Source organism: Bradyrhizobium sp. Bra78, assembly GCF_024519855.1.
GTDB classification, from domain to species: Bacteria; Pseudomonadota; Alphaproteobacteria; order Rhizobiales; family Xanthobacteraceae; genus Bradyrhizobium; species Bradyrhizobium japonicum_G.
In genome coordinates this window covers 336,263-447,636 of record NZ_JALJRE010000004.1, presented here as the reverse complement: position 1 = coordinate 447,636, position 111,374 = coordinate 336,263, and the positions used below count along the sequence as shown (strand labels likewise).

General features: G+C 65.5%; 107 protein-coding genes, 1 tRNA gene and 1 pseudogene (2 of these 109 running past the window's edge). 54 read left to right on the top strand and 55 right to left on the bottom strand.

Features of this window, described 5'->3' with window-relative positions:
• Positions 1-260, top strand: the end of a protein-coding gene (locus tag OC450_RS12820) for a cytochrome P450 (RefSeq protein WP_211381697.1). The gene continues 1,015 nt to the left of window position 1, outside the view; the window shows 260 of its 1,275 coding nt (coding positions 1,016-1,275); its start codon lies beyond the left edge, outside the window; it ends in the stop codon at positions 258-260.
• Positions 261-487: 227 nt separating this feature from the next.
• Here OC450_RS12820 and OC450_RS12815 read toward each other — a convergent pair whose 3' ends face one another.
• Positions 488-1,408, bottom strand: coding sequence for a LysR substrate-binding domain-containing protein (locus OC450_RS12815; RefSeq protein WP_211381696.1), 921 nt, complete (start codon positions 1,406-1,408; stop codon positions 488-490).
• A 125-nt stretch (positions 1,409-1,533) separates the two neighbouring features.
• Between OC450_RS12815 and OC450_RS12810 the strand changes: the two genes are divergently transcribed.
• The 4 genes from OC450_RS12810 to mdlC all read left to right on the top strand — a co-directional run bounded on the left by OC450_RS12810 (position 1,534) and on the right by mdlC (position 6,452).
• Positions 1,534-2,703 (top strand): acyl-CoA dehydrogenase family protein, encoded by a 1,170-nt coding sequence (locus OC450_RS12810; protein WP_211381695.1) that lies wholly within the window; start codon positions 1,534-1,536, stop codon positions 2,701-2,703.
• 10 nt (positions 2,704-2,713) lie between these two features.
• Complete coding sequence (locus tag OC450_RS12805; protein WP_262047996.1) at positions 2,714-3,817, top strand: CaiB/BaiF CoA transferase family protein; 1,104 nt, start codon at positions 2,714-2,716, stop codon at positions 3,815-3,817.
• A gap of 14 nt (positions 3,818-3,831) precedes the next feature.
• Complete coding sequence (locus tag OC450_RS12800; protein WP_256806949.1) at positions 3,832-4,683, top strand: MaoC family dehydratase N-terminal domain-containing protein; 852 nt, start codon at positions 3,832-3,834, stop codon at positions 4,681-4,683.
• 146 nt (positions 4,684-4,829) lie between these two features.
• On the top strand, positions 4,830-6,452 hold the full coding sequence (mdlC, locus tag OC450_RS12795; RefSeq protein ID WP_262047995.1) for a benzoylformate decarboxylase: 1,623 nt from the start codon (positions 4,830-4,832) through the stop codon (positions 6,450-6,452).
• Positions 6,453-6,456: 4 nt separating this feature from the next.
• Here mdlC and OC450_RS12790 read toward each other — a convergent pair whose 3' ends face one another.
• Positions 6,457-7,233 (bottom strand): SDR family NAD(P)-dependent oxidoreductase, encoded by a 777-nt coding sequence (locus tag OC450_RS12790; RefSeq protein ID WP_211381691.1) that lies wholly within the window; start codon positions 7,231-7,233, stop codon positions 6,457-6,459.
• A 76-nt stretch (positions 7,234-7,309) separates the two neighbouring features.
• On the opposite strand from OC450_RS12790, the gene OC450_RS12785 reads away from it, so the two are divergent.
• A complete protein-coding gene (locus OC450_RS12785) occupies positions 7,310-7,771 on the top strand; it encodes a MarR family winged helix-turn-helix transcriptional regulator (RefSeq protein ID WP_256806952.1) in 462 nt (153 codons plus the stop codon).
• Positions 7,772-7,841: 70 nt separating this feature from the next.
• Here OC450_RS12785 and OC450_RS12780 read toward each other — a convergent pair whose 3' ends face one another.
• Both OC450_RS12780 and trhA read right to left on the bottom strand, forming a co-directional pair.
• Complete coding sequence (locus OC450_RS12780) at positions 7,842-8,636, bottom strand: SDR family oxidoreductase (protein WP_211381689.1); 795 nt, start codon at positions 8,634-8,636, stop codon at positions 7,842-7,844.
• A gap of 63 nt (positions 8,637-8,699) precedes the next feature.
• Positions 8,700-9,395: a PAQR family membrane homeostasis protein TrhA gene (trhA, locus tag OC450_RS12775; protein ID WP_211381688.1), complete on the bottom strand. Its 696-nt coding sequence runs from the start codon at positions 9,393-9,395 to the stop codon at positions 8,700-8,702.
• A gap of 179 nt (positions 9,396-9,574) precedes the next feature.
• Between trhA and OC450_RS12770 the strand changes: the two genes are divergently transcribed.
• Positions 9,575-11,044, top strand: coding sequence for a YcjX family protein (locus tag OC450_RS12770; protein WP_262047994.1), 1,470 nt, complete (start codon positions 9,575-9,577; stop codon positions 11,042-11,044).
• Positions 11,041-12,069 (top strand): YcjF family protein, encoded by a 1,029-nt coding sequence (locus tag OC450_RS12765; protein ID WP_211381686.1) that lies wholly within the window; start codon positions 11,041-11,043, stop codon positions 12,067-12,069. The genes OC450_RS12770 and OC450_RS12765 overlap by 4 nt, the downstream gene beginning before the upstream one ends.
• 46 nt (positions 12,070-12,115) lie before the next feature.
• Here the strand turns inward: OC450_RS12765 and OC450_RS12760 are convergent, their stop codons facing one another.
• Positions 12,116-13,645, bottom strand: a complete 1,530-nt coding sequence (locus OC450_RS12760) for a glycosyltransferase family 39 protein (RefSeq protein WP_262048010.1) — start codon at positions 13,643-13,645, stop codon at positions 12,116-12,118.
• Between the two features lie 269 nt (positions 13,646-13,914).
• Here OC450_RS12760 and OC450_RS12755 point away from each other — a divergent pair, with 269 nt between their 5' ends.
• The 4 genes from OC450_RS12755 to OC450_RS12740 all read left to right on the top strand — a co-directional run bounded on the left by OC450_RS12755 (position 13,915) and on the right by OC450_RS12740 (position 17,909).
• A complete protein-coding gene (locus OC450_RS12755) occupies positions 13,915-15,645 on the top strand; it encodes an adenylate/guanylate cyclase domain-containing protein (protein WP_262047993.1) in 1,731 nt (576 codons plus the stop codon).
• A gap of 332 nt (positions 15,646-15,977) precedes the next feature.
• The gene (locus OC450_RS12750) at positions 15,978-17,177 is read left to right on the top strand and encodes a molybdopterin-dependent oxidoreductase (RefSeq protein WP_262047992.1); all 1,200 of its coding nucleotides are present in this window, start codon (positions 15,978-15,980) and stop codon (positions 17,175-17,177) included.
• Between the two features lie 13 nt (positions 17,178-17,190).
• Positions 17,191-17,499: a cytochrome c gene (locus tag OC450_RS12745; protein WP_262047991.1), complete on the top strand. Its 309-nt coding sequence runs from the start codon at positions 17,191-17,193 to the stop codon at positions 17,497-17,499.
• Between the two features lie 209 nt (positions 17,500-17,708).
• Positions 17,709-17,909 carry a cold-shock protein gene (locus OC450_RS12740; protein ID WP_008134691.1) on the top strand — a complete coding sequence of 67 codons (201 nt, stop codon included), beginning with the start codon at positions 17,709-17,711 and terminating at the stop codon, positions 17,907-17,909.
• Between the two features lie 169 nt (positions 17,910-18,078).
• Here OC450_RS12740 and OC450_RS12735 read toward each other — a convergent pair whose 3' ends face one another.
• Positions 18,079-18,540 (bottom strand): Lrp/AsnC ligand binding domain-containing protein, encoded by a 462-nt coding sequence (locus OC450_RS12735; RefSeq protein WP_211381682.1) that lies wholly within the window; start codon positions 18,538-18,540, stop codon positions 18,079-18,081.
• Between the two features lie 114 nt (positions 18,541-18,654).
• Between OC450_RS12735 and putA the strand changes: the two genes are divergently transcribed.
• The 3 genes from putA to OC450_RS12720 all read left to right on the top strand — a co-directional run bounded on the left by putA (position 18,655) and on the right by OC450_RS12720 (position 23,772).
• On the top strand, positions 18,655-21,654 hold the full coding sequence (putA, locus tag OC450_RS12730) for a bifunctional proline dehydrogenase/L-glutamate gamma-semialdehyde dehydrogenase PutA (RefSeq protein ID WP_262047990.1): 3,000 nt from the start codon (positions 18,655-18,657) through the stop codon (positions 21,652-21,654).
• A gap of 112 nt (positions 21,655-21,766) precedes the next feature.
• A complete protein-coding gene (locus OC450_RS12725) occupies positions 21,767-22,972 on the top strand; it encodes a CaiB/BaiF CoA transferase family protein (protein ID WP_211381680.1) in 1,206 nt (401 codons plus the stop codon).
• A 152-nt stretch (positions 22,973-23,124) separates the two neighbouring features.
• On the top strand, positions 23,125-23,772 hold the full coding sequence (locus OC450_RS12720; protein ID WP_262047989.1) for a glutathione S-transferase family protein: 648 nt from the start codon (positions 23,125-23,127) through the stop codon (positions 23,770-23,772).
• A gap of 9 nt (positions 23,773-23,781) precedes the next feature.
• On the opposite strand, the gene OC450_RS12715 is transcribed toward OC450_RS12720, so the two are convergent.
• From OC450_RS12715 to OC450_RS12705, 3 genes are all read right to left on the bottom strand, one after another.
• Positions 23,782-23,946 carry a hypothetical protein gene (locus tag OC450_RS12715; RefSeq protein ID WP_211381678.1) on the bottom strand — a complete coding sequence of 55 codons (165 nt, stop codon included), beginning with the start codon at positions 23,944-23,946 and terminating at the stop codon, positions 23,782-23,784.
• An 80-nt stretch (positions 23,947-24,026) separates the two neighbouring features.
• A complete protein-coding gene (locus tag OC450_RS12710) occupies positions 24,027-25,577 on the bottom strand; it encodes a hypothetical protein (protein WP_262047988.1) in 1,551 nt (516 codons plus the stop codon).
• 93 nt (positions 25,578-25,670) lie between these two features.
• Positions 25,671-26,639 (bottom strand): hypothetical protein, encoded by a 969-nt coding sequence (locus OC450_RS12705; RefSeq protein WP_262048009.1) that lies wholly within the window; start codon positions 26,637-26,639, stop codon positions 25,671-25,673.
• A gap of 291 nt (positions 26,640-26,930) precedes the next feature.
• Between OC450_RS12705 and OC450_RS12700 the strand changes: the two genes are divergently transcribed.
• Together OC450_RS12700 and OC450_RS12695 are read left to right on the top strand one after the other, a co-directional pair.
• Positions 26,931-27,302: a Crp/Fnr family transcriptional regulator gene (locus OC450_RS12700; RefSeq protein ID WP_211381676.1), complete on the top strand. Its 372-nt coding sequence runs from the start codon at positions 26,931-26,933 to the stop codon at positions 27,300-27,302.
• Positions 27,299-28,111, top strand: coding sequence for an MBL fold metallo-hydrolase (locus OC450_RS12695; RefSeq protein WP_211381675.1), 813 nt, complete (start codon positions 27,299-27,301; stop codon positions 28,109-28,111). Before OC450_RS12700 ends, OC450_RS12695 begins: the two co-directional genes overlap by 4 nt.
• Before the next feature lie 16 nt (positions 28,112-28,127).
• On the opposite strand, the gene OC450_RS12690 is transcribed toward OC450_RS12695, so the two are convergent.
• The 3 genes from OC450_RS12690 to OC450_RS12680 are packed head-to-tail and all read right to left on the bottom strand — an operon-like array spanning position 28,128 to position 30,134.
• Positions 28,128-28,625, bottom strand: coding sequence for a TPM domain-containing protein (locus tag OC450_RS12690; RefSeq protein WP_211381674.1), 498 nt, complete (start codon positions 28,623-28,625; stop codon positions 28,128-28,130).
• 3 nt (positions 28,626-28,628) lie between these two features.
• Positions 28,629-29,510 (bottom strand): TPM domain-containing protein, encoded by an 882-nt coding sequence (locus tag OC450_RS12685; protein WP_262047987.1) that lies wholly within the window; start codon positions 29,508-29,510, stop codon positions 28,629-28,631.
• Between the two features lie 15 nt (positions 29,511-29,525).
• Positions 29,526-30,134: a LemA family protein gene (locus OC450_RS12680; RefSeq protein ID WP_211381672.1), complete on the bottom strand. Its 609-nt coding sequence runs from the start codon at positions 30,132-30,134 to the stop codon at positions 29,526-29,528.
• Between the two features lie 178 nt (positions 30,135-30,312).
• Here OC450_RS12680 and OC450_RS12675 point away from each other — a divergent pair, with 178 nt between their 5' ends.
• From OC450_RS12675 to OC450_RS12665, 3 genes are read left to right on the top strand one after another with little or no spacing between them, the layout of a single operon-like run.
• Entirely contained in the window at positions 30,313-31,167 is an 855-nt protein-coding gene (locus OC450_RS12675; RefSeq protein ID WP_262047986.1) for an enoyl-CoA hydratase, read from the top strand.
• Between the two features lie 4 nt (positions 31,168-31,171).
• Positions 31,172-32,320, top strand: coding sequence for an acyl-CoA dehydrogenase family protein (locus OC450_RS12670; protein ID WP_262047985.1), 1,149 nt, complete (start codon positions 31,172-31,174; stop codon positions 32,318-32,320).
• A gap of 15 nt (positions 32,321-32,335) precedes the next feature.
• A complete protein-coding gene (locus OC450_RS12665; protein ID WP_262047984.1) occupies positions 32,336-33,532 on the top strand; it encodes an acyl-CoA dehydrogenase family protein in 1,197 nt (398 codons plus the stop codon).
• 167 nt (positions 33,533-33,699) lie between these two features.
• Here OC450_RS12665 and OC450_RS12660 read toward each other — a convergent pair whose 3' ends face one another.
• The 3 genes from OC450_RS12660 to OC450_RS12650 all read right to left on the bottom strand — a co-directional run bounded on the left by OC450_RS12660 (position 33,700) and on the right by OC450_RS12650 (position 38,044).
• A complete protein-coding gene (locus OC450_RS12660) occupies positions 33,700-36,024 on the bottom strand; it encodes a xanthine dehydrogenase family protein molybdopterin-binding subunit (RefSeq protein ID WP_262047983.1) in 2,325 nt (774 codons plus the stop codon).
• A gap of 113 nt (positions 36,025-36,137) precedes the next feature.
• A complete protein-coding gene (locus tag OC450_RS12655) occupies positions 36,138-37,013 on the bottom strand; it encodes a dihydrodipicolinate synthase family protein (protein ID WP_262047982.1) in 876 nt (291 codons plus the stop codon).
• Between the two features lie 65 nt (positions 37,014-37,078).
• Complete coding sequence (locus OC450_RS12650) at positions 37,079-38,044, bottom strand: VOC family protein (RefSeq protein WP_262047981.1); 966 nt, start codon at positions 38,042-38,044, stop codon at positions 37,079-37,081.
• A 216-nt stretch (positions 38,045-38,260) separates the two neighbouring features.
• On the opposite strand from OC450_RS12650, the gene OC450_RS12645 reads away from it, so the two are divergent.
• Complete coding sequence (locus OC450_RS12645; protein WP_211381665.1) at positions 38,261-39,127, top strand: S1C family serine protease; 867 nt, start codon at positions 38,261-38,263, stop codon at positions 39,125-39,127.
• Positions 39,124-39,501 carry a response regulator transcription factor gene (locus OC450_RS12640; protein WP_211381664.1) on the top strand — a complete coding sequence of 126 codons (378 nt, stop codon included), beginning with the start codon at positions 39,124-39,126 and terminating at the stop codon, positions 39,499-39,501. The genes OC450_RS12645 and OC450_RS12640 overlap by 4 nt, the downstream gene beginning before the upstream one ends.
• On the opposite strand, the gene OC450_RS12635 is transcribed toward OC450_RS12640, so the two are convergent.
• From OC450_RS12635 to OC450_RS12620, 4 genes are all read right to left on the bottom strand, one after another.
• Complete coding sequence (locus tag OC450_RS12635) at positions 39,496-40,572, bottom strand: sensor histidine kinase (protein ID WP_262047980.1); 1,077 nt, start codon at positions 40,570-40,572, stop codon at positions 39,496-39,498. The genes OC450_RS12640 and OC450_RS12635 overlap by 6 nt on opposite strands.
• A complete protein-coding gene (locus OC450_RS12630) occupies positions 40,559-41,251 on the bottom strand; it encodes a response regulator transcription factor (protein WP_211381662.1) in 693 nt (230 codons plus the stop codon). The genes OC450_RS12635 and OC450_RS12630 overlap by 14 nt, the downstream gene beginning before the upstream one ends.
• A 100-nt stretch (positions 41,252-41,351) precedes the next feature.
• Positions 41,352-41,813, bottom strand: coding sequence for a hypothetical protein (locus OC450_RS12625; RefSeq protein ID WP_262047979.1), 462 nt, complete (start codon positions 41,811-41,813; stop codon positions 41,352-41,354).
• 256 nt (positions 41,814-42,069) lie between these two features.
• Positions 42,070-44,406 (bottom strand): Tex family protein, encoded by a 2,337-nt coding sequence (locus OC450_RS12620; protein ID WP_262047978.1) that lies wholly within the window; start codon positions 44,404-44,406, stop codon positions 42,070-42,072.
• 456 nt (positions 44,407-44,862) lie between these two features.
• On the opposite strand from OC450_RS12620, the gene OC450_RS12615 reads away from it, so the two are divergent.
• Both OC450_RS12615 and OC450_RS12610 read left to right on the top strand, forming a co-directional pair.
• Positions 44,863-45,987 carry a ring-opening amidohydrolase gene (locus OC450_RS12615; RefSeq protein WP_262047977.1) on the top strand — a complete coding sequence of 375 codons (1,125 nt, stop codon included), beginning with the start codon at positions 44,863-44,865 and terminating at the stop codon, positions 45,985-45,987.
• Between the two features lie 106 nt (positions 45,988-46,093).
• Complete coding sequence (locus tag OC450_RS12610; RefSeq protein WP_211381658.1) at positions 46,094-47,563, top strand: amidase; 1,470 nt, start codon at positions 46,094-46,096, stop codon at positions 47,561-47,563.
• A 39-nt stretch (positions 47,564-47,602) separates the two neighbouring features.
• On the opposite strand, the gene OC450_RS12605 is transcribed toward OC450_RS12610, so the two are convergent.
• On the bottom strand, positions 47,603-47,923 hold the full coding sequence (locus tag OC450_RS12605; RefSeq protein ID WP_211381657.1) for a hypothetical protein: 321 nt from the start codon (positions 47,921-47,923) through the stop codon (positions 47,603-47,605).
• Between the two features lie 148 nt (positions 47,924-48,071).
• Here OC450_RS12605 and OC450_RS12600 point away from each other — a divergent pair, with 148 nt between their 5' ends.
• Positions 48,072-48,995 (top strand): PaaI family thioesterase, encoded by a 924-nt coding sequence (locus OC450_RS12600; protein WP_211381656.1) that lies wholly within the window; start codon positions 48,072-48,074, stop codon positions 48,993-48,995.
• A 67-nt stretch (positions 48,996-49,062) separates the two neighbouring features.
• Positions 49,063-49,428 carry a hypothetical protein gene (locus tag OC450_RS12595; protein WP_262047976.1) on the top strand — a complete coding sequence of 122 codons (366 nt, stop codon included), beginning with the start codon at positions 49,063-49,065 and terminating at the stop codon, positions 49,426-49,428.
• 85 nt (positions 49,429-49,513) lie between these two features.
• Here the strand turns inward: OC450_RS12595 and poxB are convergent, their stop codons facing one another.
• The 3 genes from poxB to OC450_RS12580 all read right to left on the bottom strand — a co-directional run bounded on the left by poxB (position 49,514) and on the right by OC450_RS12580 (position 52,891).
• The gene (gene poxB / locus OC450_RS12590) at positions 49,514-51,250 is read right to left on the bottom strand and encodes a ubiquinone-dependent pyruvate dehydrogenase (RefSeq protein WP_262047975.1); all 1,737 of its coding nucleotides are present in this window, start codon (positions 51,248-51,250) and stop codon (positions 49,514-49,516) included.
• Between the two features lie 80 nt (positions 51,251-51,330).
• The gene (locus OC450_RS12585; RefSeq protein ID WP_256806971.1) at positions 51,331-51,963 is read right to left on the bottom strand and encodes a 2-dehydro-3-deoxy-6-phosphogalactonate aldolase; all 633 of its coding nucleotides are present in this window, start codon (positions 51,961-51,963) and stop codon (positions 51,331-51,333) included.
• Positions 51,964-51,976: 13 nt separating this feature from the next.
• The gene (locus tag OC450_RS12580; protein WP_256806973.1) at positions 51,977-52,891 is read right to left on the bottom strand and encodes a 2-dehydro-3-deoxygalactonokinase; all 915 of its coding nucleotides are present in this window, start codon (positions 52,889-52,891) and stop codon (positions 51,977-51,979) included.
• A gap of 216 nt (positions 52,892-53,107) precedes the next feature.
• On the opposite strand from OC450_RS12580, the gene OC450_RS12575 reads away from it, so the two are divergent.
• Positions 53,108-54,205 carry an LLM class flavin-dependent oxidoreductase gene (locus OC450_RS12575; RefSeq protein WP_211381651.1) on the top strand — a complete coding sequence of 366 codons (1,098 nt, stop codon included), beginning with the start codon at positions 53,108-53,110 and terminating at the stop codon, positions 54,203-54,205.
• Between the two features lie 56 nt (positions 54,206-54,261).
• On the top strand, positions 54,262-54,816 hold the full coding sequence (locus tag OC450_RS12570) for a flavin reductase family protein (RefSeq protein ID WP_211381650.1): 555 nt from the start codon (positions 54,262-54,264) through the stop codon (positions 54,814-54,816).
• A 10-nt stretch (positions 54,817-54,826) separates the two neighbouring features.
• Here the strand turns inward: OC450_RS12570 and OC450_RS12565 are convergent, their stop codons facing one another.
• From OC450_RS12565 to OC450_RS12550, 4 genes are all read right to left on the bottom strand, one after another.
• Positions 54,827-56,680, bottom strand: a complete 1,854-nt coding sequence (locus OC450_RS12565; protein WP_211381649.1) for a sigma-54-dependent Fis family transcriptional regulator — start codon at positions 56,678-56,680, stop codon at positions 54,827-54,829.
• 96 nt (positions 56,681-56,776) lie between these two features.
• On the bottom strand, positions 56,777-60,082 hold the full coding sequence (locus OC450_RS12560) for an acetyl-CoA carboxylase family protein (RefSeq protein WP_256806974.1): 3,306 nt from the start codon (positions 60,080-60,082) through the stop codon (positions 56,777-56,779).
• 127 nt (positions 60,083-60,209) lie between these two features.
• On the bottom strand, positions 60,210-60,893 hold the full coding sequence (locus tag OC450_RS12555; protein WP_211381647.1) for an aspartate/glutamate racemase family protein: 684 nt from the start codon (positions 60,891-60,893) through the stop codon (positions 60,210-60,212).
• Between the two features lie 12 nt (positions 60,894-60,905).
• Complete coding sequence (locus OC450_RS12550; protein WP_262047974.1) at positions 60,906-62,588, bottom strand: methyl-accepting chemotaxis protein; 1,683 nt, start codon at positions 62,586-62,588, stop codon at positions 60,906-60,908.
• A 293-nt stretch (positions 62,589-62,881) separates the two neighbouring features.
• Between OC450_RS12550 and OC450_RS12545 the strand changes: the two genes are divergently transcribed.
• Together OC450_RS12545 and OC450_RS12540 are read left to right on the top strand one after the other, a co-directional pair.
• Positions 62,882-63,382 carry a hypothetical protein gene (locus tag OC450_RS12545; RefSeq protein WP_211381645.1) on the top strand — a complete coding sequence of 167 codons (501 nt, stop codon included), beginning with the start codon at positions 62,882-62,884 and terminating at the stop codon, positions 63,380-63,382.
• A gap of 14 nt (positions 63,383-63,396) precedes the next feature.
• Positions 63,397-63,870, top strand: a complete 474-nt coding sequence (locus OC450_RS12540) for a hypothetical protein (protein WP_211381644.1) — start codon at positions 63,397-63,399, stop codon at positions 63,868-63,870.
• A gap of 42 nt (positions 63,871-63,912) precedes the next feature.
• On the opposite strand, the gene OC450_RS12535 is transcribed toward OC450_RS12540, so the two are convergent.
• Positions 63,913-64,512, bottom strand: coding sequence for a TetR/AcrR family transcriptional regulator (locus tag OC450_RS12535; RefSeq protein WP_211381643.1), 600 nt, complete (start codon positions 64,510-64,512; stop codon positions 63,913-63,915).
• Between the two features lie 182 nt (positions 64,513-64,694).
• Here OC450_RS12535 and OC450_RS12530 point away from each other — a divergent pair, with 182 nt between their 5' ends.
• The 3 genes and pseudogenes from OC450_RS12530 (at position 64,695) to OC450_RS12520 (ending at position 65,931) form a co-directional block, all read left to right on the top strand.
• Entirely contained in the window at positions 64,695-65,072 is a 378-nt protein-coding gene (locus OC450_RS12530) for a tautomerase family protein (RefSeq protein WP_262047973.1), read from the top strand.
• A 102-nt stretch (positions 65,073-65,174) separates the two neighbouring features.
• Positions 65,175-65,534 carry a hypothetical protein gene (locus tag OC450_RS12525; RefSeq protein ID WP_262047972.1) on the top strand — a complete coding sequence of 120 codons (360 nt, stop codon included), beginning with the start codon at positions 65,175-65,177 and terminating at the stop codon, positions 65,532-65,534.
• Positions 65,482-65,931: pseudogene (locus OC450_RS12520) on the top strand (GFA family protein). Before OC450_RS12525 ends, OC450_RS12520 begins: the two are co-directional and overlap by 53 nt.
• 51 nt (positions 65,932-65,982) lie before the next feature.
• Here OC450_RS12520 and OC450_RS12515 read toward each other — a convergent pair.
• The 5 genes from OC450_RS12515 to OC450_RS12495 all read right to left on the bottom strand — a co-directional run bounded on the left by OC450_RS12515 (position 65,983) and on the right by OC450_RS12495 (position 70,361).
• Entirely contained in the window at positions 65,983-66,909 is a 927-nt protein-coding gene (locus tag OC450_RS12515) for a CobW family GTP-binding protein (RefSeq protein ID WP_262047971.1), read from the bottom strand.
• 3 nt (positions 66,910-66,912) lie between these two features.
• Positions 66,913-68,403 carry an amidohydrolase family protein gene (locus OC450_RS12510; protein WP_262047970.1) on the bottom strand — a complete coding sequence of 497 codons (1,491 nt, stop codon included), beginning with the start codon at positions 68,401-68,403 and terminating at the stop codon, positions 66,913-66,915.
• Positions 68,404-69,387: 984 nt separating this feature from the next.
• Entirely contained in the window at positions 69,388-69,600 is a 213-nt protein-coding gene (locus OC450_RS12505; RefSeq protein ID WP_211381638.1) for a hypothetical protein, read from the bottom strand.
• Positions 69,601-69,884: 284 nt separating this feature from the next.
• A tRNA-Glu gene (locus OC450_RS12500) sits at positions 69,885-69,959 on the bottom strand.
• 57 nt (positions 69,960-70,016) lie between these two features.
• Entirely contained in the window at positions 70,017-70,361 is a 345-nt protein-coding gene (locus tag OC450_RS12495) for a hypothetical protein (RefSeq protein ID WP_211381613.1), read from the bottom strand.
• Between OC450_RS12495 and OC450_RS12490 the strand changes: the two genes are divergently transcribed.
• The 3 genes from OC450_RS12490 to OC450_RS12480 all read left to right on the top strand — a co-directional run bounded on the left by OC450_RS12490 (position 70,360) and on the right by OC450_RS12480 (position 73,016).
• Entirely contained in the window at positions 70,360-71,367 is a 1,008-nt protein-coding gene (locus OC450_RS12490) for an RluA family pseudouridine synthase (RefSeq protein ID WP_256806980.1), read from the top strand. The genes OC450_RS12495 and OC450_RS12490 overlap by 2 nt on opposite strands.
• 219 nt (positions 71,368-71,586) lie before the next feature.
• A complete protein-coding gene (gene rpoH / locus OC450_RS12485) occupies positions 71,587-72,486 on the top strand; it encodes an RNA polymerase sigma factor RpoH (RefSeq protein ID WP_211381611.1) in 900 nt (299 codons plus the stop codon).
• 188 nt (positions 72,487-72,674) lie between these two features.
• The gene (locus OC450_RS12480; protein ID WP_211381610.1) at positions 72,675-73,016 is read left to right on the top strand and encodes a hypothetical protein; all 342 of its coding nucleotides are present in this window, start codon (positions 72,675-72,677) and stop codon (positions 73,014-73,016) included.
• Positions 73,017-73,070: 54 nt separating this feature from the next.
• Here the strand turns inward: OC450_RS12480 and OC450_RS12475 are convergent, their stop codons facing one another.
• The 4 genes from OC450_RS12475 to OC450_RS12460 all read right to left on the bottom strand — a co-directional run bounded on the left by OC450_RS12475 (position 73,071) and on the right by OC450_RS12460 (position 76,582).
• The gene (locus OC450_RS12475; protein WP_262047969.1) at positions 73,071-73,694 is read right to left on the bottom strand and encodes an N-acetylmuramoyl-L-alanine amidase; all 624 of its coding nucleotides are present in this window, start codon (positions 73,692-73,694) and stop codon (positions 73,071-73,073) included.
• 34 nt (positions 73,695-73,728) lie between these two features.
• Positions 73,729-74,940 (bottom strand): GGDEF domain-containing protein, encoded by a 1,212-nt coding sequence (locus OC450_RS12470; RefSeq protein ID WP_211381608.1) that lies wholly within the window; start codon positions 74,938-74,940, stop codon positions 73,729-73,731.
• A 576-nt stretch (positions 74,941-75,516) separates the two neighbouring features.
• Positions 75,517-76,128: a LysE family translocator gene (locus tag OC450_RS12465; RefSeq protein WP_211381607.1), complete on the bottom strand. Its 612-nt coding sequence runs from the start codon at positions 76,126-76,128 to the stop codon at positions 75,517-75,519.
• Positions 76,129-76,207: 79 nt separating this feature from the next.
• Entirely contained in the window at positions 76,208-76,582 is a 375-nt protein-coding gene (locus tag OC450_RS12460; protein WP_211381606.1) for a response regulator, read from the bottom strand.
• A gap of 118 nt (positions 76,583-76,700) precedes the next feature.
• Here OC450_RS12460 and OC450_RS12455 point away from each other — a divergent pair, with 118 nt between their 5' ends.
• The gene (locus OC450_RS12455; RefSeq protein WP_262047968.1) at positions 76,701-77,549 is read left to right on the top strand and encodes an SDR family NAD(P)-dependent oxidoreductase; all 849 of its coding nucleotides are present in this window, start codon (positions 76,701-76,703) and stop codon (positions 77,547-77,549) included.
• A gap of 63 nt (positions 77,550-77,612) precedes the next feature.
• Here OC450_RS12455 and OC450_RS12450 read toward each other — a convergent pair whose 3' ends face one another.
• The gene (locus OC450_RS12450) at positions 77,613-78,419 is read right to left on the bottom strand and encodes a lytic murein transglycosylase (RefSeq protein ID WP_211381604.1); all 807 of its coding nucleotides are present in this window, start codon (positions 78,417-78,419) and stop codon (positions 77,613-77,615) included.
• A 157-nt stretch (positions 78,420-78,576) separates the two neighbouring features.
• Between OC450_RS12450 and OC450_RS12445 the strand changes: the two genes are divergently transcribed.
• The 3 genes from OC450_RS12445 to OC450_RS12435 all read left to right on the top strand — a co-directional run bounded on the left by OC450_RS12445 (position 78,577) and on the right by OC450_RS12435 (position 80,980).
• Positions 78,577-79,104, top strand: coding sequence for a hypothetical protein (locus OC450_RS12445; RefSeq protein WP_262047967.1), 528 nt, complete (start codon positions 78,577-78,579; stop codon positions 79,102-79,104).
• Between the two features lie 116 nt (positions 79,105-79,220).
• On the top strand, positions 79,221-80,165 hold the full coding sequence (locus OC450_RS12440) for an OmpA family protein (RefSeq protein ID WP_262047966.1): 945 nt from the start codon (positions 79,221-79,223) through the stop codon (positions 80,163-80,165).
• A 578-nt stretch (positions 80,166-80,743) separates the two neighbouring features.
• Positions 80,744-80,980: a hypothetical protein gene (locus tag OC450_RS12435; protein WP_211381601.1), complete on the top strand. Its 237-nt coding sequence runs from the start codon at positions 80,744-80,746 to the stop codon at positions 80,978-80,980.
• A 115-nt stretch (positions 80,981-81,095) separates the two neighbouring features.
• On the opposite strand, the gene rpoD is transcribed toward OC450_RS12435, so the two are convergent.
• Positions 81,096-83,252 carry an RNA polymerase sigma factor RpoD gene (gene rpoD, locus OC450_RS12430; RefSeq protein WP_211381600.1) on the bottom strand — a complete coding sequence of 719 codons (2,157 nt, stop codon included), beginning with the start codon at positions 83,250-83,252 and terminating at the stop codon, positions 81,096-81,098.
• A gap of 373 nt (positions 83,253-83,625) precedes the next feature.
• The gene (gene dnaG / locus OC450_RS12425) at positions 83,626-85,617 is read right to left on the bottom strand and encodes a DNA primase (RefSeq protein ID WP_262047965.1); all 1,992 of its coding nucleotides are present in this window, start codon (positions 85,615-85,617) and stop codon (positions 83,626-83,628) included.
• A 161-nt stretch (positions 85,618-85,778) separates the two neighbouring features.
• Here dnaG and OC450_RS12420 point away from each other — a divergent pair, with 161 nt between their 5' ends.
• Entirely contained in the window at positions 85,779-86,342 is a 564-nt protein-coding gene (locus OC450_RS12420) for a chlorite dismutase family protein (RefSeq protein ID WP_262047964.1), read from the top strand.
• On the opposite strand, the gene OC450_RS12415 is transcribed toward OC450_RS12420, so the two are convergent.
• Positions 86,339-86,737, bottom strand: a complete 399-nt coding sequence (locus tag OC450_RS12415) for a gamma-glutamylcyclotransferase (protein ID WP_211381597.1) — start codon at positions 86,735-86,737, stop codon at positions 86,339-86,341. The genes OC450_RS12420 and OC450_RS12415 overlap by 4 nt on opposite strands.
• A gap of 113 nt (positions 86,738-86,850) precedes the next feature.
• Between OC450_RS12415 and OC450_RS12410 the strand changes: the two genes are divergently transcribed.
• Positions 86,851-87,657 (top strand): N-formylglutamate amidohydrolase, encoded by an 807-nt coding sequence (locus tag OC450_RS12410; RefSeq protein WP_262047963.1) that lies wholly within the window; start codon positions 86,851-86,853, stop codon positions 87,655-87,657.
• Here OC450_RS12410 and OC450_RS12405 read toward each other — a convergent pair.
• Positions 87,654-88,637 (bottom strand): DUF3592 domain-containing protein, encoded by a 984-nt coding sequence (locus tag OC450_RS12405; RefSeq protein WP_262047962.1) that lies wholly within the window; start codon positions 88,635-88,637, stop codon positions 87,654-87,656. The two genes, OC450_RS12410 and OC450_RS12405, sit on opposite strands and share 4 nt — an antisense overlap.
• A gap of 82 nt (positions 88,638-88,719) precedes the next feature.
• Complete coding sequence (locus OC450_RS12400) at positions 88,720-89,340, bottom strand: LysE family translocator (protein WP_262047961.1); 621 nt, start codon at positions 89,338-89,340, stop codon at positions 88,720-88,722.
• A 171-nt stretch (positions 89,341-89,511) separates the two neighbouring features.
• Between OC450_RS12400 and OC450_RS12395 the strand changes: the two genes are divergently transcribed.
• The 3 genes from OC450_RS12395 to OC450_RS12385 are packed head-to-tail and all read left to right on the top strand — an operon-like array spanning position 89,512 to position 90,798.
• Entirely contained in the window at positions 89,512-89,826 is a 315-nt protein-coding gene (locus OC450_RS12395) for an ArsR/SmtB family transcription factor (protein WP_084809905.1), read from the top strand.
• A complete protein-coding gene (locus OC450_RS12390) occupies positions 89,819-90,289 on the top strand; it encodes an SRPBCC family protein (protein ID WP_262047960.1) in 471 nt (156 codons plus the stop codon). The genes OC450_RS12395 and OC450_RS12390 overlap by 8 nt, the downstream gene beginning before the upstream one ends.
• Complete coding sequence (locus OC450_RS12385; RefSeq protein WP_211381591.1) at positions 90,286-90,798, top strand: SRPBCC family protein; 513 nt, start codon at positions 90,286-90,288, stop codon at positions 90,796-90,798. Before OC450_RS12390 ends, OC450_RS12385 begins: the two co-directional genes overlap by 4 nt.
• Before the next feature lie 18 nt (positions 90,799-90,816).
• On the opposite strand, the gene OC450_RS12380 is transcribed toward OC450_RS12385, so the two are convergent.
• Positions 90,817-91,008: a hypothetical protein gene (locus OC450_RS12380; protein ID WP_249128809.1), complete on the bottom strand. Its 192-nt coding sequence runs from the start codon at positions 91,006-91,008 to the stop codon at positions 90,817-90,819.
• Positions 91,009-91,374: 366 nt separating this feature from the next.
• Between OC450_RS12380 and OC450_RS12375 the strand changes: the two genes are divergently transcribed.
• Positions 91,375-92,181 carry a transglutaminase-like domain-containing protein gene (locus tag OC450_RS12375; protein ID WP_211381589.1) on the top strand — a complete coding sequence of 269 codons (807 nt, stop codon included), beginning with the start codon at positions 91,375-91,377 and terminating at the stop codon, positions 92,179-92,181.
• Positions 92,181-92,372: a hypothetical protein gene (locus OC450_RS12370; protein ID WP_211381588.1), complete on the top strand. Its 192-nt coding sequence runs from the start codon at positions 92,181-92,183 to the stop codon at positions 92,370-92,372. Before OC450_RS12375 ends, OC450_RS12370 begins: the two co-directional genes overlap by 1 nt.
• A 28-nt stretch (positions 92,373-92,400) precedes the next feature.
• Here OC450_RS12370 and OC450_RS12365 read toward each other — a convergent pair whose 3' ends face one another.
• A complete protein-coding gene (locus OC450_RS12365) occupies positions 92,401-93,174 on the bottom strand; it encodes a DUF2189 domain-containing protein (RefSeq protein ID WP_211381587.1) in 774 nt (257 codons plus the stop codon).
• A 316-nt stretch (positions 93,175-93,490) separates the two neighbouring features.
• Here OC450_RS12365 and OC450_RS12360 point away from each other — a divergent pair, with 316 nt between their 5' ends.
• On the top strand, positions 93,491-95,719 hold the full coding sequence (locus tag OC450_RS12360) for an ATP-binding protein (protein WP_262047959.1): 2,229 nt from the start codon (positions 93,491-93,493) through the stop codon (positions 95,717-95,719).
• Positions 95,720-95,741: 22 nt separating this feature from the next.
• Here OC450_RS12360 and OC450_RS12355 read toward each other — a convergent pair whose 3' ends face one another.
• The 7 genes from OC450_RS12355 to OC450_RS12325 form a co-directional block, all read right to left on the bottom strand.
• A complete protein-coding gene (locus OC450_RS12355; protein WP_256806986.1) occupies positions 95,742-96,185 on the bottom strand; it encodes a hypothetical protein in 444 nt (147 codons plus the stop codon).
• Between the two features lie 2 nt (positions 96,186-96,187).
• Positions 96,188-96,571, bottom strand: coding sequence for a nuclear transport factor 2 family protein (locus OC450_RS12350; protein ID WP_211382402.1), 384 nt, complete (start codon positions 96,569-96,571; stop codon positions 96,188-96,190).
• Positions 96,572-96,649: 78 nt separating this feature from the next.
• Complete coding sequence (locus OC450_RS12345) at positions 96,650-97,117, bottom strand: MarR family winged helix-turn-helix transcriptional regulator (protein WP_211381584.1); 468 nt, start codon at positions 97,115-97,117, stop codon at positions 96,650-96,652.
• Positions 97,118-97,122: 5 nt separating this feature from the next.
• The gene (locus tag OC450_RS12340) at positions 97,123-98,733 is read right to left on the bottom strand and encodes an acyl-CoA synthetase (RefSeq protein ID WP_262047958.1); all 1,611 of its coding nucleotides are present in this window, start codon (positions 98,731-98,733) and stop codon (positions 97,123-97,125) included.
• 10 nt (positions 98,734-98,743) lie between these two features.
• Complete coding sequence (locus tag OC450_RS12335) at positions 98,744-99,880, bottom strand: epoxide hydrolase family protein (RefSeq protein ID WP_262047957.1); 1,137 nt, start codon at positions 99,878-99,880, stop codon at positions 98,744-98,746.
• A gap of 95 nt (positions 99,881-99,975) precedes the next feature.
• Positions 99,976-100,431 (bottom strand): GatB/YqeY domain-containing protein, encoded by a 456-nt coding sequence (locus OC450_RS12330; protein WP_211381581.1) that lies wholly within the window; start codon positions 100,429-100,431, stop codon positions 99,976-99,978.
• A gap of 33 nt (positions 100,432-100,464) precedes the next feature.
• Positions 100,465-101,193 carry an alpha/beta fold hydrolase gene (locus OC450_RS12325; protein WP_211381580.1) on the bottom strand — a complete coding sequence of 243 codons (729 nt, stop codon included), beginning with the start codon at positions 101,191-101,193 and terminating at the stop codon, positions 100,465-100,467.
• A 147-nt stretch (positions 101,194-101,340) separates the two neighbouring features.
• On the opposite strand from OC450_RS12325, the gene carA reads away from it, so the two are divergent.
• Both carA and OC450_RS12315 read left to right on the top strand, forming a co-directional pair.
• Positions 101,341-102,531 carry a glutamine-hydrolyzing carbamoyl-phosphate synthase small subunit gene (carA, locus tag OC450_RS12320; RefSeq protein ID WP_211381579.1) on the top strand — a complete coding sequence of 397 codons (1,191 nt, stop codon included), beginning with the start codon at positions 101,341-101,343 and terminating at the stop codon, positions 102,529-102,531.
• A gap of 151 nt (positions 102,532-102,682) precedes the next feature.
• Positions 102,683-103,204 (top strand): hypothetical protein, encoded by a 522-nt coding sequence (locus tag OC450_RS12315; RefSeq protein ID WP_211381578.1) that lies wholly within the window; start codon positions 102,683-102,685, stop codon positions 103,202-103,204.
• 75 nt (positions 103,205-103,279) lie between these two features.
• On the opposite strand, the gene OC450_RS12310 is transcribed toward OC450_RS12315, so the two are convergent.
• On the bottom strand, positions 103,280-103,804 hold the full coding sequence (locus OC450_RS12310) for a Dps family protein (RefSeq protein ID WP_211381577.1): 525 nt from the start codon (positions 103,802-103,804) through the stop codon (positions 103,280-103,282).
• Positions 103,805-103,919: 115 nt separating this feature from the next.
• Between OC450_RS12310 and OC450_RS12305 the strand changes: the two genes are divergently transcribed.
• Positions 103,920-104,621 (top strand): class I SAM-dependent methyltransferase, encoded by a 702-nt coding sequence (locus OC450_RS12305; protein ID WP_262047956.1) that lies wholly within the window; start codon positions 103,920-103,922, stop codon positions 104,619-104,621.
• Positions 104,622-104,861: 240 nt separating this feature from the next.
• Here OC450_RS12305 and OC450_RS12300 read toward each other — a convergent pair whose 3' ends face one another.
• A complete protein-coding gene (locus tag OC450_RS12300; protein WP_211381575.1) occupies positions 104,862-105,233 on the bottom strand; it encodes an ArsR/SmtB family transcription factor in 372 nt (123 codons plus the stop codon).
• Between the two features lie 112 nt (positions 105,234-105,345).
• On the opposite strand from OC450_RS12300, the gene OC450_RS12295 reads away from it, so the two are divergent.
• From OC450_RS12295 to greA, 3 genes are all read left to right on the top strand, one after another.
• The gene (locus OC450_RS12295) at positions 105,346-106,515 is read left to right on the top strand and encodes an MFS transporter (protein WP_211381574.1); all 1,170 of its coding nucleotides are present in this window, start codon (positions 105,346-105,348) and stop codon (positions 106,513-106,515) included.
• 143 nt (positions 106,516-106,658) lie between these two features.
• On the top strand, positions 106,659-110,123 hold the full coding sequence (gene carB, locus OC450_RS12290) for a carbamoyl-phosphate synthase large subunit (RefSeq protein WP_211381573.1): 3,465 nt from the start codon (positions 106,659-106,661) through the stop codon (positions 110,121-110,123).
• 266 nt (positions 110,124-110,389) lie between these two features.
• Positions 110,390-110,863: a transcription elongation factor GreA gene (gene greA / locus OC450_RS12285; protein ID WP_027534300.1), complete on the top strand. Its 474-nt coding sequence runs from the start codon at positions 110,390-110,392 to the stop codon at positions 110,861-110,863.
• 144 nt (positions 110,864-111,007) lie between these two features.
• Here the strand turns inward: greA and OC450_RS12280 are convergent, their stop codons facing one another.
• Positions 111,008-111,374, bottom strand: partial view of an Lrp/AsnC family transcriptional regulator gene (locus OC450_RS12280; RefSeq protein WP_027547667.1) — the 3' portion only. The gene runs 113 nt beyond the window's last position; the window shows 367 of its 480 coding nt (coding positions 114-480); its start codon lies off the right edge, out of view; the stop codon is at positions 111,008-111,010.

Sequence of the window (111,374 nt, the reverse complement as noted above, 5' to 3'; positions counted from 1 at the left end):
TCTCCGGCAACCGCGACGAGGAGATGTTCGAGAAGCCGAACGACTTCATCATCGACCGCCCGCGGCCGCGCACCCATCTCTCCTTCGGCTTCGGCATCCACCGCTGTGTCGGCATGCGCCTCGCCGAGCTGCAGCTCAAGATCGTCTGGGAGGAGATGCTGAAGCGCTTCGACCGCATCGAGGTGGTGGGCGAGCCGAAGCGGATCTATTCGAGCTTCATCAAGGGGTACGAGTCGCTGCCGGTGCGGATTCCGGGGTAGACCCTAGCCTCCGTCATTGCGAACGCAGCGAAGCAATCCAGAATCCCTCCGCGGAAACAGTCTGGATCGCTTCGCAGCGCTCGCAATGACGAGTTGTGGATGCATATGCGCGTCACGGCCGCGCAGGCGAGCGCGGCGGCCACCTCCAGCTATAAAATTTCGGCATGACAGCTCGCGCCAGATGCGAAGGCACGATGGCGCGCGGCTGTTCTACGACAAGCGCGCATCTAACTCAACTTGATGTCCCACACGCCGTCCTTGCGGCAGGCGGCGACCTCCTCGCGCAGGAGGGCGGTGACGGCAAGCGAGGCCGTCGAGACCGGGCGGTCGATTGGAGAAGCGAATATGAGCTCGCGCGTCATCGGCTTGGATACGACAGCGGTTTCCAGTCGCCCGTCGGCGACCTCGCCGTGGACCGACGAGGGCGGCAGCAGCGCGAAGCCGAGGCCTTCCTCGACAAGGCTGGTCAGCACACGGAACGAATCCGCCTCGAGCTGGACGTTGAGCTTGATCTTGCGCTGGGCCGCCGCATGCTCGATCAGCGCGCGGAGACCGTGGGAATGACTGGGCAGCACCAGCCGCTGCCGCAGCAGCCAGCCGATCTCGACGTTCTTCCTGCGCGCAAGGCCGCAGCCGCGCGGGCCGACCGCAACGATGTTGTCGCGGCCGAGGCTTTCCACATTGAGATGCAGATCGGCGGAGCGGCCATAGAGGATGGCGAGGTCCATCTCGCCGCGATGCAGCCATTCGACGAGATGGCCACTGTAGCTCTCGACGATGCGCAGCGAGATGCCGGGAAACTTCTCGACGCAGCGCCGCGCGAAACGCGCCGACAGCACGCAGCTCACGGTCGGAACCAGGCCGAGCACGACCTGACCGGACAGCGGCCCCTTGGCCGACTGGATGTCGTCGCGGATCTGGTCGATCTGCCGCACGATGCCGGCGGTGCGCGCCAGCAAGAGACGGCCCGCCTCCGTCAGCACCATGCCGCGACCGTTGCGCGTGAACAATTCGGTGCGCAGCTCGTGTTCCAGCAGCTTGATCTGCCGGCTCAGCGCCGGCTGCGCCACGCGCAACGTGTCGGACGCCTTGGAGAGGCTGCCGAGCTCCGCCACGCAACTGAAGGTCCTGAGCTGACGGAAATCCATGCTTGCCAATCCTGGAAGGCTACTCCATACGCTATAGCAAATGAGCATAGGGGGATGGCGTTGTTTTCACAACGCCAGAGGATTGGCCGGCGTTATCTTAACCGCCGCACCCAACGGGAAACGCCATGAGTGAAGATCACCAGACCGAAGATCACGCCGACATCCGCGAAGCCGTCGCAAAGCTCTGCGCGCAGTTTCCCGGCGAATACTGGCGCAAGCTCGATCGCGAGATGGCCTACCCCAAGGCCTTCGTCGATGCGCTGACAGAGGCCGGTTACCTCTCGGTGCTGATCCCCGAGGAATATGGCGGCGCGGGCCTGAAGCTGTCCGCGGCCGCGGCGATCCTCGAAGAGATCCAGCGCGCCGGCTGCAACGGCGGCGGCTGCCACGCCCAGATGTACACCATGGGCACGGTGCTGCGGCATGGCAATGACGAGCAGAAGGCCAAATATCTGCCGAAGGTCGCGAGCGGCGAATTGCGGCTGCAGGCGTTCGGCGTCACCGAGCCGACCAGCGGCACCGACACTACCTCGCTGAAGACCTTTGCGCGCAAGGACGGCAATGCCGGCTACATCGTCAACGGCCAGAAGATCTGGACCAGCCGTGCCGAGCATTCCGACCTGATGCTGCTGCTGGCGCGCACCACGCCGAAGGACGAGGTCAAGAAGCGCACCGATGGGCTCTCCGTGTTCATCGTCGACATGCGCGAGGCCAAGAACAGGGGCCTCGAGATCCGCCCGATCCGCACGATGATGAACCACGCCACCACCGAAGTGTTCTTCACCGACATGAAGGTGCCGGCGGAGAATCTGATCGGCGAGGAAGGCAAGGGCTTTCGCTACATCCTCTCCGGCATGAATGCCGAGCGCATCCTGATCGCGGCCGAATGCGTCGGCGATGCAAAGTGGTTCATCGCGAAGGCCACGAACTACGCCAAGGAGCGCAGCGTTTTCGGCCGGCCGATCGGCCAGAACCAGGGCATCCAGTTCCCGATCGCCAAGGCCTACGCCGCGATGCGCGCAGCCGAATTGATGGTGAAGGAAGCCACGCGCAAGTACGAGGCCGGGCTCGACTGCGGCGCGGAAGCCAACATGGCGAAAATGCTCGCGGCCGATGCGTCCTGGGAAGCGGCCAATGCCTGCGTCCAGACCCATGGCGGTTTCGGTTTCGCCGAGGAATACGACGTCGAGCGCAAATTCCGCGAGACGCGGCTCTACCAGGTGGCGCCGATCTCGACCAACCTCGTGCTCTCCTTCATCGCCGAGCACGTGCTCGGCATGCCCCGCTCGTACTGAGGCAGCAATCATGGGCGCATTGGACGGGATTAGGGTGATCGCGGTCGAGCAGGCGGTGGCAGCGCCGTTCTGCTCGTCGCGGCTGGCGGATGCCGGCGCGGAGGTGATCAAGATCGAACGGCCGGAGGGCGATTTCGCCCGCGGTTACGATGCCGCGGCCAAAGGCCAGAGCAGCTATTTCGTCTGGCTCAACCGCGGCAAGCAGTCAGCGGTGGTCGATCTTGCCATCAAGGAAGGTTGCGCCGAGCTGGAGAAGCTGATCGCCAGCGCCGACGTGCTGATCCAGAACCTCAAGCCGGGCTCGATGGACAAGCTCGGCTTCTCGCGCGAGCGGCTGCTGAAGGACTATCCAAAGCTGATTTCCTGCACCATCACCGGCTATGGCGACGAGGGTCCCTACGCGCACCGCAAGGCCTATGATCTCTTGATCCAGGCCGAGAGCGGCCTTGCCTCGATCACCGGCAATCCCGACGGCGCCTCGCGCGTCGGCATGTCGATCGTCGACGTCGCGACCGGCGCCACCGCGCATGCAGCGATCCTGGAGGCGCTGATCGGCCGGGGCCGCACCGGCAAGGGTGCCGACATCCGCATCTCCATGTTCGACGTGATGGCCGACTGGTGCACCGTGCCGCTGCTGAATTCCGAAGCCGGCAATCCGCCCAAGCGCATGGGCCTGCGCCACCCCTCGATCGCGCCCTACGGCGTGTTCACCTCGAAGGACGGCAAGGACATTCTGATCTCCATCCAGAGCGAGCGCGAGTGGAAGACGCTGTGCGCCAAGGTGCTGGATCAACCTGATCTTCCCGCCGATCCCCGCGTCGCCAACATGGTCGAGCGCGTGCGCAACCGCGATTTCACCGACAAGACTGTCGCGGATAGTTTTGGCAAGATGACGCGCGACGAGCTGCTCAAGCGGCTGTCGGACGCCGACATCGCCTTTGCCGAGGTCAATACCATGGCCGACCTCACCACCCATCCGCATCTGCGCCGCATCGAGGTCGACACGCCGAACGGCCGCGTCAGCTACCCCGCGCCGGCGCCGATCATCGTCGGCGAGACGCGCGCCTACGGCGCTGTGCCAGCGATCGGCGAACGGCCACAATTCAAGACATAACAGAGCGAGGCGTCATGACCGAGCAGCTCGACATCGATCATCTCAGGCAATGGATCGGCCGCAGCACGGAGGCCACCGACGTCGTCACCGCGCAGCTCGTCAAGGGTCTTCGGGCGACACTTTTCCAGGACGTGGGCGAGCCCAAGTCCGGCGATGCCGCGCCGTTCACGGTGCATTGGTGCCTGGCGCAGCCGGTGTTTCCGATGTCGATGCTCGGGCCCGACGGGCATCCGACCCGCGGCGGCTTCCTGCCGCCGGTGCCGCTGCCGCGCCGGATGTGGGCCGGCGGCGAGATCGAATTTTTGCAGCCCTTGCGCGTCGGCGATGAATCGACCCGGACTTCGCGCATTGCCGACGTGACGGTAAAGACCGGATCGACCGGCACGCTGTGCTTCGTCGCGGTCGAGCACAGCATCTCCTCGCCGCGCGGCATTGCCATCCGCGAACGCCAGGACATCGTCTATCGCGAGATGACGACGACGCCGACCGCGCCGGTAAAGGCTCCGCCTCCGCCGCCGAAGGCGCAGCATCGCGAGACCCATGTCTCCGATCCCGTGCTGCTGTTTCGGTATTCCGCGCTGACCTTCAACGGCCATCGCATCCATTACGACCGCGACTACGTCACCAAGGTCGAGGGCTATCCGGGCCTGATCTTCCACGGCCCGTTGCAGGCCGCGTTGATCATCGAGATGGCGGCAAAGCTGCGCGGCGGCAGAGCGCCGAAGAAGTTTTCGTATCGCGGTCTGCAGCCGCTGTTCGAGGGTTCGGAGTTTTCGATCAACGCCAATGAGACCGAGGCGGGCATGGAGCTTTGGACCGCGAATGCCGAGGGGCAGCCGACGATGAAGGGCACGGCGGTGTGGTAGGTCGCTGCTGTTTCCTCCTCGTCATTGCGAGCGCAGCGAAGCAATCCAGAGTCCCTCCGCGGAGATAGTCTGGATTGCTTCGTCGCAAGGGCTCCTCGCAATGACGGTGGGTCTACGAGCGTCGGTAATCAACAGGGACGGAAACCATGGCAAAGAACGGCAAGAGCGGCAGCAAATCCGTCACCGTCAAGCAGGCCACGCTCGACCTGCTGCGGTCGTTCGGCATCAAAAAAGTGTTCGGCAATCCCGGCTCGACCGAGCTGCCGTTCCTGAGCGACTGGCCCGACGACATCGACTACGTGCTGGCGCTGCAGGAAGCCTCCGCCGTCGGCATGGCCGATGGCTACTCGCAGGCGACGCGCAATGCCGGTTTCGTCAATCTGCATTCGGCGGCCGGCGTCGGCAACGCGCTCGGCAACATCTACACCGCGCATCGCAACCAGACACCGCTCGTCATCACCGCGGGCCAGCAGGCGCGTTCGATCCTCCCCTTGCAGGCGTTCCTCTATGCCGAGCGCGCGTCGGAGTTTCCGCGGCCATATGTGAAGTACAGCGTCGAGCCGGCGCGGCCCGAGGACGTGCCGGCCGCGATCGCGCGCGCCTATTACACCGCGATGCAGCCGCCCTGCGGGCCGACCTTCGTGTCGATCCCGATCGACGACTGGGCGCATGCGACGGCTCCGGTCGAGGCGCGCAAGGTCAGCCGCGAGATCGGGCCCGAGCCTGATGCGATGAAGGCGCTGGTCACAGCGCTCGGTTCGGCAAAGCACCCCGCGCTCGTGGTCGGCCCCGGCGTCGATCGCGCGGGCGCTGTCGACCTCATGGTGCGCGTGGCCGAGAAGGCGAAGGCGAGCGTCTGGGTCAGCCCGTTCTCGGCGCGCTGCTCGTTCCCCGAGCGCCATCCGCAGTTCGCGGGCTTCCTGCACGCTTCGCCCGCACAGCTCTCCGATGCGCTGCGCGAGCACGATCTCGTCGTCGTCATCGGCGCGCCGGTGTTCACCTTCCACGTCGAGGGCCACGCCGCGATCTTCGATGGCGGCGCGACGATCTTCCAGATCACCGATGACCCCGATGCCGCCGCGGTCACACCGTTCGGCACCAGCATCATCGCCACGATGAAGCCGGCGCTAAGCCTGCTGCTCGACCTCCTGCCGGAGAGCAAACGTGTGGCGCCGAAAGGCCGCACGCTGCCGCCGGCGCCGCAAGCCGGCGAGCCGCTGCCGGTGGAGTTCTTGTTGCACGCGCTGTCGCAGGCGATGCCGGACGGCAGCTCGCTGGTGGAGGAAGTGCCCTCGCACCGGCCGGCGATGCAAAAATTCATGCCGATGCGCGGCCAGGACAGTTTCTACACCATGTCGAGCGGCGGCCTCGGCTACTCCCTGCCCGCCGCGGTCGGCATGGCGCTCGGCAAGCCGAAGAGCCGCACCGTGTGCCTGATCGGCGACGGCTCGGCGATGTATTCGATCCAGGCGCTGTGGACCGCCGCGCAGCGAAAACTGCCGCTCACCGTCGTCGTCATCAACAATTCCGGCTACGGCGCGATGCGCTCGTTCAGCCAGGTGATGCAGGTGCGCAACGTGCCGGGACTGGAGCTGCCGGGCATCGATTTCGTCCGGCTCGCCGAAGGCATGGGCTGCGATGCGGTGCGGGTGACGAAGGCCGCGGAGCTCGGCGAAGCGCTCAAGCGCGGGATGGCATTCGCCGGCACGAGCCTCGTCGAGGTGATCGTGGATTCAGCAGTTCCGGTGTTGTACGGACAGAAGCATTAGGGCGCTACGACGCCAGAAAGCCCCCATCCGCCGCGAGCACGTGCCCGACCACGTAGGATGACGCGTCGGACGACAGCCACACCACGGCTTCCGCAACTTCCTCCGGGCTCCCCATCCGCCGCAGCGGCAGGCCTGCACTGACGGTTGCTATGTCGCCGACGCCGGCGCGCAGCATCATGTCGGTGACGACGCGGCCGGGGGCGATGGCGTTGATGCGGATGCCGCGCGAGGCGTTCTCCATCGCCGCCGAGCGCGTCAGCGAGATCGCGGCCGCCTTCGAGGCCGAATAGAGCGAGAATCCCGGGTTGGGATTGCGCACGCCGCTGACGGAGGCGTTGACCACGATGCTGCCACGCCCCTGCGCCAGCATCGCCGGCAATTGATAGCGCAGGCACAGGAACAGCGCGCGGACATTGGTGTCGAACACGCTGTCGTAGATGTCCATGCCCTGCTCTTCCAGCGGCGCGCGGCGCTCCTGGAAGCCCGCATTGTTGAAAGCGATGTCGAGCCGTCCGCAACGTTCGACGGCGGTGCGCACAAGGCGCGCAACATCGTCCTCCTGCGTGATGTCGGTCTTGACCGGGACGGCGTCCGCACCGAGCTCGCGGCACGCCGCGGCGGCGGCCTCGATCTCGGCCTCGCGCCTGCCCGCAATGACCACGGCCTCCGCACCTTCCGACGCCATCCGCAAGGCCGTGGCGCGGCCAATGCCGCTGCCGCCGCCCGTCACGAGGCAGACCTTGCCCCGCATCCGCATCCCCGCCGGCAAAGTTCCGCTCATGGTCCGCTCCAAAACGCTTGCGCGCGGCGCTCTCCGCATATAGTTGTATGATACAACTATATGCGGAGAGTCAAGCATGGCCGAGCTTGCGCTGATCGACGACATCCGTGCCGCCTCGCGCCTGATGGTGCGCGAGCTCGGCTTCATGGATGCGACGGTGGCGGCATCGGACTATCCGCCGTCGGCCGTGCACACCATCCTGGAGATCGGCATCCGGGGCCCGATGACATCGGGTGCGCTCGGCGATTTCCTGCGGCTGGAGAAATCCAGCGTCAGCCGTCTGGTGCGCAAGCTGATCGATTGCGGTGAGCTCAGGGAGACGGCCGATGAGACCGATGCGCGCAGCAAGTTGTTGTCGCTGACGGCGAAGGGCCGCCGCACGCTGGAGGCGCTGCACGCCTTCGGTCGCCAGCAGGTGAGTGGGGCGCTGGCGGCGTTGACGGTCACGGAGCAGCGCACGGTGCGTGAGGGCATGATGCTCTATGCGCAGGCGTTGCGTCAGAGCCGCGCGGAGAACGAGGCGCAATCGGCGGCGTAACCACCGGTGTCGTCCCGGCGAAGGCCAGGCGAAGGCCGGGACGACGGCGAGTGTTTGGCGCGAAGCTTCCCTACGTCCCGAACTCGTCCCGCATCTTGGCCTGGATCTTGGCCATGCCGCCGATCCAGCGGTCGTAGTTCTCGGTCTTCTTGCGCATGTAGCCGAGCACCTGGGGGTGCGGCAGGATCAGGAACGTTTCCTGCTCGAGGCCGGCGAGCACATCCTTGGCGACCTGCTCGGGCGTGAGATCGCCGTCGCCGGATTGCGGGCCCTTCGGGATCCCGCGCAGCATGTTGGTGTCGACGCCCTGCGGGCAGAGGATCGAGACCTTGATGTTGTCGGCCTTGTGCGAGATCGCGAGGTTTTCGGCGAAGCCCACCGCGGCATGCTTGGTGGTGGAATAAGCGGGGCTGCCGACCTGCGACAACAGGCCCGCGGCCGAGATGGTGTTGAGGAAATAGCCGCCGCCGCGCGCCTTCATGCGCGGGATCAGATGCCGCGCTGCATAGACATGCGCCATGACGTGGATCGCCCAGCTGCGCTGCCACGGCTCGTCGGAGGCGCCCCCGGCGTTGACCGACATCGGGTCGAAGCCGCCGCCGATTCCGGCATTGGAGCAGAACAACTCGATCGGGCCGAACTGCCGTTCGGTTTCCTCGATGACATGGGCGATCTCTTTTTCCTGCGCGACGTCGCATCTGAAGGCCGCGCCATCCACAGTGGCAGCAACGGCCCTTGCGTTGGCGGCATCCATGTCGGCGACGACGACCTTCGCCGCGCCCGCGTCGTGAAACGCTTCGCACAGCGCCTTGCCGATGCCGTTGGCGCCGCCCGTGACGACCACGACCTTGCCGGTCACCTGCATGCGACGTCTCCTCTTGTCTTGTTTTGTCTTTTACCGCGGCTTGTACGGTTTCTTGGATCCTGCTCAGCTCAACACGAGGTCGAGCACCGCGGTATAATGGCACGCCGCGCCGGCCAAGACAAAGCCGTGCCAGATCGCATTCTGGAAGCGCAACCGCCGCCAGGCGTGGAAGATCACGCCAAAGCTATAGAGCAGGCCACCGGCAAGGATGAAATCCAGAACCAGCGCAGGTAGCGCCTTGACCACGGAATCATAGAGCATCACGCCGCTCCAACCCATTGCAAGGTAGATGCCGACCGCGCCGCGGTCGAACCGGCCGGGATAGCGAAGCTTCAGCACGATGCCGAGGATCGCGACGCACCAGACACAGACGAGCAGCACCAGCGCGAACACGCTGTCCTTCAGCTCCAGGATGAACGGCGTGTAGGTCGAGGCAATGAGCAGATAAATCGCGGAATGGTCGAACCGCCGCAGCAGCCATTTGACCGGCGAGACCGGCCAGAGATTATAGGTCGCCGACAGCACCAGCATCGAGAGCAGGCCGGCGACGTAGATCGAGACGCCGACGATGTCGGTGGCGTCGGCATAGACCACCGCGAGCACCACCAGGACGGTCGCGGCGACGATGCCGGCGAGGACGCCGACCGCATGGATGATTCCATCGGCGATCAGTTCGGCGCGGTCGTAATTCCAGCCGAACGCATCGGCGGCGGCGTGGACGGAATTGGATGCGAGTTGTTTCAGCTGGAAGACGGTCATGGCAATCCGCAAGGTGAGACGATGCTCTCTTGTATGGGTGTTTCGGGACCGGCGCGTCGTTCAATCGATTGATTTGCCGACAAAGGCGGTGGAAGTATGAAGCTTGATTTTCTCCACGCAATTGCCACTTCTGTGAACAGTCTCACATTTTCACCCGCCCGAGATCCCCTACCGTTCATATGGCATTCAGTTTCCAGGATATGGTCGAAGAAGCGCGCCTGTCGGCGAGGGCGCTGATCGACTATGGCGAGCATTTGTTCAACCCGACGGTGCGGCTCGGGGTCACCGGCCTGTCCCGCGCCGGCAAGACGGTGTTCATCACTGCGCTGATCCATGGCCTCACCCGCGGCGGCAGGTTTCCGGTATTCGAGGCCTATTCATCCGGCCGGATCGCGCGGGCGCATCTGGCGCCGCAGCCGGACGATGCGGTGCCGCGCTTTGCCTATGAGAACCATTTGCGCGCGCTGATCGAGGAACGGCTCTGGCCGATCTCGACCGTCGATATCAGCGAGCTCCGCCTCGTCATCGACTACCAGCGCCACAACGGCGCCGACCGCACACTCACGCTCGACATCGTCGACTATCCCGGCGAATGGCTGCTCGACCTGCCGCTGCTCCAGAAGAGTTTTGAGCAATGGTCGGCTGAAAGCCTCGCACTGTCGCGCGAGGCGCCGCGCGCGCATCTGGCCACGGAATGGCACGCGCATCTCGCAACGCTCAAGCCCGAGGCGCGCGAGGACGAGCTGGCGACGCTGACGGCGGCGAAGCTCTTCAGGGGCTATCTGCAAGCCTGCCGCGACGAGCGCTTTGCGATGAGCCTGCTGCCGCCCGGCCGCTTCCTGATGCCCGGCAATCTCGCCGACACGCCGGCGCTGACCTTTGCGCCGCTCGACGTGCCCGCAGGCAGGCAGGCGCCCGAGGGATCGCTGTGGGCGATGATGGTGCGCCGCTACGAGGCCTACAAGGACGTCGTGGTGCGGCCGTTCTTCCGCGACCATTTCGCCAGGCTCGATCGTCAGATCGTGCTGGCCGATGCGCTCGCCGCGTTCAACTCCGGCCCCGAGGCGCTGCACGATCTCGAAGCCGCCCTTGCCGGCATTCTCGATTGTTTCCGCATTGGCCGCAGCACCTTCCTGACCAGCCTGTTCCGGCCGCGCATCGACCGCATCCTGTTCGCGGCGACCAAGGCGGATCATCTGCACCATTCCAGTCACGACCGGCTCGAGGCCGTGCTGCGCCGCGCGGTGACCCGCGCCGTTGCGCGTGCGGAAAATACCGGCGCGGAGATCGACGTGGTGGCGCTTGCCGCCGTTCGCGCCACGCGCGAGGCGCAGGTCGCGAATGGCCGCGACAAATTGCCGTCGATCCTGGGAACGCCGGCCGCAGGCGAAAGCGCCGGGGGCGAGTTCTTTGACGGCAACACCGAGGTCGCGACCTTTCCGGGCGACCTGCCTCTGGATCCCGAGCAGCTCTTCAACGGCACGGAGTCGTTCCGCGGTCTGGCGACTGAGGCCGCCGGGAAAAGCGATTTCCGCTTCCTGCGCTTCCGTCCGCCCAAGCTCGAGCGCGAGGGCAATGAACAGCCGGCGCTGCCACACATCCGCCTCGACCGTGCCTTGCAGTTCCTGATCGGAGACAAGCTGTCATGAACGACCGATCCCAGCCGCGGCGGCCGGCGACGTTCCGGCTCGATGATCCCGGCGTCGTCGTCACCGAAGCCGACGAGACCAGCCGGCTGAGCCGCGGCACGATCCAGATCACGCCGGAGCACGATCCACTGGCGCTGCCGGTGCCGATCGCACCGGCGCTCCCGGCGCGGCGCGGCTTTCCCTGGGGCGCATTGTTCTGGTCGGGCGTCGCCGGGCTGACGTTGCTCGGCGTCGGGCTCGGAATCGTGCATCTGATCGAGGATCTGTTTGCGCGCAGCGAAAGCCTCGGTTTTGTCGGCCTGGCGTTCGCGCTCGTCACCGCGCTGGCGCTCGCGGTGGTGATCGGGCGCGAGGCGTTCGGCCTGGCGCGGCTCGCGACGATCGAGAAGCTGCATCAGCGCGCGGCCGCGGTGCTTGCCAGCGACGACCGCAAGGAGAGCCGCGTCATCGTGCAGGACCTGCTCGCGCTCGCGCACCAGAATCCGCAGCTCGCCCGCGCCCGCGCCACGCTGGAGAGCCACGCCGGCGAGATCATCGACGGCGCCGACATGATCCGCCTCGCCGAGCGCGAACTGATGTCGCCGCTGGACGCGGAGGCGCGGCGGCTGGTGTCGTCAGCCGCGCAAAAAGTCTCGATCGTCACCGCGGTTTCGCCGCGTGCGCTGATCGACGTGATGTTCGTGTTCGTGGCCTCGTTGCGGCTGATCCGCCAGCTTGCTTATCTCTATGGCGGCCGCCCCGGCGCGCTCGGCATGATCCGCCTGCTCCGCCACGTCATCGCCCATCTTGCCATCACCGGCGGCATGGCCGCGAGCGACAGCCTGGTGCAGCAGATGCTCGGCCACGGTATCGCGGCGAAGCTGTCGCAGCGGCTGGGCGAAGGCGTGCTCAACGGCCTGTTGACGGCACGGCTGGGCCTCGCCGCGATCGACGTGACGCGGCCGCTGCCGTTCGCGGCACTGCCGCCGCCGAAACTGTCGGACCTCGCGACGGATTTGTTGCGGAAGAAAGAAGACGAGGAGTAGCACGCCGCTCATACTTACCTTCCCCTGGAGGGTAAGAGACGCCGTGCTAACCGAGCGTACGCCTCTCGAATTCCCCCGCCAGCACGCGCCACAGGAACAGCGGCGAGTCCTTCGGCGGCGACAGCTCCGGGGTCCAGCCGGTGAGCTTTTCTATCACATAGTTATCCGCCAGAACGCCGCGCCAGCGGCGCTCGACCCGGCCGAGCGGCTCGCGCCTGGCGGGGATATTCTCCCACAGCGATGAGCGGTTGTCTGGCTCGCGCCCGACATAGATACCGTCGTGGCCTTTGATCCGGTCCATGCCGGGATCGCGGAAATCCTGGAAGCGGCCGCGCTCGTTGATCTCAACGACGGGCACACGGCCCCGGAACAGCCAACGCATCATGGCGTAGGTGCGATAGTCCGTGGTGGCGATCCAGGTTGCGCCGGTCTCATCGAGTGCGGCCTGTGCGCGCGCTGCAACCTGCTCGTAGCCCGCCTCGGCGCCGATCGGATCGATCTTGCCGAGGAGATTCCAGGGCGCCGCGACATAATAGAGAAACACGATGACGACGAAGGCGATGCCCGAGACGACCGCCGTTTTGAGCCAGAAGTGGCTCGACCGAATCAACCGCGCCGACCAGTTTTCGCGTGGCAGCATCACGAGGTTGACCGCAGTGGCGGCGAACCCGACCGGCCATATGAACATCGGCCAGGTGTCGCCGACCCGGAGCGTCAGCGACTTGAAGAGGAAGTAGAGGAACGGCACCAGCACTGCAGTCGACAGCAGGATCGCGGCCGGCTCGCGCGTGCGATAGCCGCGCCATGCCGTCAGCACCAGCCCTGACAGCACCACCGGCAACATGACGAAACCGACCAGGCCGAATTGCAGGCCGATGTAATCGCCGACGGTGCGGAGCGAGATGCCGTAATTGGCGGTGGCGCGTACGCCCTGGAAGCGGAACGAGGCCCAATCGTGCTGCACGTTCCAGATCAGGACGGGCGAGAACATTGCGATTGCGATCACGACCGCGAGATATGGATAGGGGCTGCGCAGCCAGCGCCAGCGCCAATCCGGCACCAGCAGGAAGGCGGCAACCGCCGGCGCGAACATGATCATTGTGAATTTCGACAGCATCGCCAGCCCGGCGAACAGGCCGGCCGCGAGCCACCAGCGTCCGTCGCCGCCCTGTGCCAGCCGCACCAGGGACCACATCATCGCCACCGCGAACGGGATCATGGCGACATCGGGCGCGACCTTGGCCATCAGCAGGCCGTAGTAAAGCGCGGCCTCCGGCATCAACACCGCGAACATGACGGCGCGCGCATCATGGGTGAGACGGCGGACGATGTCGGCGAGCAGGAGCTGCGTCACCAGCATTGCGACGATGCCACCGAGGCGAACACCGAGCGCGGTGTCACCGAAGATCGCGGTCCCAAAGCGGATGAACCACGCGATCATGGGAGGATGATCGAGGAAGCTCAGCGCCGTCTCCTTCGACCAGGTCCAGTAATAGGCTTCGTCGGTGCGCAGCTCGATCGCGGAGGCATAGACGATCCGCAGCAGCGTCATCGCGGCGATGATCGCCGCGGCCATGACGAGGAGCCGGCGCGCGGCGCCGTGGGAGGGCACGGTGATGTCAGGACCTGTCGTCACGGCCGCGCTTTTCGCCAACCTGGGAGGGGGAGTCAATGTTGGGCGGCGAATCGGCCTATTCCGCCGTCGTCCCGGACAAGCGAAGCGCCGATCCCGGACCACAATGGAGTATTTGGCGACCTACCGCGCATGTGATCGGGCCAGCTGTCCGCCGGTGGAATTAAACGCTACGCTGGCTGTTCTCCTTGGTGAACTGATACAAGCGAATCATGGCCAAAGCTCTCGCACAGATGTCCGAACTCGTCCGCGCGACCAGCTTGCGGCAGGTGCGGCTGGTCTGCGGCGTCGTCCTGTTCGCCTATGTGGTCAGCCATCTCCTCAACCATGCGCTCGGCAACATCTCGGTCGATGCCATGGAGGTCGGGGTCTACTACCACGTCCTGTTCTGGCAGTTCCTGCCGGTCGCAATCATCTTCTATGCGGCCGCGCTCATCCATATGGGGCTCGGCGTCTACGCGCTGTATCAGCGCCGGCAGTTCCGCTGGCGGACGATCGAGCCGCTCCAGCTCGTGCTGGGGCTCAGCATCCCCGCCCTCGTCATGGCGCATGTGATCGGCGTGCGGCTCGGCCAGACGCTGTACGGACACCAGAAGCTCTATCCGCAGGAGCTCTACCTGTTCTTCGTCGCGTCGAACCGCATCTGGACCATGACGATCCTGCTGATCATTGCCTGGGTCCACGGCTGCATCGGCATTTATTTCTGGCTCCGCCTCAAGCCGTTCTTCACGCGTGCCGCGCCCTATCTGCTCGCGGCCGCGGTGCTGATCCCGACGCTGGCGCTGCTCGGCGTCTATCAGGGCGGCCGCAGCGTCGCGATCGAAGCCGACGACGGGGAATGGCGCACGCATAATCTCACCAGCCGCCAGGTCGGCACGACCGCCGAAGCCAACACGCTCGACCGCATCACCGGCGGCCTCACCATCGGCTATGTCGGCCTGCTCGGACTGGCGCTGGCCGCGCGCGGCGTGCGCGCCTGGCGCGAGCGGCGCGGCGGCATGATCGCGCTGTCCTACGGCAACGGCAAGACGGTGCGGGTCCCCAAGGGCCTCTCCGTGCTGGAAGCGAGCCTGCGCCACAATGTGCCGCATGCCAGCGTCTGCGGCGGCCGCGCCCGCTGCTCGACCTGCCGCATCCGCGTCATCGGCGATCATGGCGTCCTGCCGGAGCCGTCGCAGCGCGAGGCCTTCGTGCTCACCCGTGTCGGCACCACCGATCCGTCGATCAGGCTGGCCTGCCAGCTGCGGCCGACGTCGGACCTCTCCTTCTTCCAGCTCTTCACGGCGCATACGCTGTCGGCGAATGCGCAAGCCTCGACGCCGGCTCGGATCGGTCAGGAGCGCTATCTCGTCAGCCTGTTCGTGGACATGCGCGGCTCGACGCAGCTGGCCGAGAAGCGGCTGCCGTTCGACACCGTCTTCATCGTCAACCGCTTCCTCGGCGCGGTCTCGCAGGCCGTGATCGAGAATGGCGGCCAGCCGAACCAGTTCGTCGGCGACGGCATGCTGGCGCTGTTCGGGCTGTCAACCGATCCGCAGACCGCCTGCCGGCAGGCGCTGAAGGCCGCCGCCGGGATCGCGGCCCATGTCGACGAGCTCAACGAGCTCCTGAGCCACGATTTGCGCCAGCCGATCCGCTTCGGCATCGGCATCCACGGCGGCGAGGTGATCATCGGCGACATCGGCTATCGCGATCACATCGTCTTCACGGCGCTGGGCGATGCCGTCAACGTCGCCGCCCGCCTCCAGGACATGACCAAGACGCTGGCCTGCGAAGCCGTCATCTCGGAGGAGGTCCGCCGCACCGCGGGCGTTGCCGACGATTCGCTGCCGCAGCAGGAGGTCGCGATCCGCGGCCGCGACGAGCCGATGGCCGTGCGCGTCGTCGCGGACGTGAGAGGGCTGACGGCACTGGTCGACGGAAGCGAGCGGGTCGCAGCGTAAGTCAGCCACGAATGCGGTGCACTCCCTCTCCCGCAAGCAGGAGAGAGCTGGGGAGAGGGTATCTCCGCCACGGGACACTCCCCTAGCAGAGAAAACCCTCACCCGGCGCTACGCGCCGACCTCTCCCGCAAGCGGGAGAGGTGCACCAAACTCGCGGCAGGACTCGATTCGGCCAACTCGGGCCGTCGCTTCGTAACACCGGCTTGCTGCAACGCAGCGGCATGGGCCTGCTGCGAAAGCACGAATTGACTTCATCCGAGTCGTCGCGACAGATGAGCGCGTGTTCGCGGTGATGACCGCGATCCAACGAAAAGCTCCGGGAGGAGACCAGAATGTTCGATCGACGCGACCTGCTCAAAGGAGCGGGCCTTGCCGCCATGGCGGCCACATTGAATTCCACCAAGGCGCTGGCACTCGACACCGTCACGCTGCCGTTTGCCAATGGCGAGCGGCCGCTGGTGAAATATCCGCAGAAGCGGCCGATGATCGGCCTGACCAGCCGGCCGCCACAGCTCGAGACGCCGTTCGCTGTGTTCAACGACGGCCCGATCACGCCGAACAACGCGTTCTTCGTCCGCTACCATCTCTCCGACCTGCCCTACAATCTCGACCCCGACAAGTTCACGCTTGAGGTCAAGGGCAAGGTCGACAAGCCGCTCAAGCTGTCGCTGAAGGATATCAGGAAGATGAAGGCGACCGAGATCGTCGCCGTCAACCAGTGCTCCGGCAACAGCCGCGGCCTCTTTGAGCCGCGCGTCGCCGGCGGCCAGCTCGCCAACGGCGCGATGGGCAATGCGCGCTGGCGCGGCGTGCCGCTCAAGGCCGTGCTGGAGATGGCGGGCGTGCAGAGCGGCGCCAGGCAAGTCACCTTCAACGGCATGGACGGCCCGGCCAGCGACAAGACGCCCGACTTCGTCAAGGCGCTCGACCTCGATCACGCCACCGACGGCGAAGTGATGCTGGCGTATGGGATGAACGGCGAGGACCTGCCGTTCCTGAACGGCTTTCCGCTGCGCCTGATCGTGCCGGGCTATTACGGCACCTACTGGGTCAAGCACCTCAGCGAGATCACCGTCGTCGACAATGTCTTTGACGGCTTCTGGATGAAGTCGGCCTATCGCATTCCCGATACCCCGAACAATGCGATCGAGCCGGGCACGACGCCGAAGGCGACGATCCCGATCAACCGCTTCACCATCCGCTCCTTCATCACCAGCGTGCCCGACGGCGCCAAGCTGAAGGCGGGGCGCACCACGCTGCGCGGCATCGCCTTCGACGGCGGCAAGGGCATCAAGGAGGTCCAGGTCTCCACCGACGGCGGCAAGACCTGGACCAGCGCCAGGCTCGGCAAGGATCTCGGCAAATACTCATTCCGTGAATGGAAGCTGGCGGTGAAGCTCGCCGCCGGCTCCTATGATCTCAAGGTCCGTGCCACCGGCAATGGCGGCGAGACCCAGCCGGACACGCCACGCTGGAACCCGGCGGGTTATCTGCGCAACGTCGTCGAAAACGTCCGCGTCAGCGTGGCCTGAAGGGAGAATGATCATGCAGCGCACCGTTCTCCTCGCGATCTCACTCGCCCTCGCGGCCGGCATCGGCGCCGTGACCGCGGCGCCCGTCAACTACCAGCTCCCGAACGAGGTCGCCGCCTTCAAGCCCGGCCCCAACCTCGAGATCGTGCAGGGCAATTGCAGCGCCTGCCATTCGGCCGACTACATCAACACGCAGCCGCCGATGAAGGACAAGAAAGCTTTTTGGCAGGCCGAGGTGACCAAGATGATCAAGGTCTACGGCGCGCCGATCGACGATGCCGATGTCGGCAAGATCGTCGATTATCTAGCCGCGACTTATTGACAGACAGCGGGACGCGTGCGGGCCGACTGACCTCGAAACGGGCAAAACCGGGTAAAAACGCCGCGAAGTTGAGCGGAATTCCGCGAAATGCCGATGTGGTTTGATCTATGAAGCCCGCCACATTCCGCGTATCTTATTAGGACCGAACCGGCCGGTTGGCGGGGACTGGCGGTTCGAGATCTCGGAGGAAGACCCGCGGAGAAGACGTGATGGCTAAAGGTACGGTCAAGTGGTTCAACCCGACGAAGGGTTATGGATTTATCCAGCCTGCGTCGGGCGGCAAGGATGTGTTCGTGCATATCTCGGCAGTGCAGAAGGCCGGCCTGTCCTCGCTCAACGAAGGACAGACGGTGGAATACGAAGAGATCGCAAACCGGGGCAAGACCTCCGCAGAGAACCTCAAAGTATAAGCCCGCCAGCCTTTGCTGCCTCCCGGATCTGTCCGGGAGTGGGCCAAAAAAATTTTAGAAGACGGTCAGTGCATTCGACGACAGGCGTTGCGATTGCACACGGAGAGCTGTTTTTCTGCAAGGACCGCCCATCCAGCGCCTCGGCAATGACAATCGCGACGGCATTTCGTCAGTCTACCGGCAACGGTGCGTCGCGCTTGATCTCTTCCATCACCGCATAGGTTCGCGTCTCGCGCACGCCCGGCATCGACAGCAGGGTCTCGCCGAGGAAACGCCGATACGCGGTCATGTCGGCCAGTCGCGCCTTCACAAGATAGTCGAAGCCGCCGGCAACCATGTGACACTCCAGCACTTCAGGCGCGAGCTTCACCGCACGCGCAAAACGCTCGAAATTGTCGGGCGTGGTCTTGTCGAGCAGCACCTCGACGAACACCAGCAGCCCGAGGCCGAGCCGGTGCGGATTGAGCCGCGCGCCGTAGCCTTCGACAAACCCCTCGCGCTGCAATCGCTTCAGCCGCTCGCCGATCGAGGTCGGGGACAGGCCGATGCGCTCGGCGAGCTCGACATTGGCGATTCGCCCATCCTGCTGCAAAATCGAGAGGATTCTCCGGTCCGTTCGATCGAGTTCCATACTTTATCCGGTCAAAACATTTGTAGCCTTCATTTTCTAAGGCAAATCGACTAATTTGTCTATCGAACTACGGTAACGCCGGCTTTATCCTGGATTTCAGCCACAGGACACGCCATGCCGAACATCCAGCCTCCGTTTTCCGCTCCATACGCGCCCGATGATGCCGAGATCGCCGCACGCCTCTTGCCGGGGTCGCATCTCAGCCCGCCGCAGGAGGCGCGGATCGACCGCTCCGCGACGCGGCTGATCGAGGCGATCCGCAAGCGCGACGACCGGTTCGGCGGGGTCGAGGACATGCTGCGGGAATTCGCGCTCTCGACCAAGGAGGGGCTCGCCCTGATGGTGCTGGCCGAGGCACTGCTTCGCGTGCCGGACGCGCGCACCGCCGACCAGTTCATCGAGGACAAGCTCGGCGAGGGCGACTTCATCCACCACGAGACCAGGTCGACGGCCTTCCTGGTCAACGCCTCGGCATGGGCACTGGGCCTGTCGGCGCGGGTGATTCAGCCCGGCGAGACGCCCGACGGCACCATCGGCCGTCTGGTGAAGCGGCTCGGCGCGCCGGCGGTGCGCACCGCGACGCGTCAGGCGATGCGGCTGATGGGCAATCATTTCGTGCTGGGTGAGACCATCGAGCAGGCGCTGGAGCGAGGTAGGCCGCGATCCGGCCAGAAGACGCGCTACTCCTTCGACATGCTCGGCGAAGGCGCGCGCACGGCGGCGGACGCAACGCGCCATTTCGATGCCTATGCGAGCGCGATCGAGACGATCGGCAAGGCGGCGGGCAGCCATCCCCTGCCCGACCGGCCCGGCATATCCGTAAAACTCTCGGCGCTGCATCCGCGCTTCGAGGCAATCACCCACGCGCGCGTGATGGCCGAGCTGGTGCCGCAGCTGCTCGATCTGGCGCAGCGCGCCAAGGCCCATGATCTGAACTTCACCGTCGATGCCGAGGAAGCCGACAGACTAGAGCTGTCGCTCGACGTGATCGCGGCGACGCTCGCCGATCCTTCGCTTGCCGGCTGGGACGGATTTGGCCTCGCCATCCAGGCCTATCAGAAGCGCGCAAGCGCGGTGATCGACTATGTCGATGCGCTCGCCCGCGCGCACGATCGCAAGCTGATGGTGCGGCTGGTCAAGGGCGCCTATTGGGACACCGAGATCAAGCGCGCGCAGGAGCGCGGGCTCGACGGCTATCCCGTGTTCACGCGCAAGGCGATGACGGATCTGAACTATGTTGCCTGTGCCGCGAAGCTGCTTTCCTTGCGGCCACGCATCTTCCCGCAATTCGCGACCCACAACGCGCTGACGGTCGCGACCGTGCTGGAGCTTGCCGGCAACAACGGCGGCTTCGAATTCCAGCGCCTGCACGGCATGGGCGAAGCGCTCTACGAGCAGCTCGCCAAGGATCACCCCGACATCGCCTACCGCACCTACGCGCCCGTGGGCAGCCATCGCGACCTGCTCGCCTATCTGGTGCGCCGGCTTTTGGAGAATGGCGCCAATTCATCTTTCGTGGCGCAGGCCGCCGATTATCGCGTGCCTGTCCCGGCGTTGTTGCAGCGTCCGGCGGATGCCATTGTCCGGCCGCAAGCGGCGGCGCATCCCAGGATTCCGCTCCCTGGCGACCTGTTCGCACCGGAGCGGCGGAATTCACGGGGCGTCGAGTTCGGCGCGCGCGCCGCACTCGACCAACTGCTTGCTGACGTCAAGGCCGAGACGGCCGACCTCGCGCCGATCGGCGATGCAACGGCGGATCGGGCCAATGCGGCAGTGGCCGCAGCGCGCGCGGGCTTTGCCAGCTGGAGCCGGACGCCCGCCGGAACACGTGCGGCGGCCCTGGAGCAGGCCGCGCATCTGCTGGAGAGCCGCAGCGCTCGTTTCATCGCGATGCTGCAGCGCGAGGGCGGCAAGACGCTCGACGATGCGCTGTCGGAGCTGCGCGAGGCCGCCGACTTCTGCCGCTACTATGCCGCGCAGGGCCGTAAACTGTTCGGCAGCGAGACGGCGATGCCCGGCCCGACCGGCGAGAGCAACGTGCTCACCATGCGCGGCCGCGGCGTCTTCGTCGCGATCTCGCCGTGGAATTTTCCGCTGGCGATCTTTCTCGGCCAGGTCACGGCGGCGTTGATGGCCGGCAACAGCGTGGTGGCAAAACCCGCCGAGCAGACGCCGCGCATCGCGCTTGAGGCGGTAGCCCTGCTGCACGCGGCCGGCATCCCCGCTGGCGCGCTGCATCTCGTCACCGGCGACGGCCGCATTGGCAGCGTGCTGACCGCGCATCCCGATATCGCCGGAATCGTCTTCACCGGCTCGACCGAGGTCGCCCGCCTGATCAACCGCACGCTGGCCGCCAAGGATGGGCCGATCGTGCCGCTGATCGCGGAGACCGGCGGCATCAACGCCATGATCGCGGATGCCACCGCGCTGCCCGAGCAGGTCGCCGACGACGTCGTGACCTCCGCCTTCCGTTCCGCCGGCCAGCGCTGCTCGGCGCTGCGGCTACTGTTCGTGCAGGAGGACGTCGCCGACCGCATGATCGAGATGATCGCTGGCGCGGCGCGCGAGTTGAAGCTCGGCGATCCCTCTGACGTCGCAACCCATATCGGCCCGGTGATCGACGCCGAGGCCAAGCAGAGGCTGGATGCGCACATCGCGCGCATGAAGACCGCGGCGCGGCTGCACTTCGCAGGCGCGGCGCCAGAGGGCTGCTTCGTCGCGCCGCACATCTTCGAGCTCAAGGACGCAGGCCAGCTGACGGAAGAGGTGTTCGGCCCGATCCTCCACGTCGTGCGCTACCGCGCCGAGAACCTCGAACGCGTCTTGCAAGCCATCGCCCGCAGCGGCTACGGCCTCACGCTCGGCATCCATTCGCGCATCGACGACACCATCGAGGCCATCATCGACCGCGTCCAGATCGGCAACATCTACGTCAACCGCAACATGATCGGTGCCGTGGTCGGCGTCCAGCCGTTCGGCGGCAACGGCCTCTCCGGAACCGGCCCCAAGGCAGGCGGCCCACATTACCTCGCGCGCTTTGCGACCGAGCAGACGGTAACCATCAACACCGCCGCGGCCGGCGGCAATGCTGCCCTGCTCGCAGGCGAGGCGTGAGGCAAGCAAGGAGCGTTGCATCCCGCCGAAACATCGGTCTAATGCTGCCGATGGCCTGCCCGCACCAATTCCAGCGCGCGGGAAACGACAAGAGCGAGGGAGCAACGCCGCGATGGAAAAAGGCATTTTTGCAGGCCTGAAGGTTCTGGATTGCGCGAGCTTCATCGCAGCGCCCGCGGCCGCGACCGTGCTGTCGGATTTCGGCGCCGATGTCGTCAAGATCGAGCCGCCCGGCGCCGGCGACCCGTACCGCAATCTACCCAACATTCCGGGCTATCCGAGCAGTGAGCACAATTTCGCCTGGCTGCTTGAAGCCCGCAACAAGAAGAGCATCGCGCTCGACCTCGCAAAGCCGGAGGCGCAGGCCGTGCTCTACAAGCTGGTGGAAGAGGCCGACGTCTTCATCACCAACATGCCGCCGCCGGTGCGCGCCAAGCTCGGCATCACCTATGACCACCTCGCCCATCTCAACGACCGGCTGATCTACGCCTCTTTCACCGGCTATGGCGAGAAGGGCGAAGAGGCCAACAAGCCCGGCTTCGACAGCAATGCCTATTGGGCGCGTTCGGGGCTGATGGACCTCGTCCGCGCCGACACCGACACCACGCCGGCCCGCTCCGTCGCCGGCATGGGCGACCATCCCTGCGCCATGGCGTTCTACGGCGCCATCGTCACCGCGCTGTATCAGCGCGAGAAGACCGGCAAGGGCTCGCATGTCGCCTCCAATCTGATGGCGAACGGCGTGTGGGCGGCGAGCGTGCTGGCGCAGGCCAAGCTCTGCGGCGCCAAATTCGCCGAGCGACGGCCGCGCGAGCGCGCGCTGAACGCTGTCGCCAACCACTATCAGTGCAAGGACGGCCGCTGGCTTATCCTGTCGCTGCTCAGCGAGGAGAAGCAGTTTCCGACGCTGGCCAAATGCCTGGGCCGCGAAGATCTAATCACCGATCCGCGTTTCGCCACCAAGCCTGACCGCCACGCCCGCTCTGTCGAGCTGATCAAGATCTTCGACGAGACCTTCGCCACAAAGGATCTCGCCGAATGGCGCAGGATCCTCGACGGCAACGGTCTGGTGTTCGGCATCGTCGGCATTCTGGACGACATCCCCAACGACAAGCAGATGCTCGACAACGAGGTGCTGGTGCCGTTCGAGAACGACACCATGCTCACGATCTCCAGTCCGATCTGGATCGACGGCGCCAGGAAGGTGCAACCGCGCAAGCCGCCCGGCGTCGGCGAGCACAGTGACGAGATTTTGCGTGGCGCGGGATACGACGAGGCCGCGATCAAGCAGCTGCGGGGCTCGGGGGCGGTGGGGTAAGCTCGCCCCACAAACACGGTCATTGCGAGCGCAGCGAAGCAATCCAGAATCCCACCGCGGATGCATTGCTGGATTGCTTCGCTGCGCTCGCAATGACGGCGTTAAAACATCTCGGTATAACAATCGGCAGAGCCCCGACGTCGCGAGGTCCCATGCCGAGCTACCGCCTGCACTACTTCCCCGAATCCGGCAACAGCTACAAGCTGGCGTTGATGCTGACGCTTTGCGGCGAGACGTTCGAGCCGGTCTGGACCGATTTTGGCGGCGGCGTCACGCGCACCGCGGAGTGGCGCAAGGCCGTCAACGAGATGGGCGAGATTCCCGTGCTCGAGGTTGACGGCGTGAAGATGACGCAGACCGCACCGCTCCTGCTGAAGCTTGCCGAGCAGTATGGCCGCTTCGGCGCCGAGACGGCGGAGGAACAGTTCGAGCTGCTGCGCTGGCTGTTCTGGGACAACCACAAGCTCACCGGTTACATGGCGACCTACCGCTTCATGCGGGCCTTCACCGAGAAAAACGATCCGCAGGTGCTGAAGCACTTTCGCCGCCGGCTCGAGGACTTCCTCGGCATCCTCGACGGTCATCTCCAGCACAATGCCTTCGCGATCGGCACCAGGCCGACGGTCGCCGATATCTCGATGATGGCCTATCTGCACTATCCGAGCGACGAGCACGGCTTCGATTTCAGGGCGAGCCATCCCGCCATCCACGCCTGGCTCGGCCGTATGGCGGCACTGCCCGACTGGAAGCCGGCCTATGAGCTGCTGCCCGGCAAGCGGATGACGAATTACGCGAATTGAGGGCGCCGGCTACTTCAGCGCCAGCCAGCCGAGCGTGAACAGGATGCCGCCGACGATGACCACCATCGCGATGGCCCAGGTGCTGACGCGGACGCTGCCGCTGACCTGCTTGGCTTCCTCATTGCGCGCAATCTCGCGATTGCGCTCCTTGTTGGCGTCGCTGCTATCCGTCATGGGTCATCCAAATCGCTTGCTGGCTTTATCTTGCGCGTGATCTCTTCGAAAAACCGCTACACACTTTTCCGGATCGCGCGCTAACGCGTCTTGATGAAGCACATGCCGATGCGGCTCGAGGCCGCCGCAGCCTGACAGGTCAAGCCTTTAGCACAGCTCCATGACGTAAAACTCCTGTCGGGCGTTCCCGATCCCCCATTTTCCAGGGAACAATGCGCGCCCCAGCCGTCCTGATATTCGGTGCCGGCCAGTTCGTTGCTGCCGCGCGTCTGCGGCCGGCTGGCAAATCCGCGTGAGAAATCAGGGCGCTTGCCCGCGGCGAACGCTCTCAGGATGTCGCGGCGGCGGACCTGATCGCCGAAGAAATGCGGCGAGGCCGGCACGATATTGGAGTTCGACGGCTTGTCGGCGAGCCAATCGACGCCGGGGAAATGGAAGCCGCCGATGCCGCGGGTCTGATGGCATCCGGCGCAGGTGACGTCGTTGAGGCGGCGCCGGAAGCCCGCGACCGAGCGGATGTTCTGCATGTCGATGCCGCGCGCGGCCGCCTGCTTCAGCGCGCCGACCACGTCATTGTCGGCGAAGACAGGCTCGCCTTGCCCCTCCCCGTTGCCCTCCCCCTGCATCATCCCGAACTCCGGCTGCAACGGAGAAGCATCGAGGCCGGCTGGCGTCGGCACGATCGCAGACCTGGCCAGGAATTTCTCCGGAATCAGCACCGTGCCGCGATCGAACTCGCGAAGACGATCGGGCGCGAGCAGCCAATCCCTGAAGTCGCGCCGGAGCGCGTCGTCGGCGAGGATGCGGTCACGGTCGATCTGGTTCTCCAGCGTCGATTCCTCGAAAGTCTTCGTGGCGGCGTCGAATTTGAACACCTTGAGCAGATAGTCCGAGCGGAAATCGTGCAGCGCCGATTTTGCGGCGACCGAGAGCTGGATGTTGGTCTCGATGCGATCGAGCATCGCATCGTGAGGAGCGAAGCGGGCTCCGATCAGCCCCTGCCAGTCGCCATTGTCGAGCCAGCGCCGCGCGATCTCGGCGCAGGGGATCGGCTTGCCGTTCCCGTCCGTTTGTCGCGCATCGCGCGCCTTCATCACCAGATTGAGCGTCATCGGCAGCCGCGTTGCGGTCTTGCCGCCGTCCGGCCCGGTGTCGAAACGCGCGAGACGGTAGATCAGACGGATCTCGCCGCAGGTCTCTTCCGCAACATAAGCGCGGTCCATGCGGTTGACGATTCCGGCCAGCACGAAACGCGTCTCGCGGGATTTCAGATTGGCCCGGTCGAACAGCTGCACGTCAAAGCCTTCGCCGACACCGACGGTCTCGGTCGGATAGGCCGCTTTCAGCCGGGCGACGTAGCGGTCGAACTCCGCGTCGATCGCGGGCGGAATTTGCTTGAGCTGGGGCAGCCGCGAGAACAGCAGATCGGTCGTCAACGGAACGTCCGCGTTCCGCTCCGGCCCCAACAGGCGCGAGATCGTGAGCGCATCGTGCTGGTCGAACTCGCGCAGCAGATCGGGATCGGTGATCGCCGTGCCGCGCGTCAGCGGCGCTATCTCCGCCGCGAAAAGCGGAACGGCGCCGCCAATAAAGACGGCGGCGGCAACGAGAATTCGCAGCGCGCGGCTCATGCCTTCAATAACACCGCGCCGAGACGGCTATTCAAGCAAAAAGGCGCTTCACATGGTGGTGAAGCGCCTCTTCGGACGCCGGATATCAGCCGCTCAGCGCGCGACGATCAGGCCCTTGCTGGTGACGACCACCCAACGGCCGTCCTGGCGGCGGATCGCATCGACACGGCCAATGCCGGGGATCGGATCGCCGGCGTAGACTTCGTAGAGGCCTCCGCGGCCCTCGATCAACGCACCGCCATTGGCGACGTCGCGCAGAACCCAGCCTTCGATCGTCGGCAACCGGCCGACCTCGGTCTTGGGTGCGGCGGGCACCGGGGCCGGCGCGGCCGCGGCGGTCGCAACCTGGGTCGGTGCGATCGAGCCGGTGGTTTCCTTGGCAGGCGTGGCGCGGAGCTTGTCGACGGTCTCGGACAGCTTTGCGATCCTCGCCATCGGCTCGGCCTGCGCCTTCTCGAGCTTGTCGAGGCGGTCGTTGGTCCGGTTGAACTGGCCAAGGCCGGTCCTGGAGGTGTGCTCGACATTCGCCTTCAGCGCGACGACATCGGCGTCGATCCGGGCGACGGAAGCATCCAGCGCGCTGGTGTCGGCGACCTGGGCCGGGGCGGGGCTGGCGAAGTGCATCATGCCGGCGGTCGCGAGCGCGCCGCTGATCGCGCCGACGCTCGCCGCGATCGCCACGACCGCTGCCATCGCCGACAGACGGCGCTTGCCGCCGGTCTCGCGCGGCTCGTCCGCCTTCACATGCGGAGCAAATTCTTCACGCTCCCAGGAGCGCTCCGACGGGGCCATGACGATGAGCTTGCCGGGCTTCGGCTCGGACTTGGACTCAGGCTTGGACTGAGCCTTGGGCTCAACCGCGAGCTGGGCACTGAATTTCGGCACCTCGATGCGGGGCGGCTGAACAGCGGGGGCATCCGCCTTGACCGGATCGGGCTTGGGCGGCGCCTCGTGGTCGGGGGCGATCGAGGGGGCCTCGATGCCGGCGGCGGCTTCGACGGCCTGCGGCGCGGTCGCAGCGACTTCAACGACGCCTGTATCCTGGGCAGCCTGCTCGGCCATTGGTTCGCTCACGGCTCAAATACTCCAGTCTGGGTTGACCTTTTGGTAACTTTCATTGCTTGCGAAATCCTTACCTGTGGACCCGCTTACCGAAATTTTAGGAACTCATCCGGGGCCGAATTTGGCCGGGAAAATGGAACCGGTGTGGCACTGTGCAACAGATTGTCAGCCGATGCTGCCCTGCGGGAGGCCGCCATCACCCAAGGGCGTTGCTTGCCTGAAGCAATTCCCCGGCTAACATGGCTTACCGTCCCGACAGGCAGAAAGCCCGGGGGTGCCAGGGGAGGCACGATGACGATCGAGAAGTGCATCAACACGTTTGATGTCGATGACGTCATCTTCGAGGAGGGCTCGACCGGCCGCGAGTTGTTCGTCGTGCTCGATGGCGAGGTCGAGATCGCCAAGATGAACGACGTCGGCAAGACCAGCATCATCAAGCTTGGCAAAGGCGAGTTCTTCGGCGAGATGGCCGTCATCGACGGCTCGGCGCGCTCGGCGACTGCGATCTCATCTGCGCCGAACACCAGGGTGATGAGGATCAACCACGCCCGCTTCGTCTATCTCGTCAGCCAGCAGCCGGCGTTCGCACTGATGGTGATGGACGCGCTCGCAAAGCGCCTGCGCGCCTCCAACGCGGTCACCTACAGGGCTACACAGCCATGAGCGACCGCAAGCCGACGGCCTTCCCGGTCCTGATGAAGAACGACACCTGCTCGCTGATCCAGGCGACCGATGACGTCTTTCAGATCCGCTTCTCCAACCGCGCGGCGAATGCCTATCTCGTGCGCGGCTCGGCGCGAACGATCCTGATCGATGTCGGCCTGTCGTCGAACTTTCCGGCGATGGTGGAATGCCTGAACTTTGCCGAATGCCCGCCCGAGAAGATCGACATGGTGGTGCTGAGCCACGAGCATCTCGACCATATCGGCGCGGCCTGGCATTTCAACGAACGCCGCACCTATGTCGCAGCCCATCGCCTGGCCGCCAACAAGATCATGCTGCGCGACGATTTCTCGATGCTGCGAAAGATGTTCAACGAGCCGAACATGCCGATCAACGTCGACATCTGGCTCGAGGAAGGCAATCTGATCGACCTCGGAAACTTCCGCCTCAACGTGATGTACACGCCGGGCCACACCTCGGCCTGCATCACGCTGTTCGACCAGGACAAGGGATTGTTGTTCGCCGCCGACACGTTGATGCCCGGCGGCGTGATGGGCGGCGTGTTCGGCTCCGGCAGCATCGCCGACTACATCCAGTCGCTGGAGCGGTTGAAAGGGCTGAACGCGAAGCTCCTGCTGTCAGGCCACGGGCGGCTGTCGGACACGCCGCAGGAGGACGTGCGCATCGCCATCGCGCGGTCGCACGGCCTCTTGGAAGACACAGCACAATTGTTCGACGCGCTTGATGCGCGCTCGAATTTCGAGCCGATCATGCAGTCGGTGCGGGACCTGAACAAGCTGGACGATTGAAACCGTCGTCCCGGCGTCAGAGAACCACAGGCGCATCCGGCAGCTCGTTCGGGTGAGACTCCTGCGGCGGGAAATACCGCGCCAATTCACGTGACACCGCCGCGATGCCACCCAGCACGCCGCGCTCGAACTGGCCGGACCTGAACTCGGCCTCCATCGCGCGGCAGATCGTCTCCCAGCCCTCGGCACTCACCTTCGCGTCGATGCCGCGATCGGCGATGATCTCGACGTCGCGGTCGGCGAGCAGGAGATAGATCAGGACGCCGTTGTTGTGGGCGGTGTCCCAGATGCGCAGATGCGAGAACACGTCGAGCGCCCGCTCGCGGGCCGGCTGGTTGCGGAACAGCGGACCGCCGTCGAGCGCGCCTTCGACGACGAAGCGGATCTGGCCGGAATGCGTGGTCTCGCTTTGCCGGATTGCCTGCTCTATGCGGCCCAGCACGTTTGGCGGAAACACCCGCTTGGCGCGCCAATGGTGATGAAGCAGATGCCTGCCGATGCGCCCGATGCCCATGACCTACCAGCTCCCCGAGGCGCCGCCGCCGCCGAAACTGCCGCCACCGCCGCTGAATCCGCCGCTCGACGACGATCCGCTGCTCCAGCCACCTCCCGAGGACCCGCTCGACCACGAGCCTCGACGCGACGCTCCCGTGCCCGGTCCCATCGCAGAGAACAGGTCGGCGATGAATCCGATGATGAAGCCGAGGGCTCCGAGAGCGATGGCGAGCGCGAAGGAACCTAGAATGAGCCAGGTCAATGCTGCGACGATGCCGCCGGTCGCCAATGATCCGAGCAGCCGCCCCAGCATGGCCCGGAAGAATCCTCCGACGCCGATCGAGGCGAACAGCGTCACGATGAAGAGCGGCGCGATATCGTCCAGATTGCCGAAATTCACGCTGGGCGAGGGAACCGGCAGCGGCTCGCCGTCGATGACGCGGATCATCCGATCGACGCCATCCGAGATGCCGCCACTGAAATCGCCCGTTCTGAACTTCGGCGTGACGATCTCGTCGATGATGCGCCGCGAGGTGACGTCGGTGAGCGCGCCTTCGAGGCCGTAGCCGACCTCGATGCGAAGGTGCCGGTCGTTCTTGGCCACGACGAGGATCGCGCCGTCATCGACCTTCTTGCGTCCGATCTTCCAGGTCTCCGCAACGCGGATCGAGAACTGCTCGATCGTCTCCGGCTGTGTCGTCGGCACGATCAGGACGGCGAGCTGGCTGCCCTTGCGCGTCTCGAAGTCCTGCAGCTTTTGTGACAGCGCGGCGATGTCGCCGCTGGAGAGCGTGCCGGTCTGATCGACCACGCGCCCGGTGAGCTGCGGCACCGCGACGTCGGCGGCCGCTGCGGACGCCCATATCAGGACGATCGCAATCAGGAAGCCTTTGATGGAGCGCATCGTCAGCCGACGGCGCTATTTCGAGGGCGCGGGCGACGGGTTGAAATCAACCTTCGGCGCGGTCGAGATTTCCTTCTCGTTCTCGACCGAGAAATTCGGCTTCTCCTTGTAGCCGAACATCATCGCGGTCAGGTTGCTCGGGAACGAGCGGATGGTGACGTTGTACTCCTGCACCGCCTTGATGTAGCGGTTGCGCGCTACCGTGATGCGGTTCTCGGTGCCCTCGAGCTGGGACATCAAATCCTTGAACAGCGCATCCGACTTGAGCTGCGGATAATTCTCTGTGACGACAAGCAGGCGCGACAGCGCGCTCGAGAGCTCGCCCTGCGCGGCCTGGAACTTCTGGAAGGCTGCTGGGTCGTTCAGCACCTCCGGCGTCGCCTGGATGCTGCCGACCTTGGCACGGGCATTGGTGACGCCGAGCAGAACGTCCTTTTCCTGCTGCGCAAAACCCTTCACCGAGTTGACGAGATTGGGCACGAGATCGGCGCGGCGCTGATACTGGTTCACGACCTCGGACCAGTTGGCCTTGATCTGCTCGTCCTCGCTCTGGATCGCGTTGTAGCCGCAATTGGTGAGGCTCAGCGAGGCCAGGGCCGCCAGCACGGTCAGGATCTTGCGCATCAAATTTCTCCCGGTGGAATCTGGTGCAAACTACCAGATTGAGTGCGCGTGGTGCCAGACATCTTGCGCCGGCGGCGCGAAAAGCAGCCGACTGACGCAAGCCTCTTGCCTATCCTTGGCCGACATAGTCAACTTAGCGGAACAACAAGATCAAACCGGAAACGCCAGAGGGAACGCGATGTCCTCGTTCGAGACCATCCTCATGGAGCGGCCGGAGCCGGCAATTGCCCGGATCGTGATGAACCGGCCCGATGCGCGCAACGCGCAGAACCTGCAAATGACCTACGACCTCAATGCCGCCTTCGACGAAGCGGTGCAGGACGACGCGGTCAAGGTCATCGTCCTCGCCGGCAACGGGCCGCACTTCTCCTCCGGCCACGACCTTCGCCCCGGGGGCAAGAATGCCGCAGGCGTCGATTTTCCACCGGTAGGAAATTGGGGCGGCTTTGCCGAGCCCAACGCCCATGGCCGCTTTGCGCGCGAGCAGGAAATTTATCTCCAGATCACGCGGCGCTGGCGCAACCTCGCCAAACCCACCATCGCCGAGGTGCACGGCAAGTGCATCGCCGGGGGCCTGATGCTGGCCTGGGCCTGCGACCTCATAGTCGCCAGCGACGATGCGCAGTTCTGCGATCCCGTCGTCACCATGGGCGTTTGCGGCGTTGAATGGTTCGTGCATCCCTGGGAGCTTGGCCCGCGCAAAGCCAAGGAGTTCCTGTTCACGGCCGACAGCTGGAGCGCACAGGAGGCGCATCAGCTCGGCATGGTCAATCGGGTCGTGCCGCGTGCGGAGCTCTCGGTGTCCGTGCTGGAGCTGGCGCGCAGGATCGCATCGAAGCCGTCATTTGCACTGAAGCTGACCAAGGAAGCCGTCAACCGCTCGGTCGACGTGATGGGCCAGCCGGCCGCGATCGACCAGGCTTTTGCGCTGCATCAGCTTTGCCACGCCCACAATCTTCAGGAGTTCGGCATGGTGGTCGATCCGTCCGGACTTCATCCCTCCGTGCGCAAGCCGCCGGCGGCCGCGGAGTAGCGCCATGGACCTCAATCTCAGCGACGAGCAACGGCTGCTGCGCGAAAGCGCGGAACGCTTCGTGGCCGAAAGCTACGATGCCGATCACCGCCGCAAGATGGCGAACGATCCGCTCGGCTTCAGTCCTGCGGTGTGGAAGCAGTTCGCCGAGCTCGGCTGGCTGGCGCTGCCGATACCTGAAGAGTTCGGCGGGCTCGGCGGCGGCGCGGTCGAGATCGGCATCCTGATGGAGGCCTTTGGGCGCGGGCTGGTGTCGGAGCCCTACATCGCGACCGTGGTGCTCGGTGCCGCCTTGATCGAGAAATGCGGCAACGCGATGCAAAAGCAGGCGAGCCTGCCGAAGATCGCAGACGGATCGTTGAAGCTCGCATTCGCGCATTCCGAGCGCGCCGCGCGGTTCGATCTCGCCAAGGTCGCAGCGACCGCGAACAAGACCGCGCAGGGCTGGCGGCTTGCCGGCAGCAAGATCGCGGTGCTCGACGGTCATGCCGCCGACGAGATCATCGTCTCCGCGCATATCCACGATCATCAGGGGCCGTCGGGACGGATCGGCCTGTTTCTTGTGCCAGCGACGGCGCCGACCCTCGTCGTCAGCGACTATGAGCGCCTCGGCGGTGGGAGGGCCTGCAATATCGAGCTGGCGGACGTGCAACTGCCGGGGGATTCTCTGCTCGGCAACGGCAGCGATGCGTTACCAGCGATCGAATGGGCGATCGATCGCGCCATCGCCGCGCTCGGTGCGGAAGCCGTCGGCATCATGCAGACGCTGCTCGACACCACGCTGGAATACACCAAGATCCGGAAGCAATTCGGCCGGCCGCTCTCGGCGAACCAGGTAATCCGCCACCGCCTCGCCGACATGGCGATGCAAGTGGACGAGGCGCGATCGATGGCGTTGCGCGCAGCGCTGAAGGCAGATAGCCCGCCGGTCGAGCGGGCGCGAGCGGCCTCGGGCGCGAAAGCGAAGATCGGAAAATGCGCGCGCTTCGTCGGCGAGCAGTCGATCCAGCTCCACGGCGGCATGGGCGTCACCGAGGAGCTCGAGGTCGGCGCCTATTTCAAGCGCCTCGTCGCCTTCGACACGCTGTTCGGCGGCAGCGCGCATCATTATGGCCGCCACGCCCGGCTTGGCCGCATCACCATTCCGGCCTGACCAGAGGATCGCATCATGGACCTGTCGTTCAATGCCGAGGAGCGCGCCTTCCAGGACGAGGTGCGCGGCTTCATTGCGAAGAATCTCAACGACGAGATGAAGCGCGCGACCGCACTGACGCCGTCGGTGTTCTCCGACCCTGACATCGGCATGGCCTGGCAGCGCGCGCTGCACAAGCAGGGTTGGGGCGCGCCGGGCTGGCCGGTCGAGCATGGCGGGCCGGACTGGACGCCGGCGCAGCGCTGGATCTTCGAGACCGAATCCGCACGCGCCGGGGTGCCGAACGTCAACGTGATGGGCGTGAAGATGGTGGGGCCCGTCATCATCGGCTTCGGCTCGCCGGAGCAGAAGAATTTCTATTTGCCGAGAATCCTGTCTGGCGAAGACTACTGGTGCCAGGGCTATTCCGAGCCGGGCTCCGGCTCCGACCTCTCCTCGCTGAAGACCCGCGCGGTGCGCGACGGCGACGACTACATCATCAACGGCACAAAAATCTGGACCACGCACGCCCACCACGCCAACCGCATGTTCGCGCTGGTGCGCACCAGTGACGGGCCGCGGCAGCAGGACGGCATCAGTTTTGTCCTGATCGACATGAAGACGCCGGGGATCACCACGCGGCCTATCCTCACCATCGGCGGCGACCACGAGGTCAACCAGGTGTTCTTCGACGACGTCCGCGTGCCCGTGGCCAACCGCGTCGGCGAGGAAGGCAAGGGCTGGACCTACGGCAAATATCTGCTCGAGTTCGAGCGCGGCTCGGGGATTGCGTCAGCGAAACTGCGCGAGGGGCTGAAGGCAATCGCGGAGCTCGCCGAATCCGACCTGACCGGCCGCGCGATCGACAGCCCCGACATCGCAACGCGCATCTCGGAGGTCGAGATCGACATCGACGCGCTGGAGATGACGGAGCTGCGCGTGCTCTCGGCGCTGCAGACCGGGCAGAATCCCGGCGCGGTGTCGTCGATCCTGAAGCTGCGCAACAGCGAGATCCGGCAGGCCGTGACGCGGCTGGGCGCCGACGTGATCGGCCACGACGCCCTCGCCGTCGAGCCGATGCGCCCGCTCTACAAGCTCAACCACGAGCCGGCGATGCCGGAGGAGATGCTGACGGTTGTGCCGGAATATCTCAACGGCCGCGCCTACACGATCTTTGGCGGCACCTCGGAGATCCAGCGAGACATCATTGCGAAGATGATGCTGGGGATTTGAAGGGATACGCCTCTCTCCCTCGTCATTGCGAGGAGCCCTTGCGACGAAGCAATCCAGAATCCTTCCGTGGAGGGACTCTTGATTGCTTCGCTGCGCTCGCAATGACGTCGTGGCAATAGCGCGGGCCCGGATTTCGCTGCGCTCCATCCGGGCTACACGCCGCGTAACTAACCCGCCGCCCTCGCGTCCCTGATCGCCTTCCAGATCTTCTGCGGCGTGAGCGGAGTGTTGAGCTGGGTGATGCCGAGCTCGGCGAGCGCATCCATCACGCCGTTGGTGACGCAGGGCGGACCGCCGATGGCGCCGGATTCGCCGCAGCCCTTGGCGCCGAGCGGGTTGGTGCGGCACGGCGCGGAATCGTCCAGCGTCACCTCGATCGGCGGCACGTCGTCGGCGCGCGGGATGCAGTAATCCTGGTAGCTCGCGGTGAGGAGCTGACCATCGGCATCGTACGAGACGCCCTCATACAGCGCCTGGCCGATGCCCTGCGCGACGCCGCCATGGATCTGGCCGGTCACCAGCATCGGGTTCACGGCGACGCCGACGTCATCGACCGTGGTGTAGCGCACCACCTTGGAGACGCCGGTCTCCGGGTCGATCTCGACCTCGCAGATATGCGTTCCGTTCGGCCAGCTCGGCCCATCCACCTCGCCTTCGGAATCGACGCTGAGCCTGGCGCCGCTCTCCTTCTCGGCGAGATCGAACAGGCTGATGCGGCGGTCGGTGCCGACCACGGTCAGCATGCCGCCCTGATATTCGATGTCCTCGACCGACGTTTCCAGCACGTTCGCCGCCTTCTCGCGCGCTTTCTGGATCATGTCGTTGGAGGAGACCGCAACCGCGGTGCCGCCGACGAACAGCGAACGCGAGCCGACGCTGCCAAAACCCATGGCCAGATCAGTGTCGCCCTGGACCACGTCGATCTTGTCCATGGCAATTCCGAGCGTGTCGGAGATCATCTGGGTGTAGGCGGTCTGCAACCCCTGCCCCATCGCCATGGTGCCGGAATGAAGCACGACGCGACCCTGCGAGGTCGCATGCAGGCTGACCTTCTCGGTGTGAGCGCGGCCGCCGGTCCATTCGATATAGGAGGTGAGGCCGCGTCCGTAGAGCAGGCCCTTCTTCTTCGCGGCCTTCTTGCGCGCGGCAAAGCCGTCCCAGTCCGCAAGCTTCACGGCGCGGTCGAGCATGTGGGCGAAGGCACCGGAATCGTAAACCTGGCCCGCCGCGTTGGTGTAGGGCAGCTGCGCCGGCTTGATGTAGTTCGCTTTCCGGATCGCGCGCGGGTCCATGCCGACTTTTCGCGCGGCGGCATCGAACAGGCGCTCGACGATGAACACGGCCTCCGGCCGGCCGGCGCCGCGATAGGCACCGACGGGCGCGGTGTTGGTCATCACCGACTTCACCTCGAAATGCACCAGCGGCAGGTCGTAGACGCCGGTCTGCACGAACGGTCCGAGCACCAGCGGAATGATGTTGGCTGCGCCTGAGGAATACGCGCCGGTACAGCCGATCGACTTGACGCGATAGGCCAGCACCTTGCCCTTCTCGTCGAGCGCGAAGGAGGCGGTGGAGGTCAGATCGCGGCCATGGGTGCCGCCGACGAATTCGTCGGTGCGATCGCCGCGCCAGCGGATCTTCCTGTTCAGCTTGGTCGCGGCATAGGCGACGATGCCGTCCTCGGGATAGAGGTTGGTCTTCTGGCCGAAGCCGCCGCCGATATCGCCGACCAGCACGCGGACGCTGTCCTTCGGGCGCTTCAGCACGGCTTCCGCCAGCACGTCGCGGGTCGAGGCGGGCGTCTGCGACTGCACGTGCAGGAGGAGCCGTCCGGACGTCTTGTCGATCTCGGCAATGGTGGAGCGCGGCTCCATCGCCGACGGCACGAGGCGCTGGCTGACGAGGTCGAGCTCGACCGTATGCGCCGCGCTGGCAAAAGCCTCGTCCACCTTGGCGGCGTCGCCATAGCTCATCGCGCCGACGATGTTGTCGGGCGCCTCCGGCCACACTACGGGCGCGCCGGGCTTGACCGCCTCGACCGGATCGACCACCGCCGGCTGCACGTCGTATTCGACCACGATCGCTTCGGCCGCGCTCTGCGCTTCCGCGCGAGAGGCCGCCACCACCGCCGCAATCGCCTCGCCGGCGTAGCGCACGACCTCGTGGGCCAGCAGGCGCCGCGGCGGCACGGTCATCGGCTTGCCGTCGGGGCGCTTGAAGATGCTCAGGGTCGGGATGGTGCCGATATCGTCCTTGACGAGGTCGGCGCCGGTGTAGATCGCGGTGACGCCGGGCATCGCGGCCGCCGCGCCGGTCTCGATCGAGACGATCTTCGCGTGGGCATGCGGCGAGCGCAGCACGTGCAACCACAGCGCGCCATCCTCCGGCTTGTCGTCGATGAACTGCCCCTTCCCGGTGAGCAGCCGCTGGTCTTCCAAACGCCTGACGGGCTGCCCCGCTCCGAAACGCAAATTGCCGGGAAGAATGTTCATTCCGCTGGGTCCTCGAGGTCTCTTGAAATGCGGCAGCCTTTTAGCGGATCGAGGCAGCCGAGACCAGCCGGGGTTTTAGGCGGCATATCCACGATTTCGTCATGCCGGATGCGCTATGCAAGCTCCCGCAGCGCCGCTTCCACCACCTTGCGCGCATCGGCCGTCAGGGCCGCCTGCGGAGGGACGGGGTCGCCGACGTCGTAGCCCTGGATCGCCAGCCCCGCCTTGATGCAGGCGGCGAGGTTGAAGCGGGCGAAGGCCTCGTTGATGCGCCACAGCCTGCGCTGGAGCGCCATGGCCTCGTCCCAGCGGCCGGCCTTGCACAGGTCGTAAAGCGCGACGCTCTGACGCGGGACGATGCAGGCAGGTCCCGCCATCCAGCCGAGGCCGCCGATCAGCATCACCGCGGCGGGGATGTGGGCGGAGGCCGAGAACACGCGCAAGGCATCGCCGCAGCGGTTCATGATCGAGAGCAGCCGGCCGGTGTTGGTCGAGGCATCCTTGATGTAGCCGATGCGCGGATGCCCGGCGAGGCGCGCGATGATGTCGAGCGTCAGATCGGAGCGCTGGAATTGCGGATTGGTGTAGATGACGACGGGGATATCCACCGCGTCGGCAATGCTGCGGAAGTAGGATTCGACCTGGGCATCGGCGAGCGGAAAATAGGCTTCCAGGATCGCCAGGATGCCGTCGGCGCCGAGCTTCTGGTACGCTTTCGCCTGTGCGACCGCATCCGCCGTCGTGGTCGCGGCCACGCCGGCGACAACCGGCACACGTCCCTTCGCCGCCTCGATCGTGGTCTGCACGATCGCCGTGCGTTGCACGGCGTTGAGATAGGCGAATTCGCCGGTCGAACCGAGCGGCGTCAGCCCGTGCACGCCGGCGCCGATCAGATCGTCGCAAAGTTTTGCAAGTACGTTCGTGCGCACCGTGCCGTCGGCATCGACGGGCGAGACGAGATAGGGGAAGACGCCGTGAAAATCGGACATGTCAGGTGTGGATCCCGGAAACTGGCTGAGCGCCTGACCGGTATTACCAACGCTCGCGCCCGCGATCAAACCCCGATCAGGCGCACCCGCGTGCCCCAGGGATCGATCGCCTCAACGCCATTCGCGAGCGCCGTGACCTTCGCGCCGCCCTTGCGCAGGCGCTCCTCCTGGGCGGCGAGCAGATCCGGCTTCGCCGTCACCAGTGAGAACCAGGCGAGGCCGGTTGCCTGATCGTCGCGTCGGCCGGCGCCCTGGCTCTGCCAGACGTTCATGCCGAGGTGATGGTGATAGCGGCCCGACGACAGGAACGCGGCGCCGTTGCGCTTGCGCGTCGGATCGAGGCCGATCGTGCCGTGATAGAAGCTCTCGGCCTGCGCGAGATCGCCGACGCGCAGATGCATGTGACCGATGCGCAGACCGTCCGGCGCCTTGGCGTAGTCGGCGACGCGCGTGTTGGTCAGCGACAGCAGGTCGGGGATGTTGAGCTCGTCGGTCGCCATCTTCACGCTGCCCTCGCTCCACTGCCATTGCGAGGGATCGCGGTCGGCATAGACCTCGATGCCGTTGCCTTCGGGATCGTCGAGATAGACGGATTCGCTGACGAGATGATCGGCGAAGCCCGACAGCGGCACGCGATGCGAGGCCGCATGCACCAGCCAGCGCGCGAGGTCCTTGCGCGTCGGCATCAGGAAGGCGGTGTGGTAGAGGCCGGCGGCGTCCCGCGGCTCGATTGCGGCGTCGGGGCGGGCTTCCAGCACCAGCAGCGCGATGCCGGCCGTGCCGAGCGTTGCGGCCGCAGCCGAGCGTTGCATGACGGTGAGTCCGATCACGTCGCGGTAGTAGCCCGCCACCTTGTCGAGATTCTTCACCCGCAGCGTCACCATGCCGACCCGCATCGGCGTACGGCTGGCATAGGTCGGCCCCCCGCCCTGCGGCATACCCTCGGCGCGCGCCGCGGCCGCGGCGGCCATCGCCAGCGAGGTGGCGCCGGCGAGTTGAAGCATGGTGCGGCGGGTGAGGTCGATGGTCATCAATCGGGGCTCGCTGGAAACGTTTGAGCGCCGTGCGGCGCAGTGTCGGCCGATTGCTACACGTTCCCGTGAGCGCCTCCCAATCACATGTTCGTCGGCCGTGGTCTTACGGATCAGCTTCCTTGGCCATTTTTCCTGGCCATTTTCCTGGCCATGCGGCCAGTTACGCGATCGGCCGCGACATCCCAGATTGAGGACAACTTACAGGAGCCAGCCATGACCGACCCAACTCCTCTGTCCTCACTGTCGTCCGCTCTCGCGGATGTGGTGGCCCGCACCGCACCGTCCGTCGTCTCCGTGCACTCGCACCGCTCCCGCGCGACCGGCTTCGTCTGGAAGCCAGGCCTGATCGTCACTGCAGACGAGGCCCTGGCTGACGAGGGGGAGGTCGAGATCGGCCTCCCTGACGGCGGCACCGCGGCCGCAACGATCGCCGGCCGCGACCACACGACCGATATCGCGCTGCTGCGCATCGATGCCGGCCCCGCGCCAGTCAAGCTGGCCGCCACCATCCCATCCCTTGGCGCGCTGTCGGTCGTGGTCGCCACCCATCGCGACGCGCCGAGCGCCGCGCTCGGGATGGTGTCGCTGTCCGGCAAGAGCTGGCGCAGCCTGCGCGGCGGCGACATCGACGCGCGGATCGAGCTCGACGTCCGCCTGCGCTCCAGCCAGCAGGGCGGCCTCGCGCTCGATGCATCGGGTGAAGCTTTCGGCATGGCCGTGCTCGGCCCCAGGCGCGTGCTGGTGATCCCGACGGCGACAATCGAGCGGGTCGCGGCCCAGCTCGAGACACGCGGCCGCATCGCACGCGGCTATCTCGGCCTCGGGCTCCAGCCGGTGCGGCTCGACGACGGAATCGGCGCGATGGTGATGAACGTCGACAAGGCCGGACCTTCGGCCGCGGCCGGCATCCGCCAGGGCGACGTCATCGTCGCGGTCAACGACCAGAAGCTGTCCGGCGTACGCGCGCTGTCGCGCACCCTGGGTCCGGCGAGCGTCGGCGCGGTGGTCGATGTCGCAGCGCGTCGCGGCGGCGAGCCGGTCAGCTTCAAGGTCACGGTCGGCGAAAGGCCGGAGGCGTGAGCGAGGACGAGACGAAGACGCCGGAGATCGTGCTGTCGCTTGAGATCGACGATCCCGCCCTCGCCGACCGCCTGGCGACGCTGCTCGGCAATGTCGCCGGGCTTCGCCTTGCCGCGCCCGGCGAGCAAGCGGCTGCGACGGTCGTCGCCCGCGACGCGCGCACCATGCCCGACGACATCGCGCTGACGCAGCGCGAGCTCGACGTGCTGGCGCTGATGGCCGAGGGCGGCTCCAACAAGATGATCGCGCGTCAGCTCGGCATCTCCGTGCACACCGTGAAGTTTCACGTCGGCTCGCTGCTGGACAAGCTCGATGCCACCGGTCGTACCGATGCGGTGGCGCATGCCGCGCGCCGCGGCGTGATCGAGCTATGATGTCGCCGGGAAGGTGAGCTGGACCGTGAGGCCCGGCGCATTGTCGTGCAGCGCGATCTCTGCGCCGTGGAGGCCGGCAACGGCGGCAACCAGGCTCAAGCCCAGGCCGTTGCCCGGGGTATAGCGGCTCTGTTCGAGCCGGTAGAAGCGCTTGAAGACGTGATCGCGCGCCTCAACTGGAATGCCCGGACCATCGTCCGCGATCGCGATCGTCGCCCCGCCACCGGCGCCGGCGCCGCGACAGGTCACGGTGACCTGCCCTCCCGTCCGCCCGTGCTTGATCGCGTTATCGACGAGATTGGCGATCGCGTCGAACAGAAGGTCGCGATCGCCCGTGATCGCCACCTCGCGGTCGCCGCCAAGGCTGAGCCGCGTCGCGACCTGTTCGGCTGCGGCATCGTAGAGCTCGACGACCTCGCCGGCGACCTCGGCGAGATTGAGCGCGCGAAAGGCGCTCCTGCGGGCGCGGGTCTCGATCTCCGAGATCCGCGTGATGGAGGCGAACATGCCCAGCACGGCGTCGAGATCGGCGATGGTGTCGCCGATCAGCGCCGCATCTGCCTCGCCTGTGCGCGGGGCATGATAGGCCTTCTCCAGCCGGCCCCGCATGCGTGTCAGCGGCGTGCGCAGATCGTGGGCGACGTTGTCGCTGACCTGCTTGACCTCGCCCATCAGCGTCTCGATGCGATCGAGCATATGGTTGAGGTTTTCCGCCACGCGGTCCCACTCGTCGTGGCTGCCGCGCAAGGGGATGCGCCGGTCGAGACCGGACAGCATGATGGCGCGGCTGGTGGCATTGATCTCCTCGATCCGCCCGACCGTCCGGCGCGTCACCAGCACGGCCGCCAGCCCGGCGAGCACCAGGAGCAACAGGGCGACCGCGACCATCGCAAGCTCGATCATCGCGGTGAAGCCGCCGTGATCGCCGGCGTCACCGACCCGGCTCCGCACAAAGGCAATGGTGCCGAAGTAGACATACGCCATGATCGCGGCGACGATCAGCCCGAACGCCGCGATCGCGATCAGCGCGAGGCGGAAGGTCGAGGAGCGGAGCGTCTTAACCAGGAGCACGGAGGCAATATCCGATGCCGCGGATGGTGTGGATCAACGGATAGGCCTGGGCATCGTCGACCTTGCGGCGGACGCGTCCGACATAGACGTCGATGATGTTGGTGGAGGGATCGAAATGCAGGTCCCAGACGTGCTGGAGCAGCATCGCGCGCGAGACGACGCGGCCCTCGTTGCGGACGAGATATTCGAGCAGCTGGAATTCCCGCGGCAGCAGCGGGATTTTGCGGCCGCGGCGGCTGGCGTTGCGCGCGATCAGGTCGATGGCGAGGTCGCCGACCCGCAAGATCGTCTCCTTGGCGACGGTCTCGCTGCGGCGGCCGAGCGCCTCGAGCCGCGCCAGCAATTCGGTGAAGGAAAACGGCTTGACGAGATAATCGTCACCGCCGGCGCGCAGACCCCGCACGCGATCATCGACCTCGCCGAGCGCGGAGATGATCAGGAACGGCGCGGCGATGCCGTCGTCGCGCAATTGGCGCATCACGGTGATGCCGTCGATGTCAGGCAGCATGCGGTCGATGGTGATCACGGCATAGTTGCGCGCGATGCCATGACTCAGGGCTTCGCGCCCGCTGGCTGCGAGATCGACGTCGTAGCCGGAGGTCGTCAACTCCTCGACGAGCTGGCCTGCGGTTTCCGGATCGTCCTCGACGACCAGGATGCGACGGTGGCCTCCGGTCATGGCAAACTCCCCGCGACGATCGCCACCAGACTATCCCGTTCCGGGGCTGAGCGGAACCGCCCGATGGCGATCGCGACAATGGTGCGGTACGGCGATGCGACTACCAGTAGTCTCCGCACACATTGACCCATTGCCATCCATAGGGCGTCCAGCTTCTGCGCCAGCAACCATCATTGTAGCCGGCGTAGTAATAAGGCGCGCCGAAGACGGCGAAACGGCGCAAGTGATGGTGATGGAAGAAGGCGTAGTGGCCGTGCCAGCCGACGCCGGCGAAGCCCGGCCCGATCGCGGCATGAGAGAACCGCGCGCCGCCAAACGCCGGCCCGCCGACATGGGCGAAGCGCGCACCACCCATACCGCCGACATGCATGCCACCAAAACCGCCCGCGTGCATGCCGCCGCCGAAATGCCCACCACCGCCGAAGCCGCCGTGGCCGCCGCCACCGAAACCACCACCATGGCCGCCGCCACCGCCTCCACCGCGGGCGAGAACGGGCGAAGCGACTGCCAGCGTCGCAGCCACGGCCGCCGCGACGATGCCCGTGAGAAGCCTTTTGTGCATCGGAAGATCCTCCTTGTCGCGGCGACAGTCTCGCCGCTCCAGGGGATCAGATGAGGAAAATGCGCCCTCACCTTCAACTTACAAATGCGCCAGATTCTGACGCGCGTGTTAGGGACGCAGGCTCTCTCCTGGTCATTGCGAGGAGCCCTCGCGACGAAGCAATGACGACGTGGATAGAACTCTCTAGATGTCGAGCAGCTCAAGGCGGGGAGAGTCTGCGACCTCTCCCCGCAAAGAGCAGGGAGAGGCTAAAAGCTCACGCCCGCTTGCCGCCGTTCTTCTCGGCCGCGCGGCGCAGGGCTTCGGCGAGGGCGCCGCCGCCGGAGGATTCCGGCTTGCGCGGGGCCGACGAGGTCATGCGAGCGGGGTTGCGCGAATTGTTGTCGCGCTGCATGCCGGGGGCGTCCTTCTTGGCGCCGACCTCGTCGTCGAGGCGCAGCGTCAGCGAGATGCGCTTGCGGGCGACCTCGAAGTCCAGCACCTTGACCTTGACGATGTCGCCGGGCTTCACCACCTCGCGCGGATCCTTGATGTAGGTCCTGGACATCGCCGAAATGTGCACGAGCCCGTCCTGGTGCACGCCGATGTCGACGAAGGCGCCGAAGGCGGCGACGTTGGTCACGGTGCCCTCGAGGATCATGCCCTTCTTGAGATGCTTGATCTCCTCGACGCCCTCCATGAACACCGCGGCCTTGAACGCCGGACGCGGGTCGCGGCCGGGCTTCTCGAGCTCGCGCAGGATGTCGGTGACGGTCGGCAGGCCGAAGGTCTCGTCGACGAAATCCTTTGGCTTCAGCGTGCGCACGATCTCGCTCGAGCCGATCAGCGCCTTGATGTCGCTCTTGGTGGCCGCGAGAATCCGGCGCACCACCGGATAGGCTTCCGGATGCACGCCGGAGGCGTCGAGCGGATCCTCGCCGCCGAGGATGCGCAGGAAGCCCGCGCACTGCTCGAACGCCTTGGGTCCGAGCCGCGGCACCTCCTTGAGTGCCTTGCGCGACTTGAACGGGCCGTTGGCGTCGCGGTGCGCGACGATGCTCTGCGCCAGGCCGGAGCCGACGCCCGACACGCGGGCGAGCAGCGGAGCCGAGGCGGTGTTGACGTCGACGCCGACGGCATTCACGCAGTCCTCGACCACCGCATCGAGCGACTTGGCGAGCTTGGCCTGGCCGAGGTCGTGCTGATACTGGCCGACGCCGATCGCCTTGGGCTCGATCTTGACGAGCTCGGCGAGCGGGTCCTGCAGCCGCCGCGCGATCGAGACCGCGCCGCGCAGGGTGACGTCGAGACCAGGCAATTCCTCCGAGGCGAAAGCCGAGGCCGAATAGACCGACGCACCGGCCTCCGACACCACGATCTTGGTCATCTTCAACTCGGCGAGGCCCTTGACGAGATCGGCCGCGAGCTTGTCGGTTTCGCGCGAGGCGGTGCCGTTGCCGATAGCGATCAGCTCGACGCGATGCTTGAGCGCAAGCTTGCCGAGGATTGCAAGCGACTCGTTCCACTGCCGCTGCGGCTCGTGCGGATAGATCACGGCGGTATCGACGACCTTGCCGGTCGCGTCGGTAACGGCGACCTTGACGCCGGTGCGGTAGCCGGGATCCAGACCCATGGTGACGCGGGTGCCGGCCGGCGCCGCCAGCAGCAGGTCGCGCAGGTTCGAGGCGAACACGCGCACGGCCTCGGTCTCCGCCGCATTCCACAGCCGCATGCGCAGGTCGATGTTGAGATGCACCTGGATCTTGGTGCGCCAGGCCCAGCGGACCGTGTCGATCAGCCAGCGGTCGCCGGCGCGCTTGAGATCGGCGATGCCGAACCGCTTCATGATCTTCAGCTCATAGGCGCTCGGCACGCCCGGCGGCGGCGCCTCGGTCTCGGCCTGGATCTGCAGATCGAGAATCTCTTCCTTCTCGCCGCGGAACATCGCCAGGATGCGGTGCGAGGGCAGTTTCGTCAGCGGCTCGGAAAACTCGAAATAATCGGCGAACTTCTCGCCCTCGGTCTTCTTGCCGTCGCGCACCTTGGAGGCCATGCGCGCATTGGTCCACATCTCCTCACGCAGCACGCCGATCAAATCGGCGTCCTCGTCGAAACGCTCGACCAGGATGGCGCGGGCGCCGTCGAGTGCGGCGGCGGCGTCGGCGACGCCCTTCTCGGCATTGACATAGGCCTCGGCCACGACCTTCGGATCGTTGCCGGACTCTGCCATGAGCTGGTTGGCGAGTGGCTCGAGGCCGGCTTCCTTGGCGACTTCCGCCTTGGTGCGGCGCTTCGGCTTGAACGGGAGATAGATGTCTTCGAGGCGCGCCTTGCTGTCGGCGGCGAGAATGGAGGCTTCCAGCGTGGCATCGAGCTTGCCCTGCTCGCGGACCGATTCGAGGATGGCCTTGCGGCGGTCTTCGAGCTCGCGCAGGTAACCCAGGCGCTCCTCCAGGGTGCGCAATTGCGTGTCGTCGAGCGCACCGGTCGCTTCCTTGCGGTAGCGGGCGATGAAGGGAACCGTGGCGCCGCCATCGAGCAGCGTCACCGCCGCCTCGACCTGCTCCGCCCCGACCCCAAGCTCCTGCGCAATCTTCTGGTTGATATTTGCCACGCGCGAATCCCTCTATCCAAGCACGCAATGCGGGGGCGAACCACCGGCTGCGGGACGCCGCTTATGGACCAACCGGGGTTGATTCATCAAGGTGCGGCGCGCAACCGTCGACAGGGGATTTTTTGTCGCCCAGATGCGATCTCGCCACAATCGTGGATTTGCCGCCGGCGATCATTATGTTCTTGTCCCGGACGCGCTGCAACGCTCTTGCGTTGCGGCGCAGAGCCGGACCCAGAAGGCGCCGCTATATGCGGAGACGTGGGCCCCGGCTCTGCAGCGCACCGAAGGGACGCTGCGCCGTGTCCGGGGCACGAGAACGCGAGTTGAAGCGCTCGCCTGTTTTGCTCGTCGGGCAGCGCAAGGGATTGTAAGAGACCATCGCTTGCACCTTGACAGCCGCCTCCGTTCGACGACTGTTTGCTCCGCCGGACCACCGAACTCCACGCGAGGACTCCAATGCGGACTTCATCGGTCGGCGTCTTCAAGATCGCCACAAGGGGACCCGGCGACGTTTCCGGCCTCATGGCCATGATCGGCTCCGGCGAGATCGAACCGGCATCGATCCTGGCGATCCTCGGCAAGACCGAGGGCAATGGCGGCGTCAACGACTTTACCAGGGAGTATGCGGTGGCAGCGCTGTGCACGGCGCTGGCGCCGCGGCTCGGCCTTTCCGCGCACGAAGTCGAGCAGCGCATCGCCTTCGTGATGTCGGGCGGCACCGAGGGCGTGCTCAGCCCTCATATCACCGTGTTCACGCGCAGCGAGGTCGCGCAACGGCCGCCAGGCATCTCGGGCAAGCGCCTGAGCATCGGCATGGCGCACACCCGCGATTTCCTTCCTGAAGAGCTCGGCCGCGCCGCCCAGATCACGGAGACGGCGAAAGCCGTGAAAGCCGCGATGGAGGATGCGGGTATCACCGAAACCGCCGATGTCCATTTCGTGCAGATCAAGTGCCCGCTGCTCACCAGCGAGCGAGTCGAGGCGGCAGCCGCGCGCGGCCACAAGACGGCGACGACGAGCGCCTACAGCTCGATGGCCTATTCGCGCGGCGCCTCGGCGCTCGGGGTTGCGGTCGCGCTCGGTGAGGTCGCCTCCGACATCCAAGACGACGACGTGCTGCGGCGCTACGATCTGTTCTCCTCAGTTGCGTCTACGTCATCCGGGATCGAGCTGATGCACAACGTCGTCATCGTGCTCGGTAACTCCGCGTCGTCGGCAAGCAGATTCGAGATCGGGCATTCCGTGATGGACGACGCCATCGATGCAGCGGCGGTGGTGTCGGCGCTGAGGAGCGTCGGGCTTGGCGTCCAACTTGGCGTCGCGCCGCAAGCCGCCGCGGGCCGCGAGCTCGTCAACATCTTCGCCAAGGCCGAAGCCTCGCCTGACGGCAGCGTGCGCGGCTTCCGCCACACCATGCTCGAAGATACCGACATCAGCTCGACGCGCCATGCCCGCGCCGCCGTCGGCGGCTTGATCGCGGGCCTTGCCGGCACCGGCGCGGTCTATGTTTCCGGCGGCGCCGAGCATCAGGGGCCGGCGGGCGGCGGGCCGGTTGCGGTAATCGCGCGGCTGCCCTATTGACGCGGACCTCTCCGCCCGGCGCAACCCTGCCCCTCGCGCCGGCTCAGTTGATTCACGCGGGCCCTTGCGAAAAAGGTGGAGCCGCATCTCAAGGGATTTTGACTTCATGACTTTGCCGATGAGCTGGAACGAATGGGCGCAGCACGATGGCGTGGGGCTGGCGGCGCGCGTCCGCAAGGGCGAGCTGACGGCAAAGGAATTGGCCCGCCAGGCCGCTGCGGGCGTCGCCAAGGTCAATCCGGCGCTGTCGGGCGTGGTCGAGCTGTTCGAGGACGTGATCGCCGACCCGGCCAAGGACGGCGCCAATCTCGCCGGCCCGTTCGCCGGCCTGCCCTTCCTGATGAAGGATCTGGGACCGACCATGAAGGGCCGGCTCCAGGAGATGGGCTCGCTGCTGATGCGCGGCAATCGCGCCGCTGCCGACACGTTCCTGACCGGTAAATTCCGTCAGGCGGGGCTCAACCTGATCGGACGCACGACGACGCCGGAATTCGGCGTATGCAGCTCGGCGGACAATCCCGCCGTCTATGTCACGCGCAATCCCTGGGACACCGACTACACCACTTGCGGCTCGTCGGCCGGGAGCGCCGCGATGGTGGCCGCCGGCGTGGTGCCGATCGCGCATGCGACCGACGGCGGCGGCTCGATCCGCATTCCCGCCGGCGTCAACGGCAATATCGGGCTGAAGGTTTCGCGCGGCGTGTTCTCGCTCGCGCCGCACATGTCCGACCTCACGGGCCTGGTCTCGATCCAGGGCTGCCAGTCGCGCTCGGTTCGCGACACCGCCGCCTTCGTCGACCACGCCCGCGGGCCTGCGCCTGGCGAGTTCATGCCGTTCTGGACCACGGCTCAGCCCTATTCCGAGATGATCAAGCGCGACCCGGGCAAGCTCCGGATCGCGCTGTCGCACAGCTGGGGCGACTACACGGCGACGCCGCACATCGCCGCCGAGCTGGAGAAGACCGGCCGCTTCCTCGAGGGCCTCGGCCATCACGTCGACTACGCGCTGCCCGAGCTCGATTTCCGCGCCGCGTTCGAGGCGCAGACGACCTGCTACATCTCGAATTTCGCCGTGGTGATCTCCAACATGCTTGCCGCGCGCGGACTGGAAAAGCCGCCGGAAGATCTCATCGAGCCCATGAACATCCGTATCTGGGAAGCCGGCCGGCAGACGAGCTTCGCCGAGCGGGCGAAGATGCAAGGCGTGTTCAATACGACCTCACGCGGTTTCGGCGCGTTCTTCGAGCAGTGGGACGTGATCCTGACCCCGATCACGGCGCTACCGACGCCGAAGGTCGGCACCAGGGAATACCTCACCATCTCCGACAATCCCGACGTGCTCGACTGGTTCGGCAATCTCTGGCGCTTCTTCGCCTTCACGCCGCTCGCCAATCTCTGCGGCATGCCCGCGATCTCGATGCCGATGGCGACCCACGAGCACGGCCTGCCGCTCGGCATCCAGGCGATCGGCAAGCAGGCCAATGACGGCCTGTTGCTGCAACTCGCCGCCCAGATCGAGCGCGCGCTCGACGGCAAGTGGAACGGCGGCAGGAAGCCGAAGGTGCATGTGAGCTGAGCGAGTTGATCGCATTGACTTGCGATCGCGCCGCCTGCCTCAATTCTTGACCGCCGGTATTTCCTCCTCCGCCGGCTGCTGCCGCCCCTGCTGATACATCGCGAGCGCCTTGTCGAGAGCCTCGCGCAGCGCCAGCGCCGCGGCCACGCTGCAACGTAAGTGCGCGGTCTGGACCACGTCGACCCTGACGGCGGCGCCGACCGGCATCAAGAGGTTCGCCGCGAGCTCGATCTGGATCGCGCCGTTGTGGTGGCCAAAGCAGGACGCGCCGTCGAAATAGATGATCGGCGCCCGCTCCGAGCTGGAGCTCGAAATGGTGACGGGCCCCTGGCTGGTGGCGGGCGTTTCGGGGTCGGCCATGAGCACTCCTTACAGCTAGTCGAGAGACGATGCGCTCACCATCGTTGCTTCGGCCCGCCCTGTCGAGGCTAAACCGCCCCGGCGGGAGCGCCCTGCCACGCGCAGTCGGGGTTTTGCGCGGCGCCCGCCACTGGTCTAGAACGTCGTCATGTCCACATCACCAACGCCCACTCCACCCGCCACGCTCCCGTTCGAGGAACTCGCCGAAGCGATCAAGGGCCGCCGCTCCGATTACGGCCATATCAGCGGGCTCCAGCTCGACCGCTTCGCGCCGGCCGAGGCCTGGTCCAGCCTCCCCTACCGGCCCGTCTTCGTCGGCGACACCGAGACCGGCGTGCTGCATGGCGGCGTCGTCACCGCGATGCTGGACGAAAGCTGCGGCATGGCGGTGCAACTTGCGCTCGACGGCACGCGCGCCATCGCAACCCTCGATCTGCGGATCGACTACCAGAAGCCTGCGACGCCGGGTCTCGCCATCAAGGCGCATTCGGTCTGCTATCGCACCACGCGCTCGATCGCCTTCGTGCGCTCCACCGCCTACCAGGAGTCCGAGGACGATCCGGTCGCGACCGCGACCGCCTGCTTCATGATCGGCGCCAACCGCACCAACATGCTCGCGGACCGCAGAATGGATGCGCGCAGCATCCCGACGCTGGAAGCGCCGGAGGATCAGGACGGCCCGTTCGCGAACAGCCCGTTCGCGCGCTGCCTCGGCATCCGTGTCAACGACGACGGCACGCTGACGATGCCGTTCTCCCCGCAGATCATCGGCAACCCGATCCTGCCCGCGATCCATGGCGGCATGACCGGCGCCTTCCTCGAGACCAGCGCAATCGTCGGCGTGGCGCGCGAGCTCGGCGTCACCGCGCTGCCGAAGCCGATCGGCCTCACCGTCAACTACTTACGCTCCGGCCGCGCACTCGACACTGTTGCCAATGTCTCGATCGTGAAGCAGGGCCGGCGCATCGTGGCCTTCGAGGCGCGGGCCTGGCAGGACGATGCCAACAAGCCGATCGCCACCGCTTTCGGCCATTTCATGCTGCGCCCGACGCCCGGAAGCGACGAGGAATAGGCGTATTTTCCCTTGACGGCCGGGGGCCGGGCCACAACGATAGCGCGTTCCCGCGAGAGGTATTGGGTTGCGGCATCCGCTCGACATTATCGCCATGTTCGCCGCGCTCTGGCTGCTGGCGTCGATGATGCTCGACGCGCTGACGCCGAAGGAGCTGACGGCGGTGATGATCGGCATCGCCATCGGACCCGCCATCGTCATCACCGCCGTATTCTACTATCTGCACTGCCCGCGCACCGATTTCGCGGTGATGTTCGCAGCGCTCTGGCTGATCTCCGACATCGCCATCGCGTTCATCTCGCCGACCCAGCTGCCGCATTTCCTGATCGCGCTCGGCTTCGTGCCGGCCCTGCTGATCGGCATCGTGCTGCACTGGCAGCGCTTCCAGCGCCGCCACGAACGGCTGCCGCTGCCGTCAGCCAAACGCAGCTAGAGCATGATCCGGAAAAGTGTGACGCGATTTTCCGAAAAGATCATGCTCAAGATAAAAAGCTAAAGCACGATGACTTGATCGCGCATTAGCGCGGCAGCAAATTCGTCTTCGCTAGATCGAGCACCTCGTCGCCGCGGCCGTTCATCACCGCGCGCAGCACCCAGAGGCTGAAACCCTTGATCTGCTCCGGCGTGATGGTCGGCGGCATCGACAGCTCCTGCTTGGCGGTGACGACGTCCAGCAACGCCGGTCCGTTGTGGGCCAGCATCTCCTTCATGGCATCCGGGAGTTCGCCGGGATCCTCGACGCGCTTGGCGAAAATACCCATCGCGCGCGCCATCGCGGCGAAATCGGGATTCTCCAGATCGACATTGGTGTCGACGAAGCCCGCCGCCTTCATCTCCAGCGCGACGAAGCCGAGCACGCCGTTGTTGAAGACGACGATCTTCACCGGCAGCTTCATCTGTGTCAGCGTAATTAGATCGCCCATCAGCATGGTGAAGCCACCGTCGCCGGAGAGCGAGATCACCTGCCGGCCAGGCTGCGCGGCCTGCGCGCCGATCGCCTGCGGCATCGCATTGGCCATCGAGCCGTGCACGAACGAGCCGATCAGCCGGCGGCGGCCGTTCATGTCGAGATAGCGCGCGGCCCACACTGTGGGCGTCCCGACATCGGCGGTGAACACGGCATCCTCGGACGCATGGTCGCTGATGACTTTCGCAAGATATTGCGGATGGATTGGCTTGGCTCCCGGGGTTCCCCTGGCAAGCGAGTCCAGGCCTTCGCGCGCTTTCCTGTAATGCGCGACTGCATCGTCGAGATGCTTGCGCTGCGTCTTCTTCCTCAACAGCGGCAGCAGCGCCTCGATGGTGAGCTTGACGTCGCCGACGAGGCCGAGATCGATCTTGCAGCGCCGCCCGAGATTTTCCGGACGAATGTCGATCTGCACGATCTGGCAGTCGGTCGGGAAGAACTGCTTGTAGGGGAAATCAGTGCCGAGCATCACCAGCGCGTCGCAGGCGTGCATGGCGGCATAGCCCGAGGAAAAACCGATGAAGCCGGTCATGCCGACGTCGTAGGGATTTTCGTATTCGACATGCTCCTTGCCGCCGAGCGCATGCACGATCGGGCTCTTCAGGGCTTCCGCAAGCTGCATCAGCGGCGCATGCGCGCCGGCGCAGCCGCGGCCGCAGAACAGGGTGATCCGCTCGGCGCCGTTCAGCAGTTCCGCGAGCGCCTTCAGCTCACACGCCTGCGGCACGACCTTCGGCGCCGACAGCGCAAGGCCGCGTGTCGTCGATAGCGCGCGCTTCGGGGGGCTACGGAAAGCGACGTCGCCCGGCATGGCGACGACGGCGACGCCGCGCAGACCCACGGCCGCGCGGATCGCATTCTCCAGCACATAAGGAAGCTGGCTCGGGTCCGAAACCAGCTCGCAATAATGGCTGCACTCGCGGAACAGGTTCTGCGGGTGAGTTTCCTGGAAATAGCCGCTGCCGATCTCGGCCATCGGGATCTGCGCGGCGATCGCCAGCACGGGCACGCGGCTGCGATGTGCATCGAACAGGCCGTTGATCAGATGCAGATTGCCCGGGCCGCAGGAACCGGCACACACCGCAAGGCTCCCGGTCATCTCGGCCTCGCCGGCAGCAGCGAAGGCCGCGACCTCCTCATGCCGGACATGGATCCATTCGATGGTGCCGCGGCGGCGCAGCGCCTCGGTGAGGGCGTTCAGGCTATCCCCGACGATGCCGTAGATGCGCTTGACGCCGGCCTGTTCGAGCGTTGCCACGAACAGATCGGCTACGTTGTTGATCGCCATGTCGGTCTCCTGATCTCGCGAGTGCGGCAAGATAGGATAAAGCGCGACCGTGACGGCATCACGGCTTGTTTATTGCGGGCTCAGTCTTTCGCAATCGCCCGATCGTAGGCCGCAATCGTCAACTTCGCGCGAGCGGCAACATCCGTTGCCGTCATGCCGGGCTTGTAGAGGTTGGAGCCGAGCCCGAACGCCGTCACGCCGCCCTTGATGTACTCCGCAAAATTCTGGTCTGAGACGCCGCCGACGGCGGCGATCATCACACCGGCCGGCAGCACGGCGCGGATCGCGGCGATGCCGGACGCGCCGAGCACGCTCGCCGGAAAGAACTTCAAGCCCGATGCGCCGGAGCGCGCCGCAAGCAGCGCCTCGGTCGGCGAGAACACGCCCGGCAGCGTCACCATGCCGTGCTGATGCGCGCGCGTGAGCACCTGCGTATCCACATTCGGCGACACCATGAGCTTGCCGCCGACATCGTTGAGACGATCGACATCCGCGGCGGTCAGCACCGTGCCGGCGCCGATCAACACGCCGGCCGGCGCCAGTTTCGCAGCGGTGGCGATCGAGCGGAATGGATCGGGCGAGTTCAGCGGGATCTCGATCGCGGTCATGCCGGCCTCGATCAGCACGCCGACGATGGCCTCGGTCTCCTCCGGTTTCACACCGCGCAGGATCGCGACCAACGGACGCTTCATCGGCGGAAAGGGAATGCTCATCTCAAGGGTCCTTCTATGTGGTCCAGATCGACGCAGCCGCCATCGACAGGCCGCGGCGGACCGCTTCATCCGCATCGACCGGCTGCACTGCGACCGACAGTGCCTCGAAGGCGTGCTGGTACAGCATCGCGAGCCGCCCCGAGGCAATCAGCGTGATGCCGGATTTCGGCACAGCGCCGGAGAGCCCGGCCGCCAGTTCGACACCGATCAACGTGCCCGACAGCGTCTCACGCGCTGCAGCCGGCGTGCCGCCGAACAGAAGCTGACGCGACCGCGCGCCGAACAGGAGATTGGCCGCGAAGGCAGGCGCCTTGAATGCAGCAATTACCGCCGCCTTGAAGCTCGTGACATCTTCGGCATCATCGGCGCCGGCGACCGCGAGCGACAGAATCGTCTCGCGCGAGACCACGCTGAAGAGTTCACCCGTCATGAACGTGGAAAAGCGCTCGACCGTGCCGTCGGTCACCCGCACCCATTTCGAATGCGTGCCGGGCATGCAGACGAGCGCCTCGCCTGCGGCATCGAGACCGAGCGCGCCGAGCAATTGCGTTTCCTCGCCGCGCATCACGTCAGGCGCGCCTGCATCGCGCTGGGCGATGCCGGGCAGGATGCGGATGTCGCGCGCTTCGCCCGGCACGCGCGCTGCCTGCTTCAGGACGGCAGAGAGTGGCGCCGGCGTGTCGACATAGCCCGCCTCGACCCATCCCGTGCGGGCGCCGGCCATGCCGCAGACGAGAACCGGCAGATGGCCCGGCGCATCGACGGCGGCAAGATGCGATTGCAGCACAGCAGCGAAGCCGGCCTTGGCCGCCGCCAGCATGCCCTCATCGCTGCGGCGCTCGGCCAGCACCTGACCGGTGCGATCGACCAGCCAGAGCCGAAAGCTGCTGGTGCCCCAGTCCACCGCGACATAAGCGGGTTCGGTCATCTCGAAACTGTCCTCGTCTCATCGACAAGACACCGTCTCGCGACAATGAGACGAGGCCTTGCAAATCCGCCCCGGGATATCGGCTATTGCCGCCACAAACCAGCGATTTCTCACCGGCCCGAGGGGCACTCCGCGCTGGCACACGGCTTGCTCAAGTGTCCCCGCTCACGTCCGTGAACCGCGCAACAAGACGCGTCAACATCAGATGAGGAAACCATGGAGATCGGGTATTTCACGATGCCTTCGCATCCGCCGGAGTGCGGCCTGAAGGAAGGAAACGACTGGGACCTGCAAGTCATGCGCTGGCTCGACGAGCTCGGCTATCTGGAGGCCTGGGTCGGCGAACACCACACCGCACCCTGGGAACCCAATCCCACGCCGGATCTCCTGATCGCGCAGGCGCTGATGCAGACCAAGCGCTTGCGCATCGGACCGGGCGGCTTCCTGCTGCCCTATCACCATCCGGCCGAGCTCGCCAACCGCGTCGCCATGCTCGACCATCTCTCCGAGGGCCGGCTCAATTTCGGCGTCGCGGCCAGTGGCCTGCCGAGCGACTGGGCGATGTTCAACGTCGACGGCATGAGCGGGCAGAACCGCGACATGACCCGCGAGGCGCTGGAGATCATCCTGAAGATGTGGAGCGATCCCGCGCCCTGGACCTACAAGGGCAAGTTCTGGACGGTGACCAAGCCGGACACGATGTTCGACTTCCTCAAGCCGCACATCAAGCCGCTGCAGGCGCCGCATCCGCCGATCGGCGTCGCCGGGCTCTCGAAGAACTCGGACACGCTGAAGCTTGCCGGCGAGCGCGGCTTCATTCCGATGAGCCTCAACCTCAATCCGGCCTATGTCGGCAGCCATTGGGACTCGGTCGTGGCGGGCGCCGCCAAGACCGGCCGCAAGCCGAACCGGCAGGACTGGCGGCTAGTGCGCGAGGTGTTCGTCGCCGACACCGACGAGGAGGCGTGGAAGCTCTCGACCGGCGACATGATGGGCCGGATGATGGGCGAGTACTTCCTGCCCCTGCTCGGCCATTTCGGCTTCAAGGACTATCTGAAGCACGCGCCGGACGTGCCCGACAGCGACGTGACGGTCGAATATTGCGCCAAGCGGAACTGGATCGTGGGCTCGCCCGCCACCGTCGCCGAGAAGATCGAGAAGATCTACGAGGAGGTCGGCGGCTTCGGCGTGCTGCTGGTGTTCGGCTTCGACTACAAGCACAAGGCGGAAGCCTGGCATCACTCGCTGTCCCTGCTGAAGAACGAGGTGCTACCGCGCCTGAAGCATCTCGGCTCCGCGCGCAAGGCGGCTTGACCGGAGGCGGGGGCGGCGCGATCGTGCCGCACCCGCAACATTTCGGAGATTTCGGCGTGAGCGTCGACGCAAAGGATTTCAAGCAGGCGATGCGCCAATGCGCCGGCGCCGTCGCGCTGGTCACGGTCGGCGCCGAGCACGGCAAACGCACGGGACTGACGGTGACGTCGGCCTGCTCGCTGTCGGACAATCCGCCGTCCCTGATCGTCTGCGTCAACCGCAACGCCAGCGCCCATGCGCGCATCCGCGAGGAAGGCGCGTTCGCCATCAACTTCCTGCACGAGGATCATGCGCTGCTGGCGCTGACCTTCAGCGGCCAGAAGGGCGTCAATGGCGACGACCGATTTGCGTTCGGGCAATGGACGCGCGGGACCACCGGCGCACCGGTACTGACCGACGCCGTCGCCGCCTTCGACTGCATGCTGGCGCAGGAGTTCGAGACCGCGACGCATTCGATCTTCGTCGGTGAAGTCCGCGGCGTGTCGTACGGGGCGGAAGCGACCCCGCTGATCTATCTCCGCAGCAGCTTCCACACGCCGCGCGAGATGCGCGGCACCGTGACGGTCGGCGACCTCGATTCGCGGCATCTGAGCTGGAGCGATTTCTCCTAAAGAACGGCGCCTACTGCGCCGCCTCGATCTTCATCGCTTTGATCTTGCGATACAGCGTGGCGCGGCTGAGCTTCAACGCACGCGCTGCCTCGGCGACCCGGCCGCCGTGCTTGCGCAGCGCCTCTGCGATCGTCGCGCGTTCGGCCGCTGCGAGATCGGGCTCCGCTGCTCTTCCGCCGAACGGCGGCAGATCGAGGTCGGCGTCGGTGATGACGCGATCCTCGGCCGTGCAGCCGGCGAGCCGCAACACGTGGCGGAGCTGGCGCATGTTGCCGGGATAGGGATAGGCCGAGAGCAGCGACCAGGCCTCGTCCGAGAGACGGCAGTCCGGCGCTTCCTCGCGCGCGATCTGCCGGATGATATCGTCGCGGTCGACACGTTCGCGCAACGCCGGGAGCCGCACCTCCATGCCGCGCAGACGGAAATAAAGGTCGGCGCGGAAGGCGCCCTCCTCCGCCATGCGGCCGAGATCGCGATGGGTGGCGCTGATCAGGCGGATGTCGACCGGCACGGGCTTGAGCGCACCGAGCGGCCAGACCTCGCGGTTCTCCAGCACGCGCAAGAGGCGCGTCTGCAGCGCGATCGGCATGTCACCGATCTCGTCGAGGAAAAGCGTGCCGCCGTCCGCCTGCACGATCAGGCCCTTCGAGCCGTCGCGCCGCGCGCCGGTGAAGGCGCCGGCCTCGTAGCCGAACAGCTCGGCATCGATCAGGCTTTCCGGCATCGCCGCGCAGTTCAGCGCCACATAGTTGTGGCGCGCGCGATTGCTGGCGGCGTGAATGGCGCGGGCGAACACGTCCTTGCCGACGCCGGTCTCGCCATGCAGCAGCACCGGCAGATTGTGATCGCCGATGCTCCGCAGCCGCTTCACGCTCTTGATCAGCTCGGGATCGCGACCGGCAAGCCGATGCAGCGCGTCGAAGCGATCGACAGCGACGTCACGATGCTGCGTGGACGGCCGTACCCGCAGCGGCGGCGCGACATGGCCGTGCCCCAGCGGACTGCCGTCGGCCCGGCGCAACGCGACGATTTCGTCCGCGTTACGTGCGGGGTGATCGAACTTGATGTAGCGTGACAGATCGATGCCGGCTGCGATCAGGCCGTCGGTGAGGCCCAGCAGAGCGCGCGCCGATCGGCAGGCCCCGACGATGCGGCGATCGTCGTCATAGGCGAGCAGACCGCTTCCGCCGTCGCCCGGCACGGTGGCGATCCAGGCGTTGCGGAAATGACCGCGGAAGATCACGCCCTCCATCCGCCGCGTCGCCTCCATCGTCACCGCGAGCGCGAGCTGGTGCGCGGCCCGCTCGAGATCCTCGCGGCAGGAGGTGATGTTGATGGCGCCGGCAAGACGTCCGGCCTGGTCGAACAGCGGCGCCACCGCACAGGAGAACATGTGCCACTGCGCACGAAAATGCTCGTCGCGATGCACCAGGATCGGCTTCTGCTCGGCAAGCGCCGTGCCGAGCCCGTTGGTCCCCTCAAAGGTTTCGGCAAAGTTCGAGCCGGTATAGATCTTCCAGTCCATGAACATCTTTGCGTCGGCCTCGCCCGGCAGACGGCTGAACAGCATGGTTGCGTTGACATCCGCCAGATTGACGCAATAGCCGGCGTCGCGCAGCACGCGGGCGAGGTCGTCGAGCTCGGGGGTAACGAGCCTGATCGTCTCCTCCATCGGCTCGGCAACATGCCGGACCTCCGCCTCGGTCAGCGTCTGCGGCGGGCCCTGGCGGGCGGGGTCCAGCTTGTGGCTGATCAGGCAGCGCCGCCATGAATCGGCAATGCGCGAAGAGGCATCGACGTCGGCCACCTGGTTGGCGACGGACAAGACACGGGCGACATGGTTCGAGGCCGAAAGGCTGGCCATCGCGGACGTCTCCACCCTGTATTATTGTGCAAAGTCTGGCACCACAGGCGGGGATGTCAATCGGGAACCGAAAACGCGGCTATTGCTGCACTGCGCTCACCACGTGTCGATGCAGGGCCGCTTCTTCTCCGTCCGCACGGGCGGCTTCGGCACAGACCTTAGCCCCGCCATGATCCAGCGCCGCGTTTCCGCGGGATCGATGACGTTGTCGATCTCGAACACCGAGGCGATCGAGACGGCCTTGCCGTTGGCATAGAGCTCGGCGACCTTGTTGCGATAATAGGTCTCGCGCTCGTCGGGATCGGCGATCGCTTCCATCTCCTTGCGGAAGCCGAGGCGGACATAGCCTTCGAGACCCATGCCGCCGAACTCGCCGGTCGGCCAGGCCGCGGTGAAGAACGAGGCGTGGAAGCCGCCGCCGATCATCGACTGCGCGCCCAGCCCGTAGCCCTTGCGCAGCACGATGCCGAACAGCGGCACGGTGAGGCTCGCGCCCGTGACGAACATGCGCGAGACGTGACGGACGATCGCGGTCTTCTCGGCCTCGGGGCCGACCATGAAGCCGGGCGTGTCGCAGAGCGAGACGATCGGCAGATCGAAGGCGTCGCAGAGCTGGAGGAAGCGCGCCGCCTTGTCGCCGGCATCGGCATCGATCGCGCCGCCGAGATGACGTGGATTGTTGGCGATCAGGCCGAACGGCTTGCCCTCGATCCGGATCAGCGCGGTGATCATGCCGACGCCGTAGTCGCGGCGCAGCTCCAGCACGGAATCCTTGTCCGCGACGAGATCGATGACGCTGCGGATGTCGTAGACGCGCAGGCGGTTCTCGGGGATCGCGCGACGGAGCAGGCGCTGGTCTGCGGCGTGCCACTCTGTCACCGAGCCCTGGAAATAGGACAGGTATTTTTGCGCAGCGCGCGTCGCCTCCTCCTCGTCCTCGACGAGAATGTCGATGACGCCGTTCGGTGACTGGAACGAGACCGGGCCGACCTCCGCCGGATGATAGACGCCGAGGCCGCCGCCCTCGATCATGGCGGGGCCGCCCATGCCGATCGAGGCATTTTTCGTGGCGATGATCACATCGCAGCAGCCGAGCATCGCGGCATTGCCGGCAAAGCAATAGCCGGAGACGATACCGATCACGGGCACGAGACCGGACAACCTCGCGAACTGCACGAAGGACGGACCGTCGAGGCCGGTCATGCCGAGCCGATCGGTATCGCCGGGCCGACCGCCGCCGCCCTCGGCGTAGAACACCAGCGGCACGTGCCAGTCTTCCGCGAGCGTCAGCATGCGGTCGATCTTCTTGTGGTTCATGTGGCCCTGCGTGCCCGCGAGCACGGTATAGTCATAGGCCACGACGATGCAGCGCCCGCCGTCGGGACCGAACTTCTCCGCGTTGACGGTCGCGACGCCCATCACGAGACCGTCGGCCGGGGTGTTCTTGACGAGATCGTCGAGCTTGCGTCGGCGCCGCTGCGCCGCGATCGCGAGGCTGCCATACTCCATGAATGAGCCGTCGTCGACGAGCTGGGCGACGTTTTCGCGCGCGGTGCGCTGGTTGGTGTTGCGGCGGCGCTCGACCGAGGCCGGGCGGTTCTCGTCGAGCGTGTTGGCCTGGCGCGCGATCATCTCGGCGAGATCGGGACGGATGTGATCCAGATCGATGTCGGCTTCCGCCGCTGACTGATCAGCTGCGACGTCGAGCGGCTCGAGGTAGAGGATCGGCTCGCCGTGCAGCAGCGTGACGCCGTCGCCGGCGACGAGCTTCATGACGCGGCCGCCCTGCTCCGCCATGACCAGATGTTCCATCTTCATGGACTCGATCACCGCGAGCTGCTGGCCCGGGCGCACGATCTCGCCTTCCTTCACCTGGATGGTGACGACGGTGCCTTGCAGGGGTGCGGCAATCATCACCGCGCCTTCGGGCACCGCTTGTGCGACGTGAGCTTCGGTGCCGTGACCGCCGCTTCGTTCGGTCGGGGCGAAGAAGAGCGGTTTGGCCGCGCCATCGGCCGCCTCGACCAGCTTTGCAATGTTGCGATCGATGAAATCGGTCGCGATGCGGTTGGTCCTGAAATCTGGATGCGCGAGCACCGCCTGGAGGAAGGCGATGTTGGTGACGACGCCGTCGATCCGGAACTCGCGCAAGGCGCGCGAGGCTTTGGCCACGACGTCATGCCAGGCCTCGCCCGGCGTATGCACGATGACCTTGGCCAGCAGCGAGTCGAAGGCAGCACTGGTCTTGTAGCCGGCGTAGCCAAAGCTATCGACACGGACGCCCGGCCCCGACGGCGGTTCGAACACGGCCAGCACGCCGCCGGTCGGATGGGTCGCACCCGTCTCATCCAGCGTTTCCATGTTGACGCGGAGCTGCATCGCAAAGCCGCGCGGCTTCGGGATGGACCCCTGCGCCAGGCCGAGCGAGGCCAGCGTTGCGCCGGCGGCAACCGCAAGCTGGGCGCGGACGAGGTCGAGCCCGAGCACCTCTTCGGTGACGGTGTGCTCGACCTGGAGCCGTGGATTGGCCTCGATGAAGGCAAAGCTGTCGTCAGCGGCGCCGTCGACCAGGAACTCGAACGTGCCGAGATTGTCGTAGGACGCGGCCGCGGCAAGCTGCTTCGCTGCCTCGATGATGCGTCCGCGCAGGGAATCGCTCAGCGACGGGCTCGGTGCCACCTCGATCAGCTTCTGGTGCCGGCGCTGAATGGTGCATTCGCGTTCCCAGAGATGAGAGATCGCGCCATGGCGATCGCCGATGATCTGCACCTCGATATGGCGCGCCTGCCGGATCAGGCGCTCGGCATAGACGCCGTCGAAGCCGAATGCCGCCTTGGCCTCGGACCGGCAGCGCGCATAGGCCTCAGCGAGATCGGCGGCGCTCTCCACCACGCGCATGCCGCGGCCGCCGCCGCCGGCCATCGCCTTGATCACGATCGCCGCGTTGCTGCCGAGCGAGGTGAAGAACGCCGCGATGTCCTCCAGCGAGGAAGGGCCGCTGGTGCCGGCGATGATCGGCACACCGCAGCGCTTTGCCAGTTGCCGTGCCGCAACCTTGTCGCCGAACAGTTCAAGCGCCGCGGCTTTCGGTCCGACGAAGGCGATGCCTGCGTCGGCGCAGGCCTTTGCGAACGCAGCGTTCTCACTGAGGAACCCGTAGCCGGGATGCACGGCGTTGCAGCCGGATGCCATTGCCGCCTTGACCACGGCCTCGATGTCGAGATAGGCCCGCGCGCCGCGGCCGGGGATTTCGACCGCTTCATCCGCAACGCGCACATGCAGCGACAGCGCATCATCCGCGGGGTGAACCGCGACCGTCGCGATGCCGGCATCGGCTGCCGCACGCGCGATGCGGATGGCGATCTCGCCGCGATTGGCGATCAGGAGTTTTTTGAACGACATGCAGCGTCTCCATGCCCGCGAGCCGGGGCGCGGGTCGACAGGCCCGATAGTTCTGCTTCGTCACTTTAGCCGAGGCCGTCAAGGGCAAGAACGCCGGCCACGATGACCGCTCCCGTCGGCCGGAATATCAATCGGCCGCGCGCGAGGTGATGAGGCGAATAATCCGCGCCACGGCACACGGGATCGGCGCGACGACGGGGACATTGAACATCGGCTGAAGCTGGCGCGCGGCTTCGCCCAGCGGCCCGCCGCCGATGACGACCGCCCCGGCACCATCGAGGGCGATGCAGGCCTCGACCGCGCCGGCAAGGGCTGCGCGTAGCCGCGCCGGATCGCGCATCAGCTCTTGCGGATCGCCGTCGGCGAAACGGGCGCCGGTGTAGCGCGCTTGCAATCCCAGCGCGTCCGGCAAGGCGTCGATCTTCGCCCTGAGCATTGGCGTCGTGGTCGCCACACCGAAGCGGCGGCCGTTCTCGGCGGCTGCCAGCATCGAGGACTCGCCGATGCCGACCGCCGGCAGCTTCACGCTGGCCTTGATCCCGGCCAGGCCGGGATCGCCGAACGCCGCGACGATGATGCCGTCGCATGCGTGCCGATGTGCCTGCGCGATCTCCAAGACTTCAGGCGCAGCCGCGTCCAGCGCATCCGGCGTCACGATCATCGACGACGCCCGCGTTGCCGTGGCGCCGACGACGTCGAAACCGTCCGCGGCGGCGGACGTCGCAATGGCGACCATCATCGCTGTGGTCGCCTCGGTGCTGTTCGGATTGATTAGTAGGATGCGCGCGCGTCCACGGAGGTGTTGACCCATCCCCCTGCTATACTAGGCCGCCCGCACTCCCGCAACGAAGGTGCTGACCTCGTTTTCCAGCGATTGCAGCTTCTGCGACAGCCGGCCGCTGGACTGCAGAACGAGGCCGGCGACCTGGCCGGTTTCCGCAGTGGCGTCGGTGACGCCCGAGATGTTCTGCGAGACCTGATCGGTGCCGGCGGCCGCCTCCTGCACGCTATGGGCGATCGCCTGCGTCGCGGCGCCCTGCTCCTCGACCGCGGCCGCGATCGACGAGGAGATCTCGTTGACCTCCATGATGGTCTTGCGAATGCTCTCGATGTTGCCGACAACCTGATTGGTTTCGGCCTGGATCGCGGTGATCTGCGCACCGATCTCGTCGGTCGCCTTTGCGGTCTGGCTCGCCAGCGACTTGACCTCGCTCGCGACCACGGCAAATCCCCTGCCGGACTCGCCTGCACGTGCCGCCTCGATGGTGGCGTTGAGCGCGAGCAGATTGGTCTGCGAGGCGATCTGGTTGATGAGGTCGATGACCTCGCCGATCTTGTGCGCGGCCGCGGCCAGCCCCTGCACGGTATCATTGGTGCGCTGACCGTCGGCGGCGGCCTTGTCGGCCACGCTCGCAGCCTGTGCGACGCGCTGGCTGATCTCGGTGATCGAGGACGACAGCTGCCCCGCGGCGGAGGCCACCGTCTGCACGTTGCTCGATGCCTGCTGGCAGGCGGTGGCGACGATGCTCGCGCGATCGGTCGCCTTGTTCGCGGTCTCCGACATGCCCTGCGCGGCCTGCTGCATTGCGCGCGCTTCGTTGAAGACCTCGCGGACGACGGCCTGAACGCTCGCCTCGAACTTGCCGGCAAGGTCGGTCATGGCCTTGCGCTTCTCCTCGTCGGCCCTCTGCTTCAGTTCCTGCTGCTCGGCATGCATCCGCCCCACCGCCGTCGCATTGTCCTTGAACACGGCGAGCGCCTTGGCGAGCCCGCCGACCTCGTCGCCGCGGCCGGTGTAGGGCACTTCGAACGCGCCGTCGCCCGCGGCGAGGCGCTCGGTCAGCGCGGTGATCCTGGCCAGCGGCCGGGTGACGCTGCGGCCGATCACGAAGGAGGCGCCGAGCACGAGCGCCAACACCACGAGGCACACCAACGCGAAAGTCATCGCATCCTGACGGAAGACGGCATCGACGTCGTCGAGATAGATGCCGGTGCCGATGATCCAGCCCCAGGGCGCAAAGCCCTTCACATAGGAGATTTTCCCGACCGGCTGGTCGAAGCCGGGCTTCGGCCAGAGGTAGCTGTAGAAGCCCGCACCCTGCTTGTTGACGACGTCAACGAAGCCCGAGAACAGCCGGTTGCCCGTCGGGTCCTTCATGTCCGAGAGATCCTTGCCGTCAAGCTCGGGCTTGATTGGGTGCATGATCATCTTCGCGGCCATGTCGTTGAGCCAGAAATACTCGACCATGTCGTAGCGCAGGCTTTTGATCTCCGCGATGGCGGCGGCCTGGGCCTTCTCGCGCGGGAGTTTGCCCTCGCTCTCGAGCTTCTGGTAATGCGCCAGGATGCCGTAGCCGACATCGACCATATGCTGGGTCTTGGCCTGGCGGTCGGCGATCATCTGTGCGCGCAGGGTCGAGAGCGCGATCGGCGCGAGCGCGACCATGCCAAGGAGGCTGATGCCGACGATCAGGACCAGCTTGAAACTGATGCGGGAGAAAAACATCGATGCTCGCAGAATTGGAAGGGTGATATGCAAGTTTATCCCACGCCCCTTAGCAAAGCTTTAAGCATTCGGGTTCCCGGCCTCCGCAAATTGCGGCGGGGATGCTGCCGTCCTACTGCGCACGGCGCCATAGGCTCGCGAAGCCGGATGCATCCGAGATGCGAGTTCTTCAAAACTAGAAGAGCTCGATATCGCCCCTCCGGGCGTTGACTTGCAGGAGGCTCTGGCGGAACGATCGGCGCAGATCATCAGCGCCAGCTGTGGCGTGAGCGCAGCCGGAGGCCAGAGGCTCAATGCATCAATCGACATCGACAGGGTCCCTCGACCTTCCCGCGCTCGGCGCGGCGGAGCGGCTCTTCATCTGGGGATTTCGGGCCAAGGCCCGCGGCGGAAGCGCCGTTCCGACCGCGACCGACATCCAGCAAGTGTACGACCACTTTCGCGTGGGCGATGCCGTGCCCTCGCTGGAATCGATCATCGAGATCTTTGCCTGCACGGCGCATACGGCCATCGAGGTGCATTGCCCGACTTGTCCGCGCATGTCCGACAGCGAGCACGGACTGTTGCGGGCGATCGCCGCGGCACAGCAGCAGCGTGTCGACGTCGCGCGCGAGCAGTTCGAGTCCTGGCTGCCGCCGGTCGGCGCCGACTGGGCTCTCGCGCCTGTGCGCGGGCTTGCAACGATCTTCCGCATGGCGGGTCTCATCCTTCCCGACCGGCACGTTCCGTCTTTCGATCATGAGCGGACGATGGCGATGAAGAACTGGCTGGTCGGCAGCCCCACGTTGCACTGACAAGGGCGTCGTTCATGATGCAGGATGCATGCGGCCTTGTGCCTGTCACGGAAGCCGGCCAGCCGCGGCACTGTCCGCTCCAGACCGCACTGTCGTCGCGTCCATGCGTCGAGAACTACGATGATTTTTGCCGCATCGCGCTGTCGCTGCTCCGGTTCATCGGCGCGGCCTATGCGACCGGCGCTTCCGACTGCTGGGAGGCTGCCTATCGCTTCGCCGACGAGGCGCCTGATATCGCCGACAGCCCGCTGCTGGTGGCGCGGGCTGCCGCGCTGGTACGAATCCTGCGCAGCGGCCGGCCGTGCGAACTGTGCTTCATGCCGCCGTCGTGCCGGCGCCTGTCGAAGGACGAGGCGGAGTTGATGCGGCTGTTGGCGGTCGCGCGCAGCAGGCAGCCTGGCGAGCTCAAGTCCGTGGTCTGCCAGTTCGTCGGCAACGAGAACGAGATGGCAACGACGCGGGCCTTCGACGCGCTTGCCTGCTGCTGAAGCTTCGATGGGTTCTACTCGCATCCAGATCCGTCTTGCGACCTAGCGGGCCTTCTTGTCGAGCATCAGGTCGATCGTGTGGGCGGCGATCTTGCGCAGCTGGGCTTCGTCGCCGAAGGCACGTTCGATCACGGCGAGACCGCGCGTCACGGTGATGATGTGCAGCGCTGCGGCCGCGGGATTGCCGCTGAACTCGCCGCGCACGGCGCCCGCCGACAACGCGTCCTGAACCAGGGTGGTAATGCGCGAGATCAGGCTGGCGAAAGCCTCGCGCGCGTCCTCGTCGAGCCCCTCGCCTTCGACCGCGCCGAGCTCCATCAAGCCGCGCGTGGTCGGACACCCCCGCGGCGGCGAGCCCGAGCGGAAGTTCGTGATGGTGAGGTCGAAGAACGCGGCGAGGCGCCTTCGCAACGAGCCCGCGCCTAGCGCCTTTTGCAGAGCCAGGAGATATTCGCCGGCATAGCGTTCATAGGCCTGGAGGAACAGCGCCTCCTTGCTGCCGAAGGCATTGTAAAGGCTGCCGCGCTGAACACCGGCGTCGCGGGCGATGTCCGACAGCGACGTGCCGCGCACGCCCTTGCGCCAGAACTGGTCGAACGCGATGCGCAGGACATCGTCGTGGTCGAATTCGCGCGGCCTCAACGTTTGCTCCACTGTACGGCAATGCCGGGCTTTCACCATATTTGACACGATGTCAAAAACATGGTTTCTGGACATCGTGTCAAAAATCAATCGGGATTGATAGCCCGTTTTGTCGATGGGCCGAACCGCCGGCACGGACCATGCGTCCGGCCGGTCGGGCCCGCATGCAAAGGGATCAGCTCATGCCTCTCCTCCACATCTCGATGCGCGCGGGGAAGCCGGACGCCTACCGGCAGGCGATCCTCGACGGTCTCTATCGCGCCATGCGCGAGGCGCTGAATGTGCCCGAAGGCGACGAGTTCATGACCATCAGCGAGCTTGCGCCGACAAACTTTCGCTGCGGCAACGCCTACGGCGTCGAGCGCAGCGACGACGCCGTGCTGATCCAGATCACCGTGTTCGCCACACGCACCGCCGAGCAGAAGAAGGCCCTGTACCGGCGGATCGCCGAGCTGCTCGGCGAGAGCCCGGGCATCCGGCCCGAGGACGTGTTCGTGAACGTGCTCGACGCGCCGGCGGAGAACTGGTCCGTCGGCCACGGCCTCGCGCAATTTGCGTGAGTTTGCCGGGCCTCCGAACATCCTCTTGAGAATTGCCGGCCGGCAGGGTCTGATAGGCGGCGGAGTAGACCTCCGCCGAGCCGAACCCGGGACCTGAACGGCATGACCATGTCGGTCGAGCAATTGTGGAGCCTGCCGGGGACTGCGCTGGTCGGCGCCTATGCCGAGGCGCGGCGGCGCTATGCGGAAAAGAAGTTCGAGCGCGACACCCAGCGGGCACGGCTCGAATGGATGCGCGCAAAGCTGTTCGTCAACACGCAAGGCAATGTGGCCGAACGCAAGATGGCGGTCGACGTATCCGAGGAACTGGCGCGCAAGGGCCAGGAGGTACGCGAGATGACGCGCGATCTCGACATGCTGAAGATCGACGTCGACGTGATCGACACGATGATCCGGTTGCGCGGCACGCATGGCGATCAGCCAGTCCACGCCGACGAGGCGGCCGAGCCGGAAGGGGAATGACATGGCTGCGTTCCGGGGAAGCTGCCTGTGCGGCGAAATCGCCTTCGAGGTCGAGGGGCCCTTCGACCGCTTCCTCAACTGCCATTGCTCGCGCTGCCGCAAGGCGACCGGGACCGCGCATGCCTGCGAGGTGATCGTGAAGGCAGAAGCGCTGCGATAGCTGCGCGGGGAACCATCCGTCGCGCGCTTCGATCTACCCAACGCGCGAAGCTTTGCCACCGCGTTCTGCAAGATCTGCGGCAGCCCGATGCCGCATTTGACCCGCAGCGGGCGCGAAGCGATCATCCACGCCGGCGCGTTCGACGAGCCGCTTGGTGCGACACCCGACCGGCATGTGCAGTGGACCTCGCGCGCGGAGTGGTACGTGCACGGCGATGCGCTGCCGGTCGAGGGTTGAAGCGTCGCGCGATTTGACCGGGCACATCGGCAATGGCGTGAACTGCGCTACTCATTCCGCAACGCACGCCGCCATAATCTCGTCGAGCTCCGCCTTCGGGAGCACGCCAAGCTCGGCGATGAAGACGATCCGCGCGCGCGGCACGCCCGGCGTCGGCGCCTCGCCCGGAGCGATCGTCGCGCGGCCGGCGGCGAATTGAAACACCATCTGGCGTCCGGGCTGCTCGACCGTCTCAAGCAAGCCTTTTGCGCGGGCGAGTTTTGGAGCAAGGCGGCCGATGGCCTGCTGCAGGCGAGGCAGCGAGAGCGGCTGGTCCGAGGTCCAGCTCAATGTCTCGAAGCGCTCCTCTGCCGGCCGCCGCGGTCCCGGCTCGCGTAACGCGGGCGTACGATCGGCGATCGCGGGGAACAGCAGCGCGGACGGAATCTCGCCGTGCTTCGCATCCACCACCACGGCAGGGACGCGCTGCGCGCGAATGGCCTCGCGCATCCGCCCAGCCGCACCCCCGCCCGCCAGATCCAGCTTGCTCAATGCCACGATATCGGCGACTCGCAATTGCGAGCGCTGGAGCGCATCGTCGAGGGCAGCCGTCGGCGTCGCTGCATCCATCACGCACAGCACCGTCTCCAGCGGCGCCTCGCGCAGGATCACGGGATCCATCAGATTGCGGACGATGTCGGCGGGATCGGCGACGCCGCTGGTCTCGATAACGATATAGTCCGGCTTCGGATCGCGGCGCAGCAGCGTCGAGAGCGTGCGCAAGAGATCGCCTTCGAGCGAGCAGCAGATGCAGCCATTGGCGAGACTGACCACGCCGTCGCTGGCGCCCGCGATCAGCTCCGCATCGATGTTGATCGCGCCAAAATCGTTGACGATCGCGGCGATCCGCCGTCCCTCCGCGTGCGCCAGCAGATGGTTGACGACCGTGGTCTTGCCCGCCCCCAGAAAGCCCGTGACCAGGAGAACGGGGACCGGCATGGGTCAGCCCTCGACGACGGGGCGGCGCACGGGGCGGCCGGGGCGCGCCACCACGTCCAGCACGCCATCGGTGATGAGCGGCTGGCCGCTGACGATCAGATGCCGCACGCCCTCGGAGGGGCGGTTCATCGCCGTGAAGGTCGCGCGATCGCTGAGCTTCTCGTAGTCGAACACGACGATGTCGGCATCGGCGTCCTTCGCGAGCTTCCCCTTGGCGCGCATCGCGGGTGTGCTCTGCGACAGGATCTCCGCGGGGATCAGCGCGCATTTGCGCACGCCTTCGAGCAGCGACACGGTCTTGCGCTCGCGCACCCATTCGCGGATGAATTTCGTGAAGCAGCCGGCCGAGCGCGGATGCGAGGTGGCATCATCGGGCAGCGGCCAGGCATCGCCGGTGTAGGTCTTGCCGTCCGACGTCGTCCACGGCATCGCGTCGGACGCGATCGCGCCGCCGGGATAGAGCACCGACATGTCGAGCAGGTCGCGATGATGCGCATTGTTCTCGGTGTCGAGGATGTGCCAGAGCACCAGCGATGACGGCTCGTCGGCCTGGGCCTTCAGCAGCTCCTCGCGATCGCGGAAGCGGTGCCCGTCGGTCACGCGCTGCACCGAATCGTAACCGGTGCCGTTGCGCTCGACGAATTCGGGGTCGCTGAAGAAGGCCGCCGCCAGCACGGTCGAGCCGGTGCCATAGGGATAGGCCTCGACCGTGATGGGCAGGCCTTGCGCCTGCGCCTTCTCGACCAGCACGCGGCAACGCTCGATGTCGGTCTTGCTCGACGAATTGAAATGGCAGATGTGCATGTGCGCGCCGGTGGCGCCGGCATAGCCGATCAAGCGGATATAGGCTTCCGCCGCGCTCTCGGGATCGACCCGCGACATGTAGGCGACGTGGGTGAAGGTCGGCACGTCCTGCTTGGCCGCGAGCTGGCAGACCGCGGTCAGCTCCTGCACGCCGGCGCCCGGCGCGTAGGCGTTCAAGATGCCGATGCCGATGCCGCCCTCGCTCAGGCCGCGCCCGAGCCGCTCAAGAATGCCGGCCACTTCCGTATCGCTCGCGACGTTGTCCATCCAACGGCGATCGCGCATCGCGTTGCCGAACGCCTCCAGCGAGCTCTCCGCATTGGAACCTGTCATCGCGCCGATGCGCGCAAAGGCCCAGTTGGTGGCGGCGCCATAGTTCAGCACGCGTCCCTTCCTGGCCTGGCGCTCATACCAGGACGCGACCGGCAGCACGCCGGCCTCGAGATCGAGCGTCGTCGTCACCCCGTCGAAGGCCTGCATCCGGTCGGCAGGGACCGACTGGCCGTGCGCGTGCAGATCGATGAAGCCGGGCGCGACCACGAGGCCGGTGGCGTCGATCACCCGCTCCGCGCCGCCAAGCGAGGCACCGACGGCGGCAATCCTGCCATCCACCACCACCACATCGCCAACCGCGTCCATTCCGCTCGCCGGATCCACCACCCGGCCGCCAGAGATCACCAAACCGCTCATGTCGTCACTCCAAAAAGCAGAAAGCCAGAACCTCCAAAGGCCCGGCAGCAGCTTTGGAGGGAGCCGGCCGCATCGCGCACCGTCCCGGCGCGCATAGTGCAGATTTTGGAGGGAACGACCACCGCCGCCGATGCCGATGCAGCATGCTCACACGGGAGGTCGGTTTGCACATCGTTGGAAACATGCGCTCGCGTCCTCGCGGCAAGTTTTGCCCGAGCTTTGCTTTCTCGCTTCATCCCCTCGCGAAGAAAGGGCGCAGGGAAGACCGGGCGCCGGCTGGCACCCACAAAACCCCCATGCTGAACAGATGCACACGCAATGCACAGGGGAGACACAGGGCAGCCGAGACCAGGCCTTCCCTGCGCGATGGTTTGACGGCCTATGCCGCGCTCTCCCGGGAGCCGAGTTCGTTCTGGCCTCCCTCACCCTTGCGAAATGCACGGCACCGCGCCGGTTGACGCAATGACGCCTTCGCAAAGGCTTGACCGTAGCAACGACGGCCAGGACCACACGGTTTCGCCGTACGCAGGCCTCCTGCTTCGCCTAAGGCTTCAGGACATGGCCCTGCTTCGCCAGAGGCTTCGCGAGGTTTGAGCGCCGTCCGTCGATGCGGTTCGTGCCGTGCTCACGAGATTCATCTCGCCCTGCACGCTACGCTCCGCCTTTAACGCCGCCCGCGTCCACCGCATTCCAGCCCGCGTTCGTGACGACGTACGACCGCCCCTTTTGTGGGCTGGGATGAGCGAGACATACGACAAATCCGAATTTCGGTAAAGTGGAATATTTTCGCGACGGCTACTTGACAGCAAATTGCCGTGTTTTGTCTCACCGGCATGCACCCCGGATCGAGCGCATTAAGCGCGAGGAAATGCCCGTCACAGCCGACACCGCGCTGCGGCTTCGGAAAATTCTTCACGTGCAGCCGGGCATTCAAAACCTCCGGACCCGAAGGTCCGGAGGTTGCGCGTCGGAGACGCCGTTCGCTCAGTTCTGCCGGTGAATGGTGATGGTGACGCGGCCGCCGCCGAGGGCGGAGTTCACGGCGTTCTCAGCTTTGGCGAACTCCGAACCGATCCATTTCGCGGCCGAAGACACTTCGTGCTTGATCCAGCTGAACAGGCCGGCAGCAGCAACGCCGTCGAGTTCGTCGATGGACAGTTCGCGGCTTTCAAAGCCGATATCGTCAGGACGTTTCATGTTGGTCTCCAGTTGGTGACGCGGGCCATCCGCGATCACGAACAGGATGCGCGCAAACCTCCGATGAGAGCTGTGACGACGATCACCTCGGTCGCAACAGGCGAAGAATGTCGTTCCTGTCGCCGGCTGTGAGACAGCATATGAAGAAGGGCGTGGCTGGAGACTCGCCTGAGGCCATCCTTCGAGACGCCCGCTTGCGGCGGGCCCTCAGGATGAGGTCGCGTTTTGCGGCGAGAGTCTGGCACCAGCCAAAAGGATAGAGATCAACGCTCGATGGAGCCTGATGGCGCTCCCTAGGGGAATCGAACCCCTGTTTCAGCCTTGAGAGGGCCGCGTCCTAACCGCTAGACGAAGGGAGCGTGAGGGCTAGCCAATAACCTCGAAATTTGTCCGCCGCAAGGACCCGAACCGCCCTTTTACGGCTCATTGGCAAATTTCAGCTTCCCGGTCGGCTTCAGTGTGTGGGCGTCGAAGGTGCGGATCTCGGTGACCCCGCCGATGTCCAGCGTGACCACGAGCCGGTCGCCGGCGACCCCGGTCGAGACGATCCTGGCGCCCTTCGGCAGGGTGGCGGTGACGTCGCCGACCGGCTCGGCCGCCCTTCCCTCCGACTTGAAAAGGCGGTAGCCCACCGCGATCAGGACGGCGCAGATTGCCAGCGCCGTCGTCAACCCCGCGATCAGCATCATCCGCCGCACCCGCGCGAACAGCGCGGCCTGCTCGGGGCTCGGTTCGGGAACAGCGGTATCAGACGTCGTCATGGAAAACTCAGGCTCAGCGCAAAGGTTGGAGGTCGTGGTCGGCGGCGACGAGGGCTCGGCCCGGCTCGACCGCGTGCTGGCGGCGCACCTTTCCGACCTGTCGCGATCGAGGCTGAAAGCCCTGATTCTGGCGGGCGCGGTCAGCCTGAAGGCCACCGCGGTCCGCGACCCCGCTTATCACGTCACTTCGGGCGATACGATCATAATCGACGTGCCGGAGGCGGCCCCGGCGGAGCCCAAGGGCGAGGATATCGCCCTCGATATCGTGTTCGAGGACGACGACATCGTCGTCCTCAACAAGCCGAAGGGGCTGGTGGTACACCCCGCGGCCGGGCACGAGACCGGGACGCTGGTGAACGCGCTGATCGCCCATTGCGGAACTTCGCTCTCCGGCATCGGCGGGGTGCGCCGGCCGGGGATCGTGCACCGGCTCGACAAGGACACGACCGGGCTGATGGTGGTCGCCAAGAACGACCTTGCGCACGCCTCACTCACCGCGCAATTCGCCGACCACGGCCGCACCGGAGCAATGCGGCGCGGCTACATGGCCTTTGCCTGGGGCCTGCCGGGCCGCCATCGCGGCACCGTGGATGCGCCGATCGACCGCCACCCGCATGCGCGCGAGAAGATGGCCGTGCGCCAAGGCGGCCGCGAGGCCGTCACGCATTGGGAAATCCTGGAGAGCTTTGCTGGGCGCGACGGCAAGCCGATCGCTTCACTGCTCGCCTGCGAGCTCGAGACCGGACGCACCCACCAGATCCGCGTCCACCTTGCCCATATCGGCCATCCCCTGATGGGCGACGCCGTCTATGGCCCGCACTTCAAGACCAAGGCGAACCATCTCGGCCCAGAGTCGCAGGCGGCCTTGACGGCGCTGGGGCGGCAGGCCCTGCATGCCTATCTGCTGGTATTGGAGCACCCGAGAACCGGAGAATTACTCCACTGGGAGGCGCCTCTGCCGGAGGATTTGCTTCTCCTGCAAGGCGCTCTGAAAGCGGCGCTATGACGCAGGGGCTTTAAGAAAAGCGTTACATTACAAAAAGTTATAGCTGCCACACGGGGACGTGACGTCAGCAATCCTTCCCTTTTCGACCCCCTTTGGGGTATATTGCGCCTGCGTTGGAAATGACCAACGCGGAACATCGCAGCTACGGCCGGCTTTAACACAGCGGTCGTCTGCCTGGCCCGCCGCTATCGGGGGCCTGAACCTTTGGAGGGCTTCAGTATGGCCCGTACCGCTGCTTTGCCGGTGCTCAATGGAGAATCCGGCCTTTCTCGCTACCTCGCCGAGATCCGCAAGTTCCCGATGCTGGAACCCCAGCAGGAATACATGCTCGCCAAGCGTTGGCGTGAGCATGACGATCGCGACGCGGCGCACCAACTCGTCACCAGCCATCTCCGTCTCGTGGCCAAGATCGCCATGGGCTATCGCGGCTACGGCCTGCCGATCTCCGAGGTCGTCTCGGAAGGCAATGTCGGCCTGATGCAGGCGGTGAAGCGTTTCGAGCCCGAAAAGGGCTTCCGCCTCGCCACCTACGCGATGTGGTGGATCAAGGCGTCTATTCAAGAGTACATCCTGCGTTCCTGGTCGCTCGTGAAGATGGGCACCACCGCGAACCAGAAGAAGCTGTTCTTCAACCTGCGCAAGGCGAAGAGCAAGATTTCCGCGCTGGACGAAGGCGATCTCCGCCCCGACCAGGTGAAGATCATTGCCAAGCGCCTCGGCGTCACGGACCAGGACGTGATCGACATGAACCGCCGCCTCGGTGGCGACGCGTCGCTCAATGCTCCGATCCGCGACGACGGTGAAGCCGGCGAATGGCAGGACTGGCTGGTCGACAACACGCCCAACCAGGAAGCCATGCTGGCGGAGCACGAGGAATATGATCACCGCCGTGACGCCCTGAACGGCGCCATGGGCGTGCTCAACCCGCGCGAACGCCGCATCTTCGAGGCCCGCCGTCTCGCCGATGAGCCGATGACGCTGGAAGACCTTGCTGCCGAGTTCGGCGTGTCGCGCGAGCGCGTCCGCCAGATCGAGGTCCGCGCCTTCGAAAAGGTGCAGGCCGCGGTCAAGGGCACCATCGCAAAGGCCGAACAGGCCGCGCTGGAAGCCGCGCTGTAAGAGATTGGCGGATCGAAAGAGACAAGAAGCCGGCGGCAACGCCGGCTTTTTTGTTTGAGGTGTGACGCGTTTGTTCGAGGTGTGACTTGCAGCATGTTCGCGCAGGCGCGGGCCAGGCATCTTGAACCCTTGTCGCCGGTCAACGACCCAAATGAGAGCGACCAGCACCGAGCAAACGGATACACACCGTGGCGATCATCCTGCAATCCACCGTCGGCGGCTTCTCCGCCCAGTTCATGCGCAAGCTGCCGCTGGTCGAGCAGGCGATGCGCGAGCACGGGCTCGAACCGTCGGAGTTCGTGATCTCGAAGGACTACGCCTCGACCGCGACGATCCCGATCATGGGCCCGTTCTTCTTCAACTACAGTGTCTTCTTCGGCGAGGAGAAATTCACCGTCACCGAGCCGAACGACATGGTGTTTCTGGATTACTTCTTCAAACGCGTGCTCGCGGCAGACGATCCGCCGGGGCTGCCGCGGCGACCGGGATTGATCCGGCGGTTTTTCGGATGGATGGCGCAGCCGGTGTAATTGACGCGCATCGTCCCTGCCCCGCCCCGCTTGCGGGGTGAGGGAGCGCGGCCTCTATTCCCCCCAGGTCCTCGCCAGGGTCGCAAGCCAGCAGCCTTCGCAATAGCGCGCATCCTTGTAGTCGATCCAGTTGTGCGCATAGACGTGGTCGAGCGGGATGCCGTAGCGCGCGCGCAGGACCTGGACCAGGATCTTCCATGCTGCGACCTGCGCCTCGGTCGGGCCTGCCGTGACATCGGGATAGTTTCCGGCGAACTCGACGCCGATCGAGTTGTCGCGCACGACCTGGCGATAGGTCGATCTGTTGTCGATGTACTTGTTGTCGTTGCGGTTGGCGCCGTCGCCATGGGTCGGCACCAGATTCTCCGCGACCGCCCAATAGACCGTGCCGTCGGTCTCGACCCAGAGGGTGACGCCGCGGCGCGTCGGGTTCTTCGATTGCTCCTGTGCGCCGCCGCGGGCCGAGCCCGCCGGTCCCTCGGTCTGGTGCACGATGATGTTGCGCCAGGGCCTTGCGCTGGCGACATCGCCCCATGGCGCCAGCCACACCATCTTCAGGCCGGGAATGTCGGGCGTGCCGGAGCCGCGCGCGAGTTTTGCGAGCCCGGCGTCCGTTGCGGCGGCGGGTGCGATCAGGAAGGCGGCGAAAAGCGCCGCGAGCAGGCGAGTCATCATCATGCGGGTCCAGTGCGGACCCGAGCCTAGCACGCCATCAAGCGAATTTGCGTGCGGCCTTGCCCGGCCCGATCGGCTCAGGCGAGAGCGGCGGCGCCGGATCGTAGACGGCAAAGTCGTTCTTGCCGTTCTTCTTGGCGGCGTAGAGGGCGTGGTCGGCATGCGCGATCAGGCGGTCCGGAAACTGGCCGATGTCGCGATCCCACTGCGCGGCCCCGATCGAGATCGCGATCGGGATGTCCTTGCCGTTGCAGGCCGCGGCATCCTGGCGGCAGACCTCGAGCACGCGGCGGGCGATCGCGGCCGCCTCGCGCAAGGACGACGACGGCAGCACGACGCAGAACTCGTCGCCGCCGGTGCGGGCCAGCATGTCGCCGGGCCTTAAGCGGGTCTGCGCCATCAGGGTGAAGTGCTGGAGGCAGGCATCGCCCGCGGCATGACCATGGGTGTCGTTGATGTTCTTGAAGCCATCGAGATCGATCACCAGCAACGAGAACGGCTCGCCGCTGCGCTCCGAGCGGGCGCATTCTTCGCCGAGCCGCTGCAACAGATGCCGCCGGTTGGCGACGCCGGTGAGATCGTCGAGCAGCGCGAGGTCGGCAACCTCGTTGCGCAGGCGGTCCATCGCCATCAGCAGGAAGCCGAAATTGAGCGTCATCGACAGGAACAGGAGGCCGAGCACCATGACGGCGTGGCCCTGGCTGCCGGCGACGGCCGAAAAATCCCCGCCAAGCAGATTGCCCACCACGCGGGCCACGAAGATCCCGATGATGGTGAGGATGACGATGCTGGCGAGCCAGGCGCCGGGACTGACGCGGCCGTCCTGTGGCGACAGCAGAAGCCGCAATGCCAGCAGCAGCGGAACGGCCTGCCCAAGCGTGTAGAAGGTCATGCGCAACTGCATCTGGTCGAAGACGAGCAGGAAAAACGCGGTGCCGCCGACGCTCAGGGCAGCCGTCGCAATCATCATGCGCCAGGCCACCGGCCTGCCGTAGAAGCGCTGAATGCCCATCGCGGCGAAACAGCTTGCGGCGATGATGCCGGCTCCGCCCAACAGGAGCGGCACCGGGGAGGTGACGAACAGGCGGACCAGCGCGGCCATCGCGCCGGTCGCGCCGACGAAGGACGATGCCATCCAGAACCGGGCGGCCGCGAATTTCGGATAGGAGCGCGTCACGTAGGCCCAGATCAGGCCCAGCGCCAGGAAGTTGACGACGAACACGGTCCAGAGTGTCGGCACGTTCAGCATGGCGCGTGCGGTACGCGCAGCCGCGCGCTCCCCGTCCCTTGCAGCCGTCCGTCCATGACCCCGTCCCCGTTTTCTTGCGGGGAACAATGCGGCCGGCGCGCTTAACGGAGTCTCACCGCGTTGCTCGAAAACGCGCCCTTGGTTTTGGATTCATGAACGACTGCGCCGTTGTCGGATCGTTAGGCATGTCGGTGGCGATGGCGCTGCGACGCGGTGATGCGGATTCGCGGGCGGAAAATCACCCGAAAATGCATCTGAGCTGTGGATAACGCGATGACACGGATATGACAGCGCGGGGCAGAAGCGCGCGAATCTGCTGAGCTTGCCGCTGAGGATGTTGCGAGGCTGGCCCTCCGCCGAGCATCCCTCGTGTCGCGTTTAACCATGAACCCTTGAGAGGATACTATGGCTAAGAAAGCGAAGAAGGCGACGAAGAAGAAGGCGAAGAAGGCCAAGAAGGCGAAGAAGAAGTAACGAGGCTTCTTTTTCTTTGCCCGGGTGGAGCTCGCTCCGCCCGGGCGTCGGGTAGGTCCATGAGCTGGAAGATGGCGGGCACAAGGCCCGCTTTTTTATTGCCTACCGCTCGGCGAAAGCGAGCTTGGCGCCAAGGGCGGCGAAGCCGGCGGCAAAACTACGGCGCAGCCAGGCCATGACGCGCGGACGGGAGATGACGCGCTCGCGCACCGAGGCGGCGCAGAGGCCGTAGACCACGAACACCGCGAACGTCATCGCCATGAAGGCGCCGCTCAACTCCAGCATCCGCGCCAGCACATGGGGCTCGTCCGCGGCGATGAACTGGGGCAGGAAGGCGAGGAAGAAGATCGACAGTTTTGGATTGAGGATATTGATCAGGAAGCCGGTGACGATGACCCGGCCGCTCGACCGCTCCTTGATCTCGCCCTCGACCGCCAGCGCCCCGGTCTCGCGCAGCGCCTGCCAGGACATGTAGAGCAGATAGGCGACGCCGCACCATTTCAGCGCGGCGAAGGCGAGCGCGCTGGTATGGAGCACGGCGGCGAGCCCCAGCATCGCGGCCGTCATGTGCGGCACGATCCCGAGCGTGCAGCCGAAGGCGGCAGCGATGCTCGCACGCGAGCCGCGCGTCAGCGCCGCGGCCAGCGTGTAGAGCACGCCGGTGCCGGGCGAGGCGACGACGATGAGCGAGGTGAGCAGGAAGGACAAGGTCATCGGCGGACCTTATCATTGCGCCTCCCGGCAAGAAAGTCGGCAAGAGAACCGGCAAGAAGGGGGCCCCGCAGGCTCGCCTTCAGGACAGCTGCGCGATCTCGGCCTCGCGCAGCACGTCGAGCGGCGCCCACGGCTTGGCCCAGAATTTCGCACCGGCGGGCAAGGGCTGCATCAAGGGGCGGCCCGAGGTGACGACGACGTCGAGCCGGGGATTGCGGTCCTTGGCGACATGCGCGAGCTCGACCCCGTTCATGCGCCCTGCAAGCTGCACGTCCGTCAGCATCAGGCAGAGCGCGCCCGCGTCCTTGTCGAGGATGCGCTCGGCGGCCTCGGCACTTTCGCACTGGATGACCAGGTAGCCGCTCTCCTCCAGCAGAAGACAAAGCATCTCCCGCTGCATGGCATCGTCCTCAACGATCAACGCAGTGGCACGAAATGGTTCTGCCTGGCCCATGGCGGCTCCAATGCTGCTTGAGTAGCGTAAGTTAAGGAGCCAATTCGCCTCCGGTTCGGTTCCATTTTGAAAAAATGTACATCATAGTTCCACGTGAACGGCTTGACGGGGGGAGATCATGACTGCGATTCGCGGCGCCGCCGCCATTACCGGAGCCGCAAGCGGCATCGGCCGCGCGCTGGCGATCGAGCTTGCGCTACGCGGCTGCGATCTCGCGCTTGCGGACCGCGACGAGGCCGGGCTGAAGACGCTCGCCGCCGAGATCGGCCAGGGACCGGACAAGGCCCGCAAGTTCAGCGTGCACCGCGTCGACGTCGGCGAGCCCGGCGACATCGCAGAGTTCGCACGTGAGGCGACGATGGCGCATCCCTCGCTCGGCATTGTCGTCAACAATGCCGGCGTGGCGCTGATGGGCTCGTTCGAGGAGATCGACCAGGCGCAGATGGACTGGCTGTTCGACATCAATTTCTGGGGCGTGGTGCACGGCACGCGCGCCTTCCTGCCGCATCTGAAGACGATGGAGGCGGCGCACATCGTCAACCTCTCCTCGATCTTCGGCATCATCGCGCCGCCGGGCCAGTCGGCCTATGCGGCGGCGAAATTCGCGGTGCGCGGCTTTTCCGAGAGCGTGCGGCACGAGCTTGCGGTGGCGGGGAGCTCCGTAAAGCTCTCGGTCGTGCATCCCGGCGGCGTCGCCACCGCCATCGCCCGCAATTCGCGCACCGGCGTCGGCGTCACCGACAATGCGCGCCGCGCGCAATCGATCGAGCGGTTCGAGAACGCAGCCAAGACCACGCCGAGGGACGCCGCGCTGCGCATCATCAAGGGCATCGAGAAAAACGAGCCGCGCATCCTGATCGGCAACGACGCCCGCTTCATGGACCTGCTGCAGCGTTTCCGCCCGGGTACGTACTGGGCGCCGCTGCAGCGACGGCTGGAGAAGATGGCGAAGGGGGCGGCGCAATAGCTCAGTGACGCGGCACTGTCTCCGCTCGTCATTGCGAGAAGCGCAATGACGAGCGGCGTGGTCTCACTGCCCCGCCAGCCGATCGGCGAAATAGCCGATGGTCTTGCGGTAGATCACTGCCCTGTTCCATTCGCGCATGGCCTCGAAATTGGCGGTGCCTTCGCCATAGGGCTGGCCCATCTTGAAGCCGCTGGTGTGGAGCAGGTTCGCGGTCGAGGCGAGCACGTCGGGAACGCTGTGGCGGAGATCGACGTGGCCGTCGCCGTCGAAATCGACGCCGTATTTGATGTAGGACGACGGCAGGAACTGGGTCTGGCCGATCTCGCCGGCATAGGCGCCGATCAGGTCGCGCAGCGGAAGGTCGCCGCGCTGCACGATCTTGAGCGCTGCGAGCAGTTCGCCCTGGAACAGCTCGGTGCGGCGGCAATCATGCGCCAGCGTCGCCAGCGTGCGGATCACCGGCAGCTTGCCGATGTCGCCCTTGCCGAAATCGCTCTCCAGCCCCCAGATCGCGACCAGGATATAGCGCGGCACGCCGAACTGCTGCTCGATGCGCGAGAGCAAGGCTGCGTGACGCTGGAGCAGCGCTCGGCCGCCATTGATGCGGCCGGGACCGACGCGGGTCGAGACATACTGCTCGAAGCTCTTGTTGAAGGTGTAGCGCTGGCGCCGGTCGAAGGCGAGCACCGCGCCGTCCTGGGCGATGCCGCTGAAGGCCGCGCTGGTCACGCCCGCCGAGACGCCGGCGGCCTGCGCTTCCGAGGTCATGCTGGCGACAAAGCTGTTGAAGTCGCCGCCGCAGCGCGCGGCCTGCGCCGATCCGCCGGCCAGACAGACGATGAAAGCGGTGGCCGCAGCGTATCTCAGCATGTCGAGCGATCTCCCAAATCCTAGTGCAAAGCAGCGCGCGCGATCATGCCCGGGAAAGCGGCGACCGTCAAAGCGGCACGCTTGATCCGCATCAACGTGTCTCACGCCCTGCCTTCTAGATTGAGTAAGACGGCAGAGCCGCCCAGGAGACTAGCCGATGACCGGAATTACCTTGAACGCCGAGCAGATTCGCAACGCACCCGCACCGGTGCGGCAATGGATCGAGCAGGAGGTGATCGCCTCGCTCGGCCTTGCGCCGCGGACGCCTGCGGCCGCGCCGCCGCAGGCCGCCCATCTCGTCGCCTGTCGCGTGGAAGACATCGCCGGCGTGCTTGAGCACATCCGCGGCATGCTTCCCGCCGTGAACGTGCTGCTCGAGCTCGGCCGTCCCGGCATCAGCATCGGTCAGCCCGCGGTGATGACGTTCCGCCTGATGGACATCCTGCATCACACCCGCCTGCAGGACGTCAGTCAGGTCATGACCTGCCTGGAGATGATCAACCAGGCGCTGACCGAGGTGCGGAAAGATCCGTCGGCCCGGTTTTGCGGCTTCGACAATGAGGGCCACTGCCTGATCGCACTGCAGACCCAGGCCAGCATCGCAACGCTGTGGCAGACCATCATGGAACGCCAGCAGGCGGCGCAGGCGCACGAGCCAGGCAGCCGGATGGCACCCGCGGCTTGAAACCGGCCGCGGCTTTCCGGGCAATCGGCAAGGGAATGGGCCATCGGTGAGAACCGGCGGCGTGGTGCAGGCGACTAACGTCTGCGCCCCGTTTCCTCAACCCACAGAGAGTGCCAATGCCCGCGCCGCGAAACAGCCCCGGATCGCTCGTCCTTGCCGCCCTGCTCTCCCTTCTCGCCGTCACCACAGCTTCCGCGCAGACGCGCGATGTCGCAGGCAGCCGCGACTATCCCGGTATCGGCCGGTTCGCCGGCAGCGTCATCACCGGCTACGTGATGAAGGATTTTGACGCGGCACGGATGCAGGCGGCGCCCTTCAAGGACGGCCAGCCGACCGACGCGCGGCGTCTCGAGGGCCGCGTCTTCCGCATCGCCTATCGCACCAATCCCGGCCCCTCGATCCTGGAGGTTTCGCGCAATTTCGAGACCCAGCTTGCGAAGGCCGGCTTCGAGACGTTGCTGGCGTGCGACACCGATGCCTGCGGCGCCATTCCGTTCACGGAAAGCATCGACACGCTGCCGGTGCCGCAGATGTGGGTCGACGGCTTCAACTATCGCTATTTTGCCGGCCGCAAGACCGAGGGCGGGCGCGAGACCTATTCCAGCGTCATCGTCAGTCAGAACAACCAGGATATCACCGCGCAGGTCACCGTCGCCGAGCTCGGCGCCATCGCCAACAAGATGGTCGATGCCCCCGCGATGGCCAAGGGTCTTGGCGAGACCGGTCACATCGCGCTCTACGGCATCTATTTCGACACCGACAAGGCCGTGCTCAAGCCGGAGAGCCGCCCGACGCTGGAGCAGATCGCAAAGCTCCTGATCGGCCAGCCGCAACTCAACGTCTTCATCGTCGGCCACACCGATAGCCAGGGCGCCTATGAATACAATCTCGACCTGTCGAAACGCCGCGCCGAAGCGGTCGCGGCCGAACTGGTGAAGAACTTTCGCATCGCGCAGACGAGGCTGCGCACCGCCGGTGTCGGATTGCTGGCGCCGGTCGGCTCCAATGCGACCGACACCGGCCGCGCGCTCAACAGGCGGGTGGAACTGGTGGCGCCATAGCTCCTGCTTGTCATTGCGAGGCGCGCGACTTCTCCGCCGAGAGCGAAGGCGGAAGCCGCGATCTGCAACGCGCAATTGCGCATCGCATGGAACTCGCTCGTGCATTGGAACACAACCTGTGCACGCAGACGGGAAGACATGCAGGAAAATGCGCTTTTCGACAAAGCGCGCACCTGTCGCTGCATTGCGAGAGCAGCACACATGAACAAGTGATTTGGCCTTCCAATTGAAATGCGCAGCCCGCATCGCAACTGGATATCGCGATCGCGCATATCTGATGCGCTCGCTGCGACATCAGCGCTTCCGCATTTATCTTGCCACGGCATGGCTCGAGTTATAGTCTTCTATTCTAGGTTGTCGCCCCGCCAGCCCCGGGCGACGCTGGAAGACCAAAATAAACGGCGGGCTTTCGCGGCCCGCCGTTTATTCGAGGAAGGGCCGCGCCGGACCTACGTGGCGCGCGACGCTTTCCATCTTGCAAGCCGACATCGTCGATCGATCCCGCCGCGGCCGGGCGCGCCGCGCCGACAATGCGCAAAGCCATTTGACTATGGCGCCCTGATCGACGAAAAGCCGCCATGGCCAAAAAACCCGGAACCAATCCCAAGGGCGAATTCGCCTTTTTCAACGTCTTCTATGAAGACGGCTCCCAACGCTCGAACCGGCGCGTGCCTTCCGAGCTGCTAGGCGGCCTCGACGGCGACGAGCCCGCGCGCGGTTTCATCATGGAGCAGGACCGCGAGATCGCCGAAAAATCCGGCCGCCCGCCGCTGGAGATCAAGGAACTCGAACGGGTCGGCGCGAAGAAGAAATAGGCTCCGCCCGCCGGCGAGACACGCGAAGCGACAGCACAAAGAAAAACGGCGGGCACAGGCCCGCCGTTTTCGTTGGGATGGATGCCCGGGTCAGGCCCGGGCATGACTATCCGAATTAATTGTCCAAGAAGCTCCGCAGCTTCCGCGACCGCGACGGATGCTTCAGCTTCCGCAGCGCCTTCGCCTCGATCTGACGAATACGCTCGCGCGTCACCGAGAACTGCTGGCCGACTTCTTCCAGCGTGTGGTCGGTGTTCATGCCGATGCCGAAGCGCATGCGCAGCACGCGCTCTTCGCGCGGGGTGAGCGAGGCGAGCACGCGCGTGGTGGTCTCGCGCAGGTTCGACTGGATCGCAGCGTCGATGGGGAGGATCGCGTTCTTGTCCTCGATGAAATCGCCGAGATGTGAATCCTCTTCGTCACCAACGGGCGTTTCGAGCGACAACGGCTCCTTGGCGATCTTGAGAACCTTGCGGACCTTCTCGAGCGGCATGCCGAGCTTTTCGGCGAGCTCTTCCGGGGTCGGCTCGCGGCCAATCTCGTTGAGCATCTGGCGGCTGGTGCGCACGATCTTGTTGATCGTCTCGATCATGTGCACGGGGATGCGGATGGTGCGCGCCTGGTCGGCGATCGAGCGGGTGATCGCCTGCCGGATCCACCACGTCGCATAGGTCGAGAACTTGTAGCCGCGGCGGTACTCGAACTTATCAACGGCCTTCATCAGGCCGATGTTGCCTTCCTGGATCAGGTCGAGGAACTGCAGGCCGCGGTTGGTGTATTTCTTGGCGATCGAGATCACGAGACGGAGGTTGGCTTCCACCATCTCCTTCTTGGCCTGACGGGCTTCGCGCTCGCCCTTCTGCACCGAGTGCACGATCTTGCGGAACTCGATGATCTCGAGGCCGGTCAGCGCAGCGAGCTGATGCACCTCGTGGCGGAGGTCCTTGATCCGGTCCTTCTCGTGGTGGACGAAATTCTTCCAGCCCTTGGCCGAAAGCTTCGAGACCCGGTTGAGCCAGCGCGGATCGAGCTCAGAGCCGGTGTAGTTGCGCAGGAAGTCCTCGCGCGCAACGCCGTGGCTGTCGGCGAGGCGCATCAGGCGGCCCTCATGCGAGACGAGGCGCTTGTTGATGTCGTAGAGCTGCTCGACGAGTGAGTCGATACGCGCCTGGTTCAGGCGCAGCGACTTCACCTCGACGATGATCTCGTCCTTGAGCTTGCGGTATTTGCGCTCCTGGTGCGGCGAGAGCGAGGGCCCGTGCGAGGTGCTCTCGAGCTGGTTCTGGATGTCCTGCTCTTGCAGCTTGCGCAGCTTCTTGTAGCTGTCGGCGATCTTGTCGAAGATCTCGACGACCTTCGGCTTGAGCTCGGCCTCGATCGCCGCGAGCGACATCTGGTTCTCGAACTCGTCGTCCTCGTCCATGTCGGCTTCGGCGGCGGACTCCGCAGGATCCTTCTCGGCTTCGCCGGCATTGCCGGGCGCGGGCGCGGCGCGGAACGGGGTCGGCGACGGCGGCGCGGCGGGCGGCGCCACATGCGCGGGCGCTGCACCCGTGGCAGCGGCCTGTCCGCCTTCGGCCTGGGCTTCACCGTTCTCGCCGTTGGGACCGGCGATCATCGCATTGTTCATGCCGGCCTTGGCGTCGGGGCCGGCATAGGTCGCTTCGAGATCGATGATGTCGCGCAGGAAGATCTTGCCTTCGTTGAGCTCGTCACGCCAGATGATGATGGCCTGGAAGGTCAGCGGGCTTTCGCACAGACCTGCGATCATCGCCTCGCGGCCGGCCTCGATGCGCTTGGCGATCGCGATTTCGCCTTCGCGCGACAGCAGCTCGACGGTGCCCATCTCGCGCAGATACATCCGCACGGGATCGTCGGTGCGCTCGCCCGGCTCGCTCTTCTTGACCTCGGTGACGGCCTTCTGGGTGACCTCGACGAGCTCGTTGTCGGTCTCGTCCTCGCCGCCCTCGTCCTTGTCCTCCTCGCCTTCGCTATCGTCGGCTTCGGTGACGTTGATGCCCATGTCCGAGAGCATGGACATGATGTCCTCGATCTGCTCGGGGGAGGTCTGGTCGGACGGCAAAACTTCGTTGAGCTGATCGAAGGTCACGAAGCCGCGCTTCTTGGCCTGCTTGATCATCTTCTTCACTGCCGCGTCGGACAGGTCGAGCAAGGGCGAGGGCGCGTCCTGGGAGTCCTTCTCCGGCGCGTCCGCTGCCTTGTCGTCTTTTTCCTTGTCCTTCGCCTGCAGCGTCTTTGCCTTGGTGGCCATCCATTGCTCCTAAACGCGCTTCATGCAGGACGTTCGCCGCTGCCTGAATTCACTTGAACCTGTTGCCCGACGCTCTCGCTTCGGCAGCTCTCGACACGGAAAGGGCGGCGCGCATATCTCTCGCCACCCCCAAACTTTCTCTCGCCGGAATTGCCTAACGCTTCGTCAGCCTCTTTGTCGCAGCGGATGCAGGTGTAGTGCCAACAGCGATTGCGCGGATTCATTCCTGACGCGTCTGTTCTGCCTGCGGCCGCCTGGTGGCCAAAGTGCTACAAGACCGTTAAGCCTCGATTAACCCTGTTTTTGCCGCCAAACCTTGGATTTGGCGAGTCTTTTAGCGGTTCCGGCCGCGGCCGTCCGCATGATTCTTTCATCACACGCTCTTCTGGAACCGGCCCGACAGCTCGCCAAAACCCTCGATCAGGGCTTCGGTGCCGTCGACCTCGGCCAGCCGCGCCTTGACGTCGCGCAGCCACGCCAAATTGGCCTCGCTGGGGTCCTCCCCCAAGGCCAGCTCGGCGTCCTTCAACTCTCTAAGTAGTGAATGGTATTGCCGATGCAAGGCAACCAGCTGGTGCCAGGTGGAGAGAACGTCGTCCTGCGCCGCGCCCTCGCGGGCACCCCACACCGCCGCGGTCGTGATACCGTTCTCAACCCTTTGAAGAACCTGAGAAAATCCACCCTTGTCGAGATCGCCGCGCATCTTCTCGGCGCGCTCGCCGGGGTCCGGCGAGTGGTGATGGTCGTTGGCGAAGGCGGCGATGATGCCGGCCCGTAGCTTGTGGGCCTCGGGATGGGCCAGCTCCAGGGCCGCGACTTCCTCGAGATGATCGTGCAGCAGCCAGGGATGGTTGATCAGGCACTGCAGGATCAGGGCCTCCCGGCGCGAGATGGCACTGCGCTGGCCGCGCATGATCGGGCTCGCGGCAAGCTGGGGACTCGCCGCCTGGTAGGGGCCGGCGGGTATCTGGATCGGACCCGGCGCGCCGCGGCCACCGAATCGATTCGCTGGTCCGCCGCCACGGGGCTGGAACTGACGGCCCCCGGAATTGGGCCGGAAATTGCCACGGCCGGCGAAGCCGCCGCGCCCGCTCTCCGGCGCGAACGTGCGCTGAAGCCGCTCGGCGAGATCCTGGCGATAATAGCGCCGCACCACCTCGTCGCGGATGCCGCCCGCGAGCTCCTTGATGCGCGCCTCCAGCGCCGCGCGGCGTTCGGGAGTGGCAAAGTTGCCGCCCTCCAGCTCGCGCGACCAGAGCATGTCGGCAAGCGGGCGCGCCGCCGCGATCACCTCTTCCATCGCGCCTCGACCGCCGGAGCGCACGAGATCGTCGGGGTCCTGCCCTTCCGGCAGCAGCGCAAAGCGCAGGCTCTTGCCGGGGCTGAGGAACGGAAGCGCAAGGTCGGCCGCACGATACGCGGCCTTCTGACCGGCGCGGTCGCCGTCAAAGCAGAGGATCGGTTCGTCCGCCATCTTCCAGAGCAGTGCGAGCTGGTTTTCGGTGAGCGCAGTGCCGAGCGGCGCCACGCTGCCGGCAAAACCCGCCGTGACCATGGCGATGACGTCGACATATCCTTCGACCACGATAAGTGCGCTGCCGTCATGGGTCGCTTTGCGCGCGGTCTGGTGATTGTAGAGATTGTCGCCCTTGTGGAAGAGCGGCGTCTCCGGCGAGTTCAGATATTTGGCCGGAACGTCCTTCTCCAGCGCGCGCCCGCCGAAGGCGATGACGCGGCCGCGCATGTCCGTGATCGGAAACATCACGCGGTCGCGGAAGCGATCATAGGGCACGGGGATGTCGTTGCCGGCGACGAGCAGCCCGGTCTCGACCATGTCGTCGACGGAGATTCCGAGCTGGCCGAGATGCTCCTTGAGCGCGAAGCGGTCGGGCGCGGCATAGCCGAGGCGAAACTGCAACTGCGTTCCCGGCGAGATCGCACGGTCAGCGAGATAACCGCGTGCCTTGGCACCGAAGCGCGAGGCCAGCGTCTCCGCAAAGAATTTTGCGGCAAGATCCATGACGTCATGCAGCGACTTGCGCCGCTGTTCGTGCCGCGCCGCATCCGGCGTCACCGCAGGCAGCGGCAGGCCGGCCAGACTGGCGAGCCGCTCGACGGCTTCGGCAAACGGCAAGCCGTCGGTCTCCATCACGAAGGTGATGATGTCGCCGTGCTTGCCGGAGGAGAAGTCGTGGTAAAAACCCTTCTGGTCGTTGACGTAGAAGGACGGCGTCTTCTCCTGCTGGAACGGCGACAGCCCCTTCCACTCCCGCCCCGCCTTCTTCAGCTTGACGCGCTTGCCCACGACTTCGGACACCGAAAGCCGGGCGCGAAGCTCGTCGAGGAATTGTGGCGTGAAGCGCATGATGCTGATTTCTGGGCTGAGTCGGCATTATGGCCAACCGGATAGGCATATAGGGATGGCCCTCGGAAATACGAAGCATGTGTGGCTTCTCCCGGCTATTCACAGGTCGAAAGTTTCGACGGAAAGCTTGAACCCGGCCCGGTTCCACGCTTCGATAGGGCATGTTCAGGACCTTTCGAGGCGGTCAGAGCGGGGGCTGGCGCGTCACCTCGATTTCGCCCGTGACGGGCGAGCCCCTGCCCTTCATGCCAGCGCTGTCGGTCACCGACAGCGAGGCCATCGCGTTGCCGCTGGTGCCCTCGCGCAATGCCTGGCGGCTGGTCGGCGCCGCGAGCAGCTTGCGCTACACTGAGCGCGCCGAGAAGCAGCAGCTGGTGGCCGTGCAGGCCGGCCTCGGCCGACTGGAAGCAACCAGCGCGGCGCTGATCCCGATCCGCAAGTCGCAGGCCTGGTGGGAGCTCACCCAGGAAGAGCGCCGCAGGATCTTCGAGGACAAATCGCATCACATCGCGAGCAGCCTGCGCTACCTGCCCGCCATCGCCCGCCAGCTCTATCACTGCCGCGACCTCGGCGGTCCGTTCGATTTCCTGACCTGGTTCGAATTCGCCCCCACGCACGCCTCGCTGTTCGAGGAGCTGGTCGCGATGCTGAGGCGGACCGAGGAGTGGACCTATGTCGAGCGCGAGGTGGATGTGCGCGCGGTGAAGGAAGTGCTGTCGGCCTAGTGATCCAGGAAACGACCGGACTCGATGACGGGCAGGTCAATGACGGGCCAGTTGTAGACGTAGGTCCAGGCTTTCTCGGTGGCCCCGTCCGGCAGTGTCACGTCGATCAGCTCGCGCAGATATTCCGTCGGTTCAGGAAAGCCCTCGCCGCAGGCTTCGTACATGTCGAGCTCGCCCAAGAGTTCGTCGCCCGCGCGCAGGTGAAATAGCTCGCCGTGCACGCGATCGGACGGCGCCTCGGACAGCAGCAATCCCGGATAGTGTTTCACCAGGACGAGCCGGCCGCGGCAGGTCGCCTCCCCGAGGAAGTCCGCATGCGCCGCGAGCAGCCGCGCCATCGGATGGTCGAAGCCGCGCATCAGGGTGCCGTAGACGAAAAGGCGATCGGAGGTCATGGAGCTTGTTATCCCGCGAACGGGCGCCCATTCAAGCCGTCTTCGCAATAGTGCTTTGGGGCCCCATGCTTTATAGCCTAGCGGATCAGTGCTGCTTCGACAGGCAACCCCGTATGGATACAGACGCAACAGGCGCGCTATCTCAACTGCTCGGCGAGGGCGAGGCCCATCCGGTCCATGAAGTCAACACGGCCGGCCAATCGCCCTTTCTGCTGACCTCGGATCATTACGGACGGATCCTGCCCCGCGCGCTCGACGATCTCGGCGTCGCAGGCAGCGAGCTGACGCGGCACGTTGCCTGGGACATCGGCATTGCCGGCGTCGCCGACCGGCTGGCAGAGATGCTGGATGCGCATTTGATCGCGCAGCGCTACTCGCGGCTGGTGATCGATTGCAACCGCCCGCCGGCCGCCGTGAGCTCGATCCCGTTGATTTCCGAAGCAACCGCGATCCCGGGCAACGAAGGGATCACGGAGCAGCAGCGCACCGCAAGGCGCCGCGAAATCTTCGAGCCCTATCACGGTCGCATCGAGGCCGCGATCGACCGCCGCCTGCACGACAAGCAACCGACGGTGCTGGTGTCGCTGCACAGCTTCACGCCGGTCTATGCCGGCGTCGCGCGCCCCTGGCACATCGGCGCACTCTACAATCGCGACACCGTGCTGCCGCAGCTGCTGCTCAGGCACCTCCGCGCCGAGGGCGATCTCGTCGTCGGCGACAACGAGCCCTATGCCGTGAACGACCTCACCGACTACACCATCCCCGTCCACGGCGAGGCCCGCGGCCTCGTCAACACCGGCATCGAGATCCGTCAGGATCTGATCGCCGACCAGTCCGGCCAACAGCAATGGGCCGAGCGGCTGGCGCGGATCTTTGCGGAGATCGAGGTGGAGCTGCGGGCGGCGAGGCCGGTCGACTAGCTCCCCCGTGTCGCGACGAACATCGCGAGCGCGGCGAAGATCGCGGCAATGCCCCACAGCACAAAGGCAATGCGGCCAGCGCCGCCTGCATCGAGCGTTGCCTCGGCCGGGTTGTCGGGATTGACGCGAACCTCGACGGTCGCGCCGTCCTGGTAGCGCGACATCAGCTTGCGCAGCATGTCATCAGAAGCCGACGGCGTACCGGCAGCGACGCGCGCGCATTCATTGGTGTAGCTGACGTTCTGATAGAGGTAGGTGTAGGTCACCCGCTTGCCGGACATCTCGGTGCCCCGCGCCTCGCCGGGTTCGCTGGCCTCGCGATAGTCCTCGATCCCCGACAGCTTGATGGTGCCCGGCACCACCGGCCAGCGCGTCGCCATCGACGCCTGCCGGTGCACGGCATACCCCATCAGCGCGATGACGAGGCCGAACGCGGCAAAGGCGACCACGAGGCCGGCGAGATCGGGCCGTCCGACGTGGTGCGCGAGATAGGCATAAGTCTGGTTGAGGCCGAAGGCCGAGCCGAACACGATGGCAAGCACGACCACCGTGCCGATGCCGAGGCAGCCCCACAGCCCCTTGGGAAGGTCGCGCTCGAGCACGGCCTGATCGGGATGGCGAGGATTGTAATAGACGGTGACGATCGTGCCGGCGGGATATTTCGCGAGCTTCTCGGCGACCTGAAAATTGCCGAGGTCCTCGCCGATCGAGATACGGTTGCAGCGCAGCTTGCGGCCACCGACCGAATATTCGTAAGTCACGTTCGCAAAGTTGCGGCTTTCGAGGCGAGAGCCTCCCTCGCGATCGTCGTCGAAAACCTTGACGTCGCGCAATTCGGCGACCGAGGTCATGACCTTGCCGGGCGTTTGCGGCCAGTTTCGCGCCTCGCGCACCTGCCAGGTCTTGACGATGGCGGCGACCAGGATGAGCCCGAGCGGTGCGAGCAGCATCGCATAGACGAACCATGGCAGATCGGGCACGGGCAATTCCTTCGTCGGCGGCAATGTCAGATTGGACGCATTGCCGCTGCGAAGGGTTCAAGCCGGACCGGCTTTGGAGGGGTTATTTTGCCCGGGTCAGCGCCAGCCAGATGCCGCCGCCGATCATGAAGCCGCCGGAGATGCGCGACATCATCCGCGTGCGGCGGGCTGAGAAGAATTTTCGCGCGCGCCCGGCGGCGATGGCGTAGAGCGCGTCCGTCATCACCGCGGTGACCATGAAGGTGGCCCCGAGCAGCGCGACCTGAGGGAAGTGGTCGCGGTTCATGTCCATGAACTGCGGGATGAAGGCGCCGAAAAACACCAGCACCTTCGGGTTCGACAGCAGCACCAGGAAGCCTTGCAGGAAGAACCCGCCGCGCGGCGGCGCCGGCGGCTCGTCGACGTTGACGCCCTCCACCGGCGTCCAGATCAGCTTGATGCCGAGCCAGACCAGATAGGCGGCGCCGGCAAAGCGTACCCAGTCGAACCAGTAGCCCATGGTTGCCATCAGCGAGGTCAGACCGACCGCAACGATGCCGATGACGATGGCGAGGCCGGCCTGGGCGCCGGCCACGTTGGTCAGCGCCGCGCGCGTGCCGTGGCGTAGCCCGTTGGCGATGACGAGCGTGACGATCGGACCCGGCAGCAGCGCGAGCGCGATGCAGGCGGCGAGGAAGGCGAGATAGGCTTGCAGGGACATCATGGGGAGGACTCGCTGAGGGCGGTTCCGAGCATTAATGCATGGCGGAGGCGGGAACGGAAGACGTCACCGCTGCAAAGCGCGGGCTGATCAGGTCGACATCCGCAACACCCATTGCGTGCGCCAAAAACGCCATCTTGACATGCAACCTTTTAGTTGCCTATTATCGCAGCCATGGATGAGGTCTTCAAAGCGCTCGCCGATGCGTCACGACGGTCGCTGCTCGACAGGCTTCATGCCAGAAACGGCCAGACGCTGAACGAGCTTTGCGAAGGCCTCGCGATGACGCGCCAGGCCGTGACCAAGCACCTTGTCATCCTCGAGGAGGCCAATCTTGTCACGACCATCAGGCATGGCCGCGAGAAGCTGCACTATCTCAACCCGGTGCCGATCCATCAGATCGGCGAACGCTGGATCAAGAAATTCGAGCGCGGCAAGCTCGCCGCGCTCAGCGAGTTGAAACGCCAGCTGGAGAAGCGCGATGAGTAAGCCGGAGTTCGTCTATGTCACCTACATCGAGACCACACCGGAGAGGCTTTGGGAGGCGCTGACGTCGAGCGAGTTCACCCGGCAATACTGGTTCGGCGCCGAGGTCAGGTCGGACTGGAAAATCGGCTCCCCCTTCGCGCTGCTGCTGGAGGGCGAGATCACCGATTCCGGCGAAATCCTGGAAGCCGATCCACCGCGGCGGTTGTCCTACAGCTTCAAGCACCAGAAGTACGAAGAGCTGCGCGGCGAACCGATCTCGCGGGTGGTCTTCACCATCGAACCGTTCGGCGCGCTCGTGCGTTTGACCGTGCTGCATGACGGCTTCGTCGTAGGCGGGAAGTATCTCGGGGCCGTCTCCAATGGCTGGCCGGCGATCCTGTCCGGGCTCAAGAGCCTCCTGGAGAGAGGCAAGGTGCTCGCCATCCCGCGCACGGCGCTCAACAAGGGATTCGACGCAAAATGAACCTCGATCAATTCAAGCCGCTCACGGTCTACACCATCTACATCGCTTCAACGCCGGAGAAGGTGTGGGAAGCGCTGACCTCGGCCGAGTTCAGCCGCCAATATTTCTTCGGCAATGCCGTGGAGGTGGAGCCGCGACTTGGCGGCGCGTTCATCGTCCGCACGCCGGATGGCGCCCCGCACATCAGCGGCGAGGTGCTCGCATACGATCCGCCGAAAAAGCTGTCGGTGACCTTCAACGTCAACTGGCCCGAGCTGATCGAGAAGCTCGGACCGACTCTCGTGACCTATGACATCGAGCCGGCCGGCGACGCGGTCAGGCTCACCATGAGCGAAGGCCACGACCGGCCGCTCAGCGACGCCATCCTTTCCGGCGGGCGTTCGGGCTGGCCGGCGATCCTGTCGGGGCTGAAGAGCCTGCTGGAGACGGGGAAGGCGCCGCAGATCAAGATGGCGCCGCCGACGCAGATGCTGGCGGCACTGAAGGCGATGGGGATCAAGACGCCGTAGCGGCTGGAATCTGCGACCTCATCGCTTCTTCTTCACCGGCGGCTGAATCTCGTCGATCTTGCGACGGCAATCCCCTTCCGAGTCGTGCGGACCCGAGACAAAGGTCCCGCTGACCTTGATCGCGTACCAGCCCGACTCTACGCCGAGCCGAACCGCTTCATCTGTCTTGACGTGCCGTGGGGAGAGAGCTTGGATCGGTAGAGCTTCCATCGGGTGCTTTCGGTTGGCGTTCGATCTCATATCGAACCGCTGTGGGATTGTTCAGGCATCCGCGGCATGAGCCTGCCGCGTTCGACTCACCACTGGAGACGTCGCGATGAGTCGGCTCCGCCGGTGCGGGAAATGAGCCGTTTCACGTCGAGCGCATGTCGTCGTGGCGCCGCGTGCGCAGAGACGACCGATCTTTCCGGCATTGCCGCACCGTGCGCGCAATCGCCGCAATTAGCTATCGTTTTCTCGCCCCCGCCGCGCTTTTGACGCGGCAGATGCCACTCTCGATCGAATAAGACCGTCGACGTCTTGTGTTCGACCGCTTCGTAGCCATGTTAGGATCTCAGCCAAGGGAAAGTCGTTCGCATGAAGCTCCGCGTCGGGTTCGAGATGCTGTACGAGTTCCCGCAACCGACGCCCATGATCATGGTGCTGGGCACGCACTTCACGCGCGCCTCCGATGTCATCGTGCCCGATCTGCTGACTACCAGCCCCTCAGTGGTTATCAGTCCCTATCGCGACCTCTTCGGCAATTGGTGCAGCCGCATCGTGGCGCCGGCCGGCAACTTCCGCCTTGCCGCCGATGGCGTCGTTCGCGACAGCGGCCTGCCTGACCCGGCGTTTCCGAACGCGTTTCAGCACGCCGTCGAAGCACTGCCGACCGACACGCTCGTCTATCTGCTCGGCAGTCGCTACTGCGAGACCGATCGCCTGACGGATATCGCATGGAAATTGTTCGAGCAGACGCCGCCGGGCTGGGCGCGGGTCCAGGCGATCTGCGATTTTGTTCATCGCCGCATCACGTTCGGCCATGAGCATGCGCGGGCGACCAAGACAGCCCGGGAAGCTTACGATGAAGGCAAGGGCGTGTGCCGCGACTATGCCCATCTCGCGATCACGTTCTGCCGCTGCATGAACATCCCGGCGCGTTACTGCACCGGCTATCTCAGCGACATCGGCACACCGCAGCCGTGGGCGGCCGGAGATTTCGCGGCTTGGTTCGAGGCCTTCATCGGTGGAAGCTGGCACATGTTCGATCCGCGCAACAACACGCCGCGGATCGGCCGGGTGCTGATCGCGCAGGGACGCGATGCCGCAGACGTTCCGATCACCCAGACCTTCGGCCCGAACACTCTGCTCAATTTCAAGGTATGGACCGACGAGGTCAGCTGATGACAGACGGCACAGCGACCCTCGACGCGGATGAATTTGCCTCGTTAGCCGAGGTCGGCAAGGGCAAGGCGCAACGCGAAATCCCGCAGGTGCATGGCGAGCGTCTGACGGGCCTCGGTTATGCGATCAGGCGCCTCGGCGAACTCGAACTCACCTCATCCGGCGTTCGCCGCCTGGCAACGGGCGCATAGAACGCGGCCGGTGCGTCCGGCTCCCCGCTTACGCCACCGGCACCACCAGGCGCCGATAAAGATGCCAGGTCGCGTGCCCCAGCACGGGCAGCGTCACGACCAATCCCAGAAAATACGGCAGCGCCGAGACGATCAGCAGCATCACGATCACGGCGGCCCACGAGATCATCGGCAGCGGGCTCGTCACCACCGCGCGCACGCTCGTCACCATCGCCGTGACGAAATCGACCTCACGATCGAGCAGCAGCGGAAACGACACCACGGTCAGCGCAAACAAAACCAGCGACAGTGCAGCGCCGACCGCGTTGCCGATCGCCAGAAACAGCAGGCCCTCGTTGGTCGTCAGGACCACCGTCATGAATTCCTGGAGGTTCGAGAACGAGGCATGCAGCCCGAGCAGCAAGGCGATCAGAAGCCGCACCTGGTACATCCAGATCACGAAAACGAACAGCGTGACGAAGGCCATCCAACCGATCTCGCTGCGTGAACGTATGGCGGACCAGATCGCGCCGGGCGAGACCGGCTCGCCGCGCTCGCGGCGCCGGCTGACCTCGTAGAGGCCGATCGCCACGAACGGCCCGATCAACGCAAAGCCGGCCGCAAGGGGATAGACGAGATAGACCATGCCGAACGCGGTGAGGCACAGCATGATGACGATGCCGCCGGCCGCGTAGAGCGCACCGAAGCAGAGACCGTAAAATGGCAGCGCCTGGAAATCACGCAGGCCCTCGACCAGCGCTTCGGCGATGTCGGTCGCCGCAACGGGACGCACCACCGGATCGACCTTGCCCGAAATGGACATCGGCTCCCTCCTCATCTGCCGCCGCGATCTCCGTCGCACGCGGATCGACCTCCATGTTAGCGCCTCTCTCCGGCGCGCGCACGCGCGAGTTGATCGCCGACAACGGTATTCCGAAGCCTCCGCCGCGCGCCCGGGGAAAACCACCGCACCGGCGCCGGCGCTCCCTTCAGGAGGCTCAACCGTGATGCACACGGCGCGAAATCTTGCACGCCAGGGGCTTTTTTCGGCCCCGAGCCTATGGACTGAACGGATGGTGGTACCGCAAATTGGGTCTTTGAATGAGCATTCGCGATGACCGGAATGGACCGCCCGACCGATGAGCTTGCGTACCCGGCTACTGATACTCGTGATCGCGGCCATGCTGGTGCCGGCAAGCCTCGTCGGGCTGCGTTTCATGCAGAACAGGACCAGCGAAATCAACGCCGCCCTGGCCAATCTGGCGGCGTCGGCTGACGAGATTGCAAGCGATCTGAGCGAAAAGATTCAGGGCACCGCCCAGCTTCACTATGGGCTGGCCCGTGCGCGCGACCTCGACACGCGCGACAAGGCGGCGTGCTCGGCTTTCCTCTCCGATGTCCGCGAGGAATATCCTCAGTTCACCGGCATCCTGACCATCGATCCGGACGGCAGCCTGTTCTGCGACTCGCTGCGGACCAACCGCACCCTCGATCTGAGGGATCGCGCCTATTTCAAGCAGGCCCTGGTTTCGCACGGCGTCGTGCTGGAGCCGGTCTTCGGCCGGCTGACCGGAATATCGGTGCTCCAGATCGCATATCCGGTGCGATCGGAGGCAGGCGCGCTGAAACTGATCCTGCTCGCATCGTTCAATCTGCGCAAATTCGCCGAGTACCACCACAAGCGGCTGCTTGGCGAGAAGGAGGTGCTGCTCATCGACGGCAAGGGGACTGTTCTCGTCGCCCCCTCGGGAGCGGGCTGGGCCGAACCCGTGGGCGCGTCGATTGCAGGATCCGACCTGCTGCGCTTCGCGACAGCTCCGGATCAGAAGGCGTTTCAGGAAGTGACCGATCGCGAGGGCCGAACGCAGGTCTGGGCCGTCGCCCGCTCGCCTTCGACCCGTGACGCCGGCCTCTACGTCCTGGTCGGACGGTCCAAGGACGGACTGGTCGCGGCGGCGAACCGCCGGCTCCACGAGGACATGGCGATCCTCGCGGTGGCCTCGCTGCTGCTGCTGGCCGGCGTATGGATCCTCGCCACCGTGAGCGTCGGGCGCCAGGTCGGGCGGCTCGCCACCATGGCGAAGAGGCTTGGGCTCGGCGATCTCAGCGCGCGAATTCCTCTTCCCCATCCGCGCGGCGAGCTCGGCGGATTGATGACCCTGCTCAACGGCACCGCGGAGTCGCTCGAGCAGCAACGCGCGGCCATCGCAGACCTCAACCAGAAGCTCAGCCAATCGCAGAAGATGGAAGCCATGGGCCAGCTCACCGGCGGCGTGGCGCATGATTTCAACAATCTCTTGACCATCATTCTCGGCAATTCAGAGCATCTCGCCGACAGGCTGGCGGGGAACAAGGAATTGCACCGGATCGCCGGCGACATCGCGACCGCCGCCGAACGCGGCTCCGACCTGACCCGGAGCCTGCTCGCCTTCGCGCGCAAGCAGCCTCTGAGGCCGCGAGACATCGACATCGGCGAGAAGGTTCACGAGATGGAGCCGTTGTTGCGCCGTCCCTTGGGCGAGCACATCGAATGCAGCTTCGCGCTCGAACCGCAGGTATGGCCGACCAGCGTCGATCCCGGCCAACTGACGACTGCGCTGCTCAATCTCGTGCTCAACGCGCGCGACGTCATGCAGCTGGGCGGCAGGCTGACCATCGCGGTGCGCAACGCCGCGCTCGGTGAATCCGACCTCGACGTCAACGGCGAGCCGCGCCCCGGCGACTATGTCATGGTGGCAGTGACGGACACTGGCAGCGGCATGACCGCCGAGGTGGCGAGCCGGGCGTTCGAACCGTTCTTCACGACCAAGGAGGTCGGCAAGGGGACCGGGCTCGGCCTGAGCATGGTCTACGGGTTTGTGCGGCAGTCCGGCGGCGTGGTGCAGATGCAGTCCGAGCCCGGACAAGGCAGCGTCGTCAGGCTGTTCTTTCCCCGCCTTGCAACGCCGCGAAGCGAGCCTTCGTCGCCCGCCGAACGGATCGTCGCTCCCGACGGAAGCGAGACCATTCTCGTCGTCGAGGACGACGACATGGTTCGGGCCTATGTCGAGAACGAACTGAAAGCGCTCGGCTACCGCGTGATCGCGGCGTCGAACGGCCCCGCAGCCCTCGAATTGTTGCGCAGCTCCGGGGATATCGACCTGCTGTTCACCGACGTCGTGATGCCCGGCGGCATGTTCGGGCCCGAGCTTGCCAGGCAAGCAACCCAGCTGCGGCCGGGGCTCAAGGTGCTGTTCACCTCCGGCTACACCCAAAATCCCGTCAAGGCGCCCGACGGGGCCGGCGACGCCCGCGTCCTGACCAAGCCGTTCCGGCGACGAGACCTCGCCGCGGTGCTGCGATCAGCACTATCGGCGCCGTCGCGCTAAGCCTGCGCCGCAGGACTGCCGGTCAGGAGTGCGACGCGAGGAGAAGCGCCGCACCAAGATTGGCGACGAACAAAGCCGCGTCGATGACGAAGATCCTGAGCATCGGGCCCTTCAGCACGGGCCAGTAAGCCACCCCGACGCGCCCACCGCGCATCAGGACCGGAAGGTTGTAGGCGAACTGGCTGAAATGGCAGGCGGCAAAGAACAGGAACAGCACAAGCTGCGCCTCGACCGGCTGGAAGAAAAGCGGACGAGCGGTGAGAAGATAGAGCGACAGAAGCCCGATCGGCAGGTTGATGCCGCCCAGAAAGGCTACGCTGGCCGCCAGGGTCGGCGCGATCGGATTGCCGCGCTCTTCGCGCGGCAGCAAAATCTTCAGCGTGTTGGCTTGCGCAATGCTGAACTGGATGAATGCGCCGCCGAACCAGAGCGCGTTGAGGAGGAGGACGAAATCCGAAAGGTGCATGCCTATTTTCCGTAAAAAGCTTCGCTGCGGACCACGCGGCCCGCGTCGTCGAAATCCATGAACTCGCTGGCGCGCGTGTCGCCGAGTCGCCACCACACCGTCAGGCGCGCGATCAACTCGTCCCAGCTCCAGCTCAGGATCTTCAGGTCTGCGCTCTCGATGTGGCCATAGGCCTCGCGCCAATAGGCGCGGATGTTGTCGGCGCCGGTGACGACAGGAGAGCCGGTCAGCGACAGCGCCAGAGGGCTGCGCATCTGCGCATCGTCGGCAAAATGCGCGACGACCGCGTCGATGTCGACCCGGCACCAGCTCGCGCACCATGCCGCGACGAAGCGTTCGGCGGCCCCGCGGTCCATTTTCTGTACGCTCTTGTCCTGTCCGCCCATGGCGCGGCCCTCCCCCAGATCGTTGCCGGAGAGTGGCAAAGCGCGCACCTCATGTCAACCATGTTGACTTGAGACTTGTCAATTGTTGTCGGCTATCGCTTCCATCACGGCCATCCAGGCCACTGCGCCTCGCGTCCCGACGCGATCGAACGCATCGCGCATGACCTTGCGCTCGTGGTCCGACGCCGTTTGCTCGATACGCTGCCCCGTGGCCGTCAGGCGCAGCAGCTTGGAGCGATGCTGCTCGGACGACCGCTTCGACGTCAGGAGCTTGCGCTCCAGCAGGAGATTGAGCGGCCGGTTCAGCGCTTGCTTGGAAATGCCGAGGGTCTCGATCAGCGAGCCGATCGCGATGTCGGGCTGTCGCGCCACCACATAGAGGATGCGATGGTGCGGGCGCGACAGACCCTGCTTTGTCAGATAGTCGTCGGCCTCCAGCGTCATGCCGCGCCAGCCGTAGTACATGAGCTCCAGCGCCGCATCGAGATCGTGCAGCTTCTTCAGCGAAGCGCGGTGAAGGCCCGCGGCTTGAGACATCTTTGGCATTGTCACTAACCCCTCGCCCGCAGCTCGCGCCGCAGCACCTTGCCGGTCGCCGTCATCGGCAGCGTCTCGGCGAACGCCACGAAACGCGGATATTCGTGGGCGGCAAGCTGCACCTTGACGAACTCCTGGATTTCGCGCGCGAGTGCGTCGCCAGCCGCGAAGCCCGGGCGCAGCACGATCCAGGCCTTGATCGATTCGGTGCGGATCGGATCGGGAATACCGACCACCGCCGCCATCGCCACCGAGGGATGCTTCATCAGCGTGTGCTCGATCTCGGAGGGACCGACGCGGTAGCCGGCGGTGGTGATGACATCATCCTCGCGGCTGACGTACCAGAAATATCCGTCTTCATCCTGCACGCCGAGATCGCCGGTGAGCAGGAATTCGCCGGCATATTTCTTCGCCGTCGCCTCGGGATTTCGCCAGTATTCGAGCATCGTGCACGGGCACGGCTGGCGCACGCCGATGATGCCGCGCTGGCCGCGTGGCTGCTCCTCGCCCTTGTCGTTGACGATGCGGACGTCGAAGCCCGGCGTCGCCTTGCCCATCGAGCCGGGACGGATCGGAAACAGGTTCGAGTTGCTGCCGATCACGAGATTGCACTCGGTCTGACCGAACACTTCATGCGCATCGATGCCGAAGGTCTCCCGAACCCAGCCGAGCAGTTCGCCGCCGAGGGATTCACCGCCGGTAAAGATGCTGCGCAGCTTGACGCCGGAATGCTTCACGCCGGCCTGCCGCATCAGCTTCAGCGCCGTCGGCGGCAGGAAGACGTTGCGCACGCCGAGATCGGCCATCATCTGCATCGCTGCCTGCGGCTCGAATTTGCGCGCACGGTGACCGACCAGCGGAATGCCGTGGTACCAGAATGCGAACAAGCCGTTGACGAGGCCGCCGATCCAGGCCCAGTCCGCCGGCGTCCACATCAGATCGCCGGGGCGCGGCAGGAAGTTGTGGCACATCTCGACATTGGGGAGGTGACCGAGCACGACGCGGTGCGCATGCAGCGCCCCCTTGGGATTGCCGGTCGTGCCTGAAGTGTAGATGATCAGCGCGGGATCGTCGGCGGAGGTGTCGACCAGGGCGAAGTCGGGCGATGCGGCCTTCACCGCATCCCAGAACGATTTCGTGCCCGCAGGCGCGCGCTCGCCGACGATGTAGACGTTCTTCAGATCCGGCAGACGATCGCGGATCTTGGCGAGCTTCTCCCAGCCGCCCTCGTCGGTGACGATCGCCTTGGCCTGCGAATTCGACAGGCGGAATTCCAGCGCGTCCTCGCCGAACAGCGCGAACAGCGGAATCGAGATCATCGCCGAACGAAACGCCGCGATATGCACGATCGGCAATTCCAGCGATTGCGACAGGAACACCGCGACGCGGTCGCCCCGGGCAAGTCCATCCGCCTTCAGCACGTTGGCGAAGCGGCGCGACATTTCCGCGACCTCGTCGAAGGAAGTGCGCGTGGCGGCGCCGTTCTCGTCGACATAGACCAGCGCGAGCCGGCCCGTGCCGTCGGCGTGACGATCGCAGCAGGCTTCCGACATGTTGAAGCGCGCCGGAACGTCCCAGCGGAAGTTGCGATAGAGCTCGTCGTAGGTCTTGGCTTCGGTGAGCATGGACCAGATCCTATCGTACGGTCGCGAAGAACTTGCGGACATCGCGCACGAACAGCTCCGGCTGCTCGAATGCGGCGAAATGGCCTCCCTTCTCCATCGCGCTCCAATGCGTGATACGGGAAAAGTTCGGCTCCATCCAGCGCCGTACCGGCGTGATGATCTCCTTGGGGAACACGGCAACCCCGGTCGGCACGGTGACCTTCGGCGTGGTGCGGCGCTTGCCAAAGCTTTCCCAATAGAGCCGCGCGGAAGAGGTCGCCGTCTGCGTCGCCCAATAGAGCATGACGTTGTCGAGCAGCTCGTCCTTGTCGAAAATGTTCTCGGGGTGGCCATTGCAATCGGTCCAGGCCCAGAACTTTTCCAAGATCCAGGCCGCCTGCCCGCTCGGCGAATCCGTCAGGCCGTAGCCGAGCGTCTGCGGCCGCGTAGATTGCTGCTTGGAATAGCCGGAGTCGAGATCGACATAATGCTTGAGCCCGGCGAGCGCGCGCTTCTCCTCCACCGTCGGCTCGCCCTCGACCTTGCGCGCCGCGTTGAAAGCGAGCGTGATGTGGATGCCGGCGCAATGCCCGGCGTCCTGCGCGCCGAGCGAGGTTGTCACGGCCGAGCCCCAGTCGCCGCCCTGCGCGCCGTAACGCGCATAACCCAGCCGGTCCATCAGCCTGGCCCAGGTCGCGGCGATGCGGTCGACACCCCAGCCGGTTGTCCTGGGTTTTGCCGAGAAGCCGAAACCCGGCAGCGACGGACAGATCACATGGAAGGCGTCCGCCGGATTGCTGCCATGCGCGGCGGGATCGACCAGCGGCGCGATCACTTTCTGGAATTCGACGATCGAGCCGGGCCAGCCATGGGTGATGATCAACGGCAGCGCTGATGGTTCTTTCGAACGGACGTGCACGAAGTGGATGTCGAGCCCGTCGATCTCGGTCGTGAATTGCTCGAAGCGGTTGAGCTTTACCTCTCGCGCGCGCCAGTCATAGCCATCAGCCCAGTAACCGCAGATCTCCTGGATCCATGTCAGCGGCGCGCCCTGGCTCCAGTCGTCGACCAGCTCCGCCTCCGGCCAGCGCGTGCGGACGAGGCGTGACTTGAGGTCGGTGAGGATGTCGTCGCTGACGGCGATGCGGAACGGCTTGATGACGGTCATCGGTTGCTCCCGATTTATCTATCGGGAGAGAGTAGACCGAACGGGCGCCGCTTCAAAGGTGCCCCCTTCCCCCCACTAGGGGAACGGGGACGAGCTCAGCCAGTCAACGCAGCTTTCACGAGACCGGATGCTTTGCCGAAATCCATCTGCCCGGCGTATTTCGCCCTCAGCACCGCGATCACCTTGCCCATGTCCTTCATGCCGGCTGCGCCCGTCTCCGAGATCGCATCCGAGATCGCCTTCTTCACCTCGTCATCCGCCATCTGCTTCGGCAGATACGCCGAGATCACCGCGATCTCCTCGCGCTCCTGCGCGGCGAGCTCGGCGCGGCCGCCCTTGTCGTAGAGCTCGACCGATTCCTGGCGCTGCTTGATCATCTTCTGGAAGACGCCGAGCAGGTCCGCATCCGACAGCGGCGGCTTGCCGCTGCCGCGCGCTTCGATGTCGGCGTTCTTGATGGTCGAATTGACCATGCGCAGCGTGGACAGCTTGCGCTCGTCCTTGGCCTTCATGGCCTCCTTGACCGCATTGTTGATGTCGTCGCGCAGCATGATCGTGATCCCTTCGAATATCCGACGCCTGATCTAGGCCGTTCGCGTCCCTGAGACAACCGGGGGTCCCAGCCATTCGACCAGCGCCCGCACTGTCGCCTCAGGCTGCTCCGGTTGCGGCAGATGCCCGCAATTCTCCAAAATGACGAGCTTTGCACCGGCGATGCCCTCTACCATCTCCTTCGAGAACGCGTTGGAGATGGTGTTGTCCGCATCGCCTGTCAGCACCAGCGTCGGGCATGTGATCGTCGCAAGCGTGGGCCGCGAATCCACCCGCGCGATGATCGCGGTCTGCTGGCGGAGATAGCCTTCGACGCCGACGTCCTCGCCCTGCTCATCCACGAGCCGGCGAATGCCGGAATCGTCGCGGCGGGAGGGATGCACGAGCTCCGGAAACATCTCCTCGCGCGCGGCACGCAACTCGCCGCGCTTCGCTCGCTCCATCAGGCTGCGGCGGCGCAGGGTCGCTTCCGGCGTATCGGGCCGGGCCTGGGTGTTGATCAGTGCGAGCCTCAAAACCCGCTCGGGCGCCTGGCGCATGATCTCGAACGCGATGTAGCCGCCCATGGAATGGCCGGCGAGCGCGAAGCGCGGCGGCGCCTCGCTCAGAACGCGGCGGGCGATCGCCGCCATGCTGTCGTCGCGGATATGGTTGGCGACCATCACGGGGCCAAAACGCCAGAGCGCCGGGATGACCGGGGCATAGATCCGGGCCGAGGAGGCAAGCCCCGGAACCAGCACGATCGGGGTGGTCTGATCCATTATTGCCTCTCAAGCCCCGGAATTTGCCGGAAATTATTCTGCAGAGCTTTAAGTGCCGGGCGGGAGCTGTCAAATATGCAAAAACGCATGTGAATCGGCGCTTCTCCGCTTTGACGCCGGCGTCCGCTGGGACTATGAACCGGGCTCATGACACAACATGACAACGATCCCGCTTGGCCGGACCACAAACCGACCGCGCTGTTGGTGCTTGCCGACGGCACGGTGCTCGAAGGCTTTGGCCTTGGCGCCGAGGGCCACGCCGTCGGTGAGGTCTGCTTCAACACCGCGATGACCGGTTATGAGGAGATTCTCACCGATCCCTCCTATGCCGGCCAGCTCATCACCTTCACTTTCCCGCATATCGGCAATGTCGGTACCAACGAGGAAGATATCGAGACGGTGAACATGGCCGCGACGCCGGGCGCGCGCGGCGTGATCCTGCGCACCGCGATCACCAATCCCTCCAACTACCGCGCCACCAAGCATCTCGACGCCTGGCTCAAGGCGCGCGGCATCATCGGCCTCTCCGGCATCGACACGAGGGCGCTGACCGCGCTGATCCGCAGCAAGGGCATGCCCAACGCCGTGATCGCACACGCCAGGAACGGCGAGTTCGACCTGCATGGCCTCAAGGAAGAAGCGCGCGAATGGCCGGGCCTCGAGGGCATGGACCTCGTGCCGATGGTCACCTCCGGCCAGCGCTTCACCTGGGACGAGACACCGTGGCTCTGGGACAAGGGTTTTGGCCGGCAGGACAAGCCTGAGTTCAACGTCGTCGCCATCGACTACGGCATCAAGCGCAACATCCTGCGCCTGCTCGCCGGCGTCGGCTGCAAGGTGACGGTGGTGCCGGCGACGACCTCGTCCGAAGACATTCTGGCGATGAAGCCGGACGGCGTGTTCCTGTCCAACGGTCCGGGCGATCCGGCCGCGACCGGCAAATACGCCGTGCCTGTGATCCAGGACGTGATCAAGTCGGGCACGCCGACCTTCGGCATCTGCCTCGGTCACCAGATGCTGGGCCTCGCCGTCGGCGCCAAGACCAGAAAGATGCATCAGGGCCACCACGGCGCCAATCATCCCGTCAAGGACGAGACCACCGGCAAGGTCGAGATCACCTCGATGAACCACGGCTTTGCCGTGGACGAGAAGACCCTGCCGAAGGGCGCGACGCAGACCCACATCTCGCTGTTCGACGGCTCCAATTGCGGTATCCAGCTCGACGGAAAACCGGTGTTCTCGGTGCAGTATCACCCCGAGGCTTCACCCGGTCCGCGCGACTCGCACTATCTGTTCCAGCGCTTTGCCGATCTGATGCGGCAGAAGAAGAGCGCGTAAGGCGCTCTCGCGAGAGCACTTCCACGACAAAAGCCCGGGTCCGCCCCGGGCTTTGTCATTTTGGCGCGCGCCTAGCGCGAGGCCGGAGCGACGGAGGAACGTCGCTTGACGACCTTCGTTGATTCAAACTATTTCGCGCAGGAGCCCCGCCATGGCCGTCGTCCGCGACAATGCCGAGCCACTCGCCATCGTGTTCGAGGATGACGGGCTCGTGCCGAACAACGTTCTCCCCTTCCTGGTCTATCAGGGCGCGGTGAAGCTCGATTCCACGCAGCCGGAAGAGACGATCGAGAGCCTGTTCGAAGCGAACGGCTGGGGCGGCACGTGGCGCAACGGCGTCTTCGACTATCTGCACTATCACGCGACGGTGCATGAGGTGCTCGGCGTCGCGCGTGGCAGCGCCCGTGTTCGCTTCGGCGGCGATCATGGCCAGGAGCTGGAGATCAAGACGGGCGACGTCGCGATCCTGCCGGCCGGCACGGGACATCAGCGCATCAAGGCGAGCGGCGATTTCTGCGTGATCGGTGCTTATCCACCGGGCGCGAAGATGGAGATCACGCGGGCAACGCCGGACAACCATGCCAAGGCGCTGAAGACGATCCCGAAGGTCGCGCTGCCGCCGGCCGATCCGGTCACGGGCAAGGATGGGGCAATGATGCGGCTGTGGCGGTAGTGAGTCGCGAACGCCAGCTGCACACTCCATCGTCGTCCCGGCGAAGGTCGGGACGACGATGCTGATGCAGTCCGACTACGCCTCGTTGCCGCCTTCCTGGCGCGTGGCTTCGAACAGGAACCAGGTGCGGCGCTCGGTCTCGTCGATGAAGTTTTCGAGGATGCTGGCGCTTGCGACGTCGCCGGCGTCATCGCAGACCTCATGCGCCTTGCGCATCGCGCCGGCGACATGCTTGTTGTCCTGCATCAGCTCGCGCAGCATCTCGCGCGGCGGGACGTAGTCCTCGTTGTTGTCCTTGATGGTCTGGAGCTTGGCGACCTGGCCGATCGACTTCAGCGTGGTGCCGCCGATCTTGCGGACGCGCTCGGCCAGCTGATCGGTGGTGGCGAAGATCTGGTCGGACTGCTCGTCGAGCAGCAGATGATAGTCGCGGAAATGCCGGCCGCTGATGTGCCAGTGGAAATTCTTGGTCTTCAGATACAACGCGAAAGCGTCGGCCAGAAGCACGTTGAGCGCCTCCGAGACCTTCTTGACCCCATCAGGTGCAAGATCGGTAGGCGTGTCGAGATCGGGCGAGACCTTGGTCGGGGCTTTGCTCACGGGAAACCTTCCTGTTAGGACGCGGACATTGACGGCGCGCTGCCGCACCCCTAACGCAATGCGGGCAGCGTCGGTTCCTCTGCCGGAACCGTCTGGCCGGGGGCCTTCGGATACCATGGACGATTGGATCGATTATTACGACTCGACGCATACGATCTATGTCAGCAAGCTGCATCGCGACCTGCACTTCCAGATCATTGCGCGGGACATCATCGCCTACATCTCCTCGCCCGAGGCGACCGTGCTGGACTATGCCTGCGGCGAGGCGCTGTCGGCGACCCAGGTTGCATCGGCTTGCGGCCAACTGATCCTCGCCGAGCCTGCGCCCGGCGTGCGCGGCCGTCTGATTGCGCGGTTTGCCCCGAATACAAAAATTCGTGTCCGCTCGCTCGACGACGTCCGCAAGATGCAGGACCAGTCAATCGATCTCGTCGTGATGAACTCGGTCGCGCAATACATGGCGCCGGAAGAGCTCGATGCCGCGCTCCTCAACATCCGGCGATTGTTGACGCCGTCCGGCAAGCTGGTGCTCGGCGACATCCTCCAGCCTGAGGTCGGCATGTTCAGGGACGTCCTGGCTCTGCTCAGCTTCGGCCTGCGTCACGGCTTTTTGAAAGATGCGCTGATCGGGCTGATCAGCACCGCGCTGTCGGATTACCGTCATCTGCGCACGCGCATCGGACTGCAGCGCTACAGCGAGGAGGAGATCACCGCCAAGCTCAAGGCAGCCGGCTTCGCGGTCCAGCGCGCTCAGCGCAACATCGGCCACAATCGCTGGCGCATGACCTTCATCGCGCGGCTGCCTCTGGTCCGTTAAGCATAACGACTGCCTGGGATGGCCTGTCGCACCCCCGATCGGTAATGATCGCTGCGGCCCGGTGGCGGAAGCGTCTACGCGAGGGCGGTGCATCGCTCTTTATCCTGGTTCAAATCCAGGCCGGGTCTCCAGCCTTCGCTGGCTCCGCCAGCTTCGGCCAGGCGAGCCGTATCGTGGCGAAGGCTGCCTCGACGAAGCACGCCGGGCGTAGTCGGGCGTTGGCGCGCAATCGTCCCAGCCTCAACCCGCGGCAGTCACCTCGCACTCCGACAGCAGCTGAAGCCGGTCGGCATCCTTGCTCGCCGAGTTGATGACGGCATCGAGCAGACCGGGAAAACGCGTGTCCAGATCCTCCCGGCGCAGCCGCATGAAGCGGTTGGTCCCCGCGACGCGCGTCAGCATCAGGCCGCATTCGCGCAGCTTGGCGAAGTGGTAGGCGAGATTCGATTTGCCGGCGAGCCCGCTGAAGTCGCCGCAGCAGAGCTCGCTGCTGACACGTTCCTGCTGGGCGAGCTGGTACACGATCGCCAATCGGATCGGATCGCTCAGGCAATCCAGAACCATCGGCAGCTCGATCTGCTCGCGGGTGGGGTGGAGAGGTGTACGGCTCATGGTCCGAGAATCATAGCGAACTGGCCGGAATGTTCAATAGTTCTTGAACCAATTGACTCCTGACCTTTCGCATACACTAGTTCAATAAACGTTGAACATGAGGATAGATTCAATGAGCGTGCTCTGGCTGGCCCTGGCCGCCTTCGCGATCGGTACGGAAGGCTTTGTCATTGCAGGGCTTTTACCGGCGATCGCCACCGACCTGTCGATTTCCGTCCCCGCAGCCGGACAGTTGGTCACCGCCTACGCCCTGACCTATGCGGTCGGATCGCCGATCCTGGCGGTGACGCTGAACAATATCGACCGCCGCACCGTGCTGGCCCTGGCGCTGTCCACGTTCATTGCCGGCAACCTCGCGGCGATGGTGGCCTCCAACTACGCCCTGTTGCTGGCTTCGCGCATGCTGATGGCCCTGGGTTCAGGCCTGTGCATGCCGACGGCGCTCGCGGTGTCCGTGGCGGTCGCCGCGCCGGAACGGCGAGGCCGTGCGGTGGCGCTGGTCACCTCGGGCCTCACGGTTGCGACCGTCATCGGCGTTCCCCTCGGCAACCTCGTCGGCAGCCTTCTCGGCTGGCGCGCGACCTTTGCCATGGTCGCCCTGATCGGCGCCGTTGCGCTCGCCGGCCTGCTGCTTGGCCTGCCCCGCGGCCTGCCGCGCAACACGGCTTCGCTCGGCGAACGGCTGGCGGTTGCGCGTCACAGCAATGTCCTGATCGCCCTTCTGATCACGATTTTATGGGCGCTCGGCGGCTTCACCGTGTTCACCTATTTCGCGATCCCGCTGCGCAGCCTTGGCTTCGATGCCTCGCAGATCAGCCTCGCGCTGCTTGTGTTCGGCGGCGCCGCCGCAATCGGGAACATGCTCGGCGGCGTCCTTGCCGACCGGCTCGGCACGCTCGCCACCGCAGGCATCGGGCTCGCCGGCATGGCCGGCGCGCTGATCCTGCATTCGCTGGTCCTGAAGCTGATGCCTGCACAGGCGCATTATGCGGTGCTGGGCGCGATCTTCCTGTGGGGCATCTCGGGATGGGCGTTCTATCCGGCCCAGGTCGCCAGCATCATCCGGATCGAGCCGCAGGCCTCGATGATCGCGCTCTCGCTCAACGCCTCCGCGATGTATCTCGGCTTCGCCGTCGGCGGGGCCCTGGGGGGCGCGGTGCTGGCCACCCTCTCGTCCGACGACCTCGGCTGGATCGGCGGAACGAGCGTTGCCGCCTCGCTGCTGGTGCATCTGGCCCGCGGCTGGCAGGCCCGGCCAAAACCGGTCAAAATTGCCGGTTGATGGGTGTTTTTCGGGGTTTCGCCGCCCCGAAAACTGGTCTAAGACCCACCCGCGCGCAGGGGAGACCACCGCGCTCTCGGCCAAAGGGACGCGCAGCAAGCGCGCCCTTTTTTTGTGCCCAAATTCCACTTCGGCGAGAGTTGATGCCCAAACGTACAGACATCACCACCATCCTGATCATCGGCGCCGGTCCCATCGTGATCGGCCAGGCCTGCGAGTTCGACTATTCGGGCACCCAGGCGGTGAAGACGCTGAAGGAAGAGGGCTATCGCATCGTCCTCGTCAATTCCAACCCGGCCACCATCATGACCGACCCGGAATTGGCGGATGCGACCTATATCGAGCCGATCACCCCCGAAATCGTCGCAAAGATCATCGAGAAAGAGCGCCACGTCATTCCCGGCGGCTTCGCGCTGCTGCCGACCATGGGCGGACAGACCGCGCTGAACTGCGCGCTGTCGCTGCGCCGGCAGGGCACGCTGGAAAAGTTTGACGTCGAGATGATCGGCGCGACCGCCGACGCGATCGACAAGGCCGAGGATCGCCAGCTGTTCCGCGAGGCCATGACCAAGATCGGGCTCGAGACGCCGAAGTCGCGGCTCGCCAACGCCTCCGAACTGAAGAAGTCCTTCCGCGACAAATACCAGGCCGAACGCGCGAAGGCGTCGGGTGCCGCGCTCGAAGAGCTCGAGCGCCAGTGGACACTCGGCGAAAGCGACCGCCGCAAGCGCTATCAGGAATATGCGCTCGGCCAGGCGCTGATGGCACTGTCCGAGATCGGCCTGCCCGCGATCATCCGCCCCTCCTTCACCATGGGCGGCACCGGCGGCGGCATCGCCTACAACAAGGAAGAGTTTCTCGACATCATCGAGCGCGGTCTCGACGCATCTCCGACCAACGAAGTGCTGATCGAGGAATCCGTGCTCGGCTGGAAAGAGTACGAGATGGAGGTCGTGCGCGACAAGAAGGACAATTGCATCATCGTCTGCTCGATCGAGAACCTCGATCCGATGGGCGTGCACACCGGCGATTCCATCACGGTGGCGCCGGCGCTGACGCTGACCGACAAGGAATACCAGATCATGCGCGACGCCTCGCTGGCGGTGCTGCGCGAGATCGGCGTCGAGACCGGCGGCTCCAACGTGCAGTTCGGCGTCAATCCCGAAGACGGCCGCATGGTCGTCATCGAGATGAATCCGCGCGTGTCGCGCTCCTCCGCCTTGGCCTCGAAGGCCACCGGATTTCCGATCGCAAAGGTCGCCGCCAAGCTCGCGGTCGGCTACACGCTGGACGAAATCGCCAACGACATCACCGGAGGCGCGACGCCGGCCTCGTTCGAACCGACCATCGACTACGTCGTCACCAAGGTGCCGCGTTTCGCCTTCGAGAAATTCCCCGGTGCCTCCACCACGCTGACGACGTCGATGAAATCGGTCGGCGAAGTCATGGCGATCGGCCGCACCTTCCAGGAAAGCCTCCAGAAGGCGCTACGCGGGCTCGAGACCGGTCTCACCGGCCTCGACGAGATCGAGATCGAAGGGCTCGGCCGCGACGACGACAAGAACGCGATCCGCGCCGCGCTCGGCACGCCGACGCCGAACCGGCTGCTGCAGGTCGCCCAGGCCATGCGGCTCGGCTGGTCGAACGAGGAGATCTTCAACTCCTGCAAGATCGATCCGTGGTTCCTCGGCGAGATGCGCGGGATCGTCGACATGGAGGAGAAGGTCAGGAAGAGCGGCCTGCCCGGCAACGCCTTCGGCATGCGCACGCTCAAAGCCATGGGCTTCTCCGATGCGCGGCTCGCGGTGCTCGCGGAGACGACGGAGGCCGAGGTGACGGCGAAGCGACACGCGCTCGGCGTTCGCCCCGTCTACAAGCGCATCGACACCTGCGCGGCCGAGTTCGCTTCGCCGACCGCCTACATGTACTCGACCTACGAGGCGCTGTTCGCGGGTGCGCCCGCGGACGAGAGCACGCCGTCGGACAAGAAGAAGGTCATCATCCTCGGCGGCGGGCCGAACCGCATCGGCCAGGGCATCGAGTTCGACTATTGCTGCTGTCACGCCTGCTTCGCGCTGCATGACGCCGGCTATGAATCCATCATGGTCAACTGCAACCCGGAGACGGTGTCGACCGACTACGACACTGCCGACCGGCTCTATTTCGAGCCGCTCACCGCCGAGGACGTGCTGGAGATCATCGCCAAGGAGCGCACCAACGGCACGCTGCACGGCGTGATCGTGCAGTTCGGCGGCCAGACCCCGCTGAAGCTCGCGCGCGCGCTGGAAGCGGCCGAAGTGCCGATCCTCGGCACCTCCCCCGACGCCATCGACCTTGCGGAAGACCGCGACCGCTTCAAGCGCGTGCTCGACAAGTTGCGGCTGAAGCAGCCGAAGAACGGCATCGCCTATTCGGTCGAGCAGGCGCGCCTGGTCGCAACCGATCTCGGCCTGCCGCTGGTGGTGCGCCCGTCCTACGTGCTCGGCGGCCGCGCGATGCAGATCATCCGCGAAGAGAACCAGCTCAGCGACTATTTGCTCGGCACGCTGCCGGAGCTGGTGCCGGCCGACGTCAAGGCGCGCTACCCGAACGACAAGACCGGGCAGATCAACACCGTGCTCGGCAAGAACCCGCTGCTGTTCGACCGCTATCTGTCCGACGCGACCGAGATCGACGTCGACTGCCTCTGCGACGGCAAGGACACCTTCATCGTCGGCATCATGGAGCACATCGAGGAAGCCGGCATCCATTCCGGAGACAGCGCGTGCTCGCTGCCGCCGCACTCGCTCGATGCCGCGATGATCGGGGAGCTGGAGCGGCAGACCCGCGAGCTCGCGCTCGGCCTCGACGTCGTCGGCCTGATGAACGTGCAATACGCGATCAAGGACGGCGAGATCTACGTGCTTGAGGTCAATCCGCGCGCCTCGCGCACGGTGCCCTTCGTTGCCAAGGTGGTCGGCACGCCCGTTGCGAAGATCGCCGCGCGGATCATGGCCGGCGAAAAGCTCGCCGACTTCAAATTGAAGAAGCCCGACTTCAAGCATGTCGGCGTGAAAGAATCCGTGTTTCCGTTTGCCCGCTTCCCCGGCGTCGATACGGTGCTCGGCCCCGAGATGCGCTCGACCGGCGAGGTCATGGGCATCGACAGCTCCTTCGCAGTGGCGTTTGCCAAGAGCCAGCTCGGCGGCGGCACGCGGGTGCCGCGCAAGGGCACGGTGTTCGTCTCGGTCCGCGAGAGCGACAAGACGCGCATCGCCGAGGCCGTCCGCCAGCTGCATTCGCTCGGCTTCAAGGTGCTGGCAACGTCGGGCACGGCGCGCTTCCTGACCGACCAGGGCATCCCGACCGAGAAGGTGAACAAGGTGCTGGAGGGCCGGCCGCACATCGTGGACGCCATCACCAATGGCGACGTCCAGCTCGTCTTCAACACCACCGAAGGCCCGCAGGCGCTCGCCGACAGCCGTTCGCTGCGGCGCGCGGCCCTCTTGCATAAAGTGCCGTATTACACCACTCTTTCCGGGGCCGTGGCGGCCGCGCAGGGCATCCGCGCCTATCTGGGCGGGGACCTTGAGGTTCGGACTCTTCAGAGCTACTTTTCGGAAACCTGATCCGAGCGGAAGGCCAAGCCTTGAAGGGTAAGCCTTGAAGGGTAAGCCTCGAGGGGGACACCTTGAGGGGGGAAGCCTTTTGCTAAGTGACTGGCGATGAAGCCACAATGGCCGGAGGAACTGTCCGGCCATGCGGTTGTTCTGTTCCGGCGCCAAGCCCACATAACATTCCGGCGGCGGCGTGTTCAGCCCCCGGAAACACTGACGAATCAAGGTTGCCGCGCCCTTTGTTTTTCTGGGCGCGCGGCCGAAGGACGAGAGAAGACATGGAAAAGGTTCCGATGACAGCGGGCGGCTTTGCCGCACTCGGGGAAGAATTGAAGAAGCGCCAGTCCGAGGACCGTCCGCGCATCATCGAGCACATCGCGGAGGCGCGCTCGCACGGCGATTTGTCGGAGAACGCGGAGTATCACGCCGCGAAGGAAGAGCAGTCCCACAATGAAGGCCGCATCGCCGAGCTCGAGGACAAGCTGGCGCGCGCCGACATCATCGACATCTCGAAACTGTCCGGCGACACCATCAAGTTCGGCGCCACCGTGACGCTGGTCGACGAGGACACCGAGAAGAAGGCGGTGTGGCAGATCGTCGGCGAGGTCGAGGCCGACGCCAAGAAGGGCCGCATTTCCATCACCTCGCCGCTCGCGCGCGCGCTGATCGGCAAGAAGAAGGGCTCGACCGTCGAGGTCAACGCACCCGGCGGCGCCAAGGCATACGAGATCACCAAGGTGGAGTGGCGGTAGGGATTTGTCGCTGCCGCGTGATGACGTTTTGGAAAGGCCGCGCGATGCGCGGCCTTTTTTTTCGGCGTGTTCCTGAGCCTGAGGTGAACCCGCGCGCTCACCACTCGTCATTGCGAGCGCAGCGAAGCAATGACGAAGGAGGCCCTACCGTCTCCCCTTCACGTCCAGCGGCACCGCCGCCTCGTACTTCGAATTGTGCAGCACCAGCGAGGTCCGCACGTTGCGCACATGGGGCGCGGCGGTCAGGTGCGTGACGAAATCCTGGAAGGTCGCCATGTCGGGCGCGACGCATTTCAGGATGAAATCGACTTCGCCCGACAGCATCCAGCACTCACGCACCAGCGGCTCGGCGCGGACGAACTCTTCGAAGGCGCGCAAATCCGCCTCGGCCTGGCTGGAGAGATGCACCGCGGCAAACACCGTGACGTCGAAGCCGAGCTTTCGCGCGTCGAGGAGACCGCGATAACCGTGGATATACCCCTCCTCCTCCAGCGCCCGGACGCGGCGCAGG

What these genes read in the sequence shown, in the direction of transcription:
- OC450_RS12470 (WP_211381608.1), bottom strand. Translation starts at nt 74,940, where the DNA reads ATGCTGAACGTGCCGACACTCTGGACCGTGTTCGTCGTCAACTTCCTG.
- rpoH (WP_211381611.1), top strand. Translation starts at nt 71,587, where the DNA reads ATGGCCCGTACCGCTGCTTTGCCGGTGCTCAATGGAGAATCCGGCCTT.
- OC450_RS12295 (WP_211381574.1), top strand. Translation starts at nt 105,346, where the DNA reads ATGAGCGTGCTCTGGCTGGCCCTGGCCGCCTTCGCGATCGGTACGGAA.
- OC450_RS12695 (WP_211381675.1), top strand. Translation starts at nt 27,299, where the DNA reads ATGAGCGACCGCAAGCCGACGGCCTTCCCGGTCCTGATGAAGAACGAC.
- OC450_RS12760 (WP_262048010.1), bottom strand. Translation starts at nt 13,645, where the DNA reads ATGGCCGCGGCGATCATCGCCGCGATGACGCTGCTGCGGATCGTCTAT.
- OC450_RS12460 (WP_211381606.1), bottom strand. Translation starts at nt 76,582, where the DNA reads ATGGGCCAGGCAGAACCATTTCGTGCCACTGCGTTGATCGTTGAGGAC.
- OC450_RS12385 (WP_211381591.1), top strand. Translation starts at nt 90,286, where the DNA reads ATGAACCTCGATCAATTCAAGCCGCTCACGGTCTACACCATCTACATC.
- OC450_RS12585 (WP_256806971.1), bottom strand. Translation starts at nt 51,963, where the DNA reads ATGAGCATTCCCTTTCCGCCGATGAAGCGTCCGTTGGTCGCGATCCTG.
- OC450_RS12515 (WP_262047971.1), bottom strand. Translation starts at nt 66,909, where the DNA reads ATGCCGGTCCCCGTTCTCCTGGTCACGGGCTTTCTGGGGGCGGGCAAG.
- OC450_RS12770 (WP_262047994.1), top strand. Translation starts at nt 9,575, where the DNA reads ATGGCATTCAGTTTCCAGGATATGGTCGAAGAAGCGCGCCTGTCGGCG.
- OC450_RS12550 (WP_262047974.1), bottom strand. Translation starts at nt 62,588, where the DNA reads ATGTTTTTCTCCCGCATCAGTTTCAAGCTGGTCCTGATCGTCGGCATC.
- OC450_RS12785 (WP_256806952.1), top strand. Translation starts at nt 7,310, where the DNA reads ATGGCCGAGCTTGCGCTGATCGACGACATCCGTGCCGCCTCGCGCCTG.
- OC450_RS12800 (WP_256806949.1), top strand. Translation starts at nt 3,832, where the DNA reads ATGACCGAGCAGCTCGACATCGATCATCTCAGGCAATGGATCGGCCGC.
- OC450_RS12670 (WP_262047985.1), top strand. Translation starts at nt 31,172, where the DNA reads ATGGACCTCAATCTCAGCGACGAGCAACGGCTGCTGCGCGAAAGCGCG.
- OC450_RS12675 (WP_262047986.1), top strand. Translation starts at nt 30,313, where the DNA reads ATGTCCTCGTTCGAGACCATCCTCATGGAGCGGCCGGAGCCGGCAATT.
- OC450_RS12660 (WP_262047983.1), bottom strand. Translation starts at nt 36,024, where the DNA reads ATGAACATTCTTCCCGGCAATTTGCGTTTCGGAGCGGGGCAGCCCGTC.
- OC450_RS12780 (WP_211381689.1), bottom strand. Translation starts at nt 8,636, where the DNA reads ATGCAGGTGACCGGCAAGGTCGTGGTCGTCACGGGCGGCGCCAACGGC.
- OC450_RS12755 (WP_262047993.1), top strand. Translation starts at nt 13,915, where the DNA reads ATGGCCAAAGCTCTCGCACAGATGTCCGAACTCGTCCGCGCGACCAGC.
- OC450_RS12420 (WP_262047964.1), top strand. Translation starts at nt 85,779, where the DNA reads ATGTTCAGGACCTTTCGAGGCGGTCAGAGCGGGGGCTGGCGCGTCACC.
- OC450_RS12665 (WP_262047984.1), top strand. Translation starts at nt 32,336, where the DNA reads ATGGACCTGTCGTTCAATGCCGAGGAGCGCGCCTTCCAGGACGAGGTG.
- greA (WP_027534300.1), top strand. Translation starts at nt 110,390, where the DNA reads ATGGAAAAGGTTCCGATGACAGCGGGCGGCTTTGCCGCACTCGGGGAA.
- mdlC (WP_262047995.1), top strand. Translation starts at nt 4,830, where the DNA reads ATGGCAAAGAACGGCAAGAGCGGCAGCAAATCCGTCACCGTCAAGCAG.
- dnaG (WP_262047965.1), bottom strand. Translation starts at nt 85,617, where the DNA reads ATGCGCTTCACGCCACAATTCCTCGACGAGCTTCGCGCCCGGCTTTCG.
- OC450_RS12300 (WP_211381575.1), bottom strand. Translation starts at nt 105,233, where the DNA reads ATGAGCCGTACACCTCTCCACCCCACCCGCGAGCAGATCGAGCTGCCG.
- OC450_RS12450 (WP_211381604.1), bottom strand. Translation starts at nt 78,419, where the DNA reads ATGCTGAGATACGCTGCGGCCACCGCTTTCATCGTCTGTCTGGCCGGC.
- OC450_RS12365 (WP_211381587.1), bottom strand. Translation starts at nt 93,174, where the DNA reads ATGTCCATTTCGGGCAAGGTCGATCCGGTGGTGCGTCCCGTTGCGGCG.
- OC450_RS12530 (WP_262047973.1), top strand. Translation starts at nt 64,695, where the DNA reads ATGCCTCTCCTCCACATCTCGATGCGCGCGGGGAAGCCGGACGCCTAC.
- OC450_RS12505 (WP_211381638.1), bottom strand. Translation starts at nt 69,600, where the DNA reads ATGAAACGTCCTGACGATATCGGCTTTGAAAGCCGCGAACTGTCCATC.
- OC450_RS12560 (WP_256806974.1), bottom strand. Translation starts at nt 60,082, where the DNA reads ATGTCGTTCAAAAAACTCCTGATCGCCAATCGCGGCGAGATCGCCATC.
- OC450_RS12645 (WP_211381665.1), top strand. Translation starts at nt 38,261, where the DNA reads ATGACCGACCCAACTCCTCTGTCCTCACTGTCGTCCGCTCTCGCGGAT.
- OC450_RS12325 (WP_211381580.1), bottom strand. Translation starts at nt 101,193, where the DNA reads ATGGATCAGACCACCCCGATCGTGCTGGTTCCGGGGCTTGCCTCCTCG.
- OC450_RS12545 (WP_211381645.1), top strand. Translation starts at nt 62,882, where the DNA reads ATGCATCAATCGACATCGACAGGGTCCCTCGACCTTCCCGCGCTCGGC.
- OC450_RS12380 (WP_249128809.1), bottom strand. Translation starts at nt 91,008, where the DNA reads ATGGAAGCTCTACCGATCCAAGCTCTCTCCCCACGGCACGTCAAGACA.
- OC450_RS12410 (WP_262047963.1), top strand. Translation starts at nt 86,851, where the DNA reads ATGGATACAGACGCAACAGGCGCGCTATCTCAACTGCTCGGCGAGGGC.
- OC450_RS12630 (WP_211381662.1), bottom strand. Translation starts at nt 41,251, where the DNA reads ATGACCGGAGGCCACCGTCGCATCCTGGTCGTCGAGGACGATCCGGAA.
- OC450_RS12740 (WP_008134691.1), top strand. Translation starts at nt 17,709, where the DNA reads ATGGCTAAAGGTACGGTCAAGTGGTTCAACCCGACGAAGGGTTATGGA.
- OC450_RS12370 (WP_211381588.1), top strand. Translation starts at nt 92,181, where the DNA reads ATGACAGACGGCACAGCGACCCTCGACGCGGATGAATTTGCCTCGTTA.
- OC450_RS12490 (WP_256806980.1), top strand. Translation starts at nt 70,360, where the DNA reads ATGGAAAACTCAGGCTCAGCGCAAAGGTTGGAGGTCGTGGTCGGCGGC.
- OC450_RS12315 (WP_211381578.1), top strand. Translation starts at nt 102,683, where the DNA reads ATGGCCGTCGTCCGCGACAATGCCGAGCCACTCGCCATCGTGTTCGAG.
- OC450_RS12685 (WP_262047987.1), bottom strand. Translation starts at nt 29,510, where the DNA reads ATGCGCTCCATCAAAGGCTTCCTGATTGCGATCGTCCTGATATGGGCG.
- OC450_RS12715 (WP_211381678.1), bottom strand. Translation starts at nt 23,946, where the DNA reads ATGACGGATAGCAGCGACGCCAACAAGGAGCGCAATCGCGAGATTGCG.
- OC450_RS12625 (WP_262047979.1), bottom strand. Translation starts at nt 41,813, where the DNA reads ATGCACAAAAGGCTTCTCACGGGCATCGTCGCGGCGGCCGTGGCTGCG.
- OC450_RS12680 (WP_211381672.1), bottom strand. Translation starts at nt 30,134, where the DNA reads ATGCGCAAGATCCTGACCGTGCTGGCGGCCCTGGCCTCGCTGAGCCTC.
- putA (WP_262047990.1), top strand. Translation starts at nt 18,655, where the DNA reads ATGCCGAACATCCAGCCTCCGTTTTCCGCTCCATACGCGCCCGATGAT.
- OC450_RS12540 (WP_211381644.1), top strand. Translation starts at nt 63,397, where the DNA reads ATGATGCAGGATGCATGCGGCCTTGTGCCTGTCACGGAAGCCGGCCAG.
- OC450_RS12440 (WP_262047966.1), top strand. Translation starts at nt 79,221, where the DNA reads ATGCCCGCGCCGCGAAACAGCCCCGGATCGCTCGTCCTTGCCGCCCTG.
- OC450_RS12525 (WP_262047972.1), top strand. Translation starts at nt 65,175, where the DNA reads ATGACCATGTCGGTCGAGCAATTGTGGAGCCTGCCGGGGACTGCGCTG.
- trhA (WP_211381688.1), bottom strand. Translation starts at nt 9,395, where the DNA reads ATGACCGTCTTCCAGCTGAAACAACTCGCATCCAATTCCGTCCACGCC.
- OC450_RS12465 (WP_211381607.1), bottom strand. Translation starts at nt 76,128, where the DNA reads ATGACCTTGTCCTTCCTGCTCACCTCGCTCATCGTCGTCGCCTCGCCC.
- OC450_RS12565 (WP_211381649.1), bottom strand. Translation starts at nt 56,680, where the DNA reads ATGGCCAGCCTTTCGGCCTCGAACCATGTCGCCCGTGTCTTGTCCGTC.
- OC450_RS12815 (WP_211381696.1), bottom strand. Translation starts at nt 1,408, where the DNA reads ATGGATTTCCGTCAGCTCAGGACCTTCAGTTGCGTGGCGGAGCTCGGC.
- carA (WP_211381579.1), top strand. Translation starts at nt 101,341, where the DNA reads ATGACACAACATGACAACGATCCCGCTTGGCCGGACCACAAACCGACC.
- OC450_RS12510 (WP_262047970.1), bottom strand. Translation starts at nt 68,403, where the DNA reads ATGAGCGGTTTGGTGATCTCTGGCGGCCGGGTGGTGGATCCGGCGAGC.
- OC450_RS12355 (WP_256806986.1), bottom strand. Translation starts at nt 96,185, where the DNA reads ATGCACCTTTCGGATTTCGTCCTCCTCCTCAACGCGCTCTGGTTCGGC.
- OC450_RS12615 (WP_262047977.1), top strand. Translation starts at nt 44,863, where the DNA reads ATGCGGACTTCATCGGTCGGCGTCTTCAAGATCGCCACAAGGGGACCC.
- OC450_RS12350 (WP_211382402.1), bottom strand. Translation starts at nt 96,571, where the DNA reads ATGGGCGGACAGGACAAGAGCGTACAGAAAATGGACCGCGGGGCCGCC.
- poxB (WP_262047975.1), bottom strand. Translation starts at nt 51,250, where the DNA reads ATGGCGATCAACAACGTAGCCGATCTGTTCGTGGCAACGCTCGAACAG.
- OC450_RS12340 (WP_262047958.1), bottom strand. Translation starts at nt 98,733, where the DNA reads ATGCTCACCGAAGCCAAGACCTACGACGAGCTCTATCGCAACTTCCGC.
- OC450_RS12605 (WP_211381657.1), bottom strand. Translation starts at nt 47,923, where the DNA reads ATGGCCGACCCCGAAACGCCCGCCACCAGCCAGGGGCCCGTCACCATT.
- OC450_RS12575 (WP_211381651.1), top strand. Translation starts at nt 53,108, where the DNA reads ATGGAGATCGGGTATTTCACGATGCCTTCGCATCCGCCGGAGTGCGGC.
- OC450_RS12330 (WP_211381581.1), bottom strand. Translation starts at nt 100,431, where the DNA reads ATGCTGCGCGACGACATCAACAATGCGGTCAAGGAGGCCATGAAGGCC.
- OC450_RS12765 (WP_211381686.1), top strand. Translation starts at nt 11,041, where the DNA reads ATGAACGACCGATCCCAGCCGCGGCGGCCGGCGACGTTCCGGCTCGAT.
- OC450_RS12375 (WP_211381589.1), top strand. Translation starts at nt 91,375, where the DNA reads ATGAAGCTCCGCGTCGGGTTCGAGATGCTGTACGAGTTCCCGCAACCG.
- OC450_RS12445 (WP_262047967.1), top strand. Translation starts at nt 78,577, where the DNA reads ATGACCGGAATTACCTTGAACGCCGAGCAGATTCGCAACGCACCCGCA.
- OC450_RS12475 (WP_262047969.1), bottom strand. Translation starts at nt 73,694, where the DNA reads ATGATGATGACTCGCCTGCTCGCGGCGCTTTTCGCCGCCTTCCTGATC.
- OC450_RS12455 (WP_262047968.1), top strand. Translation starts at nt 76,701, where the DNA reads ATGACTGCGATTCGCGGCGCCGCCGCCATTACCGGAGCCGCAAGCGGC.
- OC450_RS12655 (WP_262047982.1), bottom strand. Translation starts at nt 37,013, where the DNA reads ATGTCCGATTTTCACGGCGTCTTCCCCTATCTCGTCTCGCCCGTCGAT.
- OC450_RS12725 (WP_211381680.1), top strand. Translation starts at nt 21,767, where the DNA reads ATGGAAAAAGGCATTTTTGCAGGCCTGAAGGTTCTGGATTGCGCGAGC.
- OC450_RS12495 (WP_211381613.1), bottom strand. Translation starts at nt 70,361, where the DNA reads ATGACGACGTCTGATACCGCTGTTCCCGAACCGAGCCCCGAGCAGGCC.
- OC450_RS12790 (WP_211381691.1), bottom strand. Translation starts at nt 7,233, where the DNA reads ATGAGCGGAACTTTGCCGGCGGGGATGCGGATGCGGGGCAAGGTCTGC.
- OC450_RS12345 (WP_211381584.1), bottom strand. Translation starts at nt 97,117, where the DNA reads ATGCCAAAGATGTCTCAAGCCGCGGGCCTTCACCGCGCTTCGCTGAAG.
- OC450_RS12600 (WP_211381656.1), top strand. Translation starts at nt 48,072, where the DNA reads ATGTCCACATCACCAACGCCCACTCCACCCGCCACGCTCCCGTTCGAG.
- OC450_RS12805 (WP_262047996.1), top strand. Translation starts at nt 2,714, where the DNA reads ATGGGCGCATTGGACGGGATTAGGGTGATCGCGGTCGAGCAGGCGGTG.
- OC450_RS12400 (WP_262047961.1), bottom strand. Translation starts at nt 89,340, where the DNA reads ATGATGTCCCTGCAAGCCTATCTCGCCTTCCTCGCCGCCTGCATCGCG.
- OC450_RS12360 (WP_262047959.1), top strand. Translation starts at nt 93,491, where the DNA reads ATGAGCTTGCGTACCCGGCTACTGATACTCGTGATCGCGGCCATGCTG.
- OC450_RS12335 (WP_262047957.1), bottom strand. Translation starts at nt 99,880, where the DNA reads ATGACCGTCATCAAGCCGTTCCGCATCGCCGTCAGCGACGACATCCTC.
- OC450_RS12395 (WP_084809905.1), top strand. Translation starts at nt 89,512, where the DNA reads ATGGATGAGGTCTTCAAAGCGCTCGCCGATGCGTCACGACGGTCGCTG.
- OC450_RS12610 (WP_211381658.1), top strand. Translation starts at nt 46,094, where the DNA reads ATGACTTTGCCGATGAGCTGGAACGAATGGGCGCAGCACGATGGCGTG.
- OC450_RS12700 (WP_211381676.1), top strand. Translation starts at nt 26,931, where the DNA reads ATGACGATCGAGAAGTGCATCAACACGTTTGATGTCGATGACGTCATC.
- OC450_RS12415 (WP_211381597.1), bottom strand. Translation starts at nt 86,737, where the DNA reads ATGACCTCCGATCGCCTTTTCGTCTACGGCACCCTGATGCGCGGCTTC.
- OC450_RS12305 (WP_262047956.1), top strand. Translation starts at nt 103,920, where the DNA reads ATGGACGATTGGATCGATTATTACGACTCGACGCATACGATCTATGTC.
- OC450_RS12710 (WP_262047988.1), bottom strand. Translation starts at nt 25,577, where the DNA reads ATGAGCCGCGCGCTGCGAATTCTCGTTGCCGCCGCCGTCTTTATTGGC.
- OC450_RS12745 (WP_262047991.1), top strand. Translation starts at nt 17,191, where the DNA reads ATGCAGCGCACCGTTCTCCTCGCGATCTCACTCGCCCTCGCGGCCGGC.
- OC450_RS12580 (WP_256806973.1), bottom strand. Translation starts at nt 52,891, where the DNA reads ATGACCGAACCCGCTTATGTCGCGGTGGACTGGGGCACCAGCAGCTTT.
- OC450_RS12720 (WP_262047989.1), top strand. Translation starts at nt 23,125, where the DNA reads ATGCCGAGCTACCGCCTGCACTACTTCCCCGAATCCGGCAACAGCTAC.
- OC450_RS12705 (WP_262048009.1), bottom strand. Translation starts at nt 26,639, where the DNA reads ATGGCCGAGCAGGCTGCCCAGGATACAGGCGTCGTTGAAGTCGCTGCG.
- carB (WP_211381573.1), top strand. Translation starts at nt 106,659, where the DNA reads ATGCCCAAACGTACAGACATCACCACCATCCTGATCATCGGCGCCGGT.
- OC450_RS12690 (WP_211381674.1), bottom strand. Translation starts at nt 28,625, where the DNA reads ATGGGCATCGGGCGCATCGGCAGGCATCTGCTTCATCACCATTGGCGC.
- OC450_RS12435 (WP_211381601.1), top strand. Translation starts at nt 80,744, where the DNA reads ATGGCCAAAAAACCCGGAACCAATCCCAAGGGCGAATTCGCCTTTTTC.
- OC450_RS12555 (WP_211381647.1), bottom strand. Translation starts at nt 60,893, where the DNA reads ATGGGTCAACACCTCCGTGGACGCGCGCGCATCCTACTAATCAATCCG.
- rpoD (WP_211381600.1), bottom strand. Translation starts at nt 83,252, where the DNA reads ATGGCCACCAAGGCAAAGACGCTGCAGGCGAAGGACAAGGAAAAAGAC.
- OC450_RS12750 (WP_262047992.1), top strand. Translation starts at nt 15,978, where the DNA reads ATGTTCGATCGACGCGACCTGCTCAAAGGAGCGGGCCTTGCCGCCATG.
- OC450_RS12735 (WP_211381682.1), bottom strand. Translation starts at nt 18,540, where the DNA reads ATGGAACTCGATCGAACGGACCGGAGAATCCTCTCGATTTTGCAGCAG.
- OC450_RS12390 (WP_262047960.1), top strand. Translation starts at nt 89,819, where the DNA reads ATGAGTAAGCCGGAGTTCGTCTATGTCACCTACATCGAGACCACACCG.
- OC450_RS12810 (WP_211381695.1), top strand. Translation starts at nt 1,534, where the DNA reads ATGAGTGAAGATCACCAGACCGAAGATCACGCCGACATCCGCGAAGCC.
- OC450_RS12650 (WP_262047981.1), bottom strand. Translation starts at nt 38,044, where the DNA reads ATGACCATCGACCTCACCCGCCGCACCATGCTTCAACTCGCCGGCGCC.